The organism is Novipirellula herctigrandis (genome assembly GCA_007859835.1).
Taxonomy (GTDB): domain Bacteria; phylum Planctomycetota; class Planctomycetia; order Pirellulales; family Pirellulaceae; genus Novipirellula_A; species Novipirellula_A herctigrandis.
This window is the reverse complement of sequence record SJPJ01000001.1, coordinates 8,446,464-8,532,217: the sequence shown is the minus strand read 5'-3', so window position 1 is coordinate 8,532,217 and position 85,754 is coordinate 8,446,464. Positions and strand designations below refer to the sequence as shown.

Annotated in this window: 54 protein-coding genes; 35 read left to right on the top strand and 19 right to left on the bottom strand. The window is 51.8% G+C overall.

Annotation, left to right across the window (positions count from 1 at the left end):
• Positions 1 to 30 precede the first annotated feature (30 nt).
• The 8 genes from CA13_RS35905 (at position 31) to CA13_RS30720 (ending at position 15,322) form a co-directional block, all read left to right on the top strand.
• Entirely contained in the window at positions 31 to 1,251 is a 1,221-nt protein-coding gene (locus CA13_RS35905) for an oligogalacturonate lyase family protein (protein WP_419195053.1), read from the top strand.
• 58 nt (positions 1,252 to 1,309) lie between these two features.
• On the top strand, positions 1,310 to 4,036 hold the full coding sequence (locus tag CA13_RS30750; protein WP_146403199.1) for a glycosyl hydrolase: 2,727 nt from the start codon (positions 1,310 to 1,312) through the stop codon (positions 4,034 to 4,036).
• 770 nt (positions 4,037 to 4,806) lie between these two features.
• Entirely contained in the window at positions 4,807 to 5,289 is a 483-nt protein-coding gene (locus CA13_RS30745) for a hypothetical protein (protein WP_146403197.1), read from the top strand.
• The gene (locus CA13_RS30740) at positions 5,286 to 6,476 is read left to right on the top strand and encodes a DUF1559 domain-containing protein (RefSeq protein WP_146403195.1); all 1,191 of its coding nucleotides are present in this window, start codon (positions 5,286 to 5,288) and stop codon (positions 6,474 to 6,476) included. The genes CA13_RS30745 and CA13_RS30740 overlap by 4 nt, the downstream gene beginning before the upstream one ends.
• Positions 6,477 to 6,643: 167 nt before the next feature.
• Complete coding sequence (locus CA13_RS30735; protein WP_146403193.1) at positions 6,644 to 6,829, top strand: hypothetical protein; 186 nt, start codon at positions 6,644 to 6,646, stop codon at positions 6,827 to 6,829.
• Between the two features lie 244 nt (positions 6,830 to 7,073).
• On the top strand, positions 7,074 to 10,001 hold the full coding sequence (locus tag CA13_RS30730; RefSeq protein WP_146403191.1) for a CRTAC1 family protein: 2,928 nt from the start codon (positions 7,074 to 7,076) through the stop codon (positions 9,999 to 10,001).
• Positions 10,002 to 10,025: 24 nt separating this feature from the next.
• Positions 10,026 to 13,019, top strand: coding sequence for a CRTAC1 family protein (locus tag CA13_RS30725; RefSeq protein WP_419195052.1), 2,994 nt, complete (start codon positions 10,026 to 10,028; stop codon positions 13,017 to 13,019).
• Between the two features lie 314 nt (positions 13,020 to 13,333).
• On the top strand, positions 13,334 to 15,322 hold the full coding sequence (locus tag CA13_RS30720) for a beta-agarase (RefSeq protein ID WP_146403188.1): 1,989 nt from the start codon (positions 13,334 to 13,336) through the stop codon (positions 15,320 to 15,322).
• A 79-nt stretch (positions 15,323 to 15,401) separates the two neighbouring features.
• Here CA13_RS30720 and CA13_RS30715 read toward each other — a convergent pair whose 3' ends face one another.
• On the bottom strand, positions 15,402 to 16,586 hold the full coding sequence (locus CA13_RS30715) for an AraC family transcriptional regulator (protein ID WP_419195051.1): 1,185 nt from the start codon (positions 16,584 to 16,586) through the stop codon (positions 15,402 to 15,404).
• A 211-nt stretch (positions 16,587 to 16,797) separates the two neighbouring features.
• Between CA13_RS30715 and CA13_RS30710 the strand changes: the two genes are divergently transcribed.
• From CA13_RS30710 to CA13_RS30680, 7 genes are all read left to right on the top strand, one after another.
• Entirely contained in the window at positions 16,798 to 18,636 is a 1,839-nt protein-coding gene (locus tag CA13_RS30710; protein ID WP_146403186.1) for a sodium:solute symporter family transporter, read from the top strand.
• Entirely contained in the window at positions 18,623 to 21,001 is a 2,379-nt protein-coding gene (locus tag CA13_RS30705) for an FAD-dependent oxidoreductase (RefSeq protein ID WP_146403185.1), read from the top strand. The genes CA13_RS30710 and CA13_RS30705 overlap by 14 nt, the downstream gene beginning before the upstream one ends.
• A gap of 18 nt (positions 21,002 to 21,019) precedes the next feature.
• Positions 21,020 to 22,525: a sulfatase gene (locus CA13_RS30700; protein WP_146403182.1), complete on the top strand. Its 1,506-nt coding sequence runs from the start codon at positions 21,020 to 21,022 to the stop codon at positions 22,523 to 22,525.
• Between the two features lie 242 nt (positions 22,526 to 22,767).
• Positions 22,768 to 24,213, top strand: a complete 1,446-nt coding sequence (locus CA13_RS30695) for a sulfatase family protein (protein WP_146403180.1) — start codon at positions 22,768 to 22,770, stop codon at positions 24,211 to 24,213.
• A 262-nt stretch (positions 24,214 to 24,475) separates the two neighbouring features.
• Positions 24,476 to 25,582, top strand: a complete 1,107-nt coding sequence (locus CA13_RS30690) for a glycoside hydrolase family protein (RefSeq protein ID WP_419195050.1) — start codon at positions 24,476 to 24,478, stop codon at positions 25,580 to 25,582.
• A gap of 251 nt (positions 25,583 to 25,833) precedes the next feature.
• Positions 25,834 to 26,247, top strand: a complete 414-nt coding sequence (locus CA13_RS30685; protein ID WP_146403178.1) for a hypothetical protein — start codon at positions 25,834 to 25,836, stop codon at positions 26,245 to 26,247.
• A 312-nt stretch (positions 26,248 to 26,559) separates the two neighbouring features.
• Positions 26,560 to 29,031: an alpha-L-fucosidase gene (locus tag CA13_RS30680; protein ID WP_146403176.1), complete on the top strand. Its 2,472-nt coding sequence runs from the start codon at positions 26,560 to 26,562 to the stop codon at positions 29,029 to 29,031.
• Positions 29,032 to 29,119: 88 nt separating this feature from the next.
• Here CA13_RS30680 and CA13_RS30675 read toward each other — a convergent pair whose 3' ends face one another.
• The 3 genes from CA13_RS30675 to CA13_RS30665 form a co-directional block, all read right to left on the bottom strand.
• Complete coding sequence (locus tag CA13_RS30675; RefSeq protein WP_146403174.1) at positions 29,120 to 30,571, bottom strand: sulfatase; 1,452 nt, start codon at positions 30,569 to 30,571, stop codon at positions 29,120 to 29,122.
• 194 nt (positions 30,572 to 30,765) lie between these two features.
• Positions 30,766 to 32,040, bottom strand: a complete 1,275-nt coding sequence (locus CA13_RS30670; RefSeq protein WP_146403172.1) for a mechanosensitive ion channel family protein — start codon at positions 32,038 to 32,040, stop codon at positions 30,766 to 30,768.
• Positions 32,041 to 32,130: 90 nt separating this feature from the next.
• Positions 32,131 to 33,786, bottom strand: coding sequence for an ABC1 kinase family protein (locus CA13_RS30665; RefSeq protein ID WP_146403170.1), 1,656 nt, complete (start codon positions 33,784 to 33,786; stop codon positions 32,131 to 32,133).
• Positions 33,787 to 34,245: 459 nt separating this feature from the next.
• Here CA13_RS30665 and CA13_RS30660 point away from each other — a divergent pair, with 459 nt between their 5' ends.
• Entirely contained in the window at positions 34,246 to 34,845 is a 600-nt protein-coding gene (locus CA13_RS30660; RefSeq protein WP_146403168.1) for a DUF502 domain-containing protein, read from the top strand.
• A gap of 69 nt (positions 34,846 to 34,914) precedes the next feature.
• On the opposite strand, the gene CA13_RS30655 is transcribed toward CA13_RS30660, so the two are convergent.
• Entirely contained in the window at positions 34,915 to 35,361 is a 447-nt protein-coding gene (locus CA13_RS30655) for a hypothetical protein (RefSeq protein ID WP_146403166.1), read from the bottom strand.
• A gap of 310 nt (positions 35,362 to 35,671) precedes the next feature.
• On the opposite strand from CA13_RS30655, the gene CA13_RS30650 reads away from it, so the two are divergent.
• Positions 35,672 to 36,847, top strand: coding sequence for a hypothetical protein (locus tag CA13_RS30650; RefSeq protein WP_146403164.1), 1,176 nt, complete (start codon positions 35,672 to 35,674; stop codon positions 36,845 to 36,847).
• A gap of 26 nt (positions 36,848 to 36,873) precedes the next feature.
• Here the strand turns inward: CA13_RS30650 and yegS are convergent, their stop codons facing one another.
• Positions 36,874 to 37,794 carry a lipid kinase YegS gene (gene yegS / locus CA13_RS30645; RefSeq protein WP_419195049.1) on the bottom strand — a complete coding sequence of 307 codons (921 nt, stop codon included), beginning with the start codon at positions 37,792 to 37,794 and terminating at the stop codon, positions 36,874 to 36,876.
• Between the two features lie 403 nt (positions 37,795 to 38,197).
• Between yegS and CA13_RS30640 the strand changes: the two genes are divergently transcribed.
• The gene (locus tag CA13_RS30640) at positions 38,198 to 39,613 is read left to right on the top strand and encodes a DcaP family trimeric outer membrane transporter (RefSeq protein ID WP_419195048.1); all 1,416 of its coding nucleotides are present in this window, start codon (positions 38,198 to 38,200) and stop codon (positions 39,611 to 39,613) included.
• A gap of 38 nt (positions 39,614 to 39,651) precedes the next feature.
• On the opposite strand, the gene cls is transcribed toward CA13_RS30640, so the two are convergent.
• A complete protein-coding gene (gene cls / locus CA13_RS30635) occupies positions 39,652 to 41,145 on the bottom strand; it encodes a cardiolipin synthase (protein WP_146403158.1) in 1,494 nt (497 codons plus the stop codon).
• Positions 41,146 to 41,221: 76 nt separating this feature from the next.
• Positions 41,222 to 43,090, bottom strand: a complete 1,869-nt coding sequence (locus tag CA13_RS30630) for a cyclic nucleotide-binding and patatin-like phospholipase domain-containing protein (RefSeq protein WP_146403157.1) — start codon at positions 43,088 to 43,090, stop codon at positions 41,222 to 41,224.
• A gap of 240 nt (positions 43,091 to 43,330) precedes the next feature.
• Here CA13_RS30630 and CA13_RS30625 point away from each other — a divergent pair, with 240 nt between their 5' ends.
• Together CA13_RS30625 and CA13_RS30620 are read left to right on the top strand one after the other, a co-directional pair.
• Positions 43,331 to 44,833, top strand: coding sequence for an arylsulfatase (locus CA13_RS30625; protein ID WP_146403154.1), 1,503 nt, complete (start codon positions 43,331 to 43,333; stop codon positions 44,831 to 44,833).
• 136 nt (positions 44,834 to 44,969) lie between these two features.
• The gene (locus CA13_RS30620; protein ID WP_146403152.1) at positions 44,970 to 46,592 is read left to right on the top strand and encodes an alpha-L-fucosidase; all 1,623 of its coding nucleotides are present in this window, start codon (positions 44,970 to 44,972) and stop codon (positions 46,590 to 46,592) included.
• A 42-nt stretch (positions 46,593 to 46,634) separates the two neighbouring features.
• Here CA13_RS30620 and arsC read toward each other — a convergent pair whose 3' ends face one another.
• Positions 46,635 to 46,985 carry an arsenate reductase (glutaredoxin) gene (gene arsC / locus CA13_RS30615; RefSeq protein WP_146403150.1) on the bottom strand — a complete coding sequence of 117 codons (351 nt, stop codon included), beginning with the start codon at positions 46,983 to 46,985 and terminating at the stop codon, positions 46,635 to 46,637.
• Positions 46,986 to 47,372: 387 nt separating this feature from the next.
• On the opposite strand from arsC, the gene CA13_RS30610 reads away from it, so the two are divergent.
• The 4 genes from CA13_RS30610 (at position 47,373) to CA13_RS30595 (ending at position 53,534) form a co-directional block, all read left to right on the top strand.
• Positions 47,373 to 48,860: a sulfatase family protein gene (locus CA13_RS30610; protein ID WP_419195047.1), complete on the top strand. Its 1,488-nt coding sequence runs from the start codon at positions 47,373 to 47,375 to the stop codon at positions 48,858 to 48,860.
• A gap of 357 nt (positions 48,861 to 49,217) precedes the next feature.
• Positions 49,218 to 50,843 carry an alpha-L-fucosidase gene (locus CA13_RS30605; RefSeq protein WP_146403146.1) on the top strand — a complete coding sequence of 542 codons (1,626 nt, stop codon included), beginning with the start codon at positions 49,218 to 49,220 and terminating at the stop codon, positions 50,841 to 50,843.
• Between the two features lie 37 nt (positions 50,844 to 50,880).
• Positions 50,881 to 52,398 (top strand): sulfatase-like hydrolase/transferase, encoded by a 1,518-nt coding sequence (locus tag CA13_RS30600; protein WP_146403144.1) that lies wholly within the window; start codon positions 50,881 to 50,883, stop codon positions 52,396 to 52,398.
• A gap of 161 nt (positions 52,399 to 52,559) precedes the next feature.
• Positions 52,560 to 53,534, top strand: a complete 975-nt coding sequence (locus CA13_RS30595; RefSeq protein ID WP_146403142.1) for an aldo/keto reductase — start codon at positions 52,560 to 52,562, stop codon at positions 53,532 to 53,534.
• A gap of 58 nt (positions 53,535 to 53,592) precedes the next feature.
• Here the strand turns inward: CA13_RS30595 and CA13_RS30590 are convergent, their stop codons facing one another.
• Together CA13_RS30590 and CA13_RS30585 are read right to left on the bottom strand one after the other, a co-directional pair.
• Entirely contained in the window at positions 53,593 to 56,925 is a 3,333-nt protein-coding gene (locus tag CA13_RS30590) for an FAD-dependent oxidoreductase (RefSeq protein WP_419195046.1), read from the bottom strand.
• 573 nt (positions 56,926 to 57,498) lie between these two features.
• The gene (locus CA13_RS30585; protein WP_146403140.1) at positions 57,499 to 58,869 is read right to left on the bottom strand and encodes a Gfo/Idh/MocA family protein; all 1,371 of its coding nucleotides are present in this window, start codon (positions 58,867 to 58,869) and stop codon (positions 57,499 to 57,501) included.
• Positions 58,870 to 59,108: 239 nt separating this feature from the next.
• On the opposite strand from CA13_RS30585, the gene CA13_RS30580 reads away from it, so the two are divergent.
• Complete coding sequence (locus tag CA13_RS30580; RefSeq protein WP_146403138.1) at positions 59,109 to 59,576, top strand: hypothetical protein; 468 nt, start codon at positions 59,109 to 59,111, stop codon at positions 59,574 to 59,576.
• 121 nt (positions 59,577 to 59,697) lie between these two features.
• On the top strand, positions 59,698 to 60,072 hold the full coding sequence (locus CA13_RS30575; RefSeq protein WP_146403136.1) for a hypothetical protein: 375 nt from the start codon (positions 59,698 to 59,700) through the stop codon (positions 60,070 to 60,072).
• 151 nt (positions 60,073 to 60,223) lie between these two features.
• Here the strand turns inward: CA13_RS30575 and CA13_RS30570 are convergent, their stop codons facing one another.
• Complete coding sequence (locus CA13_RS30570; protein WP_419195045.1) at positions 60,224 to 62,620, bottom strand: alkaline phosphatase D family protein; 2,397 nt, start codon at positions 62,618 to 62,620, stop codon at positions 60,224 to 60,226.
• A 349-nt stretch (positions 62,621 to 62,969) separates the two neighbouring features.
• On the opposite strand from CA13_RS30570, the gene CA13_RS30565 reads away from it, so the two are divergent.
• Both CA13_RS30565 and CA13_RS30560 read left to right on the top strand, forming a co-directional pair.
• Positions 62,970 to 63,563 carry a hypothetical protein gene (locus CA13_RS30565; protein WP_146403134.1) on the top strand — a complete coding sequence of 198 codons (594 nt, stop codon included), beginning with the start codon at positions 62,970 to 62,972 and terminating at the stop codon, positions 63,561 to 63,563.
• Between the two features lie 343 nt (positions 63,564 to 63,906).
• The gene (locus CA13_RS30560) at positions 63,907 to 64,956 is read left to right on the top strand and encodes a transaldolase family protein (protein ID WP_146403132.1); all 1,050 of its coding nucleotides are present in this window, start codon (positions 63,907 to 63,909) and stop codon (positions 64,954 to 64,956) included.
• A gap of 37 nt (positions 64,957 to 64,993) precedes the next feature.
• Here the strand turns inward: CA13_RS30560 and CA13_RS30555 are convergent, their stop codons facing one another.
• From CA13_RS30555 to CA13_RS30545, 3 genes are all read right to left on the bottom strand, one after another.
• Positions 64,994 to 65,341 carry a putative signal transducing protein gene (locus tag CA13_RS30555; protein WP_146403130.1) on the bottom strand — a complete coding sequence of 116 codons (348 nt, stop codon included), beginning with the start codon at positions 65,339 to 65,341 and terminating at the stop codon, positions 64,994 to 64,996.
• Between the two features lie 8 nt (positions 65,342 to 65,349).
• Positions 65,350 to 65,694: a zinc-ribbon domain containing protein gene (locus tag CA13_RS30550; protein ID WP_146403128.1), complete on the bottom strand. Its 345-nt coding sequence runs from the start codon at positions 65,692 to 65,694 to the stop codon at positions 65,350 to 65,352.
• Between the two features lie 111 nt (positions 65,695 to 65,805).
• Positions 65,806 to 66,255, bottom strand: a complete 450-nt coding sequence (locus CA13_RS30545; protein WP_146403126.1) for a hypothetical protein — start codon at positions 66,253 to 66,255, stop codon at positions 65,806 to 65,808.
• Positions 66,256 to 66,897: 642 nt separating this feature from the next.
• Between CA13_RS30545 and CA13_RS30540 the strand changes: the two genes are divergently transcribed.
• Positions 66,898 to 69,450 (top strand): glycosyl hydrolase family 28-related protein, encoded by a 2,553-nt coding sequence (locus tag CA13_RS30540; RefSeq protein ID WP_419195044.1) that lies wholly within the window; start codon positions 66,898 to 66,900, stop codon positions 69,448 to 69,450.
• Between the two features lie 47 nt (positions 69,451 to 69,497).
• On the opposite strand, the gene CA13_RS30535 is transcribed toward CA13_RS30540, so the two are convergent.
• Together CA13_RS30535 and CA13_RS35900 are read right to left on the bottom strand one after the other, a co-directional pair.
• Positions 69,498 to 70,469, bottom strand: a complete 972-nt coding sequence (locus CA13_RS30535; RefSeq protein WP_146403122.1) for an Lpg1974 family pore-forming outer membrane protein — start codon at positions 70,467 to 70,469, stop codon at positions 69,498 to 69,500.
• A gap of 206 nt (positions 70,470 to 70,675) precedes the next feature.
• Positions 70,676 to 71,020 (bottom strand): hypothetical protein, encoded by a 345-nt coding sequence (locus tag CA13_RS35900; RefSeq protein ID WP_419195177.1) that lies wholly within the window; start codon positions 71,018 to 71,020, stop codon positions 70,676 to 70,678.
• A gap of 303 nt (positions 71,021 to 71,323) precedes the next feature.
• Between CA13_RS35900 and CA13_RS30530 the strand changes: the two genes are divergently transcribed.
• The 5 genes from CA13_RS30530 (at position 71,324) to CA13_RS30510 (ending at position 81,527) form a co-directional block, all read left to right on the top strand.
• Complete coding sequence (locus tag CA13_RS30530) at positions 71,324 to 72,676, top strand: outer membrane protein assembly factor BamB family protein (protein WP_146403120.1); 1,353 nt, start codon at positions 71,324 to 71,326, stop codon at positions 72,674 to 72,676.
• A gap of 227 nt (positions 72,677 to 72,903) precedes the next feature.
• On the top strand, positions 72,904 to 73,104 hold the full coding sequence (locus CA13_RS30525; protein ID WP_146403985.1) for a helix-turn-helix domain-containing protein: 201 nt from the start codon (positions 72,904 to 72,906) through the stop codon (positions 73,102 to 73,104).
• 146 nt (positions 73,105 to 73,250) lie between these two features.
• Positions 73,251 to 74,735 (top strand): sulfatase, encoded by a 1,485-nt coding sequence (locus CA13_RS30520; protein ID WP_146403118.1) that lies wholly within the window; start codon positions 73,251 to 73,253, stop codon positions 74,733 to 74,735.
• A gap of 47 nt (positions 74,736 to 74,782) precedes the next feature.
• On the top strand, positions 74,783 to 76,963 hold the full coding sequence (locus CA13_RS30515) for a hypothetical protein (protein ID WP_419195043.1): 2,181 nt from the start codon (positions 74,783 to 74,785) through the stop codon (positions 76,961 to 76,963).
• 580 nt (positions 76,964 to 77,543) lie between these two features.
• Positions 77,544 to 81,527, top strand: coding sequence for a GH92 family glycosyl hydrolase (locus CA13_RS30510; RefSeq protein WP_419195042.1), 3,984 nt, complete (start codon positions 77,544 to 77,546; stop codon positions 81,525 to 81,527).
• A 131-nt stretch (positions 81,528 to 81,658) separates the two neighbouring features.
• Here the strand turns inward: CA13_RS30510 and CA13_RS30505 are convergent, their stop codons facing one another.
• Entirely contained in the window at positions 81,659 to 84,151 is a 2,493-nt protein-coding gene (locus CA13_RS30505; RefSeq protein WP_419195041.1) for an HzsA-related protein, read from the bottom strand.
• A gap of 52 nt (positions 84,152 to 84,203) precedes the next feature.
• The gene (locus CA13_RS30500) at positions 84,204 to 85,208 is read right to left on the bottom strand and encodes an aldo/keto reductase (protein ID WP_146403110.1); all 1,005 of its coding nucleotides are present in this window, start codon (positions 85,206 to 85,208) and stop codon (positions 84,204 to 84,206) included.
• Between the two features lie 360 nt (positions 85,209 to 85,568).
• Between CA13_RS30500 and CA13_RS35895 the strand changes: the two genes are divergently transcribed.
• Positions 85,569 to 85,754, top strand: a 186-nt coding sequence (locus tag CA13_RS35895; RefSeq protein ID WP_419195040.1) for a hypothetical protein, incomplete at its 3' end; no start/stop codon positions are given.

Below are 85,754 nucleotides of genomic sequence, written 5' to 3'. Positions count from 1 at the left end.
GTGCCGACTGAAACGGTGCCGACTGAAACGGTGCCGACTGAAACGGTGCCGACTGAAACGGTGCCGACTGAAACAGTGCCGACTGAAACAGTGCCGAAGGATTGGATCGACCCCAAGACAGGACATCGTGTGGTTCGGTTATCGGAACTGGCCGGCAGCGTCTGTTTGTATTTCCATCAGAACGCTTATTCGCCCCAAGGCGACAAATTGTTGATCGTCACGCCACGTGGTTTCGAAACGGTCGATTTGCAAACGCATGAGCTTCAGTTGGTGGTGCCAAAGGGAAACTACCGAATGGGTGGAAGCAGCGGCGTCGAAGTAGGCCGACGCACGCGGCACGTCTACTATTCTGCGCGTGATGAGGAGGGTGGTCTGGTACGGGCCACTCATCTCGACACGGGCCACACACGCGATGTCGCAAGGCTTCCGCTAGGAGCAAGCTTTAACGGTGTCAATGCGGATGAGACACTGCTGTTTGGAAGCATGCGCGAGAGATCCCGTCGTGGTGAACGGCGTGATCCCCGCGCTGCGCGTTCCATGCAGCTATTCACTGCGAACATCGAAACAGGTGAAATCAACACGTTTCACCCATCAACCGATTGGCTCAATCATTTGCAGTGTTCACCGCTTGATCCACAATTTGGCTTGTTTTGTCACGAAGGACCTTGGCACGAAGTCGATCGGGTTTGGACAATTCCTTTCGGCAGCGACGATCCAAAATTGATGCATCGCAGAGAGCAACAGTACGAAATTGCTGGGCACGAGTTTTTTAGTCATGACGGCAAATGGGTCTGGTACGATTTGCAGACGCCACGTTCGGTGGAGTTTTGGTTGGCGGGGGTGCATGTCGAAACGGGTGAGCGAATTCAATACCGGCTTGAACGTGACCAATGGTCGGTTCATTACAATATTTCACCCGATGGAAAGTTTTTTGCTGGCGACGGGGGCGGCCCCGCAAGCGTCGCCAACCACACGGCACTACCGGAAAAGAAAAGGCTTGATCCCCCCGGCAACGGACAATGGATCTACTTGTTCAAGCCGCAGAGCGAATTGGAATCGGCTACTGTCAGCGGTGACATCGCCCGGTCAGGGAGAATGGTGGCTCAGCGACTCGTCGATTTGTCGAGTCACGATTACTCGCTCGAACCAAACGTGACTTTTACGCCTGATGGAAAATGGGTTGTCTTTCGTTCCAACATGCACGGCGAGCGTCACGTCTACGCCGTCCGTGTAGATCGCGAAAGCAACTGATTGATTCTAAACAACTTCCAAGGCCCTTGACCTTTCAACTACTGGCACGAACTTCACCATGATGCACACACGACTGTCTTTTTTGTGCTTTCTTTTGATCTGGATCGGTGCCAACGGTCCCGCATCTGCGCAACCAAACGATCTCGCGTCCGATGAAAGGCTAGTTGAGTGGCCTGGGGTGACACAGACCGCGCGACCTTGGACGCGTTGGTGGTGGCATGGTTCGGCAGTGGACGAAGCGAATCTGACGCGACTCCTCGGAACCTATCGTGATGCTGGGCTCGGAGGGGTGGAAATTACATCGATCTATGGTGTGAAGGGGAATGAAGCTCGTAACCGGAGTTATCTTTCCGACCAATGGGTCGAAGCGGTCCAGGTCGTACTTCGCGAATCTAAACGACTTGGCATGGGCGTCGATTTGCCCGCCGGATCGGGATGGCGAATGGGAGGCCCGAGCGTCACCAGCGATGACGCTAACTCCAAATTGGTGCTCGAAAAGATCGATTTACAAGAGGGCGAAACTTTCACGAAGGAATTCAAACGTGTTACGCCTCAAGCATTGGTCGCCATCAATCGCGACAATGGGCAATCGTTGGACATTGCGGACCGGATATCGGAGAATGCCGTGCGTTGGCCGGTGCCGGCGGGCCATTGGACCGTTTATTCGCTGGGATATCGTTGGGCCGGTGATCGTGTGAAACGTCCGGGCCCTGGTGGTGAGGGGCTAAACATTAACCCGTTTTCTCCGTCGGCCGTCAATCACTTTTTGGAGTACTTTGGTCAGACCCTTGACCGTTTGGGTGGCGTTCGAGCACAGTTCCATGATTCCTTCGAATACCAAGGCGACTGGCAACCGAAATTTTTAGAGGAGTTCGCCAAGCGACGTGGCTATCGGCTTGAGGAACATTTACCCGCGCTCGCTGGCAACGGCGATGCGGAAATCGTCGGACGCGTCAAATGCGACTATCGCGAAACTTTGGCCGACATGACGCTCGAGAATTTAGTCAAGCCATGGGTCGCATGGGCACACCATCATGATCAGCTTGCTCGAAATCAATCACATGGGTCGCCTGCAAATTGGCTCGATTTGTATGCCGCATGCGACATCCCCGAAACGGAAAGCTTCGGTCGAATTCATGGTGACGACGCTGACCGGTTGGTCCTCAAGTTTGCCGCTTCGGCTGCTAATGTCGCCGGACGCCGACTTGTTTCCTCGGAATCTGGCACATGGCTCGATGAGCATTTCAACGTCACTTTGTCACAACTCAAACAGATCGTCGACCGGCAAATTATCGCGGGCGTCAATCATGTCTTTTATCACGGCACCGCGTATTCACCTGCCGATGCCGCTTGGCCAGGTTGGTTGTTTTACGCCTCGACGCAAGTAAACCCGCAGAACCCTATCTGGAGCGATTTGCCGGCGTTGAACGCGTACATAACCCGCTGTCAATCGGTGTTGCAAGCAAGTGAACCTGATAACGATGTGCTGCTGTATTGGCCGCTTTATGACGCATGGCACCAGACCGACGGAATGCGCATGGAAGTGCGTGTGCATAACGGTCACGATTGGTTTTATGGCCGTCCGTTAGGTGACGCGGCAAGCTTGCTTGAAGAACAGGGCTACGCTTTTGACTATGTTTCGGATCGAGGGCTTGCGTCATGTCGATCAGGAAAAGACGGTCGAATTGTGGCGCCAGGAGGAAATTACCGCGCCGTTGTTATTCCTAAGACGCAGCACATGCCGCTTGCGACGCTCAAACAGCTTGAGCAACTAGCAATGGGCGGCGCTAAAATCCTGTTTTGGGGGGACATCCCCGAGACGGAACCAGGCATGGCTGGTGCAACAGTGAAGCCCGCCTGGAATGCGACAAAGGACCGAATGAATCGGCTCGCCGGTGAAACGAAGGTCGCGACGGGCCAAAAACTTATCAGGTTGCTTGAGGATGCGGACATTCGCAGGGAAGCGGGCCTGAGAAATAGCGAATTGCACTACTTGCGAAAACGGTGGATTGGCGACACGGTCTATTTCATCAAAAACGAGTCGACAACGGCGGTCGACGATTGGGTTCCGTTGGCCACGAGTCTTAAATCAGCGGCGATCCTTGATCCACTATCGGGTCGAGCTGGGCTCGCTCGTTCGCGTGATCTGCAGTCCGATGCGGCGTCGGTGCACTTACAACTTGACCCAGGTCAATCAATCCTGTTGCTTACATCCTCTGAACAGCTTGTCGCCGATCGATGGGCGTATCGTGAAACAGTAGGCGAGACGATGGTTGTCGCCGGTCCTTGGCAGGTTGATTTTATCAAAGGCGGACCAAAGCTGCCGGCGTCATTCGCAACCGCGACGCCGGTTCCTTGGACCGAAGCACCAGATGACTCGGCCGAAAACTTTGCCGGAACAGCGAGGTATTCGACAACGCTAAATTTGCCAGGCGACGGAAGGCACTTGCTCGATTTGGGGACCGTGCTCGGCAGTGCGCGGGTATTGGTAGATGGCGTCGATCAAGCAACGTTGATCGGGCCATCTTTTATGCTCGAGCTTGAGGGTTTTGCCGCTGGAAGTCATCAGCTTGATATCGAAGTGACCGGTGTAGCAGCCAATCGGATCCGCGACCTCGACCGCCGAGAGGTGGCATGGCGGATTTTTGAAGATATCAATCTGGTCAACATCGATTACCATTCGTTTGACGCGTCCGTTTGGCCTGTTCGACCGCTGGGGCTCGCGGGACCTGTCACGCTTACTCCCTTGGCCGAGAATGAAACTCCATCGCCTGAAACCAATTGAAACGAAACATTCATTGTGATTGAATCTGCATTCCCAAGCGTGCTAACCGCCCTGATTTCGCGATAGCGTTTGCCCTGAGGTTCCCTGACGCTGAAAAACCTGAAGCGTTTACGAACGTGAAGCGTTTACGGCCTGAAGCGTTTACGGCCTGAAGCGTTTACGGCCTGAAGCGTTTACGAACGTGATGCATTCTACATTGGGCTGTACAAAGCCGTTGAACGTCCGTTTGGACAGCTGAGTGAGAGGGGTGTTGGTTGGGACCGCCAAATATTTGCTTTCGTGGATGAGGCGCCGAGTCCTTTGAGGACAAGGCGGCTGGGGGGACTCGCAGCGTGTATCGGCTACTCAACGATGAAACCGAGACCGGGAACTCGCTCGGCCGCACTCATCGTGTTGTTAATGGCAGTATCAAGTCTGATTCATTTTTAGTGAGCATGGGAGTGATCGGTTTAACACCCCTGTTATTGCGCACGATGGACACCTGTTCGGCACTGTTGTGGAAAACAACTTCTAACTCGTACCTAACTCGAATGGGTTCACGCGTTCCGTTTCGTGCCAAAATCCCTTCTCTGATCAGTGCTGGCCTAGCTCAAATGCGCTCGTGACGGGTTTGCCCGCGTCCAATTCCAGTCTTGGTATCGAGCAGAAAAGGGGACGGAAGTGCAGTGCGTGGCAATTTTTGAATACATCTAACGGTCATTTCGAAAGTACTGGTGAAATTCTTGCTAACCGCAAACTCCATCCGAACGCCTTGAGGAGGATCGCCCAACGTGCGACAAAATGACACAATGGAGGAAGGACGAAACGCCATAGCAACGACGATGCCAAAAGACGGTGCTGCGACAAAATTGCACGGCGGCGAGGACGAATCTGCGACAAAAAGACACGCATTTTACGGTCTTGATGCGACAATGTTACACGTCGATTTAGGGCGGGTGCGACAAGAAGGCACGCCCGTTATTCACTGGCTAAAAATGTCAAGTGTTCATTGGTTTGTCGTGTTTTGCCGTGTGTCGCAATCGAAAATCCGTCAAGAAACTGTCGCGCGTTTGCGAAATAACGATATTCTTTTGCGCAATATTAGACTGGCCTTGTTATTTTTGGACGATATTATTTGTGACGTCATGTTTCTTGTGCGTTGTCCATCATTGCATCTCATTCAGAGAGTTAAGGGCTCGCTAGGGGGTTGGAATAACCTCCCGCGAATTCGACGCATTCTTTTCTATCCTTGTTTCAACGGAATTAACAAATGAAAAAGCGATTTACGAGACCAGGCTTTACTCTGGTCGAACTCTTGGTGGTGATTGCCATCATTGGGGTTTTGGTTGGACTATTATTGCCTGCGGTACAAGCGGCCCGCGAAGCAGCCCGAAGAATGAGCTGCTCGAACAACTTCAAACAAATTGGCTTGGGTTTCCACAACTATCACGCAGCCTATAACAAGCTGCCGATGAGTTATGGCGGAACCAAGGACCAAGGCAATGGTATTAGTCAGTCGAACTTGCACAGACTGAGTTACATGGTTGGACTCCTTCCGTTTGTTGAGCAACAAGCGTCTTGGGAGAACATCAGTAATCCAGTTGCGGTTGGACGCGATTTGGTCACGCCTGTTACGCCAGTATTCCCAGCAATGGGACCTGTGCCGTGGCATACCAACTACCACCCTTGGTTTACGCAAATCGGTACTTACCGCTGTCCTAGCGATCCGGCAACGGCGACGGCTAACCAGATTGCCTTCACCAACTACGCGGTTTGCCATGGCGACTCGTTCTGGGAGCAAACCAATAATGGGATCGAAGACAACGGCAATTCGCACGGCGATGGAACTTGGGGCGAAGCAAACACAATGAAGTATGCTCGTGGTGTTTTCACCGCCAAGCACTTCACCCGCTTCCGTGACATCCTCGACGGTACTGCAAATACGATCATGGCTGGTGAAATCGTCGTTGATAACGGCCAGTTAGAAATCACGGGTACTGCGATCAAAGCAGATGATGCCGTGCATGATCGTGGACCTGGTAGTTGGGCAACGGATACCGCAGCTACTCCAGCCATCGATCCGTTGCGTCCTCGGTTCTACACCTATGAGCACGGTGAATTCAATGTTCCCGAGCGAGATCGTGGTCGTGGTCGACTTTGGACCGGTGGTCGGGAATTCTCCACGCGTTTCCATACGATTCGTCCACCAAACAGCTACAACGTTATGCGTTGGTGGGACAACCACGGTATGTGGGGTGCGTCGAGTCGTCACCAAGGCGGTTGTCACGTCTTGATGTCCGATGGTGCTGTGAAGTTTATCACCGATTCGGTTGACACGGGCGACCAAACCGTACTGGGGATTGGCCCTGGCGGACGAGGTCTAGGTCAAGAGAGCCCTTATGGTGTTTGGGGTGCAGCAGGAACGCTCGCTTCCAAGGAAGTTAGCTCGCTAGTTGACTAGGTTTTTTTCCGAACATGACGATACTTAACCAGGGGTGCACCGCATCCCTGGTTTTTTTTCAACGATTCATCTTCTGGTTCACTCCCGTGTAACCAGAAATTGCTACAATTTTAATGAACCCGCTATTTGTTGCGGTAATCGAATTTTTTTATTTTGGACTTTGGTTGATGAAAAACTGTTTCTTGCTAATTGCGTGCTGCTTTGTCGCTTTGCCAATCTTCGTTGGATGTGGCGGAACCGCTGATACTACGAAAGTTGAAACCACCGAATTCACTGAAACGGATCAGCAGCGAATGGAGGAACGAGAGAAGGAAATGATGAGTCAATCGCAACGGCGATCTCAAGGCAGCTGAGCCGAGTCTCTTGCATGTGATTTACAGTAAGCAGATTCCGTTGGCTGATAAAGAATTGAATGACAGCGACCGATTGATCTCTTTCAATCGCTCAATTGCGGCGTTGTCTGGTTGTTCGCGCGGCCTTACGATTTTGGCCGCCATCACGCTTGGTTTCGTTTTTACGCCGGGATGTAAATCTAAACAGAATGACGGTGTTGCGAAGTCAAGCTCGGCCTCCAGCGGAGTGGGTGAAGCATCTTTGATGGACCCTATTGGGGGTGCTTCCGATCGAGATGCTACAGGGCGTCCGGAATCAGACAAGCCATTTGACGACAAGCTGTTTGACATCGCGACGTCGTTGCAGGCTGCACATGCACATCTTGAAGATGGTGAATTAGCGGAAGCAGAATCTTTGCTTCGCAAGATACTGCTCGTTAATCCAACGGATGTTCAAGCGATCTTTGAATTGGCATCAATTCAAGTCACCCGTGGTCAACTGAATGACGCGATCGACCTATTTGATGCCGTTCCTGTTGATGATGGGCAAATGGCTGTCCGCGCGGCTGGTCAGGCGGCCGAATTGTGTGTCAAGCAAGAGCGTTTCGCGGATGCACTTGAAAGATATCGCAAAGTACTAGCGATTTTTCCTGCGTCTCCGTTGGCTCATCGGCAAATTGCGTTCATATTGAACCGTCAAGGTCGTCGCCACGAAGCGGCTCGCCACGTTCGAGTATTGTGCAAACTGGGAAATGTTCGCCAGGACGAACTGCATTCGCTGATGGTCCTCAGTGATGCAATCTACGACGATCCAAATGAGAAGGCGTCTCACCAATCCGATGGAGTTCGCCACTATCCTATCGGACCCTCGGGGTTAGCGAGGAAGCTTTTCAGTGAGAAGCGGTATGTCGAGGCTGCTGACCTGCTGAGCGAATCGGTAAATTCGCCGGACACTCCCGTTGCAGTTCAAGCATTGTATGGTCGTTGTCTGGCGGAGGCCCAAGACGATGAACGATTTGTGGTCTGGTTGGGGCAAGTCGACGAGTCTATCCGAAACACTTCCGAATTCTGGTCGGCGATTGGCACATGGATGCTCAATCAAAAACGGTTCGATGAATCGGTGCGGGCGTTTTTAGAAGCCGTGGTTCGCGATCCGACGGATGCCTATTCGTATCGCAGACTGATTCAGGCATTTACAGCATTGGACCGCCCGGATGATGCGAAGAGATGGGACGACCGCCACCAATTGCTGCGAACGACAACGCTTGCCAGCAATGAAATTGGCAAGCTGGTGGAACCCGATTTAGATCAATACAAGACGGTCATTGAGGGGCTGGAGGGTCTCGATCGACCGCTCGAGGCATTGATGTGGCGTGCGATCGAACAGCATCATCGTAGTCAACCACAAACGGACCTTAAGCAGTTCAATGAACAGCGTGCGATGTTGGTCAGCTCCAATACGGCATTCCCGAACACTCAGCAGCGTTTATGTGGCTTGGAACTTAGTAAGTTCCCGTTAGTCGAATTGGCCAACATAGCACCGGCCAGCGGTGTGTACAAAGCTAGGCTAACGGTCAATTCGGTCGAACCGCCAAGTTTTGAGAACGTTGCTTCATCGATTGGTTTGGACCACACGTACCGCCTTGCTGCGGAGCCGCTCGACGCTGGCTTTGCGATCTATCAGGCCATCGGCGGTGGCGTGGCCGTGCTCGATTTTGATCTGGACGGAACCTGCGATTTCTATTTTGCACAAGGCAATTCCGATCCTCCAACCTTGTCAGGTGGCAAAAGCAATCAGCTGTTTCAAAACCGGTCGGGGAACCTTAGTGATGTGACTTCCGTTTCGGGTGCGAGCGACGTGCGCTATTCAATTGGCGTGACAGCGGGTGATTGGAACCAAGATGGGTTTCCGGATATTGTTGTCGCGAATTTGGGCATTAACACATTATTGATCAATAATGGGGATGGTACGTTCCGCGCCCAAGCAACGGATTCAAATGATGACGTAACAAGAGTGAGTACGTCCGTTGCGATGGGCGATGTTACGGGCGACAATCTGCCGGACATCTTCGAGGGTGTCTACATTCATGACAAAGGCTTTGATGCGAAACCGACGATCAAGCCCGACGGTCAGGTTGAGTTTGTCTCTCCACTCGACTATCAGCCCGGCATGGATCGAATCTTTATTAACGACCCAACCGGGCGGCTAATTGTCAAAGACGTCAGCGAGTCACCCGATGATCGCCGCACTGGACTCGGTGCTGTCATTGCCGACTTTGATAGTGATGTGGGCAATGAGCTCTATGTTGGTAACGATGTCCGACCTAACCAACTTTGGAAATGGAACAGCGCTGGACAATGGACGGACACCGCACCATTGACGGGAACCGCGCTAGGATACGATGGGACAAGAACGGCATCGATGGGCATCGCGATGGGAGACTTCGACCGTTCAGGCACGCTTGATTTTCATATCACGAATTTTGAAGCAGCACCGTCTAGGTTGTATATGAATCATCTCGGTACGTTCCAAGACCGTGCACTTGCATTCCGGCTTGCCGAGGATAGCCACAAGCTAGTCGGTTTCGGTACTCAGGCGATCGACTATAGCAATGACGGCTTTCCCGATCTTGCAGTCACCAACGGGCATGTTGAAAACACGAATGTACCGGAATCCCCTTTCGAACAACCTCCACAGTTATTTGCCAACTTTGGAAATCGTTTTGAGTTGATGAAGGTCGAAGATCCTTCAGGCTATTTCGAGACGCTTCACGCCGGTCGCGCCTTGGCAAGACTCGACTATAATCAAGATGGGAAGTCTGACTTTGTGGTCACACACATGGAGGCACCATCGGCACTGTTGATTAATCGGACTGCCACGAAGAACCACTGGCTAGATTTGGCGGTGGTCGGGGTGGATTGCGAGCGGGACGCGATCGGGACAAAGATCGAATTGAAATCGGGTGACCAGACATGGACGAATTGGGTCATTGCGGGTGACGGGTATTTATGCCGCAACGAGCCAGTAGTTTCGTTCGGATTGGGAGCGGTGGAAACCGTTGACACGATGTCCGTTACTTGGGCGGACGGCGATGTGCAAACCTTTTCGAACGTCCGTGTTGATCAACGATTGTTACTGGTCCAGCACGATCCCACTCCCTTTGCTTTAGTTTTCGGTGCTGCCCGCGATTGAGATGAGATGCAAGACATGTTCCGCATGACCGATTCAACCCGTGCCGGTTACAATTGGCGTTGCGTTGTCGCGATCTTCATCACGCTATTGATTACCACGGGTTGCCAACGTCCCGAGGAAAACGGAATCGAGGACGAATCGGCGACCGAAGCGAACGTGGTTCGGCCAAGTGCGGTCGATCGTGATGCATTATCGATTGCGAACGCAAAACACGCGTTGAGCGTTGGGAACCACGCTGCTCTACAACAACTTGTAAGGCAAGCCTTGATTCAGTGGCCCGATGATCCACAGTGGCTCGAGTTAGCAGGCGATACTTCGCTTCTGGAGGGTGATGCAAAGCAGGCGATCGCTTTTTTTCAATCTGCGGTCGATCAAAGCGAGTCACCGACTCTCGAGTTGTTGGATAAGTTGGGGCGGACATGGATGTTGGCCAGCCGTCCGTTTGAATCGCTCGCGGTGCTGAGAATCGCAGTCAAACGTTTCCCCGATGAACCTTCCATGCGAACGAAGTTGGCTGGCCTACTTGCATCACTTGGAATGCAGCGTGAAGCCGAAACCCATCTGATTTGGCTCGTGCAGCGGGGCTACAATGGTAGTGCCGAATTGGTCGTCCTTTCGGATTTGACACGGACACAGACCGACAAGCAAATGTGCACGACCGTTTTGCGTCGATGTCCGGACGATGTCAGACCGCTGTTTTCACTGGCCTGCATCGACGCTTATCATGGCCGCTGGGACGAGGTGCGTCAAAAAACCAAAACCGTCATTGACGCCTATCCCGATCACCTTCAAGCCAATGCATACTACGGTCGCGCGTTAGTCGAACTGGACGACAATGAGTCGCTTCATGCTTGGTGGCAATCCCTACCAGCGGGCATTGAGGAGTTACCTGAATATTGGATAGCGGCAGGACTCTATGCTGAAAAAGGCAACGACTTTGGCAAGGCAGCAAGAGCATATTTGAAGGCGTCGCAGCTTGATTCAAACAATACTGAATCCCTTAACCGCCTAGCAGCATGCTTGACTGAGCTTGGCATCGAAAGTGAGTTGCGTATTCAATTGACGGGGCGCATTGGGTTGATCGCGCGTTTGCGTAAAGCGGTCGATGCGTTTACTAGTCGACAACGCAACTCACAGAAAGGGACTGTGTCTATCGCCAAGTTGATGGAATCATTGGGACGCTATTGGGAAGCCGCGGCATGGCTGCGTGCAGGATCGGTGATGTCCCAGGATGTCGACCCCCAATTGGTTGAAGCCTACCATCAACTCCATTCAAAGATGACCGGAAAAACGCCGTGGCAACTACCCGAATATGTGTTTGTCGATCGCGTTGATTTGAGCCAATTCCCCAATGTTGATTGGCAACCGAGAGTTCGCGCAACCGGAATCACTAAGAATGTTTCGCGAAGTAATCGCATTCATTTTGACGATGAAGCCGATTTGCGGAACCTTCGCCACGTCTGCAAAATAAACAAACCCGAAGGAGAGGAAGCGAATCTCTGGATTTATCAATCGGTCGCATGTGGAGCCGCTACCTTGGACTTTGATTTGAATGGATGGCCTGATCTTTACCTTACGGCGATGGATGGAAAGCCTCATCGAACGGATTCGAGTCCGAATCGATTGTTTCGCAACAACTCTGGCCAGTACGCTGATGTAACCGCACAATCGGAATGCGGGGACAAGGGGTTTGCTCAGGGATTAGCAGTGGGCGACTTTGATATGGATGGTTTTCCGGATCTGCTCGTTGCCAACATTGGCCAAAACCGCTTGTATCGCAACAATGGTGATGGCACTTTCCAAGACATTACATCTACGTCCGGGCTTGATGGACGCGACTGGACAACGTCCATCGCCACTGCGGATATCGATCAAGACGGATATCTCGATATCTTCGAAGTCGGATATTGTGCTGGCCGCGAAGCCTTTACACAGACATGCACAAGAGACGGGCATACTCGTTCATGTTCACCCTTATCATTCTCAGGGCAAGCTGACCGTGTTTGGCAAGGGAAAGACGACGGTACATTTGTCGAAGTAACGAAGGATTGGCTCAGCCAACATGACCCCAGTTGTGGACTAGGGATCGTCATAGGGAGATTTGATGAATCGCCAGGCATTGATGTTTACGTTGCCAATGATATGGCGCCCAATCATTTTTGGTCGTCACAGAAGGCACCCGATGGCAGTCTCCGACTAGGCGAGCAAGCCGCCGTTCGTGGCTTGGCGGTGGATGCGAGGTCGTTGGCACAAGCTTCGATGGGGATTACCGTGGCCGACCCCGATGCCGATGGTGATATGGATTTTTTCTTGACCCATCACGCTAACGAATCCAACACGTTGTATGAGCAGGTGAGTCCGGGGGTTTGGGTTGATCGTTCCGAAAGAAATGGAATCGTTGCCCCCTCAATCCACATGCTTGGGTTCGGAACAAAATGGCTTGACGCGGACAATGATGGAACCCTTGAATTAATGGTTGTCAATGGCCACGTTGACGATTTCGCCCATTTGGGGGAAGCCTTTCGAATGCCGATGCAACTATTTGAACGGCAATCCGGTGGGGTTTGGTCGTTGATGAACGCTGAGAAGTTGGGAGAGTGCTTTTCGAAGAAGCGGATTGCAAGGAATTTGATCAACCTTGATGCGAATCGTGATGGATTTGTTGATGCGGTGGTGACCCATTTGTTTGATCCCGTGTCTATCTTGATCAATCGATCGGAGACGCAATCGCAATCAATCACGCTGTTTCTCAAAGGAACAACCGGAGACGCCGATGCGATCGGCGCGAAAGTGACAATCGAAGTTGAGGGTCATTCCCGGTGTTCACAGCTGATTGCGGGTGATGGATTTCAGTGCTCGAGCGAACGCTGCGTCCGGCTTGGCCTTGGAGATTCGTTAAAGGCAGAGAATGTTGTGGTCGAATGGCCCTCGGGAGATCGAGAAGTCATTGGGACCCTAATGGGCGGGCACGAGTATTTGGTTGTCGAGGGCGACGGGATGGCATTCCAACTTCATTGACAAACAGGAAATCTCATCAAGGTGAAAGGAATTCAAGTACGTTTGGATGCGTTGTCTGTATATTTTTTTGTCTTAGAACCTGTGTCTTAGAGGCGGTTCAACGAGCAATTGCTAGTTGTGATTTGGCGCTCTCGAATCACGGAAATTCTTGGCAAGCATCCGCTCGCTGGTAGACTGTTGAGAACCGCCATATCACGATATGACACCTCCTAAGTACAGAAAATATCTCAACTCTATTTCCCAACCATAACGTTCGGTATGCTGGGGATACGATGCATTCAACAGCCACTGACAATCGCCATCATGGAGCGACAATGAACTACTCGCCTAGGTTAATACCGCTTTTGCATTTCCAAGTTCTTTCTCTTGTTCTATTTCATGGTGTGGTTGTCGCAGCGGATCCCCCGAGTTCGACATCCGAGACGGTCGTGGAAAACTCGCAAATTAGTTACGCCAGGATTCTTGTCGATCCTGAAACAACTCGGGCAATCGAAGGGATTTCGGAAGTCCAGCGAAAGCGGTACTTCAACGTCTGTGACGGGGGTGTCGGTTTCGAGAAACGCATCGAGGACGATGCGATGTACGACTATCTTGTGCATGATCTGCAAATCTCCTTCGGCAGAAACTTAGGTCCGATCAAACCTGTAGCAAGATCGTTGAAGGAAGATCCGCAGCGTACCGGGTATGCCGATCTGACTCCGCTTGAAAAGAAAAAAGTGGTCGAACCATCCGAGCGAATGCGAGAAGATTTTGGATCGAATTTGAATATTGCCGCGCACGGAGCACACAATGCCTTTCCCGAATACATGGGTAAGTATGAGACCGAGGAATCATCGAAAGATCTTAAACATTCGCAGTACCTTCCTCAGAACATCGAAGCTGCGGCAATGCTCTCTGCGTCGGTTTTGCAGTATGCCTATAGCGATTTTGACCGTCCAAGGTTTTACGAACCTGTCAATGAACCGCATTGGGCATTCATGAAACAGCGGCATATTGCAGACTGGCACGTTAAAACACAGCAACTCGTTCACGAGAAAACACCCGAGGTCCAAGTTGGCGGTCCCTGCATGTCGGTTTGTTACTTCTATCGTAACGATTACAAGAGCTTCGAGGGACTCAAAAACTTTATTCACAATACGAACGGAAATTTGGATTTCTATTCATTCCACACCTACGACTATCTGCGCTGGCGCGAGGGGGAATTGAAGGGACGTATTCAATCGGGATTACCGCTCGAAGGGACTCTTGATCTAGTACAAAACTATGCCGCGAATGCTTTTGGCAAAAAGGTCAATATTGTCATCAGTGAGCAAGGAGGCTATATCGGAAGCGAGCCAAAGGGTGAATACGATGGTGAACTGGTCGCAGCGGAGATCCTGAATGAACACTACCCGGAGGCCGATCCAGAGTCGTGGGAGTTTGAATTACAGAAACGTTCTATTGTCAATTTTGGCATGCTTAGCAGCGTAATGGCCAACACGCTAACATTCATCGACCATCCTCACTCCGTTCAAAAAGCGGTTCCCTTCCTGTTGGTCAATTCATGGAACTGGGGGCCAAAATATTACGCGCAACTTTATGTCCCATTCGAATACGAAGACCATAATCGTTGGGTTGAAACAGATTTAACAAAGTTCTTTAAGTTTTTTCGGGGCATCAAGGGCCGACGCGTCAAAGCGTTGTGCAATGATCCCGATTTGCAATGTCGTTCGTTTGTCGACGACAATAAACTCTTTACGGTTGTGAATAATCAAAGCTATCAGTCGCACAAGATCGACCTTGACGGCGTCGGAGTGCGGACGGTCGATGTGCGTCGGCTAGGGCGTAATCTTGACTTCACAACCTCCTACGTCGAACAAAAAATTGAAATGCCGCAATATCTTACCGTCGCGGGACGTGAAGCGGTGATGATCGTGGCCGAATACGACAAGCCCATACTGCAAAAACAGATAGTGAATGAAGTGGTTTGTTACGGTGACAAAATTATCCAGCCATTGAAGGACGCTACGTTCAAAGTCAAAACACCTGTTGGGCCATCAGTCGACTATGCTCAATTACGAATCGGTTTGACTCGTTCGCCCGACGCAGATCAGAACGCGCTCATCCTGCTGAATGGAAAACGGTTGAATGTCCAATTGGAGGATTCAGCCGAACGATTCGTCGATCGCGAATACGCATCCACAAAGTTAGTCTATTTGCGAGGGACTGACCTAAAGGACGAAAATACGGTTTCGGTTTCGTTCGCTGATGGAGACAACGGGGCCGTTGGCAGTGTGGTGATTCGTGTTGCCCTGAAGCAATAAAGCGGATTCGGTGTCGTTCAAGTTTCGCTAGCGCTGCTGCAGTTGTAATCGCAGTTGTAATTGCAGCCGAAGCGGACCACTACCTTGCTCGAACGGTTGAGCGATACCTTAGCGGTGTCAAACCCATCTCCTGTTTGAAAACAGTCGTCATGTATTCGGGCGTGCCGAAGCCTGTTGCTTCTGCAACCCGAGAGATTGCCAAGTCCGTGGTTGCCAGCAACTCTTTAACACGCGCGATGCGAAGTCTACGGATTTCCTCAAGCGGAGTGCGACCGATCCACTTTTTGAACTTGCGTTCAAGGCTGCGGCGTGTCATCGGGACGGAGTCAGCGACCTGTCGAACAGTAAGTACCGAGAAGGCGTTTCTTCTGATAAATTGAACGGCGAGTGTGAGTTCCTCGTCTTCGATCGCTAACACTTCGGTCGACCCGCGAGTGACCACTTCAATGGGCGGAATTCGCTCGTCTTCGCCATGATCCTGTTGTCTGCGGACAAGCCGGTCAAGACGCTTCGCCGCGCGATAACCAACCTGCTTTGAAGGGTTCAAAATTGCTGATAATGGCGGTACCGTGGTTTCCGAAATAACGTCGTCATTGTCTCCTGCCAAAACCGCGACATCATCAGGCACGAGGATCTTTCGGAACCGACAAACGTCAAGCAGTTGGCATGATGCGGTTGTCCCCCAAGAAAAGATCGCGATCGGTTTGTCTAACTTCGTCAACCAACTTCCCAATCGCTGACTTTGCTTTAGCCATCGTTGGCTAGCCATGGATTCGTGGGCGTAGTCAAAACGTTCCAATTGAGAACCATGGGCACTGATTCGCCGTTCAAATGCGTCTGCGTGTTGTTTCACATAGGACAACTTGAATGGGCCAACGTAGGCAAAGCGTTGAAAACCACGCGAAATGAAGTGTTCAGCAGCAAGTTCTGCGACGGCTTCATAGTCGGTTGTTACACGTGGGAACGAAACCCCATCAAGTTCAATGCCTGAAATATTGACAATCGGCACATTGATGAATCGCAGATCTTCGGCGATCTTGTGGTTGGCCACTCTCGCGATAATCCCATCGCCTTCCCAATTTTTGGGTAGTTGAACCTGCTCGTTTCGACCACGTGGTTCGACCTGCAAATGCCAAGGTCCGTGTTTTTGAGCGTAGGTTGTGATCCCTCGAATCAATTGCCGTCCCCAATCTGTCGAGGTGTCAACTAATACCGCCACTTGGAGCATACGGTCTGGGTTGTTTGAGGGTCGGTGTTTTGACATGGCGGTCATCATAGCAGTGAGTCTGTCGCTAATGCAAAGAAAAAACTCGCAAATACTACTGGTTGAAGACCGGCATTGGCGGCACACTGGGGGCGGTTGCAATTTCTGGCAGGGCGATTGGGATAGTGACGCAAACAATGCGCTGGTTGACAGCCACTGACAGCATCGGGCTTTATTAATCTTGCACCATATTAGTCTTGCACTGTGATTCATGGTAACGATCGACTACCTCGTCGTGCTGGTCTATCTCGGCGGCATCTTCGCTGTTGGTTGTCTGTTTGCGCTGAAGAACAAAAACAGTGCGGATATGTTTGCTGCCGGTGGTGAGTCGCCGTGGTGGACGAGTGGCCTCAGTGCTTTCATGACGATGTTTTCGGCGAACACGTTTGTGGTGTGGGGAGGCATCGCCTATCGGCAAGGTCTAGTTGCCGTGATGATCAACCTAATGTACGGCGTCGCTGCTTTGCTGGTTGGATACTTCGTGGCGGGGCGCTGGAAACGCATGGGGGTTAAGACACCAGCGGAGTACATTCAGCTTCGTTTTGGTAATGGTGCACTGCACTTTTACACGTGGTTCATGACCGTTTTCAGGATGATCACGACGGCTGGCGCTCTGTATGCGCTGGGTCGCATCCTGGTGACACTGATGCCGCTGGCCGAAGGCAACCTGCTTCGCGACCCTGCAACTGGCAATCTTTCGCTGTACTGGGGGATTGTGATCTTTAGCAGCATCGTCGTCATTTACACGATGATCGGCGGTCTTTGGGCCGTGTTAATGACCGATGTGTTGCAGTTCATTGTCTTGAATCTGGCTGTGTTATTCGTCATCCCTTTGGCGTTATCGCGAGTTGGCGGTATTCATGCGTTTGTAGATAGCGCGGCGGCCACTCCCGCGCTGCATGTCAAAGCGTCCGAGGTGGTGTCTGATGGGACGCTGCTTAGCCCGATTTCGGGCGACTATACATTGTTCTTTTTGGCTGGATGGTGTGCGATTCACTTTTTTATGATCGGAGCCGAATGGGCATTCGTCCAGCGGTTTATCTGTGTGCCTGATGCCAAGTCGGCCCGAAAGAGCACTTATCTGTTCGGCATCTTGTACTTGGTCAGCCCCGTGATATGGCTGCTGCCACCATTGATATGGAGGGTGCACACACCTATTCCGCCCGGAGCGAGCCAGGAGGTTGTGTTGCGAATGAGCGAGACAGCGTACATCGATGCGTGTCAGTCCGTGCTGCCGGTCGGGATGGTCGGCTTGATGATTGCCGCGATGTTTTCCGCTACCGCCAGTATGGTCAGTTCGCAATTGAACGTCTTTGCTGGGGTGATGACTCGTGATATTTACCGTCCAATAACGGGCGTTCAAGAGGACGATCACAAACTTGTCGTTGTGGGACGGATCATAACCGTCGCCTTGGGGGCGGTCTTGATTGCGATTGCGTTGGCGTACCAATCGCTTGGTGGTGCGGAAAAGGTGATCGTCACGATTACCGAAATGGTTGTGGTAGGCCTGTTCGCGCCAACCCTTTGGTCGCTTTTTAGTCGCAGCGTCACGTCGCAGGCGGTTTGGGTAACGGCTGGAGTTTCCTTGGTGGTCGGTATCTTCGTTCGCTTTGGGCTTCAGCCCACAGGATTTTTGTCCGGCGTCGCCGCATTCAAACCGATGGCCGATTGGGTTCAGGCGAACTCTAGCACGGTCAATACATTCACAGGCGTGGTGATGCCGGTCATCATCCTCGCCGTTATGCAATTTTTTACTCGTGGAGTCGCCCCAGGCCACCAGCGTGTTGCGCAGCGCATATCCAAAGAGCAGGCATTGGAAGCAAGCGGCCGAGTTCGCGCAAGTCGCTTGCCAGCGATTGTTGTCGGATGGGCTTTGGTCGGGTGTGGTTTATTGATGCTGGCGTTGGTGCTGGTGCCCGAAAACAAGAACGATCGTGGAACGCTGCTGCTGTTTTCCAGTGGTTTGCTGGGGCTGGCGGTATTGATTTTGGTGGTTTCTCTCAGAGGCCTTGCCCACGAAAAAAGGACTAGGAACATTGAAGAAATTTGATGCGGCACAGGAGCGTTCCTTAAAAACGGATCGACTTGAGTCTGACTTTGTCGTAGTGGGCGGAGGACTAGCTGGGGCATGCGCAGCGATCTCTGCAGCACGAGCGGGAATTCGCGTGGTGTTGATTCAAGATCGACCCGTTCTTGGAGGTAACGCGTCGAGCGAAGTGCGTTTATGGATCTTGGGCGCAACGTCACATATGGGAAACAATAATCGTTGGGCTCGCGAAGGTGGGATCATCGACGAGCTTCTTATCGAGAACATGTATCGCAACCCCGAAGGCAACCCGCTGATCCTCGACACGATCCTGCTTGAAAAGGTCGTTGAAGAACCGAACATCACGTTGCTGCTAAACACGGCTGCGTTTGAGTTAACCAAACGTGATCCTGATACGATCGAATCAGTGCGAGCGTTCTGTAGTCAAAATAGCATCATGTACGAGGTACATGCTCCTTTGTTTTGTGATGCATCCGGAGACGGCATCGTTGGCTTTATGGCAGGCGCCGCATTTCGAATTGGAGCGGAATCAAGCAGTGAATTTGGTGAAGGCTTCGCTCCGTCAGAGGAACGCGACGAACTACTTGGTCACTCGCTCTACTTTTATACGAAAGACGTTGGTCGGCCGGTGCGTTTCGTTGCACCAAGTTACGCGATGAAGGATATCACCAAGATCCCTCGATGGCGCAGCTTCAATGCAAAGGAACATGGGTGCCAGCTTTGGTGGATTGAACATGGAGGGCGACTCGACACGGTCCACGATACCGAACGCATCAAGTGGGAGCTTTGGGAAGTGATCTACGGCGTGTGGGATCACATCAAGAATTCGGGGGAATTTCCAGAATCGGAGACCCTAACACTGGAATGGGTTGGCCAGATTCCCGGCAAACGGGAAAGCCGCCGCTTCGAAGGCGACATCATGATGGTGCAGCAGGACATCGTGCAGCAGAGGCGGCACGGTGACGCCGTCAGTTTTGGCGGTTGGGCGATCGACTTGCATCCCGCTGACGGCGTCTTCTCCGAATTGGCTGGCTGCACCCAGTGGCACAGTAAAGGCGTATATCAGATTCCCTATCGGTCGATGTACAGTCGAAACATTCGTAATCTGTTTCTTGCCGGCCGGATTATCAGTGCGAGCCACATCGCCTTTGGATCGACTCGCGTGATGGCAACATGCGCTCACAACGCTCAGGCTGTCGGTATGGCCGCGTCGATCTGTCGAGAACAGGAATTGATGCCGCGAGATCTGACAGACGATCAACACATGCGTCGCCTGCAACGAGATTTGCAACGCACCGGCCAGTTCATTCCCCATGTGGACATACCTGACGAAGAAGACTTGGCGACACAGGCAACGATCGTGTCGAGCAGTCAATTGCAATTGGGCGAGTTGCCGCCGGGACAAGACCTGAAATTGCTTGACGATTCGCAAGCCATGCTGATTCCTGTTCAGCCAGGGCGAGTGCCAAAGATACACTTCTGGGTCGAGTCAACTCGGGATACAACCTTGACCGTTCAATTGCGGGCATGTAGTCGCGAAGCGAGCTTTACGCCTGATGAGATTCTTTCCGAAGTTAACGTCGAAGTATCGGCAACGGCGGGCCTGCTTCCAACGACTGCCACGAACGATGGTCGGATAAGCAGTGCCCCTACGAGGTATGTGTCTGAAAACCAGATGGATACGCCTAGTAAAGATTCGCGAAGGGTGGAAGTCGATTTTGATACGGTTGTTGAAACGCAGCGGTATGTGATGGTGTGTTTGCTCGCCAATCCAGCTGTGTCCGTATCGCTGAGTGATATTCGAATCACAGCTATGTTGTCCTTGAATCAGTGTTTGAACGAAAAGGTTAGCAAGTCCGCGGTCCAGACACCGCCTAGCGGAATCGGTATTGATTCCTTTGAGTTTTGGTTGCCCGAACGTCGACCGGGTGGTAAAAATCTCGCGATGCAGTTCACTCCTCCGTTGGACGGTTTTGGGCCGGAGAATTTGTTGAGGGGTCCTGAACGGCCAACTTCCGCAGCGAACGCTTGGGTGGCGGACGCGACGGATTCATCGCCCTGGATTGAATTGCAGTGGGACACCGCGAAGCTCGTTCAACGCGTGGTTGTATCGCTCGATACGGACTTTGACCATGCGATGGAGTCCGTCTTGATGGGACATCCCGAGCGTGCAATGCCTTTCTGCGCATCAACGATTCGCATTCTCGATCACATGGGAACTATACTGGCGGAAACGACGGACAATCACCAAACTCGTTGTGGCTTTACGATGAAACCGACGCGTACCGACCGATTGCGGATCGAATTGAACAACGTGGCTGAAAACATTCCTGTCAGCGCGTTTCGTATTCGCGTCTTTAGCACATAAATGGAACAGAATAGAGAAATGAAATTCTTCGCACTGCTATGTCAAGTTTGTTACATTGTCGCGCTGATGGTTTGCTCCACACCCTGCGCGATGGCGAACTCAAAACCGAATATTGTGTTCATCTTGGTGGACGACCTCGGTCATGCTGATGTTGGATTTAACGGTTCGACCTTCTATGAAACGCCCAATATCGATTCTTTGGCGCGCAGCGGTTTGGTGCTCGAAAACGCTTACATGTACCCCACTTGTTCACCATCGCGAACAGCGTTGGCAACTGGCAAGCAATCGTTTCGCACTGGCGTCTACACCGTACCTGTACTTGAGAAAGGAGATGACCAGGAAAACATCTTCTCGCGGTGGACCGTTGAAGAAGAGCATATCATGTACAGCCAGCCCTTGGCCGAGGCGGGATACAAATCAATTCACCTGGGAAAGTGGCACCTTGTTGGCCCCTATCCCCAAGAAGAAATGGCGATGACGTTCCCGTTAAAGGAGAAACTACGCCAGCCCGATCCGTGGGATTTCAGTTGGGTGGCTTATCACAAACAGCACTGCCGGAAATACTACCCTGAAGGCCGCGGATACCTGAAGAACGTCGGCGGGACGTACCGCGGGGATCCGGCACTTGAGGTGGACGGATATCATAGCGAAACGGGCGGTTACTTTGCTCCGTTTAGCAATCCCTTTATCGAGTCCAAACCGGATGACGAGTGGCTGACGGATCGGCTGACGGATGATTCCATCGAATTTATGGAGCAGCATCAAGACGGACCCTTCTTCATCAACCTGCACTACTACACGGTGCATCGGCCAGTCCGTCCACGAAGCGAAGCCCTGTTTGAAAAGTATATGGAAAAAGCTGGTGATCCAATCACCGGCCAGGGAATGGAAACCGGGAAGAGGAAAGTGATTGAAGCGCAGTATGCGACAATGATCGAATCGCTTGACGACAATGTTGGGCGTATCCTCGAATTTTTGGACAACAGCGGTATCCGCGATAACACGCTGATTGTTTTTAGCTCCGATAACGGACAGAACATCGGTCGCAATAATCGCCTTCGCGGCAAAAAGGGACATATCTATGAAGGCGGCATTCGCGTTCCGACCTGTCTAAGCTGGCCAGGGAAAATCACGCCCCGCCGGACCACGATCCCCGTGACGGGGCTCGATTTCTTTCCGACGTTCATGGACGTTGCCGAAATCGACTACGACGGAGTGCTCGATGGCGACTCGATTACCGGGTTGTTCACGGCCGAACCCGAGCATTTACAAACGCGACCGCTTTATTGGCATTTGGCTAGCCGTAACGCGCACGGGACCTGCTCGGTTATTCGCAAAAACCACCATAAGTTGATTCAGTATCTGGCTGATGGAAAACTCGAACTCTATGACTTGCGCAATGATCCGAAGGAGGAGCAAAACCTCGTTGAAAACAACCCCGAGCTTACCCAGTCGATGTTAAGGGCGTTGGTCCAGTGGCGGCAAACGAATGATGTCCCCTTGCCACCCGGAGCGGCACTTTGATGAGCTGCAAAATGCGTGCGAAATGCGACCGTCTACGAAGTCCCTGTGTTCGAAAAGAGCCCCAATGTCAATGCATCGCGCCAAGTTTCGAGACGTCCACTTTACATAGCCAAGGAACGATATCGATGCCGACGCGGATTACACGATCGCGCCAATGCGTGACTCGAAAGAATTGATGTGATCTTGCCGTTTGTGCGTCGATGGCGACAATGTACCATTTCCCCACATAAGGATACGCAACAATGAACCGTCAACTCTCAAGGTGGCTTCTATTGTTGGGCATGCTGCTGTTTTCCGCATCAATGACCCACGCCGACGAGAAACTGAATGTTCTTTGGATCATTGCGGACGATTTGAGTCCGGACCTTTCGTGCTATGGATACGAAGGGATCCAAACGCCAAACATCGACCGACTCGCCGAACAGGGAACACGATACGATTTTGCATTTTCGACCTCGCCGGTGTGTTCAGCGAGTCGATCTGCATTCATCACCGGCGTCTATCAAACGAGCACGAGTTCTCATCAACACCGTACAGTGTATCCGAAGCCATTGCCGGATCCTGTCGAGCCGATTACCGAACTGCTGCGCCGTGCTGGTTACTTCGTCTGCAACTCGAATTCGGCAATGAACAAGGCTGGCAAAGTCGATTACAATTTTTCTTTCGACGGTGAGTTGTTTGATGCGCCAAATTGGTCAGCGAGAAAAGAGGGCCAACCGTTCTTTGCTCAGGTGCAGATTCATGAACCGCATCGCCCCTTCGTTCAAGCAAAAGACATCCATCGCGCCGATGACGTCGAAATTCCCTCATACTATCCTGATCATCCCGTCATTCGTGCTGATTGGGCGAACTATCTCGAAACGATTGAGGTGCTTGATTCAAAAGTTGGCAAGGTAATGGATCGGCTTCGTGAGAAAGAATTGCTTGACAACACCGTTGTGATTTTCTTCGGCGATCATGGCAGGCCACATTACCGGGGCAAGCAGTGGCTTTTCGACGGTGGCGTCCATGTGCCTCTTATTGTTCGTTGGCCAGGACATGTGAGGTCGGGCGAAATCCGTGACGAGATGGTCAGTCTGATTGATGTTGCGGCGACAACACTTGGCGCAGCCGGCATGGAGGTGCCGGCATATATGGATGGTCAGAATATATTTGCAAAGGATTTCAAGGGGCGTGAAGCCATTTTCGCCGCGCGAGACCGTTGCGGCAGTACGCTCGATCGAATTCGTTGCGTTCGCACCAAGCGGTTTAAGTACATCCGCAACTTCTATCCGGATCGTCCCTATGCTCAGCACAGTGGCTACAAGGAACTTCAATATCCCGGCATGACAGTAGCACGCGTTTTGAAGCAACGCGGCGAATTGGGCGACGCTCCGTCTATCTTCTGGGCTGACAAGCGGCCCGCGGAAGAGTTGTATGACATGGTCACCGATCCCGAAGAATTGAATAACCTTGCCAATCATCCCGAATATGCATCGACACTTTCTGGATTGCGAACGGAACTCGATCAATGGATGGATGAGACGGGAGACAGGGGAGACGTCACTGAAGAAAATCTGCAAACAATGATCCAGTCGAGCGAGCAGTGGTATCGGGACAGCATGAAAAAGCGTGGTTTGGAACCCAATGTCTCTCCCGAAACCTATTTGCAATGGTGGGAGAAAAAACTTGGACTCAAGTCGCAATAACACCAAGGTGATTGCGCGTCGGTCACCGCGTTCGCAATGTCCGTGTGCCCCACATAACAACGGCGATTCACTCTCGACACAGGTGGCTCCTATGTCTTGTTTGAACGAAGGGAACAGCGATGAGTTTAACGGAGATTCCTTTGCGAACTCTGGCAATATTGCAAACTCTGGCAAAATCGCCTGCCAGAAACCGACCCTAAACGGAACCGAATGAATCCCAATAAATCCATTTTTCAATCATTCTCTACGCTAAGGAAATACGTTGACTGACAAAACTCTACCTGTGGTTGCCTTTGTTCTCTTCATGCAAGTTCCTTGCGTCGCGCAAGATAACCACTCTGGTTTTCATTTGCAGATTGGCAAAGCCCCGCTGTCGGCCAAGTTCTCAAGCGATACTCATAGCATTTGGGGAGGTTCGTTGGTAAAAGGCGGCGATGGTATGTATCACATGTACTATTCTCGCTGGGAAAAAAAACTCGGTTGGGCCTGGGTGACTCATTCGGAGATCGCCCATGCGGTTTCCGAAAGTCCGTTTGGTCCGTTCCGGTTTCAGGATGTCGCGTTGCCGCCACGTGGCGCCGAATTTTGGGACGGACTCTGTACTCACAACCCAACGGTACACCGGTTTGCAGACAAGTATTACCTTTACTACATGGGCAATACAGGTGATGGCGTCGTGACTGGAGCCCCGGGTAAAGTGAAGCTCAATCCTGTGCATCGAAATAACCAACGCATTGGTGTTGCTGTTGCGGACAATCCGAATGGGCCGTGGATACGTTTTGATCAACCGTTGATCAATGTCAATCCGGACGTCGAGTCGTTGGATGCGTTGATGACAAGCAATCCATCGGTTGTTCAACGGCCTGATGGTGGCTATCTAATGGTTTACAAAGCGGTGGGCAAAAAGAAACCAGGAATTTGGGGCGGTCCGGTAGTCCACTGTGTCGCAACTTCGGATAGTCCTATCGGCCCGTTCAAGAAGCACGATGAGGCTGTGTTTCAGGCGCCAGGATTTGAATTCCCCGCCGAAGATCCCTTCATTTGGTATCAGGATGGAAAATATCGCGCCATCGTAAAAGACATGCGAGGTGCCTTCACCGACGCGGGTCAATCGCTCGTCCTATTTGATTCGACCGATGGATTGGAGTGGAGTTTGGCAAACAGTCCGCTCGTTTCCACTTTGCAAATCAAATGGGAAAATGGACAAGTCCAGAAACTGAAACACCTGGAACGTCCGCAACTCTTTATCGAAGATGGCAAACCGGTTGTCTTGTTGTGCGCGGCCGATACTCTCGACGACCAAGGAGTTTTGCAGTCCTTTAACGTTCAAATCCCCGTCCAAACGTCCGCTGGTTCCGAACGCGAGTGATTGGAACGCAAATGCCCAGGATGAGTCAAATTGTCACTGGCACGTTCCTTTTGCCTTCGGGTAGTCACAACACGTCCACCGGTGAAATGCAGGGCACCCGTCCAATTTTGCACAAACCGAAGAGACAGAGATTGCTTACTCGAAGAGCCATCGCTCTTTTGCGCCGTGTGGTTGTTGTGAAGGTTAGTATGGTGTTCCATGCAGATCAAGAATGCGACCTGCGACAAATTGACTAAGAGACAGCAATCTCGTTGGCATTAAATGGTGATCCGCTGCGGGTCTTCGTTGAACAGGATGCGGATTTTGGAACGGGGTTACAATTTGCCGTCAACGGTGTGGACGTGGGAGAAGAGGATGCGGGGTTGGCAGTTGGTTTGGCCGAGCAGGTGCTTTTCGAATCTCACTCCGATGTACTCATTAACTCGGGTTTCACAAACGAATTTTTTGGGACGATCTTTACTCTATTTGGCGGCGTAACGATGAACGTCAGTGATATGCACGGATCCATCGTTTCATCGAGACCGATTGTGGGCAATGTTTATCTCGATACGCATGCCTCATCCTTGCTATCGGTATCGAGTGTGCCGGAACCATCATCAATTTTAGCGATCTTGATGGGCAGACTTTTCCCGCTACTGCGAAGAAGAAAGCTCATCGTACGATAGCTTGCTTCGTAGGCAGAGAAGTCGCTTGTCGGATGCCTGTTTGCTTTCCCTGTCGGATTCGTGGAGTTCCTCTGCGAGGGATCAAGATAAGGTTTTGACACCGTTTCAGCTGGCAGGGACGATTCCCAAAAGTTTTGATGCCTGATTTGATCTGATGTCGGTAGACGGCTGCGCACGCGACAATTACATTCGTTTTCAGACGGACACGGCAATCGCAACGCGGGAAACCGAGATACCGGTTGTCTTTTGTTTGCCAACGATAAATTTGCCAAAACTGATTAACCTTTTGCCCTGAATGAAAGTGGAATGTCCATGAATTTGCGTTTTCTCCTCGCACTAATAGCGACCATTAGCGTAGGCATCACAGCACATTCGGAATCATTGGTCTACGAAGGCAGGAGTGGTCCCGGGGTTGGCAAACATATTGTTTTTCTGGCTGGCGACCATGAATACCGATCCGAAGAGACGCTGCCTGCATTGGCTCGAATCTTGTCGGCTCACCACGGATTCAAATGCACGGTGCTGTTTACAGTCGATCCGGAAAGTGGCGAAATTGACCCCACGGCAGACAATCTGCCTGGCACCGAAACGCTCGGGTCGGCTGATCTGGCGGTTGTTTTTTTGCGATTCAAGAACCTCCCCGCCAACCAGATGCAGCCAATTGTCGATTATCTTGATCGTGCTGGTCCCGTCATCGGATTGCGTACCGCAACGCATGCTTTCAAGATTCCAGCGGATTCTGCGTTTTCCCAATATGACTATGTTCACAAGGGTGCTGACTATGAACGCGGGTTCGGTCGTCAAGTGCTCGGGGAAAGCTGGTCGGGGCACTACGGGAAAAACCACGTGATGTGTACGCGATTGGACATTCCGGAGGAATCAAAGTCGCATCCGATTCTTCGCGGTGTCACTAAACCTTGGGCTCAGTCGGGCGGATATTGGACCGAGCCGATGGACGATTGCAAGGTATTGGCGATGGCACAGCCGCTTAACGGCATGAGTCCCGATTCCGACGTCGCCGAAGGCAAGTTACCCTGCCCGGGTGTTTGGATTCGTAACTATGACGGAAAGGACAGCAGCAAGGGACGTGTTTTCGCGACGACCCACGGAGCATCGGAAGACATTCTTGACCTTGATTTCCGTCGCATGATCATCAACGCTTGCTTTTGGGGTTGTGGATTAGAGGATCAAATTACATCTGATTTGAGTGCGGATTTCGTTGGTGCCTATCAACCGTCGACGTTTCAGTTTGATGGATACCGGCGAGGCATCAAACCGACAGACCTTGCGGACTTGAATAGCCCTATCATGTCTACGGAAAAACGGATCGTATTGCCTGCGTCAAGAACCGCAAAGCGGAAATTCAATGCGAATGTAGATTCTCTTCGCCGCTACGAATGCCCCGAGTGGTTCCGCGATGCAAAGTTTGGAATCTATCTACATTGGGGAGCCTATTCCGTCGTCGAGCGAGGTGAATGGTACGCGAGAAAACTCTACGAGGAAGGAAGTGAGGACTACAAGTATCACGTCGAAACGTATGGGCATCCGTCGGAGTTTGGCTACAAAGACTTCATTCCGATGTGGAAGGCAGAGAACTTTGATCCCGACGCGCTGCTAGCGTTGTTCAAACAGGCGGGGGCCAAGTATTTCACCCCTTGCGCGGTGCACCACGACAACTTTGATCTTTGGGATTCAAAACATCATCGTTGGAACGCGGTGAATATGGGCCCAAAGAAGGATTTGATTGGTATGTGGAAAACCGCGACCGAGAAAGCGGGTTTGCGATTCGGCGTTACCACACATCTGAGTCGCAGTTACAGTTGGTTGAACGTGGCCAACCAATCCGATATCGCGGGTCCTATGAAAGGTGTGCCATACGATGGTGCGAGTCCCCAAGGCAAGGGGCTCTATCCGCCGAAGCATGGTGATACGCATCCGCGTGCTGCGCTCAATCCCCCAAAGGCATGGCGGGATGCTTGGGCTCGTCGCGTGAAGCAACTCATCGACGACTACCAGCCCGATCACTTGTACTTTGATTGTTCCGTTCCCTTTCGTGGTGCGGATGCTGGTAAGACAGGTTTGCAAGTGATCACACATTTGTACAACAACAATCCAGATGCAGTGATGTGTATCAAGGCACGTCCGTGGCAAGGATTGTATGCGCCGGGGATCGCAACGCTCGACTACGAACGTGGGAAAGCCAGTTACATCCTCGACGAACCATGGCAGACGGATGATTCGATCGGTTCGTGGGGCTACAACAAAGATAAGCCGTATACGACTGCGGATTTGCAGACCGATAAGCTGATCGACATTGTCAGCAAGAACGGCAATCTGCTGTTAAACATTCCAATTCGCGCCGATGGTACGTTGGATGAAACAGCAACCGGTATTCTCAAGGATATGGGTAAGTGGCTGGCAGTAAATGGTGAAGGCATCTATGGAACTCGCCCGTGGCACGAGTTTGGCGAGGGACATACAAATGAAATACCGCACTTCGTCGTCAAGTCACCGTTCAAATCGAAAGACATTCGCTACACCACCAAGGGTGAATACCTCTACGCATTCGTGCTTGATTGGCCGGGCAAGAATCAACCGTATGTGGAAATGGCGTTACTTTCGCCTGGAAACTACCGAATCGGCAAAATCGAATCGGTCGAGATGCTTGGGCACGACGGAGAGATTCAGTGGGAACCGCACCCGGACGGGTTGCGGGTCTTCTTCCCTGAAGAAAAGCCTTGTGACTTCGCATACTGTTTCAAGATTCATCTACCTAAGAGGTAACTGCTTACAAGCTTCGGGCATGCGGTTGCCGGTGATTTCGTAGCCTGGTTGGCAATTGCCAACCACTTTGAAGGTGCATGTTTGGGCTTCAATTCCCCAGTCGAGATTGTAGCTGCTCAGTAAGTTGCTTCACGATGGCTGCGTTTGTATCGGCAATGTTCTTTGTTTCCTTGGCCTCGGACGTGTGGTCGTATAGCTCGGCGTATCCGTCCTTGTGAAGAATCAAACGGTGTGCGTTCGTACGAATGGTCTTTGCATTTGCGCGGTAAGCAATCGCAGGATGTCCTGACGATTCGGGATTGTCCAGTAAGGAACGCAATGAGATTCCGTCCACAAATGTGGGTTTGGGAATCCCGGTCAAATCGCATAGGGTGGGAAACAGGTCCAAGGTTTCAACAATTGAATTCGTCGAGTCGCCAGGTCGGTTGATGCCGGGGTAAGACACAATCAGTGGCGAGTGCAGCGATTCTTCGAACAACGCGTGCTTGCCCCATATGGCGTGCTCGCCGAGGTGCCAACCATGATCACCCCAAAGAACCACGATGGTGTTCTCGAACTCGCCCGTGTTGTGCAATCGCTCGATCAAACGCCCGACTTGAGCATCGGCGTAGCTAACACAAGCCGCGTAGTGTTTGCGCACTTGCAGTGCGAAATCCGCGTCCGTGTTTGGGTTGCGGTTCCAGCGATTGTATTTCATAAACTCGCCCGAACCATGCCACGTTGTTTTCCCTTCGGGCTTAATGGGATGAGCTGTCGGAGGCAGTTCGGCGTCGGCGTAAAGTTCTAAGTACTTCGCCGGCGCACCGAACGGCAGGTGCGGACGAAGAATTCCAACGGCAAGAAAGAAAGGTTTGTCGTGCACGGACGAAAGTTGATCCATTTGACGAAGAGCCTCGTCGACTGAAATTCCGTCTGGATAAATCGAATCGGAACCTTCACACGACTGAAACAGATCCATGTCAGCGGCGTTCACACGAATCTCGCCATTTGCCAAACCATGCATCCAACCTCGTGGGTGTTGCCAGGGACCAGCGGGTAACAAATGACGATCCCACGCATTGGGCATTTCGAGGTTGTCATCGTCGTCCCAATCCTTTCCGCCCCTTCCGCCCGGATGATGCGAGACCTTTCCAACCGAAACGGTCCTGTAACCGCTTTGGCGAAACCATGCCGGCATGCTTGGCGTAATGGACTGCGGATCGGACGCCATTATCGCTGACCGCTGAAACAATGCATTGTTGCTTGCACCGCCATAGCGTCCAGTCAACAACGTGAATCGAGATGCACCACAGGTCGGTGCTTGAACATAGTGATGGCGAAAAACCCTGCCTTTCGACGCCAACTGATCAATGTTCGGTGAGTGGATATAGGAAGCTCCATAGCAGGCCAGTTCTGGTCGTAAGTCATCAACGCAGATTAGTAGGACGTTGCGTTTCCTTGGTTCGGCATGGGCAATCGGAGAAACGTTAAACGACGTTGTCGCGACGACCAGCAGAAACGCTGGCATGTTGAGAAGCGATTTAAGGTGTTTGTTAATCATCTACGGTTTCAACAGGATTATTAGGAAATATAGTCAATGTATTCAATCGACTTCTTCGGCAATGGACTCCGTCGCTGTTCGTTCGAGGACAAGTCGCCAAAGCAAATCTTGTTAGGGCCAAGTATACTGGCTTCTAACGACGGGTGGGCGATCTCGCTAACAGACATCGGTATCCCGTGGGGCGCGTCGGTTTCTCAACGATCGATAGGCATATGTTTTTTAAGTTCGTCGGTTGGTCCCTGAAAAGCGGTCAGTCCAAATTCAGGTAAGATGGCGATGATGTGATCAAAGATCTCGGCCTGGACTCGCTCGTAATCGCAGGCATCTTGTTTTCTGCAGAATGCAACGATCTGAATCGGCAATCCTTCGGCACTCGATTGCTGGTGCTGAACGATCACAGACATATCATCGCGAAGATCTGGGTGCTGTTTGAGATACCTTTCGAGGTAAGCTCGTAGAGTCCCAATGTTTGTCAGTCGGCGGATGTTGGGCGAGCAGAGTTGTGCGTCAGTGAACTGCAAGTTGTATTTTTCAATCGCGTCGCGTTTGTCGTCGAGGTAGCGTTCTAACAGCGCGATATTACGAAGTCGGTGAAATTGCTCCTCCGTCAGAAACCCGATCCCATTCATGTCGATCGATACAGAACGTAGAATTCGACGCGCACCGGATTCCTTCATGCCTCGCCAATTGCGAAAGCTCTCGCTGACCAACGCATAGGAGGGGATGGTCGAGAATGTTTTGTCGAAATTTTGAATCTTGACGGTCGTCAAGCCGATGTCCGTCACAACACCGTCGGCACCGTATTGGGGAATCTCGATCCAATCGTCAATGCGGAGCATGTCGTTGCTGGCCAATTGAATGCCAGCGACGAAACCCAAAATCGTGTCCTTAAAGACCAGCAATAAAACCGCAGTCATGCCAGCCATACCGCTCAGCAGAACGGTCACCGAAGTGTCAAATACGACCGAAGCAACCAGGATCGCACCAACGACTGCAATGACAATCTGAACACCTTGAGTGGCGAAGCGTAGTGAAACGCCGGTTGGCAAATCATCGTTGACCAACACATCACCGCTAGCTCGAATCAGCGAGTTGATGGCTATCACCACAATGATGATCATGTATCCTTCGATCAAGTTGCGGACAAGCGTCAACGTTTCTGGGAATCCGTCCAACGCGAGCGGGACCAGCCAGTAAACGACCGATACTGCTAGAATGTGAGCACTACGACTTGCAACCAGACGTTCCCGCAATGCAGTCAGCCAAATCGTTGGTTTTTCTGACTTGAAATGGCTGACTATCCAAGGCACCAATGAGCGGATGCACCATCGGGCCACCCGATCGATGATGACCGCGAAGATGAGCACCACGGCGACGTTGGCGATTGGAACGATGATTGCTGCGAAGTTGTCGGGCAAACGAAGCCAATCGCGTAGAGTTGCTTGCGACTGTTGAATAATTTCTAACATGATTTCTCGTCACTCGTTCGGGCAGAAGCCACGGACCAAATTCTCCTTCTAGACGAACACACAGAAAGCGTGCACAGTGCCGTTAGTAAATCATTGAATGTCGCCGGACTTTTTGATGGCCCGGATCAACGTGAACCCAAGGTACACGGCGACGATGCAGCCTGCGGCCCCAGGGATCGACGTTTCGCCAAACAATGGTTTGACGTTGTTGCTTAATAGCGAGGTCGAACCGACGAATAGTGCTGATGCAAGCAGGCCGAGCACAAGTCGATTGACAATCGAACCGAGGCTTCGATGTTCGAGGTGAACGTCGAAACTGCCGCGGCGAATCCGGTTGACGATGTCGGAAATATCCGCTGGCAACGACTCGGCCAATCGGCTCCAATCTCGATGCGAATTTTGCAATTTTCGAAACAATCGCTGCGGCGAGAGCCGACGTTTTATTGCCTCGCGTCGGTATGGTTCGAGCAACTCAACGATGTTGAACGTCGGGCTCAATTGCTGAGCAGTGCCTTCTAACATTACCAACATTTTGATCAACAGGCTAACTCGTGCTGGCAGCAGAATTCGATGCCGTCGAATGATGGCGGTCATTCCGTTAAGTGCCCCACTAAGATCAAATTTGTCGATCGGTTGCGAACCGTACTCTTCGACGAATTCAACGAGATCGCTTCGCAGTCGTGACCGGTCAAAGTCTCGCGGCAGTTCACCTAGTTGCAACACGCTATCGAGCAAACGATCGGTATCCTTGTCGATTGCGGCGATCAATAGGTCTTCCACTTGTTCGCGGAGCTCTTCGTCGACGCGGCCTACCATGCCGCAATCAAGCACACCGATCACTTCGTCCTGTAGCACCATCAAGTTTCCAGGATGTGGATCGGCATGATAGAAGCCGTCTCGAAAAACCATTTCGAGGAACATTTCGGCGCCGCGGCGAGCGATGTCCGTCAAGTCGAAACCCGCCTTGAGCAGCAATTCCCGTTTGGAAACACTGATTCCTTGGAGTGCATCCATCGTCAATACGCGTTTCGTACACCGGTCGGGATGTGGTGTAGGAAAGAACACACCCTCATTCTCTGTGAAATTGGCTGCGAAGCGTGTTAAGTTTCGTTGTTCACGAGTGAAATCTAGTTCATGCAACAGCGTGTCGCGAAATTCGATTGCCGTTGCGACAGGATTGTACTGAGCAACTTCCGCCGAGTATTTCTCAGCCAACTTCGCCAATTCAATCAGAATCTCGAGGTCGTTTTGGACACGGTTTTCAATTCCCGCGTGTTGCACTTTGACGACGACACCCTTGCCATCGTGCATGACGGCGTGATGAACTTGGCCGATCGAAGCCGAGGCGAGTGCATCGGGTTCAAAACTTCGGAAAAGCTTGTCAGGGTGTTCGCCCAACTCTTCCATGATGGTCTCGACCACTTGCTCAGGCGAATCGGGCGGAGTGCTCGATTGAAGTTCGGATAGTTCTGCAGCTAATTCCGGTCCCACTAAATCAGCTCGCGTGCTTAGAATCTGACCGAGTTTGATAAAGGTCGTTCCTAGTTCTGATAGTGCCATGCGGACTCGTACCGCCTCGGAAAGCTCCCCAAGTTTTTCACCGTCGCTGCCGCGCAAACGACTCTGGACCCAGTCAGCCTGGACGTTGCTTAGCCACGGTGCGATTCCGTATTTCAACGCAACCGCGACCACTTCATTGAAGCGTCCGGCGTTGCGAACCAGCTTTGGGAGATCCTTCACTTCCATGATCATTTACCTGCAAAATATTGAACAAGGGCGATTTGGGGATGGCGAAAATCGATGTACGGTAATTGAATTTCCGCCACGTTACATTTACTTCCACGAAGTTTCGTTCGTGCTCATCAATCGAGTCGATGTTGGCAAAAAAGATTTGCTGATGATGCTCGTCCCGCTCCCGATTTGGTCCGCTAACAACGAAATCGAATGTGCTATCTACTTCAGCTTGTTGTGGAATCTTGGAAACCCAAAAAGGCTGGGGCTCGGTGAACTCCGATTCAGCTCGAAACTATGATAACCTATCTTGTTCAACAGGACCCCTTGTACCATAAGACAATTGTTCTGTTGTTGATTCAGGGACTTTCACGTGCGCTGGGTGTGAATGCGGTATCCACAAATGTCGGTGGCCCTTCAGTGATGACTGAACCCTAACCAACGAAAGATCAGACACCATCGATTGGAGCAACAGTGGACAACGATCAGTCGGTCGATACATACAAAGTACGAAGCAAACACTCGCTGGACACGTGGGCACGCGTCTACCTGCACGGGCTGATTGCCTTTGTGCTGATTTTCGCCATCGCGTACTTAGTAACACTGCTACTGCCCGTTTTTGATTTCACCGGCAATCGCCTTCTGTCAATCGTCGTGACGGTCTTCGCGATTTTGGTCGGACCGCCGATGGTGGGCAGCGTAATTTTATTTGGGGTCTTTCCGTTGCTTGGAAAGAAAGAGGCGTTGCGAGGCCTGCTTCGATGGGATGATCGACTGCTAAACGAAATTTCAGATGCAAAAGAGAAGGCCCAAATCGTGATGATCAATTGGCCTAGTGAAGAGGTCCGAACGATGGGAGTTTTGACATCAAGCTTTTTATCACCGGAAGGTGCAACCCAGCTTGCGGCCGTCTATGTTCCAACCACGCCGCAAACCAAGTTAGGATATATTCGAGTCGTTAAACTCGATCAAGTTGAGTTCACCGATTGGACGCTTAAGCAGTGGCAGCTGTATCAATTCACATTCGGATCGGTGTGTCCCGACCGAATTCGGGAAGTCGACGACTTGCATTAGGCACAGTACTCTCAAGTTTCATTCCCTGATTCGCACTAACCGGTGATTGGAGTTAGCAGTTCAAAACAACTACTCTTCCAACCCGAGAGCATTTCCGATCCTACTGTCTAGCTGGCTACCCAACGCTCCGCCGAGCGACCGAAGCGGGTTCTGGATTTTGTCACGAATCAAGTCGGCTTCGAGCTGGATTTGTTCGACGATCGTTTCCGCTTCACCTTTGATTTGCTCGACTTCGCCCTTAATCCGCTGAGCTTCGTTTCCGATTTGCCAAACGACAATAACCAAGATTAGCAGTGAGGTAGCCATGACCGATGCAATTCCAACGATGCACCATTTGATGACTTCGATTGACTGACCAAGTCGAGCGATTCCGTCGCGAGTTTCTTCGCGCTGGCGTCGAATACGGCGGCGCTTTTTGCGACGTTGCTGCTTGATCCGGGATTCTTCTCTTTCTAAAAGCAGGCTGACTGCAGCCGTCAATTCCTTCGTTGTCATTGGTTTGTCGTCAGTTTCCATGATTTGTCTCTTGGAGAATCGAGAAAGAGGAGGTACGAGGGCAGGCCTCGGCCCCAGAAAATGAAATACGGCCTGCTATTTCTTTTGTCAGTCTAGTTGGACATCCCACAGTTTGGAAGCAATCCGAGCCTGCCCTTCCGTGCAATTTAATGACACTTCGACGTATTGAGATGAAGTCGCTAGCTGAGAATAGTCTTGCGGCATCGCGATGCAACTTTGTAGCGTTAGCTGACAATGGTGTTAAAACGACTACTTTTGGGTGACCGTAGTGCGCAGGGTCTTGTACGTGCTTGGCACGGTTCTAATCGGAATGAGCACGAATGCTTGGGCGCAGACTCGGCTTCCAATCCCGTGGCAGGAAATCGATACGTTGATGCCGGAATCGAGCGAAATCTCGCTCGACCCGGATTCGCCAGTCATCCATTCGGACCAGCCGCTGATTCGAATGCCGTCATATTCGGGCGTGCCAAAGTTATTCGAAGTTGATGGTCAAAAAACCAGTGGATCTACGCATGACAGTTCTGCTGGCTTCGGGCTCAATCAGGACTCATTGGGACTTTCGCCACATTCATTCGACAGTTTGTCCAACCAAACTCGGATGGAGGCGCCCCAGTCTTCTGGGGTTCAAAATGCTTATGCGACACTCGGAGATGCCTCCGATAATGCGGTACGTGCAATACCATCCTTTGTAGAGCAATCAGCATCACCTAGCCGGATTGTGCGTTACGAAATACCGCTGTCAGATCATGAATTGAACCAAACGTTCATGAACCGTGGGATCGAAGGTCAGTTAATCGAAATCGCGGATGACACGAAACGAGGCAAGGAGTCGATATCCGATCGCGTAAAGTCATTCCTTCAGCCCACCGAGAGCTGGCAAGAGACAAAGAAGATTCGCGTTGTGCGGTACGAGGTTCCCGCCGATGACATCGCGTTTCATGCCCAGTTGACGGAAGTCGAGGGACAGATCTTAGAGCCTGGGATGTTGCGGCTGCCCGAGGTTCGTTTTTTTCAGCCCAAAGCTCGCGTGTTTATGGACCTGAAACAGGGAAATGATAGCGAATTTGATCTTTTCCAAGATGGTGCCATTCTTGCCTCGCTCGATGTCGTTGAACTCTATTTTCCAATGCCATTGATCAGCGAGCGGTTTGCCGAAGTGTTTGGTAAGCCAGATAAGCTATCTTCGCTAGGTTGGCGTGTCGGCGGCACACTTGGGTTAGGAATCACGACAGCGCTCAATAGCGGTTCAACCGACAACGGCCACGCTCCGGTATCAACTTTATCAGGGGGCATCCGATACGAATTCCCACTTGGAAGACCATCCCGTGAACTAATGGAAACGCGGGATATTCGTTTGGACCAACGCACAAGAGTCGGCATGGAGTTCGGATTGCAAGGCGGTGTTTCGACTCGTGAATCGTTAACCGAACGAGCCGACATTGGTCTCTACTTCGGAATTCTAGTGAATACTCCATGGGGCGGCTGATCGGAACCGTCGTGTGCAGAACGCAGCTAACCAAGGTCTACCAGCGGAGCATTCGGCGGAAGCACAAATCGAATCGCTTTGGGGAGAACACTGAACTCAAAAACTTTGGAACGGACCGGCTCGCCATCGAGATTCACCTGGAAAGGATTATCGCACTCGATCCGAAGCGATGGCAATTGTGCGTACGACACATACTCATTGCTCTCGTCGCCGAGAGTCAATATCTCGCTCAATACTTGACCAAATGACTGCATGTCGACATCGTGGACAATCATAAAGTCGAGTAGTCCATCGTTCAGGTAGGCTTTTGGGGCAACTTGCTGTCCACCTCCGCATTGACGTCCGTTTGCCGCGGTCATCACCAACACGTCACCCGATTTGGAAGTGCCGTCGGGCAGTGTGACACGACTGTGATGTGGCAATGCTTTTGCCGCCGTGACGATGCCCATCAATGAGTAGGCCGTTCCGCCGAGCGCCTTTTTCAACTCTGGCGGCGTATTTGCAGTCACCTCCGCCCCGAATCCGCCGCTGGCGATGTTGACGAAGTAACTGTCGTTGGCTCTTCCTACATCAATCGGAACGATGTTCCCCGTTGCTGCTAGTGTGAGTGCTGACAACGGATTACCGATTGGAATCGAACAGCCTGCTGCAAAATCATTGGCGGTACCGTAGGGCAACACGGCTACGGCGGCACTGTTCGGCTTATCAGTCGAGAGAATGCCACCAACCACTTCATTCACGGTGCCATCGCCGCCTCCGGCAATGATCACATCCACCCCGTCACGTACCGCTTCGGCAGCGTATCGCGCCGCATCGCCACCTTCCCAAGTCACACGAACTTCGATCGGTTGACCGGAATCGCGAAGCTCACCAACGGCGGATCGGAGCTCCGGATCGCCCGCTGATTTTCCATTGATAATGAGTCGCATCAATCTCGATTCGGGCATCTGATTACTCGTTGTTTGTTGATTTCGCTGTGGCATCACCCAAAAAGGTCCCCCGCAACACCGCCTTTTCCAGCTTACTCGATAGGCTAGATGGAAGTTGCCAGCGCATGTTCCTGTTCACCAAAATCATGCTGATTTCTAATGTGTTCATGGTGAAATTTGGGGTGACAAGGCAATTAGCGGTGACAATGCAAGAGATACATTAGACGCCCCGCTGTGTTTCACTGTCAGTTTCATGTTGCATCCGTATCGAACGGAGCGTTTTCAAATTCGCACGTTTAATGTATCTGATTTGCGTTTTGTCTTTTCGTCCAGAATTCGCTCGGTACTCGCCGATACAAACCAAAGAGTCTTCCTAATTGTTACAATTCGCAAACATCTGGCAGCCTGCGGTTAAATGTGGATGCGTTTCTTTCCAGTCTGGTGTTTGTTGCTGACGGCGACGGCTTCCCATGCACAGCAGCCGCTACCGGCTAGCTTATCTGCTGCGCTGTCCACTCCGATTGCATTGGCTGCATCTCCATCGCTCGAGTACGAACCAATCGATCTGGGGCTCTCGATCGAGTCGTCTCATGCACTGTGGTTAGAAGCGATCGATGACGGTTCGGAGAAACCGTCACGGGTACAGCAAGTCGCGATGATGCAGGTTCCGGCACAACTGGACGTGTCAGGTATCCAGAGTGTCGACGCTAGTCAATTTTCTGGATCGTTCGCAGCCCGGCCGGGGCGCTTTGACATTGGCTTGGATCTCTATTCAGCACCGGAATTCGAAAACGGCTTGATCGTTTTTGGTGACGACGTGGCAATGAAGTTCGGTGGCTATGTGAAGACTGACTTCATTTACGACTTTGACCCAATCGACTCGACTGACTCCTTTGTAACAACAAAGATCCCGGTCGGATCACCGGACCGTACGAATACTCGATTCCATGCGCGGCAAACACGTCTGAGTTTTGATACTCGGTGGAAAGCTGAAGGTTACACGGTACAGGCTTTCGTAGAAGGCGACTTTTTTGGCGAGAATAGCCAATTCCGTTTACGACATGCCTACGGCGAAGTCGGATCCTTGTTGGTTGGACGAACGTGGACAACGTTCACGGATGTGGCGGCCTCTCCAGCCACGATTGACTTTGAAGGTTCCGTATCCAACGTGAACCGGCGTCAAGCACAGGCTCGTTGGACGCAGCCTATTTTCGGTGATGCCTTGACGATTTCGATCGCTGTGGAAGATACGCGTTTCATCGTGATTGCGCCGCCCGGCCTTCCGGGTGACGCGCGGTCTCCGTCGCCAGACGTGATTGCCCGACTGAAGTTGACGAGGGATTGGGGACGATTTCAGTTTGCGTACCTGAGCCGCACGGGCGGGTACCAACCGACCGGTGGTCCCGTTATGGAGGGCTCTGCTTGGGGGCTAAATTTCACGGGAGTGGTGATGCTGTTGGAATCGACCAAAGTCTACTACCAAATCGTGCATGGCGAAGGTATTGGCAGTTACCGTAGTCTGCCCGATGCTGCACCTGAGTCGGCGACCACCGAAAGAGTGTTGCCGCTGTTCGGATGGATGGTCGGCATCACTCACGAATGGAACGATCGCTTCAGTTCCAACTTCACCTACGCGGCGAATCAACTCGATACCGCGCCGCTTCAGCCGCCCGATGACGTGAGTGCGACCAGCTATTTGGCCGCCAACTTGATCTGGAGTCCACTGGAACGCGTCAAGGTCGGCATTGAGTATCTATATGGGACTCGAGAGAACGTTAACATGTCGAGTGCCGATGCACATCGGATTCAATCAGCGGTCGCGTTCATCTTGCCGTGACCAAATGCGCACGACGATCAGCAATTTGAGCGATTCGACTACTGAATCGGCGCAAGCAAACGACACACGCGGACAAGGAAGCGATAGGGCAATGATTGATCGGTGTACTCGGCAGCGGTCGCAAGTATGCTCTCGGCAAAGTCGGCTTCCATCATCTCTTCGACCTCCCCTGCGAACTCTTCCCCGTAGATCAACATCGTGACCTCGAAGTTTAGCCTCATCGACCGGTTATCAAGATTGGCCGTTCCGACTGCGGCTACATTGTCGTCGATCAACCACACTTTCTGGTGCAGGAAACCGGGCTGATAGCGGTAGATCTTCACACCCGCCTCCTTCGCCTCTTCCAAGTAGGAGACACCCGAAAGATACACGTGCAAATGGTCCGGGTTTTGGGGAATCAAGATCCTCACGTCGACTCCTCGCAGTGCCGCCAACTGCAACGCAGACATTAGCTGCTCATCAGGAATAAAATACGGACTCACGATCCACAGTCGATTTTGTGCAGAGTTGATTGCATGCAGAAAGAGAAGCGTTCCCGTTTCTAAACGGTCAGCCGGACCGGTTGGGATGCAGGCTGCCGCCGTTTCGCCTCCCTCGGCTCTTTCTGGGTCCCAGTTCAGTTCCAACTTGTTACCGGTAGCCCAGTTCCAATCTTCCACAAAGGGGACTTGGATGGCCTGAACGACCGGTCCACGAAGTTCGACATGGGTATCACGCCATGGAGTCAAGACAGGATCCTTGCCTAGGTACTCGTCGCCGACGTTGTGTCCACCAACGTAGGCAACGTTTCCGTCAACGACGACGATCTTGCGGTGATTCCGAAAGTTTAACCGAAGACGATTTCCACGACCTTGAGTGGTATTAAACGGCACGATCTGAACTCCAGCCGCTTCCAATTCGTTGACGTACTTGGCAGACAAATCTTTGCTACCAAGCTCATCGTACAACACACAGACCCTTACACCTTCCGCTGCCTTCTTCAAGAACACTTCTTTACATCTCTGACCGAGTTCGTCATCACGAAGGATATAGAATTGAAAGAGGATATATTTTTCTGCGGTCTCCATTCCGTCAAGAATCGCATCAAAGGTTTCTTGGCCATTGACCAACAATTTGGCAGTGTTCCCAGAAGTGATCGGCAATCGGCTGATGTTATTTAATAGTTTTGCGTGGCTTTCTTCGATTGGAGTTCTCGGTACTAGCAACAATTGATCATCCTCAAGCATTTGTCGGGCACGACGTGCAGCCTCGCTATTTGCCAGTTGTTCGCTTTGACGCAGTAAATCGTACCCATCAAACTTTGACTGCCCGAGTCCCCAATAAGCTGGCACGGCGACGTAAGGGAACGTGTTCAGACTGACGGCCCACGCAATTGCACCTTGAGACGTACGAGTCGACATCACGGCTTTGACCGAGGTGAGAGCACCAAGAATGTGCATCACGACAATAAACGCGACTACCATTTTTCTTCGTTTTGACGTCGGTGCTTTTGCGGTGTTCGTATCGGATGCACTGCGGCTGCGTTTGAACATATCTTTCAACCTAAATAATACTTCGTGCAGGCCAACTCTTTCTTTTGAGCGCCGAGGTGTTAATCATTATCCACGATCACCCATTCATCAACTCGTTGTATGCCGCTTGGATATCCGGCAGCATTGTTTCTGCAGCAACTTCACCGGTTTCCGCGATGCCCGCCGCAGACGTGAAGTCGGCGAAATCGAACGCGGACGTATCAGGTTCGATCACATGATCCGCAAAACTCATCTGTAATTGAGTAATCCCCCGCCGAGAGACTTCCATGATCCGGTACGCCGTCTCGACGTTTCCCGGCTTTATCATCTTATTAGTCGCCATCCCTGGATAGTTGCCGGCAAAATGATTTGGAATTTCTTTTGAGACATCGACGCCAATCACATGTTGGGCGCCACGATCACTCAACAGCTCGACGGGCAAATTGTTCAATACGCCTCCATCAACCAAAATCTTCCCGTCTTTCAAGATTGGATTCGACATCACCGGGATATTGATGCTTTCGAGAATCGCATGAACAATATCGCCACTATCACGGACCAATTCTTGGCCGGAAACCAAATCGGTTGTCACGACTGAGAAGGGGATGTGCAGTTGTCCGAACAACCAATCATGATAGTGCTTTCGCAGCATTTGCTCCCATGCACCAGCGCGAAACTTTACAAACAGAAACAGGCGACGTCCTCCGCGGAAACGATCCAATAAGGTTGGAGGTTGAAGTTCACGTGCAAAAAGATCAATCAACGATTCAGGTGTCATTCCAGCGGCGTAACCAAGCCCGATCATGGCGCCCGCACTGGTGCCGCTCATCATATCGAAACTTATCCCAGCGTGATCAAGCACCTTCAGTACTCCCAAGTGTGCCAATCCGCGGGCACCGCCGCCGCCAAGAGCCAACCCAATTTTCACGCCACGAAGGTGACGAACAATTCGGTCTATTCCCTGCTGACAGAGTCGGCTGAGCTGATCATCCGATTCAGAAAGTGCAAGCAAAAAATCACGTTGGTCCAGGTTCTCGCAGCATGGTTTGCGGCGACCAAGGCTCTTGCCAGTGGGAACAATTTGCACGCAGGCAATTCGCGATTTCAGCGGTGGATGTTTGGCGATGAAGTTAGCCAGAATGGCATCGTTATTGGCCTCCGGCTGTTCGTTATCAAAGCACCAAAGGATTTCACCACACGCATGTATCTGTTCCGAAAACGACGCCGATTGTCCCGGCAACATGATGTCAACAAGCACGCGGTCGACACCGGCAAGCCGCTGGCGTACCCGATGGATCAGACTCGCCGAGTCAACGCCATTGCCTGAAAGTGCTTCCCTCATCGTTTCCGATTCGAGAGCAACTTCGGACCGATCCGAAAAGACACAGATTCGCTCATTCCGCTTCTGCAGTTCTTGTGTAAGTAACCGCAGTAAACATAGACTTTTGTTTGACGACTGACTCGAAACGATACCGACAACCTTGGGGAATCGGCGCAAAGGCTTTCCTTGAAACAGGCTCTCCATCCGTAGACCGAACGTGACGATCAAGTTTTGTCGCAAACGTGGCAATTCCATCATCAGCCGCATCGCTCGAGCGCGGCTGATCACTGCAACTTGCGATTCCGTGTCGGAAACGATTCGTGAATTGTCATCGAATTGGTCCGACAACAGTGAAGATTGCCCGATGGTATCCCCAAAATTTGCGAAACCGATGAGACGTTCCTGTTCGCCTCGAACATCGGCTCTCTCGCTGGCTTGATACATCCGCAATCGACCTCGGGTGACGGTATAGATCGCGAATACCGAGTCACATGGGAAAGCCAAGGTTTCATCCGGTTGCAGCTCTCGCCATGTGCAGGCAGCTGCCACTCTCTCGATTTCACGGTCCCCTAATCCTTCACAGATACGACAGGGTCGCAAACGGTCAATCGGTGTCGATTCGATTTTGCGTGGTTCCGCTGGCATTGAAAAAGATCACTATTTCGCGTCGCGTTGTCAGTTCCGGTGAATCAGTACAACTGGCGGAGTCAGATTCCTTGACTCCATCCACAATGTAAACCAAACTCGGTCGTGGTGTTCTCGGTCAGCTATAATCGTGTTCAAATATCGAAAACGGATGCAAAACCAAAGAAACCGAGTTACGAGTTGCATTTGCGCTAGTAACTGTTATCCAGAAACCTTCCTCTCAATGCGACAAGGTGCACCATGAAATTGTCCTCTGTCTTTTTTGCGCTCTCCGCTATTCTGTTTGGGGTAGCCAGTTGCAATGATACTGTAACCTACGCCGAATCGCTGGCCGGTTCCCGTCCGAATATTATCTTGGTGATGACCGACGACCAAGGAATGGGCGATTTGTCTTGTATGGGCAACGAAGTGTTGAGGACGCCGAACCTTGATCGCTTTTACAAAATGTCGACCCGGTTTACTGACTTTCATGTCAGCCCGACCTGTGCACCGACGCGATCGTCCATATTCAGTGGACGCCATGAGTTTCGCAACGGTGTTACTCACACGATCAAAGAGCGCGAGCGGATGGCACTGTCGACAACGACTTTTCCACAGCTATTACGAAACGCAGGATACGAAACCGCGATCTTTGGAAAATGGCATCTTGGTGATGAAGACGAATATCAGCCTTACAACCGTGGATTTAGCGAAGTGTTCATACACGGTGCTGGCGGTATCGGACAAGCCTACGAAGGAAGCTGTGCTGACTTTCCGCCGAACCGCGAAAAGGATGGAAAGTACTTTGACAACGTGATTTTGCACAACGATACGATCGTCCAAACCGACGGGTTTTGCACGGACGCCTTCTTTCAGGCTGCACTCGGCTGGATTAAGAAACAACATGATTCGAAGACACCTTTCTTCGCATATGTTTCGACGAATGCTCCGCATGGACCAATGCTGGCACCCGAGAAGTACAAGAAACGCTTCGCCGATCTTGGTTGGGACGCTAACACGCAAGGTCGCTACGGCATGATCGAAAATATTGATGACAATTTCGGCGTCTTGATGGAAAAACTCGATGAGTGGAAGTTATGGGATGACACACTCGTCATCTTCATGACCGACAACGGACAAGCCGGTCGCAGCGGAAAGCTGAATGGAAAAAGGGCTCCGATTTTCACCGCCGGTTTCAAAACGGGAAAGGGATCGCCCTATGAAGGTGGCACGCATGTACCGGCGTTTTGGCGTTGGAAAGGAAAACTTGGCGAAGGAATTGATATCCCCTCACTGACCGCTCATATCGACTTGTATAAGACTTTCTGTGAGCTTACCGGAGTCAAAATTCCAGACGGTATCCAGGAGATTGACGGACGCACGCTACTTCCATTGCTTGAGAATCCAAAATCATCGTGGCCTGACCGCAATCTATTCGTTCACCAAGGACGTTGGAACAAGGGTGACGATCCTGACCAAAGCAAATTCAAAAATTGCGCGGTTCGAACGCAACGTTGGCGATTCGTGAATAATAAAGAGCTTTACGACATATCGGTCGATCCCTACGAAAAGACCGACGTGTCTTCGAATCACCCGGAAGTCGTCGCTGAGATGCGGAAAGCGTACGACGCTTGGTGGGCCGTGACCGTGCCGTTGATGGTCAATGAAGACGTTCCGTACGCGTCAGAACACCCACAAGATGTTCGTTACGAAAAGCAACTTCAAGACATTGGCATCCCGAAATGGACTGCGCCTCGTTTGTAGGTTAGTATCAACGTCGAACCGACCCTTTGTGTTGCTTTGGCGACATGGCACTGATCAATCTCAGTGTTGGCGAATTTACATCAATGCCTAGCGGTCGGCAGGAACCAGCCATAATCGCGTTACGAAAGAACCCAAGATGAATCGTTTGAGCTTCGCATTGCTATGCTTCCTTCCGATCGCAGTGGCTTTTCCATCACGCGTCAGTGCGCAAAGTGACGTTGCGAATAGCATTGCGAATAGCATTGCGAATAACGCTGCGAATGATGCTGTCTTGCAGGATCCGGTCAAGTACGAACCGACATGGGAATCACTTGATTCCCGCAAGACGCCCGATTGGTATCCTGATGCCAAGTTCGGGATATTCATTCATTGGGGCCTTTATTCCGTTCCCTCCTTCTCACCGCGCGGAACGTATGCTGAGTGGTACTGGCACGCTAAAGACGGTACTCCACGCAAACAGGCTGCGGCGGTAGGCCGCTCCAAAGCGATCCAAGAATTCCATAAGCGTGTTTATGGCAACGACTTCGAGTACAAAGATTTCCGGCCACAGTTCACTTGCGAGATGTTTGATCCCGATCAATGGGCCGATGTCTTCAAACGCTGCCATGCAAAGTACGTGGTGCTAACATCAAAGCATCACGACGGGTACTGTTTGTGGCCGAGCAAAGAAGCGTCCGACAGTTTTGGAATGCCATGGAACAGCGTCGAGTCCGGACCACAGCGAGATTTGGTCGGCGAGCTGACGAAGTCGGTGCGTGCTGCGGATATAAAAATGGGGCTGTATTACTCAATCTGGGATTGGTTCAATCCGTACTGGCCCGAAAAGATGCAACCTTATGGAAACACGGAACTTAAGGATCACGATCCTGCTCGCGACAAATACATCGATGAAGTGATGTATCCTCAATTCAAACAACTGGTCAAAGACTATCAACCGGCGCTTCTTTTCTCGGATGGCGACTGGTGGATGGACGACGACAAATGGCGAACACGACCGCTTTTGTCGTGGCTCTATAACAATGCTCCGAATAAGAATGAAGTTGTGATCAACGACCGCTGGGGGCAAGTCCGTGGAAAGCACGGAGGCTATATGACCACCGAATACGGATCGGGATTTGACGACCCTAATGTGTTGTGGGAAGAGAATCGTGGGATCGGCAAGTCGTTCGGATACAACCGCGTTGAAACCTACGATGATTACAACTCGGGCAAGTTACTGGTTTTCATGCTCGTCGACATTGTCTCGCGTGGAGGCAATTTCTTGCTCGACATTGGACCGACTGCCGATGGACGAATTCCTGTGATTATGGAAGACCGGCTCGCACAAATGGGCGAGTGGCTCGACGTGAACGGTGAGGCCATTTTCGGCACCCGACGTTGGGTGACTGATGCTCAATGGTCCGACGGCGAGCGAATCAAGTACAGCAAGCAAGAGTTTCATCAGGGCAAGCCGGACCCAATTCTCGAGATGTCGATCATGCCGCGTGAAGGACAATCAGTCAAGGAATTTTACTTCACCCGCAAAGACAAAACGCTTTATGCGTTGTCGCCAAAATGGCCCAGCGGAAACAGTGTCACGATTAAGGGGCTAAGAGCATCGGATGCAACCAAAGTGTCGTTGCTTGGCAGCCAGAAACCAATTCCTTGGGAACAATCGGGATCGGATATCGAATTGGATGTATCCGAATTTGGAATCAACGACCTGCCACTGAACTATATGTTCGTCTTCAAATTCACGGAATGTAACGCGGCAGAGTAAAACCGTAGACATCCAACGAACTCTGTAATTGAGCACAGGCGGCTATTCGAGCACCGACAAAACGCTTTCGGGTGGGCGACCGATTGCTGCTCGTTGACCGCACGTCACGATCGGTCGCTCGATCAGCTTGGGATGCTCGACCATCGCCTGAATCAACGCTTTGTCGTCCTCGACCTGCGCAAGATCCAGTTCTTTGTAAAGCGCTTCCTTCGTACGCATTAGCTCGCGAGGCTGACAACCAAGCATTTTCAGCAGCTTTCGAATTTCACTGACGCTGGGGGAATCATCCAGGTAACGAACCACACGTGGATCATGTCCCTTTGCTTGGAGCAGTTCGAGCGTCTGTCGCGACTTACTGCATCGGGGATTGTGCCAGATCGTGATCTCTTTCATTTTCGTGCTTTTGTTAGACTAAATTTTAGTTTGCCCCATGTGCAGTATCGTACGATAGGAATTCTGGGTTGCCCATCCAGGTGACGCGGCATTTTGATGCGTCAAAGCGAGTCTCGGTAAAGACCTAAATGTCTTCGATAAATATGGTTCGGTTTGCTCTCCGACCATGAACCAGTCAAGTCTTTTCCGCACTCTCCTTATAAACTGCGTTTGAGTTGGTCGCGATTCCCCTAAGCAAGATACTACCTGCGGTGCCGGGACTCGAATCCACTGAGGTTCCTGGGCTTGATGCGTCGTTCCTCGAAATGCTTTAAATTATCTTGTAGTCACGCGAACTGTTCTGTCGCAATGCGACTGGATGCCACCACGCCATAGACACTTATGAACATGCAATCCTTTACTAGAATTCTGTTAACACTTGCTCTGACTTTGACGCTAGCCTCTGTGCTCCACTCTGCTGAAAAGCCGAATATGGTGGTAGTCCTAGTGGACGATCACGCGTTTGAAGCGATCTCGGCGTACGGAACGTACCTGAAAGAATTCGCCAAGACTCCGGCGATCGATCGACTTGCTAAAGAAGGAATGCGGTTTGACAGTTTTGCTTGTAACAATTCGATTTGCTCGCCAAGTCGTGCCTCGATCTTAACCGGTCAATTCAGCCACAAAAACGGTGTACTCGGACTCAACGGCGGTATCAACGAATCTTCGCCACAGTATCCGGTAGCGTTGCAAAAATCAGGGTACCAAACATGGCTGGTTGGCAAGTGGCATCTCAAGAACTTGCCTCAGGGATACGACAAGCACATGACCGTGAAAGGTCAAGGGAAATACTTCGATCCCACATTTTATGGTTCCGAGGGGACATGGAAGCGTAAGGGTTATTCAACCGATGTTTATACGGACATTGCGATCGATTGGTTGGAAAACCGAGATCGCGATCGACCGTTCTTGTTGAGCCTACAATTCAAGGCACCGCACCACGATTATGGTCACGCAGAACGATACAACGATTTGCTTGATGGTGTCACAATCCCGGAACCGCCGACATTGTATGAGGACGTTCAAAGCAGCGACTCGAACCTGAAACGCGACTTTCTGAAATACAGTAAGTTCCACATGCTGCACGCCGTGGGAAAGGGGGGGACGTATTATGATCGACATGTCAATGACAAGGCTCCTGACGAAATGTGGGAGCACGATCGTCACAATGACAAGGACAAGATCCGTGTCGCCTACCAACACCAACTTCACAAATACATCCGTTGTATTGCGGGTAACAACGACAACCTCAAACGCGTGCTTGACTATCTCGATGCGGAAGGTCTGACCGATGGCACCGTTGTGATCTACACTTCGGATCAGGGATACTGGCTAGGCCAGCACGGTTTCTATGACAAGCGGTTGATCCTTGAGTCGTCGATGCGAATGCCGTTTCTTATCCGATATCCAACGCTGATCAAGCCAGGAACTGTGAATGCTGAACTATGCATGAATGTGGATATCGCGCCGACACTTCTTGACTTGGCTGGCGTTGAGATTCCGGGGGCCATGCAGGGGCAAAGTATGGTGCCAATGCTCAAAGGGGAACCGGCGCCCGTTGATTGGCGCAAGTCACAGTTCTACAACTATTGGAGTGGTCCAGAGCACTACGGTATTCGCGATGCACGTTACACCTACCTGAAGCTGAAAGACCATCCGGCTGAGCTGTTTGACCGTAGCATCGACCCAAACCAGCTCGACAATGTTGCCGCAAATGCCGAATACAATCAAATTATCACAAAGCTAGAACGACAGTTGCGGAAACAGATTGCGGCTGTGGATATCCAACAAGAGCAATTGCCTGGGAACCAGCAAAAACGTTCCAAATTGGAGTAGCCGAAGGCGTGGTTTTTATTGAGGAAAGGTGCGGCATAAAACCAACTGGAATTAACAGGGCAATACGGGGTTCGATTGATCTCGCGCTGAGTTTCGCTCAATATGCAGGCCGTGAGTCACCAATACAGCGAATCGCCTGTGATAGGCATGGCCGAAAGTGGAACATGCGGCGGCGCGGGCAGCGTTTGATGTTATGCTTAGATCCTATCCGCCCTACGAAATCGATTACCCTTTCTTCCCTACCGAAATAGTCCAAGGCTTTGTTCCGACGTGGATGACTGGGAAAAGCCCGCCCGTCGTCTCACGAACAGTGATCCAACGATTTACTACGACCAGAGCTATGAGAGCAGAGTAACCATGAAAAGAATTTTAAGTCTGATTGCCGCGTTTCTCTTTTTGGGGACTGTTCGGGCTTCAGAGCCATTGAGCATCGAACAGTGCAAAACGAACATCAACGCGATGGTCGCGAAGATGAACCAGGGTGCAACCGAAGGGCCTTATCGTCCAAATTGGCAAAGCGTTACACAACATGAAGCTCAGCCAGAGTGGTTTCTCGATGGAAAAGTGGGCATCTATTTCCACTGGGGCGTTTATTCCGTTCCGGCACATGGGAACGAATGGTATATGCGAAAGATGCATATCAAAACGGGTCCCGAAAAGCAGAGCTACTATGAACACCATCGGGAAACGTGGGGCGAACCGGATGAGTTCGGGTATCACGATTTTGTGCCGATGTTTAAGGCTCAGCATTTTGATGCGTCCGAGTGGGCGGATCTGTTTGTAAAATCTGGTGCGCGTTGGGCGGGCCCCGTGTGTGAACATCACGATGGCTATTCAATGTGGGATTCGGAAATGACGCCCTGGAACGCAGCAGATACCGGTCCGAAACGGGACATCACCGGCGAGTTAGCAAAGGCCGTGAAGGACCGCGGATTGAAATTTGTTACGACATTTCATCATGAACGCTCACGCAATTGGGTACCTCGTGTGGAAGGTTGGCCAACGGCATCCGATGATCCTGTGTTGCAGTTCCTCTATATGAACATCAGCGAGTATCTTTTCAATATGCTTTTCCAGGCCAAACTGGGAGAGGCTATCGACAAATACGAACCTGACATGATCTGGTTTGACGGAAGGATGTCGGACATTCTTGAGCCTTATCATCTCAACTTCCTTGCCTACTATTTCAACCAGGCCGACAAGTGGGGCAAGGACGTCATGGTTACGACCAAAAAGCTTCAGTACCCACAGGAAGTTGCCGTCCTCGACTTTGAGAAAGGACGCACTGCGGCGTTGACGCCATACCCTTGGTTGAACGACGACACTATCTCTACTGGCAGTTGGTGCTATACCGATACCTTGGCAGTGAAACCGGCAAAGGTTGTCGTCCATGACTTTATTGATTCGGTATCCAAAAATGGCCACTTGCTACTGAACCTATCACCAAAATCCGACGGCACTATTCCCCAGGATCAACGGGATTGTTTGTTGGCATTTGGTGATTGGCTAAAGCGAAATGGGGAAGCAATCTATGCGACTCGGCCATGGCTGGAATACGGCGAAGGGCCGACTCAGATGGAACGAGCGGGCAGCCACCAAAGAAAGTCCCTTGAATATTCCGGAAGCGACCTTCGATACACGCAAAGTAAAGACGGCAAAACGCTTTACATGATTGCTTTGGGGGAACCGGTAAACGGAATCGTTGCACCGAGCATCATTCAAATCGATGAATCGGAGTCGGGCAAGGTGGTTCTGGTTGGACGTGACGAAGAGTTGAAGTTTGAAGTAACCGAGGGACGATTGACAATCCATGCTCCGAAGAATCTGGCCACGGATTTCGCCCACGCCTTTAAGCTCACTGGGTTCAAAGCAAGACTAACGCCTGACGCAAAAGCCCGACGTGACGCTGAGCTAGAGAAGTTGCATAGCGGTCCGATCGATCCTGGCAAACTTCACAATGACAATATTCAATTTGGACAATAGTAAAGTAAACAAGTTAGAAAATACCGGAGAGACATCAATGAATGTGATAAAGAACCTGTGGATTTGTTTTGCCTCGATGATCGTATTGGGTGCTTCGCTGCATGCAGAAGAAAAGCGGCCGAATTTTTTGTTCATTTTGGCTGACGACCAGTCGCCGTTTGATTTGAAAATTTATGATCCAAAATCGCCTCTGGACACGCCAAATATCGATCGTTTGGCGGCACAGGGCATGGTGTTTGATGGGGCGCATCACATGGGCTCTTGGTCTGGTGCGGTCTGTACGCCTTCACGCCACATGATCATGAGTGGCCGCACGGTTTGGCACTTACCAAAGCAAAAGGAACATTGCCCCGCCGATTTGGCGGATTTTACGATGGCAGCGGTTTTCAACCGTGCGGGGTACGACACGATGCGTACCTGCAAAAAGGGAAACAGCTATGAGGACGCCAACAAAAAGTTTACCGTGCGACATGACGCAACTCGGCGTGGTGGCACCGATGAGACGGGGAGTGCGTGGCACGCTACCGAAGTGCTAAACTACCTCAACGAGCGAGAAAAGACGAGCGATGCCGATCCGTTCTTGATCTATTTCGGCTTTTCCCATCCGCACGACACACGCGACGGCAAACCCGAGTTGTTGCGAAAATATGGCGCAACGAACCACACAGACAAGAACTCGCTGCCACGACTCAGTCCTGAACGTCCAGCTCCGGAACTGCAAACCAATTACCTTCCCGCGCATCCGTTCCATCATGGTCATCCCGGTCTTCGTGACGAAGAACGAGTCAATGGCGTCTGGAAAAATCGTGATGAGGCGACCATTCGAAATGAACTGGGCCGTGAATACGCCTGCTCTGAGAATATTGATATCCAAATCGGCCAAGTCCTGCAGAAGCTTGAGGCGATGGGCGAGTTAGACAATACCTACATTATCTACACCGCTGATCACGGCATTGCTATCGGTCGCCATGGCCTTCAGGGCAAACAGAATTTGTACGAGCATACTTGGCGAGTGCCGTACATTGTGAAAGGACCAACAGTGAAGGCAGGAGTCCGAGTGAAGGGGAATATTTATCTGCTTGATACGCTTCGCACACTGTTGGATCTTGCGGAGATCGATGTTCCCGAATGCACCGAGGGTATTAGCTTCAAGTCAGTTCTCGAAGGTGAACAGGAGCAAGTTCGCGAGGTGCTCTATGGTGCGTACTGCGGCGGTACAAAGCCAGGGATGCGCTGTGTGAAAAAGGGAGACTGGAAACTAATCAAGTATGACGTGCTCGACGGCACGGTCCGCCAAACCCAATTGTTCAATCTTGCCGAAAACCCAGATGAACTGCTCCGAGAGCATCACGACTCGGCTGTTGCTGCACTGACGAAAAACAAACCCAACGCAAATCAAATCAATCTTGCAAACGACCCTCGGTACGCCGGGAAACTAGCGGAGTTGGAAGCGTTGCTGCTAGCCGAACAGCGACGTCTTGATGATCCCTATCGCTTGTGGAATCAGCCCGATGACTTTGCGGATAGTCGCGAAGTTTCAAAGTCCAAAAATTGACGTATGTCAAAACTTGCCTACTCATTATTGCGGCTTGCTTCGCCTTTGGGTTAAAACTTGATCGAGCATTTTTGGATCATCGTGGGCCTTTCGCTAACCGCGTGTAGTTCCGCCAAGGCGTATAGGATTCGAAGAGTTGACTCACACCAAAGGAATAAATTGTGAAGACACGAGTTCTCGGCAATAGCGAGCGATCTGTGTCGGAAATTGGGCTCGGATGTTGGCAACTTGGTGCCGATTGGGGAACGGTCAGTGACAAGGATGCCTTGGAAATTCTCGAATCGGCAATCGACTGTGGTATTCGCTTTCTCGATACCGCAGACGTTTACGGTGCGGGTCGCTCCGAGCGAATGATCGGGCAGTTTATTCGTCGGCGCAGCGAAGAGTTGTTCATCGCGACCAAGGTAGGACGCCAGAACTATCCGGGGCCCTACACCGCTCCATTGATAAGGCAACATATTTGTGAATCGATAGATCGTCTCGGTGTCGAGTCGCTTGATCTGCTTCAACTGCATTGCATACCTACGGAGGTGATGTCCAATGGTGAGATATTTGATTGGCTTCGCAATTTCAAACGAGAAGGACTGATCAAGAATTTTGGCGCTAGCGTTGAATCAATGGAAGCGGCATTGTTGGTTTTGAAGCAGGCTGATGTGACATCGCTGCAAATCATCTTCAATTTGTTTCGCCAGAAACCTATCCACACTTTGTTTGAAAAAGCATCGGCGCAAGGCGTCGGCATCATTGTACGTTTGCCGCTTGCTAGTGGTGTGCTGTCCGGTAAGTTTACGATTGATACGCAATTTGCCGCGGATGACCACCGCAATTACAACCGCGACGGCGATGCATTTAATGTTGGTGAAACCTTTGCCGGGTTGCCCTTTGAGCTAGCTGTTGAATTGGCAACACAGATCAAACCGATGGTACCGCTGGGGTTGACGATGGCGCAGTTTGCTCAGCGATGGATTTTGGACCACGATGCGGTAACCACGATGATCACCGGAGCGTCAAGGCCGTCTCAGGTTAAGAGCAACGCAGTTGTCTCGGATCTTCCGAAGCTGAGCAGCCAAATTCATCAGCAAATGGCTAGTTTCTACAACGAAAAAGTTCACGAACATATCCGCGGAGTCTATTAAGCCCATTCGATTGGTTCCGCCGCGTCACTCGTTGGAAATGCTTCACCGTCGCGGGTTCTCAGCATACAAGTAAGAACTGGACTGCGTCCGCGATGACATAGCCGTCGGTGCCGAAGTTGCTGATGATCACACTGGCGGCCAAATCCGAATTGAATTCGAACGCGCCCAATGTTACATAACCTGTACTGGTGGTGACGCGTTGGTTGACGATGACTTGCGTGGTGCCGTCGGCATGCACAATCGTGACGGGAACGTTGGATGCACGGTTGCGTGTTGCTGGGAAATAGAGCCGAACTTCGTATTGACCGGTTTCAAGCGAGGCGTTGTAAGTTGCTGCCCAATCACCCTTGTCTGTATTTAGGTCGTGATGGTACCCGTAGTCGACAAACGGCCAACTGCCGACACTCCATTGAGCGGTTCCGTCAAATTGTGCTTGGGTGTCGTCAATGGTAACGCCATCAAAATCGGATGAAAGAATAACCGATCGTGGAAGAAGATCTGATGGGATATCAAGACGTTGACCGTCGGCAATGAGTTGTGCGCGAAGCAAATGATAATCGATGTCCTGGACTGCGATTTTCGAGTCAATTGCGTGCACAGCAGCCGTCGCTGCTGATTGACCCATGATCATGAAGACCGGTTCCATCCGAATGGCACCAAAGGCGACATGCGACGCGGAGATCGCTACTGGTACAAGAAGATTGTTGGCTTCGTCGTCGGATGGGATGATAGAGCGGTAACTAATGGCGAAAGCTCCGCCAAGTGGCATGTAGAAACCGCCCTCGCTTTGAACGTTCCCGTTTTGGTCAACGAATCGTTGCGTCACGTGTGAGTCGGCTGGATAGGAGCCAAGGCCAATGGAATCCGACGCCACCCGGACCCGACCGATATCGAACTGGGTCATCACGTAGTCGCTCGTCATTCGGCGTGCCTCGCGAACATAGAGCTGGTACGGCCAATAGTTGTTGTCGGAGAACTCGTCCGCCGCGAGCCCCCATTTGGCCATCTCGTCACGGATGCTTTGTGGTATCCGGGGATGATGCGTTAGTGTCCACAACAACCCTTGTTGATAGTCCAAGTGGGCTTGAACAATCTGTTCCCGCTGTTGGTAATTTGCCTCCGGATAGTCATTGTTTCTGCCGACAAAATCAGTCGAGAAGACTGAGAAACTGTTGCTGTCGGTTTTGCCATTGGGCAGCGGGTGGAACGAGATTGGGATCTCCGTGTTACCGGCCTCGTAGTATCGGAAAAGGAGTTCGTAGAGGGTTTCATCGTAGTTCGCTGGCTTGACCACGGGCACAGCATTTTCAGGGTTGTCGGTCAATGTGAGACGGAAATTGTATGCCTGGATACGGTGATCGCCTTGGCCTTCGGTTGGGACGGAAGACAAATGAACTCCAGGCAACAATCCGCTTGCTGAGTCACCTGGTGTGACAAAGGGATCAACGGGAAATGTGGATTGAACGGAACTTGGCACGGCGCGCACCTGGGCACCGGCGAGCGATTCGCCATAGACCTCAACGCCTTCTCGGCCAACGGTGTAAGAAGTCCCGGCGCTCGCCATAAGGTCGCCCTCGTACGTTGCGTCAATGAACGCGTGCCCGCTAAAGGTTTGTCCCGATTCCATCGTGATTGAGCGAATTCCACCATTGGCAATCGTAACGCCCGAGCCGCGTTCCAGGCATTCCTTGAAGATCGTGGGGACAAAATGTTCGTCGAGCATGTCGTCAAAGACTTGCGCGGCAATGTGCGGCTCCAATTTCCACATCACGTCGTCTTCGGCGGTATAATGTTCATAGTCCTCGAACTGTTCGAAAACCCAGCTCGCCGGATCATCGTAGTATGTCTTTACCCGTTGAAAGAACTCTCGCGCGATTCCGCCGATCGTCTCTCGTTTTCCTGTGTCGACCGCGCCTAGGCCACTGCTAGTCATGCCACCGACGTGGCCGCTCGGCGCGACTAGAACAACCGATCTACCGAGCCGCGCGGCTTGCACGGCAGCGACGACTCCGGCCGGCGTTCCACCGTAGATGACGATGTCGTATCCGAATTGTCGCTGACGATGAGTATCGGTTAGCTCGTAGACTTTAAGATTGCTGAACCGGCTGATGGCGGTAGGTGAAATGACATCGTGGTCATTTCCAAACGTCAGATAGGCGATGGGGCCTTCGAAATATTCCCCAATCGGGATGACAAAATGCTCCGATCCGTTTCCCCCATGATGCTCGAAGTCTCGGTTGCCAAAGATTTTTTGGGTCCCCGCGAGTTTGAACCAAAGGTCGGTGTTGCTGAGCTGAAGATCGGTATCGATGCCGATGCCTTGCAGTTCGCCTTCGGTGGGGGCGTCAAAGTCAAACTCAATCACGGTGTCACGGGTGACAACGTAGTCGTGCGGAATCGCCTTCCATGTGTTCCCTGATAATTCGATGGAACGCGATTCGTCGAAGATGGCGTAGTCGCCGCTAATGTCTTGGTTTGGGATTCCGTAAGGGAGGACGTCGTGGTGATCAAAGTTGAGGCCCCTCTCGTACACGCGAATGTTGGAAAAGACGCTTTCCGCGTTTGGCTCGGTGACATCGTGGTCATTGCCAAACGTCAGGTAGTTCATTTGACCTTGATAGTACTCACCGATCGGAACAACAATGTTTTGTGAGCCCTCGCCGCCGTAGAGGTTGAAGTCGCGATTGCCAAAGTTCGCTTGCGTTCCAAACAGCGTGAACCAGTGGTCGGTGCGACTGAGCTGAAGATCCGTATCAATCCCGATGCCGTGAAGATCGCCTTCGGTTGGCGCTGCGAAGTCAAACTCGATGACCGTTTCAGGGGTGACAATGTAATTGTATGGAATCGCTTTCCACGTGTTACCAATCATGTGGATGGACCGCGAAGTGTCATCGATAGTGTAGTCGCCGTTGACGTCTTGTTTGGCCGAGCCATAGGGAAAAACCGGATAGTCCCCCAGCGGAATTCCGCGTTCATAGACGCGGACATTCGAAAACAGACTCTCAGCCGTTGGGTCCCCGACGTCGTGATCATTGCCGAACGTCAGGTAGTGCTGAAATCCCTGAACGTACTGACCGATTGGAATCACGAACCGCTGCGTGCCCTCGCCGCTGTAGTTTTTGAAGTCACGATTACCGAAGTTTGCTTGGGTTCCATACAAGGCAAACCAATGATCGGTACGATCAAGTTCGAGATCCGTATCGACCCCGACGCCGTGAAGATCGCCTTGTGAGTTGCCTTGGAAATCAAACTCGAGGACCGTGTCAGGAGTGATGTTGTAGGTCAGAGGAATCGCTTTCCAAACGTTTCCGGATAGGTTCAGTGATTTGGCGTCCTCGGACACGAGCCATTCGCCATGGACATCCTGTGGTTCACCACCATAGCTAAGCACGAATTCGTCAGAGAAGACGACGGGGGGATTTGCGCTAAGGAGGCACCGCGCCTCGAGAGTCTCGAAGCGACTTCGTCGTCCGCATTTGGTGCGAAGGAACACTTGAAATGGTCCTTTCGTGAAAGACAACGGTGCTTTTCGCTGGACGTTCGCAAATTGATTTGCAGTTCCGAGCACAGACGCAACGCGAATAACCAGCAAGCAAGCCAAACCAAGTTTAATGGCTGGAAATGACGAGCGATTGTCGATGCATAAATGAGCGGCGCGGTAGCAAAGCAAAAACTTGCAACTACTTTTTTAGCACACTTATTTATATACGTCTCAAAGCAAAATTCAAGCAGAAAGATTCACCACGAACGAGATCCGTTCGTGTTTTTGAAACAACCGGTTGATCCGGAGCTAGGGTCCGGAATTTTCCCACATCCGTACAGAATGAGTAGCCCAATGCGACGCATCCATCGAGTAAACGGGCACAAGTTGGCAATATTGTTAATCGTTGCCAACCTGTACCGTTCCACTCCACGACGCAGCCACAGTATCGCGCCAATTCGACTGGGCCAAAACGATGCGACGCTACATGTTGATCTCAAAACCCTTTCGGGGTTCGCGAGCTAGAAAAGAATTCGCTTTTGCATCGCTGATGATTTCACGTTTGGCTGGGTCCCAATTGAGTTCTCGGCCCAGACGCATTGCGATGTTGGAGAGGTGACAAATTTCGAGCATACGATTGTGTGACCAAACATCCGAAATCGGCTGCGTTCGAGACCTCATCGCTTCGATAAAGTTGGCGGTATGATTTTCGCTTACTTTGCCACCATAGACATCCTCGATCGCTGCTTCAGGCAACGGACTGTCCGTGAGATCCTCGACCGGTTTTCCAGCAATTTTACCGCGGTTGACAAAGAAGCGACCTTTCGTGCCTTCGAAAAGGATTCCGTTGTCGCCGGTGCTATTGATCGTCATTTCGACATCGTTTGGCATGTCGACGCGGATTTTGAAGCTCGTGGCCGTGTTGTACCGATCATTCACGACGGGATGACCATCCTTGTAGTCGACCGGCAACGTGTATTCGATCGGCGTGACTTTGCTAGGCCCTGTATCCGTGGCACCAATTGCCCAACAAGCAATGTCCACATGGTGGGCGCCCCAATCAGTCAGCTTACCGCCCGAATACTCATGCCAGTTACGGAAGGAATAGTGCGCGTTGCTATACAGGGGCACGCCTCCGCCGTAACCTTCTCGCATTTGGGGTAGGGCTCGATAAGGGGTATTCGCGGCTGGTCCAAGCCAAAAATCCCAGTCGAGTTCATCTGGAATGGGAACGACGGGAATGGCGGGCGAGGCGGACATGCCGCCAATACCGCAAGTGACGCGTCGGACGGTTCCGATTCGACCATCCTTGACCATCGCAATGGCTTGCAGGAATCGTTGTTGACATTCGGACCTCTGCATGGTGCCAACTTGGAAAACGCGGCCCGTCTCCTTAACAACGCTCTCGATCAATTTGCCTTCATCGATCGTCAACGTGAGGGGTTTTTCACAGTAGACATCCTTTCCCGCGTACATGGCTTCCACGGCGATCTTGGTGTGCCAGTGGTCAGGGGTGGCGATCATGACTGCGTCGATATCGTTGCGATCAAGGACCTTGCGATAGTCGTTGTAGGCGTCGGGTTTCTTGCTTTGTCTTTGGCCTACTTTTTCGACGTTTGCTCCTAGCACGTTAGCATCGACATCAGCCAAGGCTGCGAAATCGGCAAACTTTAACGACTTGCTGGTGATCGCCCAACCTTGGTTACGCAGTCCGATCGTTGCGAATACCGGTCGTTCGTTGGGCGACTCTTTGCCAAAAACTTGATGGGGTGACCGAAGCACAACGCTTGCGGTTCCAGCAGCGGCCATTCCTTGGAGAAATCGACGGCGGTTTGTTTGGCGATTTTTGAGCATCAGAGAGAATCCTTACGGAGGCGGGAAGTGAGGTGGGAAAGTTCGGATCAAAATCGTGCCTTGGTACGAAGTTGAAGCAACTAGGATAGTCGAAAAGCGATCGCTGAGTCTACTTTTGTTTCCGACACGCGCACCTTCACCCGCTTTTCATGGTGCTTGGCAAGGATGTCCCGAATCTGTCAATAAGGCTAGATTGTGCGGGAAGTACATCCAAAAAAGTGAGAGAACGAGCCCCCCACTTGAAACCCAATACTGTTAGGTCCATTTGCCAAACCTTCATGTATTCGCGGGTGCTCGCCGTTTTTTCATCATCGATAGCGGGCACAGTTTCGGCCGCAGAGCATGTGACGTACGCGGACCGTGTGGGACGATTGACCGACCTGGAGAGGCTTGCTACGCCGGTTGTCCCCGGCGAGAAGACCTTCGCTTCGACGAGTCACGACCGTAGCATGTCGTATGATCCGAAGGCCGATCGATACCAAAATGGGGGCGCCAACAACGACGGCGGTGGCAGTATTCGCCACGATGGAAAACAGCAGGTGATGGTCGACTTAGAAGGTCCTGGCGTACTGTGGCGAATTTGGTCCGCCAGGGCCGACCGGGGACACGTCAAAATCTTCCTTGACGGCAGCGAGACGCCCATCATTGACAAGCCCTTTGCAGCAAATTTGACGATATCGAGAAGGATTTCCCAGGCCTCGCGATGACACTTTCACGGGGACGTAACGAATTCGTTCCTATCTCCTTTGCAAAGTCATGCAAGGTCGTCGTGGGAGAGGGGTGGGGAATGTACTCAGTGTCGGTTCGGGCAGGCATTGGGTGCAAGATATGTCCACGTATCGGGATGGCTTGTGGAGCCGCGATGCCCAACTGATTTGGACCCAAGGGAAAATGGGCGAGTCGATTGAGATTGAATTCTCTGTCCCGGCAGATGACAAATACGATTTACTTGCCGTGTTCACGAAAGCCATCGAATATGGGATTTTCGAATTCGCAGTCGATGGAGAATCCGTGGACAAGCGGGTCGACCTGTATGATACAGAAGTCACGACGAGCGGTGAGATTTCCTTGGGAAAATTGACTTTGACAAAAGGCTTACACCGGCTCAAAGCGACCATTGTGGGCCACAACGCAATGTCGAAAGGTGGTCACCGAACAGGTGCTAATCTGTTCGGTCTCGATTACGTGAGGCTTGCCAAATGACGCCGAATCGGGCCGTGATGCATTGACGTGCGTTTTCGCAAATTATCGTCTGCGATTTCCAATAACGTGCGGATTTGCGTCTAACAGGCGCGGCGGTACGTCGAACACCGACACCGTCATTCGCTAGCGAGCACGAATTGGGCGGTTTTGATTAGCGCCGTTGCATTTCGCTCAGTTTCAATTGGATCGGCCAACCATCGAATTGGCGATAGGGCGTCAACATCGTCGCGTTCTTGTCGGGCCAACACTCCAAAGTCATACGGTCGTTATCAGCATCGACGTGGACAATTCCAAATCCCTCGCCCTGGTGGATACGGTAGCGTGTGCCAATGCCCGCCGCTCGTTGCTTGCCGGTGAGAATATGCTTAGGGGGATTCGTGTGGACCCGCATCTCTTGCGGACTGCCCGGATTGGCAACCGCCAATGTTTCAAAGGTGTTTCCAAAGGCGTCGGTAAAGTGACCGATGTACGAAGGTTTGCCGGCGAGGGGGCCACTACCTATGTGTTGCTCGTCATTGGGATAGAACCAACGCCACCAAATACATCCGCCAGCGGGCTGGCAAAATTGAAACACACCCATTTTCGATGCCATCGTGTCCATGCGAGTGACCGAAGCGAGGTGTTGGTCGCCTGTAAACAGAAATGCTCCGGCCTTGTCAAATAGCTCCACCGCTTTGTCCCGAGCGGTTTTGGGCCAGCCATTGGAATCACGGTCGGCACGCATGTTACCGTTGGCGATCGTATTGATGGTGACGTAGTTCGTCTGGCTGACGACGACGCGGGCAGGTGCCTTGTTAGGCATGTCGACCCATTCCGCCAACATACGAAGTTGGGCATCCCCGAGCATTTTGGGTTCCATTCCGGCGTGCACACTTGGAAGGGCGGATTTAAACTTGCGATCCTCAAGAAGCGCGAAGTCAACGCCACCGTACGTGAACGTACAGAAATAGTTTGTGATGCCGCTGTCGTTAGGCCCAGGGCTGTACGCGTCGGGGTTGTGTCCACACATGGTGCGCTGGACCATGTTGACGAAGTAGCTGCTCTTGATGAACCCACCGCCCCTGTCCCATCCTTCGGTCATCAGTCGGCTGCCGTCGCCCCATAGATTGGGGTGCCAAACATCATGGTCATCGGTCTGAATTAGGCAGGGAAACTTTGAGCAGACTGCTTGGAAAGACCAATGCCAGATCATCCACTTGTAGAGGTAATCTTCATCCGGCATGGCGTCGGTCACGTCGATCCGCGTTGGCCACCATTCATAGATCTGGTCACCGGTGAAGAAGACGATGTCCGGCTTGCGCTCGATCAGTGGTTGAGTGATCCCACTAAAGGGTGCCCATTGGTTTGCCTGACTCCAAATCCCGATATAGGATTCGTCAGGCTTGAGCTTGGACTTGTCGCCAAGGCCCATGCGTCCGATGTCGCCTGTGCAGGAGACGCCTCCGATAACCAACTCGCCGCTGTTTGGCTCCGCTGGGACATGGAACATGTAGGGCTGTGCGTCCTCGGGGCCGTTTAGCATCACCACACGGAAGTCGGCTGGTTTGGATCGGTCGTGCTCTTTCACACGGAGCAGCGCATAGTAGTCCGGCTCACTGAAACCAACCGGTCGCGTGACGCTCTGCCACGAACCATCGGGTTGTCGCTTCTCAACCTGTACGCCGCACCGCCAACCATTGCCAAAGGACTCTCCAGCGTCGATCGTTTGGCCGATCGACATGCATTGAACGCCTATCTTTAGATCACCATTGGCCACCGAGTAGAGCACTCCGCCAATGGGACCGTAGGCGCGTTCGAGATGTTCCGAGACGCGGTTGCCTGAGAGCTTCACGCCAAAAAACTGATGGGGTGCTTGTTGGGTGCCGCCCATACTGACGATGGCAACGTTTCCGATGAGTCGATCGGTGGGGACATCGGCTTGCACTGTAGCAAGGACGTTGCCATTGGCCACCAGCGTGGCGACGAGGCTGAACGTTTCGGCATTTCGCCTGCTGCCAATAATTTTGAGTCTTAACGGGGTATCCGTGTCGACGCGGTTTCGTAGCTGAGTCTCTTTTAGGGGTGCAGGTATTTTGATCTCGGCATCGCTGCCGAAGTCGCGAACACACAGCGAATTTTTGGAAAATGCAAAATCCACCAGGAAGCCACCACCCAAGCCAGGAACACCTTGAATCATCGACGCTTGCTTGTAATTGAGCTTGCCCTCGCCTCCGCCAAGCAGAATGCCCGCGTGTCCATCCGCCGTAGCACTGAAAGATAGTTCCGCCTCAAAGTGATCTCCGGTGGCGTTGAAATCGTGCGTCAGCAGGTGTGCGGTGCGCCAGTCGTTCCCACCGTACTCGTAAGCGCATTGCAGTTTTCCGCCCACGACCGACCAATCCTGTAGTCGGTTGGCCCAAAATTCGGATCCGGGCCAACGACGGTCTTCGACTCGCTTCCAATCAATCGCTACCGATGCCGCATGCACGGAGACACCGATAACCAGGAATGCGATAACCAGGAGTGAACGCATCAAGTCAAGAAACAAGCTGGCTCGGATCGCTATCATCAATCGGTTTCCCAAAATTCAGGCGGAAGTTGGCGTGGGGAAATTGGAGTCTACTGAATTCTCGTGCCTATGTCGTGTAGAGACGCCTATGTCGTGTAGAGACGCCTATGTCGTGTAGAGACGAGGTTGTCAGCTTCCTTCACCGGTTTCCGATTCCGAACGAACGCAAATTGTTGCTTTTTCCGACACCGCTAAGGGAAGATGGCACATAGCTTGCTCCTTAAAATAGCGAGCGTATCGAGTGTACGTTAAGCCGAGCCCAAGCCTTTGAATTCGAGGGAATTTCGTTGCTCATCGCGCGATAATGTCGCGCATGGGGTGATATGCACGCAAACCAAGAGCAAATTCGATGTCAAACGTAAATAAGTGGACAACGCGTTGGGTGTTTATTTTTTTGCTGGTTTCGTTCCCGCTGTTTCCGGGATCACTATCCTCTCAAGGCCCGGCGCTGGTTAGTGACGAACAAGAAAGTTCGAGGTATGACCTCGTTTTGGAGCATGCCAGCACCAACATGCAATTAGCTCGTGTCGAACTTCAATACGCCTTGGAAGAAAACCGTAAGTATTCAGGGAACATCCCCGAAATGGCGATTGAAAGACTTCGCTCGAATCTAGCCGTTGCCAAGCAACAGTACGAAGAAGCCACTTTGGCATCGATTGGCGGTCCCGAACGAGTTCGCCTGCGGCATGCCGAAGAAAAGCTGCGACTCGCAAAACTGAGCTTAGAACAAGGAAGGAAAAAGGTCGCCAGAAGCAGTATCAGCGAACTTGAATGGAGACGTCTGGAATTGAAGTATGATCTAGCTCGATTGCATCTCGCGTTGATCAACAACCCGGAAGAGATTTCTTCAATGCTGTACCGCTTGGAGGTAAAGCTTAACCATCTTGGTGAAGAGATACTCTCGCTCGATCAACGAATCACCAAACTCGAACCGTTACGTTAACTCAGTGGGCTAAGAAGGCGAGGATAGCTGATTTGGATCCGTTCTTGCTGTTCAGACTGTTCAGAAAATCCGAAAACACGAAAGATCGTGGGCATTTTTCTGCACCGGGTTAGCGAACCAAATTTCTTCTCCCCCGGCATTTCTCTTCGGGGGTACCTATTAGGGCCGAAATTGGGTTCCTATCGCAGGAAGTGTTGGCGTCTGATTTCGCCCTGACGCAATACACCAAACAAGTGCAATCGACAAAATGGGTGACTATATATACATTCCTGTGGATGATTTTTGGTGACGAACAGAGCGCCATTCGACACGATAACAGCAATACAATCTCAAGGAAGTGACCATGTCCTCGCTCCAATCGTTACTGCAAACCGGAACGAAACTTTACCTCGATACCGTGGAGCCGTCCGAGGTGGACAAGAGCCTTCTTTGGGGGGCGACCGGAGCCACGAGTAATCCTGCAATCATCAGCCGAATTATTGAATCGGGAAGTCGCGATGAACAGATTGAATTGCTACTTAGCGAAGGATTCGACGACAATTCGATCGCCTGGCAATTGACCGATCAATTGGTTCGCGACGCACAGGCAAAGTTTTTGCCCATCCATCAACAATCGGCCGGAGATGCAGGTTGGGTGAGTTTTGAGTTGGACCCAATTTTGGAGGATCCTGACACTTTGCTTTCCGATTCGGACCGAACTGCGAGATACATCGAACTTGGAAAAACATGGTCGAAGGGACATGAGAACCGAATGATCAAAGTCCCGGCAACTGACGCCGGCATCAATGCACTGGAAACTCTTGCTGCGTGTGGCGTCACCCTGAACGTGACTTTGATATTCACCGTTGATCAATATGCCCGTGCTCGCGATGCGATATGGCGCGGCGCTCAGCAGCGCAAGAGCCTACAGGACTTCAAGAGCGTTTACAGTGTGTTTATCTCGCGCATCAATGTTTATACGAATCGGGAAGTGACGGACTTGTCATCCGACGCGCAAGGGATCGTAGGAATTTTGAATGCGAAACGTATTTGGCATTTGAATCAGGACTTCTGGGCGGACAAGGATTTGCCACTTCAACAAGAATTGATCTTTGCCAGCATGGAAACCAAGGATCCTAAAGGGCCGGCGTGGAAATACGTTGATGCAATTGCTGGAGGCGACATACAAACGAATCCGCCTGAATTGATCGAGGTTATTGAAAACAGCGGCCAAAATTTTCGTCGAAAGATTCACAAAATGGCAAATGAGTCCATTCAAGACGAGATCAACCAAAAAGTCGATGTCCCAACGATGTATCGATCATTGATGAGCGAAGGTATTGACAAGTTCATTCAACCGCAGCGCGACTTGCTCGAGCAAATTGCAAGGAAACGCGAACTCCTTCTGTCGTGAATGACAGCGAGTTCGAGGTAGGATTTGAAACGTTCGATTATTCGGCAGGATCACCGTGTTCGCTTTGGCATTGCCAGCACACGTCAAATGTAGGATCGTTCAACTCACCACAACGAGCGCAAATCCACTGAGCTGCCGATCCGTCAACCGGTGCTTTGTGTCTGGTCTCATACGCGAGCACGATTTTGCGTGCTGCTTCATAGCCGTCTGGAGGAGCGAGGATCCGAGGTGGAACCGCGCCGATGGCGAGGTGACTGAGGACATCTCGGAGATGGTCACCTACCACTCGTGCCTTGATTCCTTCGTTTTGCATGATCCCGCATAACAAGTGTGCTTCGGCGTTATCCGCAGCACGATAGACTTCAACCATTTCCGATTCAATCACGATTTGTACTACCCCTTCTTAGTTGCGTTTTTTGCTGCGTCGGCCTTTGCCATCTGCTCTCGCTGGAGGTCCTTGGCGGCTTTGATCCGATTGCGGCACACTCCGCATCGCTTGGCCGTTTTGTAGAGTGATCCTTTTGCCACTTCGTAGAACCATTTCTGTTGTTTGCCCGTCCATACTTCTTTTATACCGCAATCAGAGCATTTGAACTCGATGTCAACATAAAATCGGGGCGGTAGATCATACGAATTGTTCGGTACCTGACGGGACCGATCTGCCACCACCGCTCCATCGGGCATGACGTTTTGATTGGAGGGCTTAGCAGCTTTCCGTTTTTCTCGTCGGCGCGTCATGGCGAAGATCCTGTTTTGGGGTAGCTGTGCAGTTCGCTTTATTTGGTCCAATGTTATCGTTTGGACCCAAGGAACGCTCTGTAGGTTCGCAACGAATGACCTCGTCGCAATTCAATATCGAAAGTCCGTTACTACTCGTTGCACTAAATCGCTGGACGACTTGTGGGAAACGATCACAGCGTCAAGATTCTGTGTTCGATACCAAGTGAGGCATCTTCGAATTGCGTCGATGATCCACGTGTCTTTGTTGCCGAGGGCACCGCCACCAAGCAGCGTTAGGCAAAGCTTGTTCGATGCGGAATTGGCATTGTTGAGGATCGCGGCGTCTGCATGAAGCGTCTGAGCATCGCCAATGACTTCCCGGCCCCGAAGTCGGTCCACGCTTGTATTCACATCGCCAAGTCTCGCACGTAGTTCGGCCAATGTCGGTGTCGCTAAACATCCAAAGACAGGACGTTCACCACTGGGGCAGACGAAGCAATCACGCTCAATGCTCAATTGAGAACGAACCTGTTCGGCGGACCTCTGTTCGATGCCAGTGAGCAGCTGGAACGAACACATTTGTGTCGCTCCTCGATACTTTATGATTTGATGTGCCATGTTGCCACATTCTCCAGTGCAGCGTTTCGCACGCGTCAAGGCTATCTGTTAATCTGGTAGACGAAAGTGTCATGCGGTCGCCGATCCGAATGGTCAACGAAACACAACGCCGAACGTAAGACTTCACCTATGCTCCAATTAGAGCGCACGCCGACTTCATTGATGAAACTTTCAATAGGACTACTCTTCGCATCTGGCTTTTTAATGGCGGTGCATTCAGGTGTTATGCGAGCGATCCGAGGCGTCCAAAGGTATTTGTGATATTCGCCGATGATTGGCATTAAAGGAGCTTTGGATCAAACAGGTTCAAAAGAAATCGCCGGCGAGGTTCTTGTTAGCGTTGTTTTCTGACGGCGTTCTGTTTTCCAACCGCCATTTCACGCATCCCTATTGCGGACCAACACGACTCAATGGTTCGTCTGTCGTATCAGCTGAGAGGAGAGCTGCCCTGCTATGCGACCATGACGGGAAAAGTAGCGATGCAATCAGAAATTTGCAGAGTGTTCCGCTGTAATGCGATTTCCATTGGGGTTGGAAGCGATTATCATGCACCCGCCAATGTTGCTCCCGCCCACCAAACTTCTTTTTTTGAAAAGCCCTGCCATGAAGTGTCTGATTTTGAGTCTGCTGTTATCGAGTGTTGCCTATGCAGTTCCAGTGTCACCACAATGGAAAATCATCGAGACCAAATATGCTACGCCAGACACGGTCATTGCTGGGTACAATGTTGTCGACTTTGGCGCTAAAGGTGACGCGCTAATGGATTGCACCGGGGCGTTTCAACAGGCGATGGACCAGATGGCTGCGGCGGGTGGCGGCACCGTATTCGTGCCATCGGGCCGCTATGTCATTAAGGGAACGCTACGCGTCCCGGTTTCGGTGACCTTACGTGGCGAGTGGACGGCGCCTACGGAAGAAAGCCCCGAAGTTGAGGGGACGTTGTTGATGGCCTACGCTGGACGCGGTCAAAGCGAAGGAACTCCTTTTATCAGTGTCGATTACTGTGGCGGCGTCAAAGATTTGTCCATTTGGTATCCTCAGCAAACCGCGACGAACATCGTTCCCTATCCCTATTGCCTAGTTCAAACGGGCGGCGATAACGCGACCTTCGAAAACGTGACACTGGTGAATCCCTATCAAGGAATCCGCATTGGTCCCGGCAGTAATGAACTTCATTTCGTTCACAATGTCTATGGCACGCCTCTGAGCGTCGGTATCCGTTACGATTCGACCACGGACATCGGCCGCTTAGAGAACGTCCACTTCTCCCCAAACTATTGGTGTCAAAGCGGCTTGGATAATCGTCCGCCGAACAAAGCTGAATTCGCCGAGTGGCTGATGGCCAACGGCACCGCAATTCATATGGAACGAAGCGACTGGGAATATGTCGCCTATATCAACATCGACGGCTATCACATTGGCTATTTGATTACGAAAGGCGTACGAGGAGCCGCCAATGCTCAGTTTTATGGATTGTCGATTCGCAACTGCCAAACCGCCGTTGAAGTCCAGGAAACCAATCCATACGGCATGGTCTTTACAAAATGTACATTTGCGGGCCGTGATTTCGGCTTTCGAATAGGTCGGCCATTTAATGCCGCGATTCTGCTTAACGACTGTGACGTTTCCGCCACTCAAGCAATCGACTGCGAGGGCACTGGGTGTTTTATCGCTCAGAACAGCCGACTCACGCACGGCAACATCACGTTCGCAGGTGGTGTGTTGGCAATGACAGCTTCGGAATTACGCAACAAAGATAGCCTGATCCAAATGGGGGCCAAGGCAGAAGGCGCTATTTTGATTGACGACACATTGGCTCAAACCCCAATAATGATCAAGAACGATATGGGGCCAGGCAAACTTATTCGGGTCGCGACGCCGGTGGAAATGGAGCCGTTTCCACGATTCGATGCGAATCAGACACGTGTGACCCGAGCGTCGCGTGACGCATTGTATGTGGTCACCGACTCGCCATGGAATGCCAATGGCCAAGACGACAAAGACGATACCGAGGCACTGCAAAACGCGTTAAACCAAGCTGGTCGGGATGGCGGTGGTATTGTGTTCGTCCCTGGTGGTAATTACATCCTGCGTGGCACGATTTCGGTGCCAAGCGGTGTTGAGCTACGAGGCATTCACGACGTGCCACATCATACGATGGGCAGTGGCAGCATGTTGCACGTCTATCCGTCTCCGGGGCAAGGTCCTGCTATTACCGTCAACGCCCGAGCCGGACTCAAAGGGCTTTCCTTTAGCTATCCGGACCTCCGCATCGATGACGTCAAAGATTACCCATTCCTGATCCAAGGCAACGGCGAAGATCTCTACGTCGTACACGTCAATTGCCGGAACCCATATCGGTTTTTAGACCTGATGACGCATCGTTGCGATCGCCATTACGTGGACTATCTTTCTGGATCACCATTGAAAGTCGGCGTTGCCGTTGGCGGTGGCAGTGTTCGCGGCGAGGTTCGCAACACGCAATTCAATCCTCATTATTGGTCACGCTATGACAGGAAGAATTCGTTCTTCCCGCGAGGACGAACGAATTTCGACATGCTATGGACCTATCAAAAAGAGAATCTCGATGCCATGTGGATTGGTAACTGTCGCGATGAAATGCTGTTCCAGAACTTCGTCTACGGCTCGCTGTATGGCATCCACTTTACGCAGCAGGATGGTTACGGGCCCGAAAACGCCGTGATCCACGGCCACGGCACGGACGGTTCCAAGGTGGGGGTCTATTTTGAACAAGGCAACGGGCGAATCGACATGATCAATTCCGAATTAGTGGCGATGTCATCCGAAAACAAGATCGCTATCAAACTTGGTACTGACTACTCGGGGATTGCTCGTTTGATCAACACGATGGTGTGGGGCGACCCCAGTACATTGGCACTCGTGGAAAACGGTAAGTTGGTATTACAAGGTCTGCATGCCCATCGTCACGGCGACGGTTTGCAAGTTGACAAGGGTGAAATTTTGGCTGTCAACGTTAACTTCACCAGTCGCGGCAAGCACCTCCGTTTGTCGGAGTCACAGGGCAAAGCGACCCTACTTGGCACAATCACTCGCGGGCCTTTGGAGCTCAATAGCAAGCCCATCAGTGACCAACTCCCAACCAAGATTGTCAATCAAGGCAATTTGAGTCGATAGGATTTTGGATAACAAAGGTGAGAGTGTTTCCGACTGTTTTGGCTTGATCAGAGTTCTATTCCAATATTGAATGAAGCACCAATCAGTCCAAGATCTTCGAGACTTTCACTTCTTTGGCTACTGGATTGAATTGGAATGTCATAGCCAAAATTCTGCCAAACCTGCGCTTCCCACATGCCCTGGACAAATAGCCGACTGCCATCGAGGACAAGGCGAGAATACTCAATACCGAGTTGGATCTCGCCAAGTTGCACATGATGCATATTTCTAAATTTGGCTAGATTGGAAACGGTGGCATTAGACGCCGTATCAAACGCCGTAGTCTTGGCATCGCCGAAAAGGAGCGCGTAGCGGGTGTTGGCTAACAGAGAGATCCCCGTGTCGGCAATCGGACGACGGAATTCGGAGAATAGCGTGGGGCCGATTCCGTCAAAACGATGCCCAATGTCTCGGCGATTTTGAGGAGTGCCACCAGCATCGAAAACCTGGGCGTCATATTTAAAGGACCCTCCCATGTGTCGAACGCCACCACCAGCATGAATTTCCCAGAGACGGAATTTGATGTGTTGTCCTGCTTCAGCGTCAACCGTCAATAGTTCAATTCTCTCACTTGTCACAAGCGAGCTGTCTGCGCCAGCTGCGATTGAGCCACTTGAGGCAAAACCGAAACGACCAATCAGGGTCTCGCCAGCACTTGCGGTAAAGGATTCGGTCGCATCGGTTTCATACCACCAAATACGGCTGCGAACATCGAATCCGCTTTCCCCAACAAAGCCCAATACAAGGCGGGGGGAATAGGCGAATGAATGGTCGAACTGCTCGTCGGTGTGAACCGTTGACGAAACTCTCCTTTCAACTGCCAAGTCTGAAGTCAAATGGGGAGTGAGAAAGACGTTCTCAAACGTGGCAAACGGAGTAACGCTTGCGGACTCTCCTGGACTGCCAGCAGCAGTAATCTCCTCCGCATTTAGGATCGAAGCGAGTAACAAAGCGATTAAGCCGAAGCAGATGTTTTTCATCGAAGCAAATTCAGTTCTATTGCTAAATGTAGCATTTGTAATGGCAGGACAACGTTCTAGTGATGTCGTCGAGAGCTCACAGTTGGCATAACCCCAAATACCTGACGTCACCACAGCTGTCGCAACCGTCAATCTCTGTTCAGGGGCTCGCGGTTCCCCCGGGGCAAACCGGCGTTGTGCTGCCTCGCGGGAGATTGCCGTCGGTGTCAGTGTTGGTGGCTGGATCCCCCGACCCCTCGGCAGTGTATCGATCGTTCAAGATGTTGACTCTTACTGAGCATCGCCGGATCTTCTCGGTAGGCAATGGTGAGGGTGCGCTCGCCGAGTTCGAAAGGGAAGTTACTGAGTCTGTCCCATGCCAATCCCCTTATTCCCAAGCCATTGAACGAAGCAAAGGCGGTCGCCGATGCCGAACGATTTCCAGACGTCGTACGTGGCGCGTCAGGAGTCATAGCCCGACCAATCGTCAGCCGATCATCGTCCGGGTTGCTGAAAACGAGCAGCGCGCGGGGTGCCACCATGGCCATTAACTCATGGTGATCCATCCGCAGTTTCGCAATCTTGCTACCCGAGTATCAAAACTGGTCTTCCATGAATCCCACATGACGAGTTGCATCGAGTGTTTCTACTATGCCAAGGGTTTCCGCGGCGTGTCAGGCCGCTGCACCATCGCCACCCGGTTCCCAACTGATCGTCAACTTGACTTCCTATTCCCCATCACCACGAGTACGGACGGGTATTGGGCTGAAAATCGTTCCGACAAGTGTCTGTAATGCCGCATAGAGGTTAGCCATCCACTACGCTAAGTAGAGGATTTGAATACGTCGTGCGGACAAAAACTCGATCGGATTGTTATGAGAAAACACGCCAAATGTACCGTGGTCATCGCTGGAGTTCTGTTCTTTGGTGGCTGCGGCGCGGACGCTCAGGAGGAACGCGCCGCAAGTTTGAAAACAACGACCAACACAGAGGCGGATGTGCATCAAAGTCCAGCGGGTGATTGGCGTCAGTTTCGCGGGCCAAATGGGATGGCCGGTTCCCAAGGCAGTACTGAATCGTTGGCACAAGTACCGGCACAGTGGAATCAAGGGAACATTCGTTGGCAGACACCACTGCCAGGAGCAGGGGCGTCGAGCCCGATCATTGTTCGGGATCGAGTCTATGTGACTTGTTACAGTGGCTACGGAGTACCAGGTGCGGAACGTGGCAATCTTGCTCAGTTGAAATTGATGCTCGTTTGCGTTAATCGAAAATCCGGCGATATCCTTTGGACGAAGTCGGTCCAGCCCTCGCTTCCAGAGCAGGAGACCATTCGCGACGAACATGGATATAGTTCGAGTACGCCAGTCGCGGATGACAAGAACGTCTACGTGTTCTTCGGGAAGACAGGCGTATTTGCGTTCGAGCAAAGTGGCGAACAAAAGTGGCATTCCAACGTCGGATCGCGGCTCAACGGCTGGGGAACTGCTGCGTCACCGGTCATTCACGAAGACTTGCTGATTGTGAATGCGAGCGTCGAAAGTGATTCCGTAGTTGCTCTGAATCGGAAGACGGGCGAGGAAGTGTGGCGGACCGAGGGCATCCGCGAAGCGTGGAACACGCCACTCTTGGTCAAAAACCCAATGGGTAAGACCGAATTGATCGTGCCAATTTTTCAAAAGGTCTTGTCGCTTGATCCTGCGACAGGGGAACAGAATTGGACATGCGATACCGACATTCAGTGGTACATGGTACCGAGCCCCGTTGCACATGAGGGAGTGGTGTATTGCATTGGTGGTCGATCCGGAGACTCGCTGGCAATTCGCACCGGTGGTAGCGGTGATGTCACAGCCACGCACCGGCTATGGAAGACGAATAAGGGATCCAATGTCTCATCGCCCATTTTTTACGATGGCCATTTATACTGGGTTCACGATCAGCGAGGCATTGCGTATTGTGCTAACGCAAACACCGGAGCCATGGTTTACGAAGAACGTTTGCCACGGGTTGGGCAGGTCTATGCCTCACCGGTTTTGGCGGACGGAAAGATTTTCTTTGTTGCACGCGACGGGCGTGTCGTCGTGCTCGCAGCTGAGCCAGAATTTACACTGCTTGCGACCAACGAGCTAGAGGAACGGGGTCGGTTTGATGCAAGCCCCGCTGCATCAGGGAATCAGTTGTTTCTTCGTTCCAACCGCTTTCTATATTGCATCGGGGCGGATAAGTGACCATCTCGTACGACGCCATTGGCATCAGTCAGGTCCCCATGCGAATTCATTGCAAACAAAGAAAGGAATTGGTCCCGCAGAGAGAATCCATTTTTCAACTTGGGTCAGCCAATTTGTTCGTAGGTTCAAGCAACACGTTCAAATGACGCCCCAGCAATTCATTCTGCATACTGGCATGGAATCGGCCCGACGAATGTTGGTGACGACCGACAAGAGCGTCTCGTTAAATCGCCTTTGCATGCGGCGTTTCGGATCAAAGCTATTTGGCACGGCAATTTAAACGCCACACCGGGATGACACCGACAATGTATCGGCAAAAACGCCAACACCTCATCTCAACGATGACGCCACATAGACGTCCCAGTCAAACGATGCATCCCGCGAAGTGGTTGTCGACGGTAAGAAAACCGAAACAGGGTATGCTTTAGCGGAAAAAAATGACTGTTTGCCAGAAGACGCGTCAGAGCTTGATTCATGAAGGAAATCTGGTAGCCGTCGGTAACGAATACTTATATCCTATACAATTGCATTCACACGCAACCTAGCACTCACATTCCTACAGTTCGACGGAACCATGAAAAACAACACGCATTACTGGCTCACCACGTTCGCGTTGATATTGATCACGTCATCGGGCAATCACGCCATCTTCGCTGCGGACGCGACCACCGGAAAGCTGCCTAACGTGGTTGTTTTCCTGGTCGATGACCTGGGATATATGGACGTTGGTGCGAATAATCCGGATTGCTTTTACGAGACGCCCAATGTCAACCGTCTTTCTAATTCGGGGATGCGTTTTACGGATGGCTATGCCGCCAATCCGGTTTGCTCGCCGACTCGCTATAGCTTGATGACGGGAAAGTATCCAACGCGAGTGCAGGCCACTAATTTCTTTTCTGGGAAACGCGGTGGCACCTTCAACCCCGCACCGCTGAGCGACAAGATGCCGCTTGAGGAAATTACCATCGCGGAGGCGCTAAAAGAGAAGGGCTACGCAACGTTCTTTGCGGGCAAGTGGCACTTAGGCGGCAGCGAGGAGTACTACCCACAAAGGCAAGGTTTCGACGTGAATGTCGGCGGATACAGCCGAGGCGGCCCGTACTCGGGCAACAAGTATTTCTCACCGTTTAAAAATCCGCAGATGAAAATTGACAGCCCCGAGGGCGATCATTTGCCGGATCGCTTGGCACGCGATACGGCTGCCTTTATCGAGGAAAACAAAGACAAACCTTTCTTAGCGTATCTCGCTTTCTACTCGGTCCACACGCCACTGATGGGACGCCCGGACTTGGTTGCGAAATACAAAAAGAAAGCAGCGAATTTCCAAGGTGTGGAGTTCGCGGAGGAAGAACAGGTATTTGGAAAGGGCACGCGCAAGGTACGCATCCTGCAGAATCACGCGGTGTATGCGGCTATGGTTGAGGCGATGGACCAGGCCGTCGGTAAGGTTTTGAAGCAACTCAAAGATTCGGGAGTCGAAGACAATACCATTGTTATCTTCACTTCGGACAATGGCGGGTTATCGACTTCCGAAGGTAGCCCGACTAGCAACTTGCCACTACGTGGTGGCAAAGGCTGGGTCTATGAAGGCGGCATTCGTGAGCCGTGGATCGTTCGATATCCCGGCGTAACACAACCCGGCTCGGCATCCACGGTCCCGATTTGTTCCATCGACCTTTTCCCTACGATCGCGGCGGCAGCGGGCGTCGACGTGCAACATTCGGTCGACGGGATCGACATCCGACCGGCACTTGAAGGGGGAACCATCGATCGCGAGGCGTTGTTCTGGCACTACCCGCATTACAGCAACCAAGGCGGAATTCCCGGCGGGGCAATTCGCGTCGGCAAATACAAATTGTTTGAACGTTATGAGGATGGTCGTGTCCATCTGTACGATCTCGAGGCGGATCTTAGCGAATCGAATGACTTAGCCGACATCTTACCTGAGCGGGTAGATCAAATGCGTAACCGCTTGCACGACTGGTACCAAACCGTTGACGCCAAATTCTTGCAACCAAAGGAAGGCAAAAATCCTTGGAAACCCGCACGCGTCAAATAGTGAGTCGGCGAGCGTTTTGATAGGAAGAAATTAGGATGAACACCATCATGAAATGCCAACAACTTTCGGTGATCATGTCGCTGGTGATCGCGTGTACGTTACCGGTCAATACCTTGTTTGCCGAGGGTCCAAATTTGGTGCCGCCACCGCACGATCACACTGCAAACTACTGGTGCACTTGGTACGCCCAGAATTATTGGATCGGCCGTGGGACGGACCTGCAAAACCTTCAAGGGGTGACGAACCAAGCGGCCCGCGAGGAACTGAAGGAGGATGCGATTTTCAATGAAAAAGACGGGTGGGCTACGAACTATTTGAAACGCGGACGAGAAGACTACCTTTTCTTGATTGATCACGGGTGGCAGACCAAAGACGCTTCGAAACGGATTGCGGGAGGTCCTGCGTTCTTTAATCTTGTTGCCCAGGAAAGTGATTTCCCGAGGTACTTCGGACTTGAGCCCAAAGAAGTATTGAAGCGATTCAACGAGGACATTAAAGCTCTGGGGTGGAACTCGTTGGGGATTTGGACTCGCGGAGATGTTACGATCGAACAAGCCCGGACGTTTGTTGAATGGTCAAAATACGCCGGTATCACTTATTGGAAAATTGATGGTGGGGATACGAAAGAGTTCAACGCATACAAGGCGAAGGAAGAAATCGATCCCCGTTTGGTTCTCGAATACGTGACTGGAGCCGGAGGCAACATCAACCCTAAATGGGAACAGAACTTAGATTCCTATCCTTCGGTGTATGACATTGGGGGGAAGCTCCAACAACCGATGCTGCGTTGCCTGCAACACTCGGACACGTTCCGTACCTACGATGCGTCACCGCTGTTAATGTCCGTTACGACGCTGCGTCGAACGCACGACATTCTGAAGCAAACGCAGCAGCAACCCAAGTACCGAGCTATCCTGAACGTCCAAGACGACTGTAACATCGCGATCGGTCTCGGTGTTCTCGTTGCGAGCAAGCGTCACCCAAACATCAACGAACGAACGCTTCAAGGACGCGATCTGCACCATCAACTCTCTGGAAAACGGCGTATGCAACGACGCATCAATGAAGCAGAACGTTTCGGCCGTTGGGCTCGAATTGCACCCGCATTCCCAGCCGGCGACGGCGTGTACCTGTCCTCGGATTTGGAATTGATCGATCGCTGTGAGTTCACTCCATGGGATACTTGGGCGTCGAATACCTATGGGAAAGTGGTTAGCCAGAGTGCTCCGGCGATCATGGCTCGTAACATGCCGCTGCCGAAAGTCGAAATCGACGGAATGCCACCTTACGTCTGTGCCACCACTTATCCCAACGGACCAACGGGCATTGCGTGCGAGGGACGCGTCAGTATCGACGATCAATGGTTCCATCCGCGTGCGAAGGTGACTGTACGGATTAAGGATGCGTCCCAACCGATCGGCATCGTGGGCCACTACGACCGACTCGTGCTCGAATTTGCCGACAGCATCGAGGATGTACGTTACGTCTGGGCTCAAGATTTGTTATCCGACGAAGCGGTCGACATCAAAGGCAAAGTCAGGATCGATGGAGCTAAGTTATCTATTGACGGTGCGTTCATCGACGAACTGGGGACTTTTGCCGGAGACAAAGGTGACAACTCTGCACCGGGTATGGTTCTTAAGTTGGAAGGTGGCACGCTTCCTGTTGCCGACGAAGATTATACCCCTCAGGTTTCCCCGGTCACGCAGGCAAAACGGCGCCAGTTTAAAATCACCAAACAAGCGGACGGCTACTTTGGCAAAGCCCAGTTGTCACGGTCGCCTTATGGTTACCGTGTCACTGCGTCGGGGCCTGCTCAGGTTGTGTTGAGGGAGTTGGAGGAGGCGGTTACCTCGGGCAGATTTTCGATTACTTGGAAGATGAAGCCAGCAAACCGTGCAGCAACCAAGAATGGCATGATTGTTTTGTCTAGCGACGAGGATGCCAATGCGGCGTTGTGTGGAGGCAGTTGGATCGGAGCAAATGAAATCACACTTTTTGAGAACGATTCCGATTGGGGAAATGATCATTCTCGATCCCTAAACACCCATGGCGAACTGAATTGCCGAGTGGACGTCGATTTGGACCTGCGGACCGCCACGTTGACCGTTAATGGTGATGAAGTCGAGATTGCGTTTTCGGAATCTGTGACCAGTATCAACTACGTAGGATTCGGCGTTCACAATGCGGATACACTGTTCACGGAGCCGAGGATTATCCACCGATAATGACGGGGCGGGCTCCGAAGTTTCCCTCGGCAGCGACCTTCAAGCTCATAACTCATGTGTCCATTTGGGGATCAGGCCACCTGGTAGCGACCATGAGGTCGGTATTCGCGATCTGGAAGACCAATTGTCGGAACCAACGAATGCCTACGTAGCAACGAATAGTCAAACGTTGGGACCGGGGGATAGACCGGCGGCAAGTTGCTTTACTTAATAGCTGGGATGTGGTGCGAGTCCCATGGCATGGGCGTTGGTCGTCCTTTTGCCAATCCATTGCGTCTGCGATTTGCAGTTGGCGAATTCTTGGTGAAGCAACGCGATATGGCGATCTCCATGATCTGCCGCTGGCCCTCGATGAAGCGATAGTCCGCGAGCGATATGAACGAATGTGTTCCATGGCGGCAGAAAACCAACCTCGCGCGAGTGCATCACCAAACCCACAGCAACCCAACACGCTATTCTTTTTCTGCTGATTGCCAAAAGATAGCTTCGCACATCTGACTGGTTTGCGAGGTAGCTGTATAATCCCGATCCAGTACAACGGTGCACTGCCATTCAATTCATTATGCTTCACGAGGAAACCATGGCGAAGTCACGCATATATGCCTTACTATCATCGGTTCAAACCATCCGTCGTTGCCGCAACTTGTTTGGGCATGACGTTGTCAAGAGGTTCGTCGCAGCCACTCTGATGACCAGCCTCTGTTTGACTTATGGAGTACAAATCCAAGCAGAAGAGCTTACCGGCAAGGTCGATTTACTCGATTTCTCGACTTCGTTTGAGCCATCTGAGGATCACCTGCCGCTGGAAAACACGGTCGAAGTGACTGATGGACGTGAACAGACACAAATGAATGTTCAAGGCAAAGTTGCTAACTCACTAATGGATCGGATCGAAGCAGTTATTGCCAATGTCGAAAATCCACCCAGAGAAACAGCGGTTTGCTTAGCGGACGGTGATGCAGCATCCAAATGGCTGGCGTTCAAGAAGAATGCTTCGTTGAGATACAAACTGACGAATCCCGGTGAGGCCGTCCGCTATACCCTTACGTCAGGAAACGATTTCCCAGGGCGTGATCCTCGCGATTGGCGATTGCTCGGATCGGACGACGGAACTTCATGGACGACCCTGGATACTCAAAAGAATCAGAAGTGGGAAGATCCTCAGCGCGGGGTCACGAAGAGCTACAAGGTTTCGTCGCCTAGACCGTACCGGTTTTATCGCCTTGATATTTTCTCAAATCATTTCGGGGACATGTTGCAGTTGGCCGGATGGGACCTCATTCCGGCAGAGGACAAGACCAAAAGGTCTTCGCCAATGACGACAAAAGTCGGCTCAGGTCCATCGGGTGGTTACAATATGAAGCCTCGTGCGGGGTTCACCGGAATGCATTCGCTTAAGTACGCTGGGAAGCATACCGCCGACGGTCGTGGCTATGCGACAAACCGAATTTTCGACGTCAATATTCCGGTCAGTAAAACGACTCGGCTTTCCTATTGCATCTTCCCCGAACTCACGGGAAATGATTTGCAATATCCTTCGACCTATGCGGCGATTGACTTGCGTTTTTCCGATGGAACGCAGCTTTCAAGTTTGGATCCTATTGATGCCTATGACGTTTCCGCGACCGCACATGGCCAAGGCTCCGGAAAGGTGCTCTATCCAAATCAATGGAATCAAGTTCGAATCGAGCTTGGTAGGATCGCGAAGGGAAAGACCGTTCGCGCGATCCAACTATCGTACGACAACCATGGTGCGACCGACACGACTGAGTTCCAAGGATGGATTGACGATATCAAGATCGAAGCTACTCCCAAGAACATTGATGGTTCTAGCCTAACGCATTATGTCGACACTCGTCGCGGAACAAATTCGTCCTCTGCTTTTTCACGCGGATCAAACGAAGCGATCACGACGATTCCGAACGGATTCAACTTCCTGGTTCCTGTGACGAACGCAGCGGCATCGTCGCGTGAATACTCTTATCAGCAAGACAATGATGACCAAAACCGACCACGCTTTGAAGGACTCGGGATTTGTCACCAACCAAGCCCATGGATGGGAGACCGAAATCAATTTTCGGTGATGCCCGTTGCCGGCGATGCGACATCAGAATCCGCTCCCAGCGGTGACCATCATCTTCGTGCCGTCACTTTTCGCCACGACAATGAGACTGCACAACCAGACTACTATCGTGTCGATCTGGACAACGGTGTCCGGGCCGAGATGACGCCAACGAGTCGCGGTATGTTGATGCGTTTCCGTTTTGTTGGCGACTCGGGGCATGTCGTGTTGGATGCACCTAACAGTGATGGAAACTTTTCGATCGATCCGTCAACCGGATCCGTGACTGGTTGGGTCGACCATGGCGCCGGTTTCCGTGTTGGCCAAAGCAGAATGTTTGTTTCTGGCACCTTCGACCAAGTGCCAACAAAAACGGGGCTCGCGCCGGAAGGACGTTTGCTCACCAAGTATGCGACGTTTGACACAACGGACAACAAAACAGTGACACTGCGGCTAGCGACTTCGCTAATTAGCCTGGACCAGGCAGCAAAGAACTTGGAAATGGAAGTCGGCGGTCAGGAGTTTGATGTAATCCGCGAGCAAGCTCGTAAGATTTGGAATGACCGACTCGATGTGATCACAGTCGAAGGGGCTTCCGAAACCGAGTTGGTGACACTCTATGGTTGCCTTTACCGGCTAAACGTCTACCCAAACGCACACTTCGAAAACACGGGAACGCCAGAGCAGCCCAACTACAAGTATGCCAGTCCGGTGAGCCCGCCCGAGAGCACCAGCAGCCCCACGGAAACCGGAGCGAAGATCGTCTCGGGAAAGATGTATGTCAACAATGGTTTTTGGGATACCTATCGCACGACTTGGCCGGCCTATTCGCTGCTGTATCCAGAGATTGCAGCAGAGTTGATTGACGGTTTCGTGGATCAGTATCGCGATGGTGGCTGGATCGCACGCTGGTCTTCGCCCGGCTATGCAAACATCATGACTGGTACGAGTTCCGATGTGGCTTTCGCTGATGCATACCTGCGTGGTGTTAAATTGGTTGATCCGTTGGCGACGTATGACGCGGCAGTAAAGAATGCTGCGGTCCCATCGGACAATCCCAATGTCGGCCGCAAGGGTCTGACGACGTCCACCTTCCTCGGCTACACGCCAGCGTCTGAACACGAAAGCGTTTCCTGGGCTACCGAAGGCTTTATCAATGACTTTGGTATTGGCAATATGGCCGCAGCGTTAGCCGAGGATCCAGCGACGCCTGAACATCGGCGAGCCCGCTTGCGAGAGGAACGCGAATACTATCTGTCCCGTGCGAAGAATTATGTGAATCTGTTTGATCCAACGATCGAGTTCTTCCAGGCCCGCAAGGCCGACGGCCGCTTCGATGTACCTGCGGACCGTTACGATCCGACGCGATGGTTTGGTCCTTATACGGAAACCAACGGTTGGAACTTTGCTTATCACGCACCTCAAGACCCTAATGGCCTTGCGAATCTATACGGTGGAAAAACAGGTCTTGAAAAGAAGCTGGACCTTTTCTTCTCCACACCCGAGACTTCACTTGGTCCGATTCACGAAGAAGTCGAAGCCCGCGATGGCCGTTTCGGTCAATGGGGCGTCAGCAATCAAGTGAGCCATCACGTGCCGTTTATTTACAACGCTGCCGGCGCACCAGCGAAGGCCCAGAAGATCGTTCGCGAGGCACTGCAGCGATCATTCACGGGATCCGAAATCGGCCAAGGCTATCCCGGCGATGAGGACAACGGTGAGATGTCAGCTTGGTATATTTTCAATGCACTCGGGTTGTATCCCATGCAAGTCGGATCAGACCAACTTGTGGTCGGTTCGCCTTTGTATGAAAAGGCCACGATTGATTTGGGCAATGGCAAATCGTTAGTGATCAATGCCCCGGGGAACACATCGAAAACGGTTTATGTACAGTCACTTGAAGTGAATGGCATACCGCATACAAGCACGACGATCAACTCGGAGCTTTTCCAGGCTGGCGGAACACTTGATTTTCATGTGGGTCAACGGCCTTCGCAGTGGGGCACTGGCTTGGGTGACGGACTACTATCGCTCACAACGGGGGATACGGTTGCGAGTCCGTTAGCCGATACGATCATCGCGAGTCAAGTGGATGTGGTGAGCAACGGCGGCGAAGACATGGGTGAATTGATCGACAATTCGTCGGCAACCCATGTGGAATTCACACACGCAAACCCAGCAGCAACCGTCGTCTATCGTGAAGGCCAGCCGCGACCGACCTTCTACACGCTGACTGCGGGATCGTCCGATTCGGACCCTTCGTCTTGGCTGCTCGAAGGCAGTAACGACGGAAAATCATGGACCGTCGTCGACAAGCGGGAGGGGCTGACTTTTTCACACCGTCGTGAAACAATGCCAATGAAGATCCAAAACCCTAAGGCATTTCAGCAGTTTCGCTTCACGTTTTCGTCGGCGGATGAAAAGATTTCTCTTTCCGAGATTGAGTTGCTAACGGACGGCACACAGCCATCGATCAAAGGTGACGCCTTGGATCAAAGGTGATCTGGTCGCTAGCCACCGGTGCCCCTGGAAATACCCGCGGCTAGCGTCTTGCGGCTCACATAAGAGTGCGTCAATTCACACTCACGAGACATCGCCCTAGTCCGTAGAACAAGCGCAACTTGGCCGAGCAACTATTGCAAGGTGGGAAAGGCGATTTCACCCTTCAATTGAGCTTGGCCGCCTTCGGCCTCGTAAACACCATAGAAGTTCGATAACGAATCGAGCCATACTGTGATGCGGTGCATTTCTTCGTCACTCAATTGAACATCGTAGTGACCCGCCTTAAGAAGCTCGTACAGCTTTGATGCGCGAGCACCAAACTTGCCTGGCGTCGTTCGGTAGTGGTCTCCGTAACTCCAAAATGCATAATCGTGAATTAGGCTATCGTAGGACTGAAATACGGTGGTCAACTTTGGACCGTTTTTGTTTGCGGTCAAGTTGGCTTGGACAAGTCCCTTATCCAGCGGCGGCGCACCGTCGTTAGCTTTCTCGGCATGGCAAGCCACACACTTGGCATCGAGCACCGGTTGGACCAAACGTGGGTAACTGAACGGGTTGGTTCCGTCGACATCAGGCGTTGGCGTGGATGGCTTTCTCTTAAATGCAAGCGGCGAATGCATTGGCATTAGCGGCGCACGATGCTTTGGTTCGTGGCAACCGGCACAGAGTAAACGCTCGCCCGGTTGCACCCAAGTGGCTGAACGCATCGATTGGATTGCAAGTCCATCTTGGTCAAGAGCTTGGAAATAGACTTCCTTGAGCGCTGGTACTGTAAAGAAAGCACTGCCGTCTTTTTCGACCGGAACCGTACCCAAGACACTGCGGGCAAGGTTGTTGGAATCGCGGGCCTCGGCAATGCGTCGACCCAGTTGATGCGGACTGAGTCCAAAAGCCGATGGATTGGAACTGGGATATATTTGATAGATTCGTAACGCCTTAATTTCCGTCCCTTCGGGCCAGGGCAGTTGGCTGTCGTAGACGTCGATGATTGCCATTGTCCCGTTCTCGGGCGGATGTTGTGCTAGTCGTTCACTTTGATCTGCGACAACGGGCGGGGTTTTGCGTGGGCGAAGTGGAAGAGGGCTTAGACAAGCGGTCTCTGAATCACGATGCAGCAGAATCTTGTTGCCGAAAGCGTCAACGAGGTAGATGCCATAGTCGCCCGCATGGTTGGGATTGTTCTGTCGCGCAGCGACTTCTCGCATTTTGGCGTCGTAGACGCAGAGATAGTACTTTTCGCTCAGGGGCCAAGGTGTGCCGTACGCTTGACGTCCATTCTGACTCTCGGGAAAACCGACATCCGGGGTAATCCGCTGGACCGGTGCCATCGCGTCGTCATCGGGAACAAGTGGATCAACAATGACGAGCGAACCATAGGATTGCCCGTGGTGAGGCGCAGCGGTGCCGACGATTTTATGAGAACGGGGGATTGCACGCAGATCCATCTCCATGTCTGCTCGCTCGGCTTTCACCGAAAAGTTGCCATGAAGTGCACGCGAGTCGCGTCCGTCTGGTGTCATCAGCCAAGGATGATGAGCGGTACAGCCATGCCGGTCCACGTAGTCCCAGCGCGTGTATAGAATCATGCCGTCGTTCGTAACGCTCGGGTGCCATTCGTTGTTCTCATGCGGACTCAACAGCCGGATATCAGAACCATCCGGATTCATATCGTGAACCGTGTACGACGGACACGCACGCCCGCAGCGAAGATAGCCGCCACGTCGTTCCGAAACGAATGCAATCCGCCCGTTAGGCATAAAGCAAGGATCAAAATCGTTGAACGTGCCATCTGTCAACTGTCGCAGGTTCGATGTTTTGAGTTTTTCGGGATCGATATCCATCGAGAACAAATGGTAACATCGCCCACGACTCCAATGCCCGTTAACGGCGTGGTCGAGATGGGTAATGTGATTGGTGTCACCATCGCACTCGACGTACGCAAACATTACGGTACGGCCGTCGAATGAGAGTTCGGGTGACAGTACGCTGCCGTTATCCAACCGATTGCCCTGCAAACGTCCGCTGGTCACAACGGTCTCGCTAAGCAGGTCGGTCTCCGTTGGCGAATCACTAAACGGATTGTTCAGTACAAAAACACCACCGCCTGCAACGGCGTTGACCCCATAGTACTGATCGCACATGTGGTTGAATGTCGCTCGATCCCGTTTGATAAATAGCAGCTTGTCAAAGTTCAAAAGTGGGTTACGGAAAGCAATTCGCCGCTGTAGCGATGCCACTTGATCAAAGATCCCTCGGCGTTTGGATTCGCGATCAACTGCCGTTAGATCGGCTTTCTCTCGCAAATTGGCTAGATTCGCGGCAAGCTTATCAAGCTGTGGTGCGTCGGGTATTTCGCGAATATCGGTGAGCAATGCCTCAGTTCTTCGCAGCAGAATGTCGAGCGGATCACGATCACTGCGTTTGATCAATGCTTCATCGCAAAAAGTCTCGTCAGCGAAAAGCTCGAATCGCTCGATATTCTTCAAATCAGCGAGCAGAGTTTGGTACAAATCCTCCGTCTCGCTGTCGAAATCAATCGTCGCGACACTCTGTTTCGCGTTGGCAATGGTGCCGAATAACAAGATTACCAGGGTTAGCATTAATGAGCTAAAAAGGGATTTCATCTGCTGCTGAGCTCGTACGTGATAGAACGAAATTCGTGATGGAAGCCCCGGACTATTGAACAGGTTGTCCGAGTGCCGCAAGATCCGTGTTAATTTTTCGCATCGTTTCCTCATCGAGGGTAAGATCGCCGGCGGCTGCGTTTTGTTGAATCTGTTCGGGATGGCGTGCTCCGGCCAAGACATGCGTGATGCCGTCTTGCGCCAAAGTCCAAGCGATCACCATTTGCGTTAGATTGCATCCGAGTTTTTCACACAGTGGTTTCCACGACTCAAGCAACTCGATCACTCGCATGCGATTAGCGGGCAAGTACCACGGGTTCCAGCCAGCGTGGGCACGAATGTCTCCCTCTTTAAAAGTCGTCGCCGCCGTAACCTTTCCGGTTAACAATCCCTGTTCAAGCGACATGTAGGTTAGCGTCGATAGCCCCTGTTTCCGGCATAGCGGCAGAACATCGTTGTCCGCTTCGCGATACATCATCGAGTAGCGGAACTGGTCACTGACGATTGGGCCACAGTCAAGATACTCTTGCAGCTCTGGTTCGCTGACGTTACAGACACCAATCGCTCGCACTTTTCCGGCCTCGACCAGCTTTAGCAGCGCAGCCATGGTTTCAGCAATTGGGGTGTTTTCCGGTTCGACCGCCGGCCAATGAACTTGATAAAGGTCAATGACGTCGGTATTCAGATTTTTCAGCGATCGTTCGACTTCGATGGCAATCGTATCGGGACGCAGTGTGCGATAGATTGGACGGTCTTCAAAATCCGCGAAGAATGACCCACGATCGTCATCCCACCACAGGCCGCACTTGGTGGCGATCACAAACTGGTCTCGGCGGCCTTGGATGACTTGGCCCAAAAGTTTCTCGCTATGCCCCCAACCATAGGCGGGCGCGGTATCAAAGAAATTGATCCCTGCATCAAACGCCGATTCGATCGTTCGAATCGCTTGGTCGTCGTCGACTTTGTTTCCCCAACTTTTTCCGCCCCCGACTGCCCAAGCCCCCATCGCAACGACGGATGCATTCAGATCGGATGAGCCCAGTCTTTGGTATTTCATGATAATTCTTCCGTGTATTGGATTTTAGTAGCGACGCTTCATAAAACATGCTCACGCGTTTGGAGCGGGGATGAAGCACATCTTGGGTGGGTACCGACAGGATTCCGTTCGAATCATCTCGGTCAATTGGGGGGGGATCGCACTGGTGGCCCATGATTGAATCAATCGATCAATTAGCACACGCTCAATCAGCAGTATTGCGACGCTGCTGAGCTTTGATTGTAGTTGAAATTCACCATGAAACGCAAGCGACAGCAATGAAAACACTTGGGCAACTCAGTGTTTGATTTTCGGTTATCTGATGCGTAGTATTGGTTCGTTGCATTAACGGAGTGCATTTAACCTTACGGAGATATCTCAGTGACCAATCCCGCGGACGGGGAATTGCTCGCCATGCTGGCGGCGACTATCTGTGGCCTGCTCACCGGTGCGACCGGTTGCACGGCCATTGCGCAGTGGATTCGTAATCAAGAGCCAAGCTTTTGGCATGCGATCGGCTTTGGTCGAAAGCCTCCGACAGCGAATTGCTATCGGTCGTTGCTGATT

Coding starts and splice junctions, on each gene's coding strand:
- arsC (WP_146403150.1), bottom strand. CDS start 46,985: ATGAAAGAGATCACGATCTGGCACAATCCCCGATGCAGTAAGTCGCGA.
- CA13_RS30625 (WP_146403154.1), top strand. CDS start 43,331: ATGAAATTGTCCTCTGTCTTTTTTGCGCTCTCCGCTATTCTGTTTGGG.
- CA13_RS30680 (WP_146403176.1), top strand. CDS start 26,560: ATGAATTTGCGTTTTCTCCTCGCACTAATAGCGACCATTAGCGTAGGC.
- CA13_RS30640 (WP_419195048.1), top strand. CDS start 38,198: ATGCGTTTCTTTCCAGTCTGGTGTTTGTTGCTGACGGCGACGGCTTCC.
- CA13_RS30720 (WP_146403188.1), top strand. CDS start 13,334: ATGAACTACTCGCCTAGGTTAATACCGCTTTTGCATTTCCAAGTTCTT.
- CA13_RS30565 (WP_146403134.1), top strand. CDS start 62,970: ATGTCAAACGTAAATAAGTGGACAACGCGTTGGGTGTTTATTTTTTTG.
- yegS (WP_419195049.1), bottom strand. CDS start 37,794: ATGCCCGAATCGAGATTGATGCGACTCATTATCAATGGAAAATCAGCG.
- CA13_RS30530 (WP_146403120.1), top strand. CDS start 71,324: ATGAGAAAACACGCCAAATGTACCGTGGTCATCGCTGGAGTTCTGTTC.
- CA13_RS30520 (WP_146403118.1), top strand. CDS start 73,251: ATGAAAAACAACACGCATTACTGGCTCACCACGTTCGCGTTGATATTG.
- CA13_RS30535 (WP_146403122.1), bottom strand. CDS start 70,469: ATGAAAAACATCTGCTTCGGCTTAATCGCTTTGTTACTCGCTTCGATC.
- CA13_RS30630 (WP_146403157.1), bottom strand. CDS start 43,090: ATGCCAGCGGAACCACGCAAAATCGAATCGACACCGATTGACCGTTTG.
- CA13_RS30515 (WP_419195043.1), top strand. CDS start 74,783: ATGAAATGCCAACAACTTTCGGTGATCATGTCGCTGGTGATCGCGTGT.
- CA13_RS30560 (WP_146403132.1), top strand. CDS start 63,907: ATGTCCTCGCTCCAATCGTTACTGCAAACCGGAACGAAACTTTACCTC.
- CA13_RS30665 (WP_146403170.1), bottom strand. CDS start 33,786: ATGGAAGTGAAGGATCTCCCAAAGCTGGTTCGCAACGCCGGACGCTTC.
- CA13_RS30675 (WP_146403174.1), bottom strand. CDS start 30,571: ATGATTAACAAACACCTTAAATCGCTTCTCAACATGCCAGCGTTTCTG.
- CA13_RS30740 (WP_146403195.1), top strand. CDS start 5,286: ATGAAAAAGCGATTTACGAGACCAGGCTTTACTCTGGTCGAACTCTTG.
- CA13_RS30575 (WP_146403136.1), top strand. CDS start 59,698: ATGTCCACGTATCGGGATGGCTTGTGGAGCCGCGATGCCCAACTGATT.
- CA13_RS30585 (WP_146403140.1), bottom strand. CDS start 58,869: ATGCTCAAAAATCGCCAAACAAACCGCCGTCGATTTCTCCAAGGAATG.
- CA13_RS30620 (WP_146403152.1), top strand. CDS start 44,970: ATGAATCGTTTGAGCTTCGCATTGCTATGCTTCCTTCCGATCGCAGTG.
- CA13_RS30715 (WP_419195051.1), bottom strand. CDS start 16,586: ATGTCAAAACACCGACCCTCAAACAACCCAGACCGTATGCTCCAAGTG.
- CA13_RS30700 (WP_146403182.1), top strand. CDS start 21,020: ATGAAATTCTTCGCACTGCTATGTCAAGTTTGTTACATTGTCGCGCTG.
- CA13_RS30695 (WP_146403180.1), top strand. CDS start 22,768: ATGAACCGTCAACTCTCAAGGTGGCTTCTATTGTTGGGCATGCTGCTG.
- CA13_RS30550 (WP_146403128.1), bottom strand. CDS start 65,694: ATGACGCGCCGACGAGAAAAACGGAAAGCTGCTAAGCCCTCCAATCAA.
- CA13_RS30545 (WP_146403126.1), bottom strand. CDS start 66,255: ATGTGTTCGTTCCAGCTGCTCACTGGCATCGAACAGAGGTCCGCCGAA.
- CA13_RS30500 (WP_146403110.1), bottom strand. CDS start 85,208: ATGAAATACCAAAGACTGGGCTCATCCGATCTGAATGCATCCGTCGTT.
- CA13_RS30505 (WP_419195041.1), bottom strand. CDS start 84,151: ATGAAATCCCTTTTTAGCTCATTAATGCTAACCCTGGTAATCTTGTTA.
- CA13_RS30605 (WP_146403146.1), top strand. CDS start 49,218: ATGAAAAGAATTTTAAGTCTGATTGCCGCGTTTCTCTTTTTGGGGACT.
- CA13_RS30510 (WP_419195042.1), top strand. CDS start 77,544: ATGGCGAAGTCACGCATATATGCCTTACTATCATCGGTTCAAACCATC.
- CA13_RS30725 (WP_419195052.1), top strand. CDS start 10,026: ATGACCGATTCAACCCGTGCCGGTTACAATTGGCGTTGCGTTGTCGCG.
- CA13_RS30710 (WP_146403186.1), top strand. CDS start 16,798: ATGGTAACGATCGACTACCTCGTCGTGCTGGTCTATCTCGGCGGCATC.
- CA13_RS30540 (WP_419195044.1), top strand. CDS start 66,898: ATGAAGTGTCTGATTTTGAGTCTGCTGTTATCGAGTGTTGCCTATGCA.
- CA13_RS30570 (WP_419195045.1), bottom strand. CDS start 62,620: ATGATAGCGATCCGAGCCAGCTTGTTTCTTGACTTGATGCGTTCACTC.
- CA13_RS30610 (WP_419195047.1), top strand. CDS start 47,373: ATGCAATCCTTTACTAGAATTCTGTTAACACTTGCTCTGACTTTGACG.
- cls (WP_146403158.1), bottom strand. CDS start 41,145: ATGTTCAAACGCAGCCGCAGTGCATCCGATACGAACACCGCAAAAGCA.
- CA13_RS30670 (WP_146403172.1), bottom strand. CDS start 32,040: ATGTTAGAAATTATTCAACAGTCGCAAGCAACTCTACGCGATTGGCTT.
- CA13_RS30655 (WP_146403166.1), bottom strand. CDS start 35,361: ATGGAAACTGACGACAAACCAATGACAACGAAGGAATTGACGGCTGCA.
- CA13_RS30735 (WP_146403193.1), top strand. CDS start 6,644: ATGAAAAACTGTTTCTTGCTAATTGCGTGCTGCTTTGTCGCTTTGCCA.
- CA13_RS30730 (WP_146403191.1), top strand. CDS start 7,074: ATGGACCCTATTGGGGGTGCTTCCGATCGAGATGCTACAGGGCGTCCG.
- CA13_RS30750 (WP_146403199.1), top strand. CDS start 1,310: ATGATGCACACACGACTGTCTTTTTTGTGCTTTCTTTTGATCTGGATC.
- CA13_RS30650 (WP_146403164.1), top strand. CDS start 35,672: ATGAGCACGAATGCTTGGGCGCAGACTCGGCTTCCAATCCCGTGGCAG.
- CA13_RS30600 (WP_146403144.1), top strand. CDS start 50,881: ATGAATGTGATAAAGAACCTGTGGATTTGTTTTGCCTCGATGATCGTA.